At 36.3% G+C, this 115,343-nt stretch carries 93 protein-coding genes, 3 tRNA genes, 1 other RNA gene and 1 pseudogene (2 of these 98 running past the window's edge); 63 read left to right on the forward strand and 35 right to left on the reverse strand.

Annotated elements, in window-relative coordinates; all coding sequences use genetic code 11:
• Both Q4493_RS07550 and Q4493_RS07555 read left to right on the forward strand, forming a co-directional pair.
• Positions 1–532, forward strand: the 3' end of a protein-coding gene (locus Q4493_RS07550) for an alginate export family protein (RefSeq protein WP_303451063.1). It extends 674 nt beyond the left edge of the window; the window shows 532 of its 1,206 coding nt (coding positions 675–1,206); the start codon falls outside the window, past its left edge; the stop codon is at positions 530–532.
• A gap of 232 nt (positions 533–764) precedes the next feature.
• Positions 765–1,559: an alpha/beta fold hydrolase gene (locus Q4493_RS07555; RefSeq protein WP_303451065.1), complete on the forward strand. Its 795-nt coding sequence runs from the start codon at positions 765–767 to the stop codon at positions 1,557–1,559.
• Between the two features lie 92 nt (positions 1,560–1,651).
• Here Q4493_RS07555 and Q4493_RS07560 read toward each other — a convergent pair whose 3' ends face one another.
• The gene (locus Q4493_RS07560; protein ID WP_303451068.1) at positions 1,652–2,905 is read right to left on the reverse strand and encodes a cytochrome C; all 1,254 of its coding nucleotides are present in this window, start codon (positions 2,903–2,905) and stop codon (positions 1,652–1,654) included.
• Between the two features lie 369 nt (positions 2,906–3,274).
• Between Q4493_RS07560 and Q4493_RS07565 the strand changes: the two genes are divergently transcribed.
• A complete protein-coding gene (locus Q4493_RS07565; protein ID WP_303451071.1) occupies positions 3,275–5,479 on the forward strand; it encodes a M3 family metallopeptidase in 2,205 nt (734 codons plus the stop codon).
• Positions 5,480–5,753: 274 nt separating this feature from the next.
• Here Q4493_RS07565 and Q4493_RS07570 read toward each other — a convergent pair whose 3' ends face one another.
• The gene (locus tag Q4493_RS07570; protein WP_303451074.1) at positions 5,754–9,359 is read right to left on the reverse strand and encodes a transporter substrate-binding domain-containing protein; all 3,606 of its coding nucleotides are present in this window, start codon (positions 9,357–9,359) and stop codon (positions 5,754–5,756) included.
• Positions 9,360–9,639: 280 nt separating this feature from the next.
• Positions 9,640–10,047 (reverse strand): nuclear transport factor 2 family protein, encoded by a 408-nt coding sequence (locus Q4493_RS07575; RefSeq protein WP_303451077.1) that lies wholly within the window; start codon positions 10,045–10,047, stop codon positions 9,640–9,642.
• Between the two features lie 295 nt (positions 10,048–10,342).
• On the opposite strand from Q4493_RS07575, the gene miaE reads away from it, so the two are divergent.
• Both miaE and Q4493_RS07585 read left to right on the forward strand, forming a co-directional pair.
• Positions 10,343–11,101 (forward strand): tRNA isopentenyl-2-thiomethyl-A-37 hydroxylase MiaE, encoded by a 759-nt coding sequence (gene miaE, locus Q4493_RS07580; RefSeq protein WP_303451079.1) that lies wholly within the window; start codon positions 10,343–10,345, stop codon positions 11,099–11,101.
• 109 nt (positions 11,102–11,210) lie between these two features.
• Positions 11,211–13,079: a DUF885 family protein gene (locus Q4493_RS07585; RefSeq protein WP_303451082.1), complete on the forward strand. Its 1,869-nt coding sequence runs from the start codon at positions 11,211–11,213 to the stop codon at positions 13,077–13,079.
• A gap of 128 nt (positions 13,080–13,207) precedes the next feature.
• On the opposite strand, the gene Q4493_RS07590 is transcribed toward Q4493_RS07585, so the two are convergent.
• The 3 genes from Q4493_RS07590 to Q4493_RS07600 all read right to left on the reverse strand — a co-directional run bounded on the left by Q4493_RS07590 (position 13,208) and on the right by Q4493_RS07600 (position 15,792).
• Positions 13,208–14,209: a GGDEF domain-containing protein gene (locus Q4493_RS07590; protein WP_303451084.1), complete on the reverse strand. Its 1,002-nt coding sequence runs from the start codon at positions 14,207–14,209 to the stop codon at positions 13,208–13,210.
• A 333-nt stretch (positions 14,210–14,542) separates the two neighbouring features.
• Positions 14,543–15,295, reverse strand: a complete 753-nt coding sequence (locus Q4493_RS07595) for a UDP-2,3-diacylglucosamine diphosphatase (protein ID WP_303451087.1) — start codon at positions 15,293–15,295, stop codon at positions 14,543–14,545.
• Positions 15,296–15,300: 5 nt separating this feature from the next.
• Positions 15,301–15,792: a peptidylprolyl isomerase gene (locus Q4493_RS07600; protein ID WP_303451089.1), complete on the reverse strand. Its 492-nt coding sequence runs from the start codon at positions 15,790–15,792 to the stop codon at positions 15,301–15,303.
• 148 nt (positions 15,793–15,940) lie between these two features.
• On the opposite strand from Q4493_RS07600, the gene cysS reads away from it, so the two are divergent.
• Positions 15,941–17,335: a cysteine--tRNA ligase gene (gene cysS, locus Q4493_RS07605; protein WP_303451092.1), complete on the forward strand. Its 1,395-nt coding sequence runs from the start codon at positions 15,941–15,943 to the stop codon at positions 17,333–17,335.
• A gap of 84 nt (positions 17,336–17,419) precedes the next feature.
• Here cysS and folD read toward each other — a convergent pair whose 3' ends face one another.
• A complete protein-coding gene (gene folD / locus Q4493_RS07610) occupies positions 17,420–18,274 on the reverse strand; it encodes a bifunctional methylenetetrahydrofolate dehydrogenase/methenyltetrahydrofolate cyclohydrolase FolD (protein WP_303451095.1) in 855 nt (284 codons plus the stop codon).
• A 303-nt stretch (positions 18,275–18,577) separates the two neighbouring features.
• Between folD and Q4493_RS07615 the strand changes: the two genes are divergently transcribed.
• The 6 genes from Q4493_RS07615 (at position 18,578) to Q4493_RS07640 (ending at position 23,487) form a co-directional block, all read left to right on the forward strand.
• Positions 18,578–18,654: transfer RNA gene (locus Q4493_RS07615), tRNA-Pro, on the forward strand.
• A 1,166-nt stretch (positions 18,655–19,820) separates the two neighbouring features.
• The gene (locus tag Q4493_RS07620; RefSeq protein WP_303451098.1) at positions 19,821–20,261 is read left to right on the forward strand and encodes a hypothetical protein; all 441 of its coding nucleotides are present in this window, start codon (positions 19,821–19,823) and stop codon (positions 20,259–20,261) included.
• A 346-nt stretch (positions 20,262–20,607) separates the two neighbouring features.
• Complete coding sequence (locus Q4493_RS07625; RefSeq protein WP_303451101.1) at positions 20,608–20,967, forward strand: hypothetical protein; 360 nt, start codon at positions 20,608–20,610, stop codon at positions 20,965–20,967.
• A 223-nt stretch (positions 20,968–21,190) separates the two neighbouring features.
• On the forward strand, positions 21,191–22,231 hold the full coding sequence (locus tag Q4493_RS07630) for a hypothetical protein (RefSeq protein WP_303451103.1): 1,041 nt from the start codon (positions 21,191–21,193) through the stop codon (positions 22,229–22,231).
• Positions 22,228–22,569, forward strand: coding sequence for a hypothetical protein (locus Q4493_RS07635; protein ID WP_242285782.1), 342 nt, complete (start codon positions 22,228–22,230; stop codon positions 22,567–22,569). The genes Q4493_RS07630 and Q4493_RS07635 overlap by 4 nt, the downstream gene beginning before the upstream one ends.
• Before the next feature lie 417 nt (positions 22,570–22,986).
• A complete protein-coding gene (locus tag Q4493_RS07640) occupies positions 22,987–23,487 on the forward strand; it encodes a hypothetical protein (protein ID WP_303451111.1) in 501 nt (166 codons plus the stop codon).
• Positions 23,488–23,551: 64 nt separating this feature from the next.
• Here the strand turns inward: Q4493_RS07640 and cadR are convergent, their stop codons facing one another.
• Positions 23,552–23,941: a Cd(II)/Pb(II)-responsive transcriptional regulator gene (gene cadR, locus Q4493_RS07645; protein ID WP_036985255.1), complete on the reverse strand. Its 390-nt coding sequence runs from the start codon at positions 23,939–23,941 to the stop codon at positions 23,552–23,554.
• A 77-nt stretch (positions 23,942–24,018) separates the two neighbouring features.
• Here cadR and Q4493_RS07650 point away from each other — a divergent pair, with 77 nt between their 5' ends.
• Both Q4493_RS07650 and Q4493_RS07655 read left to right on the forward strand, forming a co-directional pair.
• The gene (locus tag Q4493_RS07650) at positions 24,019–24,750 is read left to right on the forward strand and encodes a transglutaminase family protein (protein WP_303451115.1); all 732 of its coding nucleotides are present in this window, start codon (positions 24,019–24,021) and stop codon (positions 24,748–24,750) included.
• Entirely contained in the window at positions 24,737–25,624 is an 888-nt protein-coding gene (locus Q4493_RS07655) for a cation diffusion facilitator family transporter (RefSeq protein ID WP_008114333.1), read from the forward strand. The genes Q4493_RS07650 and Q4493_RS07655 overlap by 14 nt, the downstream gene beginning before the upstream one ends.
• 72 nt (positions 25,625–25,696) lie before the next feature.
• Here the strand turns inward: Q4493_RS07655 and Q4493_RS07660 are convergent, their stop codons facing one another.
• The 7 genes from Q4493_RS07660 to Q4493_RS07690 all read right to left on the reverse strand — a co-directional run bounded on the left by Q4493_RS07660 (position 25,697) and on the right by Q4493_RS07690 (position 35,229).
• Positions 25,697–28,825 carry an efflux RND transporter permease subunit gene (locus Q4493_RS07660; protein WP_303451118.1) on the reverse strand — a complete coding sequence of 1,043 codons (3,129 nt, stop codon included), beginning with the start codon at positions 28,823–28,825 and terminating at the stop codon, positions 25,697–25,699.
• 10 nt (positions 28,826–28,835) lie between these two features.
• Positions 28,836–29,732 (reverse strand): efflux RND transporter periplasmic adaptor subunit, encoded by an 897-nt coding sequence (locus Q4493_RS07665; protein ID WP_303451120.1) that lies wholly within the window; start codon positions 29,730–29,732, stop codon positions 28,836–28,838.
• Positions 29,733–29,803: 71 nt separating this feature from the next.
• Entirely contained in the window at positions 29,804–31,096 is a 1,293-nt protein-coding gene (locus tag Q4493_RS07670) for a TolC family protein (RefSeq protein WP_085301213.1), read from the reverse strand.
• Between the two features lie 71 nt (positions 31,097–31,167).
• Positions 31,168–31,464: a hypothetical protein gene (locus tag Q4493_RS07675; protein WP_233131303.1), complete on the reverse strand. Its 297-nt coding sequence runs from the start codon at positions 31,462–31,464 to the stop codon at positions 31,168–31,170.
• 81 nt (positions 31,465–31,545) lie between these two features.
• Positions 31,546–32,190: a class I SAM-dependent methyltransferase gene (locus tag Q4493_RS07680; RefSeq protein ID WP_303451129.1), complete on the reverse strand. Its 645-nt coding sequence runs from the start codon at positions 32,188–32,190 to the stop codon at positions 31,546–31,548.
• A 100-nt stretch (positions 32,191–32,290) separates the two neighbouring features.
• Positions 32,291–33,190: a cation transporter gene (locus Q4493_RS07685; RefSeq protein WP_303451131.1), complete on the reverse strand. Its 900-nt coding sequence runs from the start codon at positions 33,188–33,190 to the stop codon at positions 32,291–32,293.
• A gap of 218 nt (positions 33,191–33,408) precedes the next feature.
• Positions 33,409–35,229, reverse strand: coding sequence for a cytochrome c/FTR1 family iron permease (locus Q4493_RS07690; protein WP_303451134.1), 1,821 nt, complete (start codon positions 35,227–35,229; stop codon positions 33,409–33,411).
• A 297-nt stretch (positions 35,230–35,526) separates the two neighbouring features.
• Between Q4493_RS07690 and Q4493_RS07695 the strand changes: the two genes are divergently transcribed.
• From Q4493_RS07695 to Q4493_RS07710, 4 genes are all read left to right on the forward strand, one after another.
• Entirely contained in the window at positions 35,527–35,877 is a 351-nt protein-coding gene (locus tag Q4493_RS07695) for a hypothetical protein (RefSeq protein ID WP_303451138.1), read from the forward strand.
• An 83-nt stretch (positions 35,878–35,960) separates the two neighbouring features.
• Positions 35,961–37,178 (forward strand): TolC family protein, encoded by a 1,218-nt coding sequence (locus Q4493_RS07700; protein WP_303451140.1) that lies wholly within the window; start codon positions 35,961–35,963, stop codon positions 37,176–37,178.
• Between the two features lie 63 nt (positions 37,179–37,241).
• A complete protein-coding gene (locus tag Q4493_RS07705; RefSeq protein ID WP_303451143.1) occupies positions 37,242–38,498 on the forward strand; it encodes an efflux RND transporter periplasmic adaptor subunit in 1,257 nt (418 codons plus the stop codon).
• An 11-nt stretch (positions 38,499–38,509) separates the two neighbouring features.
• On the forward strand, positions 38,510–41,710 hold the full coding sequence (locus tag Q4493_RS07710; RefSeq protein WP_303451145.1) for an efflux RND transporter permease subunit: 3,201 nt from the start codon (positions 38,510–38,512) through the stop codon (positions 41,708–41,710).
• Positions 41,711–41,833: 123 nt separating this feature from the next.
• Here the strand turns inward: Q4493_RS07710 and Q4493_RS07715 are convergent, their stop codons facing one another.
• From Q4493_RS07715 to merR, 5 genes are all read right to left on the reverse strand, one after another.
• Positions 41,834–42,145: a hypothetical protein gene (locus Q4493_RS07715; protein ID WP_077283668.1), complete on the reverse strand. Its 312-nt coding sequence runs from the start codon at positions 42,143–42,145 to the stop codon at positions 41,834–41,836.
• 181 nt (positions 42,146–42,326) lie between these two features.
• Positions 42,327–43,772: a mercury(II) reductase gene (gene merA / locus Q4493_RS07720; protein ID WP_077283666.1), complete on the reverse strand. Its 1,446-nt coding sequence runs from the start codon at positions 43,770–43,772 to the stop codon at positions 42,327–42,329.
• 85 nt (positions 43,773–43,857) lie between these two features.
• A complete protein-coding gene (locus Q4493_RS07725; protein WP_273210493.1) occupies positions 43,858–44,187 on the reverse strand; it encodes a heavy-metal-associated domain-containing protein in 330 nt (109 codons plus the stop codon).
• A gap of 89 nt (positions 44,188–44,276) precedes the next feature.
• Complete coding sequence (locus Q4493_RS07730; RefSeq protein WP_077283662.1) at positions 44,277–44,630, reverse strand: mercuric transporter MerT family protein; 354 nt, start codon at positions 44,628–44,630, stop codon at positions 44,277–44,279.
• Positions 44,631–44,728: 98 nt separating this feature from the next.
• Complete coding sequence (gene merR / locus Q4493_RS07735; RefSeq protein WP_077283660.1) at positions 44,729–45,145, reverse strand: Hg(II)-responsive transcriptional regulator; 417 nt, start codon at positions 45,143–45,145, stop codon at positions 44,729–44,731.
• A 230-nt stretch (positions 45,146–45,375) separates the two neighbouring features.
• On the opposite strand from merR, the gene Q4493_RS07740 reads away from it, so the two are divergent.
• The 12 genes and pseudogenes from Q4493_RS07740 (at position 45,376) to Q4493_RS07795 (ending at position 59,457) form a co-directional block, all read left to right on the forward strand.
• The gene (locus Q4493_RS07740; RefSeq protein WP_077283658.1) at positions 45,376–45,714 is read left to right on the forward strand and encodes a hypothetical protein; all 339 of its coding nucleotides are present in this window, start codon (positions 45,376–45,378) and stop codon (positions 45,712–45,714) included.
• A 218-nt stretch (positions 45,715–45,932) separates the two neighbouring features.
• On the forward strand, positions 45,933–46,976 hold the full coding sequence (locus tag Q4493_RS07745) for a hypothetical protein (RefSeq protein ID WP_303451160.1): 1,044 nt from the start codon (positions 45,933–45,935) through the stop codon (positions 46,974–46,976).
• A 457-nt stretch (positions 46,977–47,433) separates the two neighbouring features.
• Positions 47,434–47,793: a hypothetical protein gene (locus tag Q4493_RS07750; RefSeq protein WP_303451163.1), complete on the forward strand. Its 360-nt coding sequence runs from the start codon at positions 47,434–47,436 to the stop codon at positions 47,791–47,793.
• A 147-nt stretch (positions 47,794–47,940) separates the two neighbouring features.
• Positions 47,941–48,465: a DUF411 domain-containing protein gene (locus Q4493_RS07755; RefSeq protein WP_085301222.1), complete on the forward strand. Its 525-nt coding sequence runs from the start codon at positions 47,941–47,943 to the stop codon at positions 48,463–48,465.
• Positions 48,465–49,922: a TolC family protein gene (locus tag Q4493_RS07760; protein ID WP_303451166.1), complete on the forward strand. Its 1,458-nt coding sequence runs from the start codon at positions 48,465–48,467 to the stop codon at positions 49,920–49,922. Before Q4493_RS07755 ends, Q4493_RS07760 begins: the two co-directional genes overlap by 1 nt.
• Positions 49,922–51,727 (forward strand): efflux RND transporter periplasmic adaptor subunit, encoded by a 1,806-nt coding sequence (locus Q4493_RS07765; RefSeq protein ID WP_303451169.1) that lies wholly within the window; start codon positions 49,922–49,924, stop codon positions 51,725–51,727. Before Q4493_RS07760 ends, Q4493_RS07765 begins: the two co-directional genes overlap by 1 nt.
• A gap of 18 nt (positions 51,728–51,745) precedes the next feature.
• Positions 51,746–54,859: pseudogene (locus Q4493_RS07770) on the forward strand (efflux RND transporter permease subunit); the annotation flags it as partial.
• A gap of 776 nt (positions 54,860–55,635) precedes the next feature.
• Entirely contained in the window at positions 55,636–57,477 is a 1,842-nt protein-coding gene (locus Q4493_RS07775) for a 2Fe-2S iron-sulfur cluster-binding protein (RefSeq protein ID WP_303451172.1), read from the forward strand.
• A gap of 22 nt (positions 57,478–57,499) precedes the next feature.
• Positions 57,500–57,814, forward strand: coding sequence for a hypothetical protein (locus Q4493_RS07780; RefSeq protein ID WP_303451175.1), 315 nt, complete (start codon positions 57,500–57,502; stop codon positions 57,812–57,814).
• A gap of 60 nt (positions 57,815–57,874) precedes the next feature.
• Entirely contained in the window at positions 57,875–58,408 is a 534-nt protein-coding gene (locus tag Q4493_RS07785) for a cytochrome c (RefSeq protein WP_303451177.1), read from the forward strand.
• Positions 58,409–58,461: 53 nt separating this feature from the next.
• Complete coding sequence (locus Q4493_RS07790) at positions 58,462–58,926, forward strand: nuclear transport factor 2 family protein (protein ID WP_303451538.1); 465 nt, start codon at positions 58,462–58,464, stop codon at positions 58,924–58,926.
• 27 nt (positions 58,927–58,953) lie between these two features.
• Positions 58,954–59,457 (forward strand): nuclear transport factor 2 family protein, encoded by a 504-nt coding sequence (locus Q4493_RS07795; RefSeq protein ID WP_303451181.1) that lies wholly within the window; start codon positions 58,954–58,956, stop codon positions 59,455–59,457.
• 111 nt (positions 59,458–59,568) lie between these two features.
• Here Q4493_RS07795 and Q4493_RS07800 read toward each other — a convergent pair whose 3' ends face one another.
• Positions 59,569–60,273 (reverse strand): ABC transporter substrate-binding protein, encoded by a 705-nt coding sequence (locus tag Q4493_RS07800; RefSeq protein ID WP_303451183.1) that lies wholly within the window; start codon positions 60,271–60,273, stop codon positions 59,569–59,571.
• 118 nt (positions 60,274–60,391) lie between these two features.
• Entirely contained in the window at positions 60,392–61,621 is a 1,230-nt protein-coding gene (gene hutI, locus Q4493_RS07805) for an imidazolonepropionase (protein WP_303451184.1), read from the reverse strand.
• Positions 61,622–61,768: 147 nt separating this feature from the next.
• On the opposite strand from hutI, the gene hutU reads away from it, so the two are divergent.
• The 3 genes from hutU to Q4493_RS07820 are packed head-to-tail and all read left to right on the forward strand — an operon-like array spanning position 61,769 to position 66,109.
• A complete protein-coding gene (gene hutU, locus Q4493_RS07810) occupies positions 61,769–63,481 on the forward strand; it encodes a urocanate hydratase (RefSeq protein WP_303451187.1) in 1,713 nt (570 codons plus the stop codon).
• A 2-nt stretch (positions 63,482–63,483) separates the two neighbouring features.
• Positions 63,484–65,028: a histidine ammonia-lyase gene (hutH, locus tag Q4493_RS07815; RefSeq protein ID WP_303451190.1), complete on the forward strand. Its 1,545-nt coding sequence runs from the start codon at positions 63,484–63,486 to the stop codon at positions 65,026–65,028.
• 25 nt (positions 65,029–65,053) lie between these two features.
• Complete coding sequence (locus Q4493_RS07820; RefSeq protein ID WP_303451192.1) at positions 65,054–66,109, forward strand: arginase family protein; 1,056 nt, start codon at positions 65,054–65,056, stop codon at positions 66,107–66,109.
• 4 nt (positions 66,110–66,113) lie between these two features.
• Here the strand turns inward: Q4493_RS07820 and Q4493_RS07825 are convergent, their stop codons facing one another.
• Positions 66,114–66,815, reverse strand: a complete 702-nt coding sequence (locus Q4493_RS07825; RefSeq protein WP_303451195.1) for a UTRA domain-containing protein — start codon at positions 66,813–66,815, stop codon at positions 66,114–66,116.
• A gap of 326 nt (positions 66,816–67,141) precedes the next feature.
• On the opposite strand from Q4493_RS07825, the gene Q4493_RS07830 reads away from it, so the two are divergent.
• From Q4493_RS07830 to Q4493_RS07855, 6 genes are all read left to right on the forward strand, one after another.
• Positions 67,142–69,751, forward strand: coding sequence for a TonB-dependent receptor (locus Q4493_RS07830; protein WP_303451198.1), 2,610 nt, complete (start codon positions 67,142–67,144; stop codon positions 69,749–69,751).
• 77 nt (positions 69,752–69,828) lie between these two features.
• A complete protein-coding gene (locus Q4493_RS07835) occupies positions 69,829–70,584 on the forward strand; it encodes an ABC transporter substrate-binding protein (protein WP_303451201.1) in 756 nt (251 codons plus the stop codon).
• Between the two features lie 195 nt (positions 70,585–70,779).
• Positions 70,780–71,187, forward strand: coding sequence for a hypothetical protein (locus Q4493_RS07840; protein ID WP_303451204.1), 408 nt, complete (start codon positions 70,780–70,782; stop codon positions 71,185–71,187).
• A 241-nt stretch (positions 71,188–71,428) separates the two neighbouring features.
• On the forward strand, positions 71,429–71,851 hold the full coding sequence (locus tag Q4493_RS07845; protein ID WP_303451540.1) for a MerR family DNA-binding protein: 423 nt from the start codon (positions 71,429–71,431) through the stop codon (positions 71,849–71,851).
• Positions 71,844–74,102, forward strand: a complete 2,259-nt coding sequence (locus tag Q4493_RS07850; protein ID WP_303451207.1) for a heavy metal translocating P-type ATPase — start codon at positions 71,844–71,846, stop codon at positions 74,100–74,102. Before Q4493_RS07845 ends, Q4493_RS07850 begins: the two co-directional genes overlap by 8 nt.
• A 24-nt stretch (positions 74,103–74,126) precedes the next feature.
• Positions 74,127–74,483: a cupredoxin domain-containing protein gene (locus Q4493_RS07855; protein WP_303451209.1), complete on the forward strand. Its 357-nt coding sequence runs from the start codon at positions 74,127–74,129 to the stop codon at positions 74,481–74,483.
• A 322-nt stretch (positions 74,484–74,805) separates the two neighbouring features.
• On the opposite strand, the gene Q4493_RS07860 is transcribed toward Q4493_RS07855, so the two are convergent.
• The 3 genes from Q4493_RS07860 to Q4493_RS07870 form a co-directional block, all read right to left on the reverse strand.
• Positions 74,806–75,441, reverse strand: a complete 636-nt coding sequence (locus Q4493_RS07860) for a hypothetical protein (RefSeq protein WP_303451212.1) — start codon at positions 75,439–75,441, stop codon at positions 74,806–74,808.
• A gap of 89 nt (positions 75,442–75,530) precedes the next feature.
• On the reverse strand, positions 75,531–78,317 hold the full coding sequence (locus tag Q4493_RS07865) for a VPA1269 family protein (RefSeq protein ID WP_303451214.1): 2,787 nt from the start codon (positions 78,315–78,317) through the stop codon (positions 75,531–75,533).
• Positions 78,318–78,638: 321 nt separating this feature from the next.
• Positions 78,639–80,159: a hypothetical protein gene (locus Q4493_RS07870; RefSeq protein WP_303451217.1), complete on the reverse strand. Its 1,521-nt coding sequence runs from the start codon at positions 80,157–80,159 to the stop codon at positions 78,639–78,641.
• A 260-nt stretch (positions 80,160–80,419) separates the two neighbouring features.
• Here Q4493_RS07870 and Q4493_RS07875 point away from each other — a divergent pair.
• The 8 genes from Q4493_RS07875 (at position 80,420) to Q4493_RS07910 (ending at position 89,779) form a co-directional block, all read left to right on the forward strand.
• A tRNA-His gene (locus Q4493_RS07875) sits at positions 80,420–80,495 on the forward strand.
• Positions 80,496–80,529: 34 nt separating this feature from the next.
• Positions 80,530–80,606, forward strand: a tRNA-Pro gene (locus Q4493_RS07880).
• A 588-nt stretch (positions 80,607–81,194) separates the two neighbouring features.
• Positions 81,195–82,502 (forward strand): trigger factor, encoded by a 1,308-nt coding sequence (gene tig / locus Q4493_RS07885; RefSeq protein ID WP_303451262.1) that lies wholly within the window; start codon positions 81,195–81,197, stop codon positions 82,500–82,502.
• 127 nt (positions 82,503–82,629) lie between these two features.
• Complete coding sequence (clpP, locus tag Q4493_RS07890; RefSeq protein WP_303451542.1) at positions 82,630–83,229, forward strand: ATP-dependent Clp endopeptidase proteolytic subunit ClpP; 600 nt, start codon at positions 82,630–82,632, stop codon at positions 83,227–83,229.
• Between the two features lie 91 nt (positions 83,230–83,320).
• On the forward strand, positions 83,321–84,601 hold the full coding sequence (gene clpX, locus Q4493_RS07895; RefSeq protein ID WP_303451264.1) for an ATP-dependent protease ATP-binding subunit ClpX: 1,281 nt from the start codon (positions 83,321–83,323) through the stop codon (positions 84,599–84,601).
• 145 nt (positions 84,602–84,746) lie between these two features.
• The gene (gene lon, locus Q4493_RS07900; RefSeq protein ID WP_303451266.1) at positions 84,747–87,104 is read left to right on the forward strand and encodes an endopeptidase La; all 2,358 of its coding nucleotides are present in this window, start codon (positions 84,747–84,749) and stop codon (positions 87,102–87,104) included.
• Positions 87,105–87,393: 289 nt separating this feature from the next.
• Positions 87,394–87,666, forward strand: coding sequence for a nucleoid-associated protein HU-beta (gene hupB, locus Q4493_RS07905; RefSeq protein ID WP_184424172.1), 273 nt, complete (start codon positions 87,394–87,396; stop codon positions 87,664–87,666).
• A gap of 205 nt (positions 87,667–87,871) precedes the next feature.
• On the forward strand, positions 87,872–89,779 hold the full coding sequence (locus Q4493_RS07910) for a SurA N-terminal domain-containing protein (RefSeq protein WP_303451271.1): 1,908 nt from the start codon (positions 87,872–87,874) through the stop codon (positions 89,777–89,779).
• A 183-nt stretch (positions 89,780–89,962) separates the two neighbouring features.
• On the opposite strand, the gene Q4493_RS07915 is transcribed toward Q4493_RS07910, so the two are convergent.
• Genes Q4493_RS07915 through pspF form a run of 6 tightly spaced genes read right to left on the reverse strand, consistent with a single transcriptional unit; the run spans position 89,963 to position 96,379 of the window.
• Positions 89,963–90,745: an ATP-binding cassette domain-containing protein gene (locus Q4493_RS07915; protein WP_303451273.1), complete on the reverse strand. Its 783-nt coding sequence runs from the start codon at positions 90,743–90,745 to the stop codon at positions 89,963–89,965.
• Position 90,746: 1 nt separating this feature from the next.
• Complete coding sequence (locus Q4493_RS07920; RefSeq protein WP_303451277.1) at positions 90,747–91,736, reverse strand: oligopeptide/dipeptide ABC transporter ATP-binding protein; 990 nt, start codon at positions 91,734–91,736, stop codon at positions 90,747–90,749.
• Positions 91,736–92,629: an ABC transporter permease subunit gene (locus Q4493_RS07925; protein WP_303451279.1), complete on the reverse strand. Its 894-nt coding sequence runs from the start codon at positions 92,627–92,629 to the stop codon at positions 91,736–91,738. Before Q4493_RS07925 ends, Q4493_RS07920 begins: the two co-directional genes overlap by 1 nt.
• Positions 92,616–93,647 carry an ABC transporter permease subunit gene (locus Q4493_RS07930; protein WP_303451282.1) on the reverse strand — a complete coding sequence of 344 codons (1,032 nt, stop codon included), beginning with the start codon at positions 93,645–93,647 and terminating at the stop codon, positions 92,616–92,618. Before Q4493_RS07930 ends, Q4493_RS07925 begins: the two co-directional genes overlap by 14 nt.
• Before the next feature lies 1 nt (position 93,648).
• Entirely contained in the window at positions 93,649–95,274 is a 1,626-nt protein-coding gene (locus tag Q4493_RS07935) for an ABC transporter substrate-binding protein (RefSeq protein ID WP_303451284.1), read from the reverse strand.
• Between the two features lie 10 nt (positions 95,275–95,284).
• On the reverse strand, positions 95,285–96,379 hold the full coding sequence (pspF, locus tag Q4493_RS07940) for a phage shock protein operon transcriptional activator (protein ID WP_303451287.1): 1,095 nt from the start codon (positions 96,377–96,379) through the stop codon (positions 95,285–95,287).
• A gap of 189 nt (positions 96,380–96,568) precedes the next feature.
• Between pspF and pspA the strand changes: the two genes are divergently transcribed.
• The 13 genes from pspA to Q4493_RS08010 all read left to right on the forward strand — a co-directional run bounded on the left by pspA (position 96,569) and on the right by Q4493_RS08010 (position 107,622).
• Positions 96,569–97,240: a phage shock protein PspA gene (gene pspA / locus Q4493_RS07945; RefSeq protein WP_303451289.1), complete on the forward strand. Its 672-nt coding sequence runs from the start codon at positions 96,569–96,571 to the stop codon at positions 97,238–97,240.
• Positions 97,241–97,289: 49 nt separating this feature from the next.
• Positions 97,290–97,517: an envelope stress response membrane protein PspB gene (gene pspB / locus Q4493_RS07950; protein WP_303451290.1), complete on the forward strand. Its 228-nt coding sequence runs from the start codon at positions 97,290–97,292 to the stop codon at positions 97,515–97,517.
• A 2-nt stretch (positions 97,518–97,519) separates the two neighbouring features.
• A complete protein-coding gene (gene pspC, locus Q4493_RS07955) occupies positions 97,520–97,966 on the forward strand; it encodes an envelope stress response membrane protein PspC (RefSeq protein ID WP_303451544.1) in 447 nt (148 codons plus the stop codon).
• A gap of 435 nt (positions 97,967–98,401) precedes the next feature.
• Positions 98,402–99,832, forward strand: coding sequence for a YcjX family protein (locus Q4493_RS07965; protein ID WP_303451292.1), 1,431 nt, complete (start codon positions 98,402–98,404; stop codon positions 99,830–99,832).
• A complete protein-coding gene (locus Q4493_RS07970; protein ID WP_303451296.1) occupies positions 99,829–100,851 on the forward strand; it encodes a YcjF family protein in 1,023 nt (340 codons plus the stop codon). The genes Q4493_RS07965 and Q4493_RS07970 overlap by 4 nt, the downstream gene beginning before the upstream one ends.
• A gap of 267 nt (positions 100,852–101,118) precedes the next feature.
• Positions 101,119–101,940 carry a phenylalanine 4-monooxygenase gene (gene phhA, locus Q4493_RS07975; protein ID WP_303451299.1) on the forward strand — a complete coding sequence of 274 codons (822 nt, stop codon included), beginning with the start codon at positions 101,119–101,121 and terminating at the stop codon, positions 101,938–101,940.
• Positions 101,941–101,949: 9 nt separating this feature from the next.
• On the forward strand, positions 101,950–102,288 hold the full coding sequence (locus Q4493_RS07980) for a 4a-hydroxytetrahydrobiopterin dehydratase (RefSeq protein ID WP_303451301.1): 339 nt from the start codon (positions 101,950–101,952) through the stop codon (positions 102,286–102,288).
• Between the two features lie 114 nt (positions 102,289–102,402).
• Positions 102,403–103,953, forward strand: coding sequence for a transcriptional regulator TyrR (gene tyrR, locus Q4493_RS07985; RefSeq protein WP_303451303.1), 1,551 nt, complete (start codon positions 102,403–102,405; stop codon positions 103,951–103,953).
• A gap of 179 nt (positions 103,954–104,132) precedes the next feature.
• Entirely contained in the window at positions 104,133–104,771 is a 639-nt protein-coding gene (gene maiA / locus Q4493_RS07990) for a maleylacetoacetate isomerase (protein WP_303451305.1), read from the forward strand.
• A 237-nt stretch (positions 104,772–105,008) separates the two neighbouring features.
• Positions 105,009–105,860, forward strand: coding sequence for a DUF3014 domain-containing protein (locus Q4493_RS07995; protein ID WP_303451307.1), 852 nt, complete (start codon positions 105,009–105,011; stop codon positions 105,858–105,860).
• Between the two features lie 8 nt (positions 105,861–105,868).
• Complete coding sequence (locus Q4493_RS08000; RefSeq protein WP_303451311.1) at positions 105,869–106,450, forward strand: 1-acyl-sn-glycerol-3-phosphate acyltransferase; 582 nt, start codon at positions 105,869–105,871, stop codon at positions 106,448–106,450.
• A 78-nt stretch (positions 106,451–106,528) separates the two neighbouring features.
• An RNA gene (ffs, locus tag Q4493_RS08005) (signal recognition particle sRNA small type) lies at positions 106,529–106,625 on the forward strand.
• A 295-nt stretch (positions 106,626–106,920) separates the two neighbouring features.
• A complete protein-coding gene (locus tag Q4493_RS08010; protein ID WP_303451313.1) occupies positions 106,921–107,622 on the forward strand; it encodes a PilZ domain-containing protein in 702 nt (233 codons plus the stop codon).
• On the opposite strand, the gene Q4493_RS08015 is transcribed toward Q4493_RS08010, so the two are convergent.
• The 3 genes from Q4493_RS08015 to Q4493_RS08025 form a co-directional block, all read right to left on the reverse strand.
• The gene (locus Q4493_RS08015) at positions 107,619–107,882 is read right to left on the reverse strand and encodes a late competence development ComFB family protein (protein ID WP_303451316.1); all 264 of its coding nucleotides are present in this window, start codon (positions 107,880–107,882) and stop codon (positions 107,619–107,621) included. The two genes, Q4493_RS08010 and Q4493_RS08015, sit on opposite strands and share 4 nt — an antisense overlap.
• A 102-nt stretch (positions 107,883–107,984) precedes the next feature.
• Positions 107,985–108,590, reverse strand: coding sequence for a primosomal replication protein PriC (gene priC, locus Q4493_RS08020; RefSeq protein WP_303451319.1), 606 nt, complete (start codon positions 108,588–108,590; stop codon positions 107,985–107,987).
• Positions 108,591–108,600: 10 nt separating this feature from the next.
• Positions 108,601–109,377 carry a TSUP family transporter gene (locus Q4493_RS08025; RefSeq protein WP_303451546.1) on the reverse strand — a complete coding sequence of 259 codons (777 nt, stop codon included), beginning with the start codon at positions 109,375–109,377 and terminating at the stop codon, positions 108,601–108,603.
• Between the two features lie 572 nt (positions 109,378–109,949).
• Between Q4493_RS08025 and Q4493_RS08030 the strand changes: the two genes are divergently transcribed.
• From Q4493_RS08030 to Q4493_RS08040, 3 genes are all read left to right on the forward strand, one after another.
• Positions 109,950–112,811: a TonB-dependent receptor gene (locus Q4493_RS08030; RefSeq protein WP_303451322.1), complete on the forward strand. Its 2,862-nt coding sequence runs from the start codon at positions 109,950–109,952 to the stop codon at positions 112,809–112,811.
• Positions 112,812–112,907: 96 nt separating this feature from the next.
• Positions 112,908–114,548: a tetratricopeptide repeat-containing sulfotransferase family protein gene (locus Q4493_RS08035; RefSeq protein WP_303451325.1), complete on the forward strand. Its 1,641-nt coding sequence runs from the start codon at positions 112,908–112,910 to the stop codon at positions 114,546–114,548.
• Between the two features lie 48 nt (positions 114,549–114,596).
• Positions 114,597–115,343 carry the 5' portion of a tetratricopeptide repeat-containing sulfotransferase family protein gene (locus tag Q4493_RS08040; protein ID WP_303451328.1) on the forward strand. 951 nt of this gene lie beyond the right edge of the window, so only the first 747 of its 1,698 coding nucleotides appear in the window; it begins with the start codon at positions 114,597–114,599; its stop codon lies off the right edge, out of view.

Consider the following 115,343-nt stretch of genomic DNA (forward strand, 5'->3'; position numbering starts at 1 on the left):
ATACGGTATACGCTTTAATGGCGCGACTCAGTTTGATAAACAAAAAATCACCTTTGCTTTCGACTATGCAATACAAGATGCCGATGCTTCGAGTACAAGTTATTCAAGCAATTACTTATTAGCTGAAGTTGGCACTACGGTGTCAGGTTTAGGCTTCAAAGTAGGTTACGAATTATTAGGCTCTGATGACGGTATGTACGGTTTCTCTACGCCTTTAGCGACATTGCATAAATTTAATGGTTGGTCAGATCAATTCTTAGCAACACCAAAAGAAGGATTAAGTGATATATACGTCAGTATTGGTGGTAAAGCTGTTGGTGGAAAATGGGCGGTTATTTATCATAACTTTAATGCCGATGAAGCAAGTGATACGGTTGATGATTTCGGTTCAGAAATTAATGCCGTATACACTAAAAAGTTTTCAAAACATTATACTGCGGGCATTAAGTTTTCGGCATATTCAGCCGGTGATCCTGCTACGGGTAAAGTAGACACTGATAAGCTTTGGTTATGGGTTAACGCTAAATTTTAATTAATTAGCGTGTTAACCAGCTGTTTAGCTGGGAAAACAGTAAAAGTAAAAAGTGATAAGGCTATCTTTATCACTTTTTTTGTTTTAATTATTAAGGTGATAGTTCAACTTAACAGAGAGAGCAGATAAGTTTTTTTACTTTTTTAAAAAACTTATTCGGAGCTTGCTTGATATTTCGTTATACTTGTCGAACTAAAGTTGTCATTTTATCTCGAGTAGGTCACTTCCTTTAATGGACAAATCAGTTCTTTTTCATACCATCTATCCACATAAAACCAGTAAAGTTTGGGTGGTATTTATCCACGGGGCGGGTGGTAGTTCTGCTATTTGGTTTAGGCAAATAAGGGCCTATCAGAAAAAATATAATATTCTTCTGTTAGATCTTCGCGGGCATGGAAAATCAACTAACTTAGTTAAAAGCTTTGTCGATAATAATTATTCTTTTAACCGTGTTTCCGAAGATATTATTGATGTTTTAGACCATAACAATATTAAACATGCGCACTTTGTCGGTATATCGTTAGGCACCATTATTATCCGTAATATTGCTGAAATTGCACCCGAGTATGTTTCAAGTATGGTACTTGGCGGGGCAATTACTCGTTTTAATACACGTAGTAACTCATTGGTTTATTTAGGTAATGCGTTTAAATACTGCGTACCCTATATGTGGTTATATCGCTTATTTGCTTTTATTATGATGCCGAAAAAACGCCATAAAGAATCGCGATTATTATTTGTACGCGAAGCTAAGCGTTTATGTCAAAAAGAATTTCTACGGTGGTTTAAATTAGCCATGGAAGTGAATCCATTAATGCAATATTTTAAAGAAAAAGAAATTGATATCCCTATTTTATATATTATGGGTAAAGAAGATCATATGTTTCTTGGGCCGGTCAAAGACATGGTTAAGCATCATAAAAATAGTTTATTGCACACTATTCAACGATGCGGCCATGTGTGTAATGTTGAAAATCCAGATGCCTTTAATGAGCACTCTATTGCGTTTATTGACCAACAAAGCTAATGGGTAATATCGGATATCACTTAATATATGTCACTTAGATAATAGCCAAGTAACAATTCAATTGAGCAATTCAAGAGTATTCTATTGTTTGTTTATTCAATATTCACTCTGATAATTTTATTTGTACTACTTTGATGGATTAATAAATCGCCATCGCGAGTTGGACGCATATGCCTAATAATGCCAGCATATACTTTACCTGATGGAATAGCCCAACTTTGAAAGGTTTCCGTTATTGGGTCAAATTTAACCAAAGTATCTGGTCGCATACCTGATTCATTATACCAAACCATATTATCAATCACGGCAATAGCATAAGGGTGCGATTTGCTGCCACTAGGTGATGGCCATTCTTTTATTTCACCAGTGAATGGGTTATATCGACCTAGCTTACCTTGCGATGAATTCACATACCAAATCATGCCGTCGTTAGCGATATCTAAACGTCTGACGCGTGTTGCTTCATTGGGTAACATCACGTCGGTTAACTTCATGGTTATTGGATCAACTTTTACTAAACAATTTCTGCCATTACAGGCCACCCAAGGTGTGCCTTTGTCGTCTATTTTGATGCCATAAGGTTTTGAACGAGGAGCATTCATCGTTACCAGTTTTATTTCACCCGTTATTGGGTCTAACCGACCGATCATATTACTGTGTTGCAGGGTAAACCATAAGATGCCTTTTTCGTCAAAAATAGCGGTGTGAGGATCTTTCGCTTGTTCGTCAGGCATTTTATATTCAGTGATTTTTTTGGTTTGAATATCTAACTTGCCAACACTGCCATTTTTATTGCCTGTATACCAAATATTGCCAGCTTTATCTGTAGTTACAGAATGAGGCATCGCATTTTCTGGTAAAAAATATTCTTTCATTTCACCGGTGTTAGGATTAATTTGACCAATTAAATTTGCCCGTTGTCCTGCCCACCAAATAGTACCGTCCGCTGCCTCTATAGGATCACGAGAACGCTGCCCTAAAGTAGGCGTTTGCCATTGTGTGAAACTAATTTTTGTCTCACCACCGAGCAATGTTGGAGTGCGTAGGGTGTTTGGTGAGTAATTAGTGGCTAAATAATTAAAAAGTTGTTGTTCAACTTTTGGTTGGTTGGATAAGTTAATCATGGTGCTGGTTAACGATTTCCAATCATCTGCACTATAACCAGAGCTACGTGTGATCATATTGGTGCGATGACAACCAGTACAATATTGCTCGACTAAGGCTTTACCTTTGGCGTGTTCGCTATCATTAATAAGTTCCAATCCCGATGCTTGATTAACGACAGTTACTCCAATAAGAAAGGCGATACTAGTCAAAAGCGACTTTGTTAACGTATGAATTCGCATAGAGATTTTCCTCTAAAGATTGAACATATATTCAAGCTTATTCAATGGGAGTTGAACTTTCAAATAAACTTGAAAGATATCTTGGAGAGAAGGGGGAAAATAGAGGTATCTCTCCCCCCTAATATTGCTTTCACAAATAATGCGCGATACGTTGTTCTTACTTATATATTTTTCTATTTACTCAAGTTATAACAATAATGTTCAAAAATGTTTACTTCCATGTCAAACCTGACATGTTTAGAAACACCTTTCATAGATCGCAGTTATTGTATCGGTCAAAGGCTTAGTTTATTCTCAATAGTTACTGAATGCGCCTATGGCGTTTTTTAATGGCCACATTTTAAAGGCTAATTACTTAGAGAGGTATCAATGCGATTCACTATTTTAAGCCGGAAACTCTTATTAAGCGTTTCTAGTGCTGCGATGTTAGGCATAGCAGCCACACCAGCAATAGCTGACGATCATGGAAAGACACTGGCAAATGCCAAAAATAAAGTTACTGCAATGAAAGAAAAAGGCGCAGCCGTAAAAAACAATAGTATATTGCAAACATGGCAAGGACCTTATGATGGAGTTCCTGCTTGGGATAAAGTTAACGTTGCTGATTTTCCAAATGCCTTTCAAGCGGTTATGGAAAGAGTAAAAGCGGAAATTAATGTTATTCGCGATAATCCTGCACCAGCAACCTTTGAAAATTTCACCTTACCAATGGAACTTGCAGGCAGCTTCGCTGATGAAGTTTTCTCTATTTGGGGTGTTCATTCAAGTAATTTATCTAATGAAGAAGTTCGTAAAATTCAAGGCGAATGGATGCCAAAAGTATCAGCATTCTTTGATGAGTTGACGCTTGATCCTAAGTTACTTGAAAAAACTAAAACGGTTTATGACAACAGAAAAAAAGCAAACTTAAACGCACAACAACTACGTTTAGTTGAGCGTAATTATGAACAGTTAGTCAGAAATGGTGCTTTATTAAAAGGTGAAGTTAAAGAAAAACTTATCGCGCTTAATACTGAGTTATCAAAAGCATTTAACGAATTCTCAAATAAAGTATTAGCAGACGAAGAAACCTATATTTATTTAACTGATAAAGCTGATTTAGCAGGTTTACCTGAAAGCTTTATCGCCTCAATTAAAGGTGCTGCACAAGCGCAAGGTAAAAAAGGGTGGGCGTTGAAAAATACTCGTTCAGTGATGCAACCTTTCTTACAAAATTCAACAAGACGTGATTTACGTGAAAAAGTATATAACGCTTATATTAATCGTGGTGATAACGGCGATGCCAACGATACGAATGCTACTATCGCGAAAATTTTAAAATTACGCGCCGATCGCGCTAAAGTGTTAGGTTTTAAAACTCATGCTCATTACCGAATGGCTGATACGATGGCTAAAGAGCCAGAAGCGGCTATGGATTTAATGATGAAAGTTTGGCCAGCAGCTATTGGTCGTGTTAAAGAAGAAGTTGCTGACATGCAGAAAGTGGCTGATGCAGAAGGCGCAAATATTACCATCGCTCCTTGGGATTATCGTTTTTATGCAGAAAAAGTTCGTAAAGCAAAATATGACTTAGATGAAGCTGAAATTAAACCTTACTTTAAGCTTGATAATATGGTGAATGCTATGTTTGATGCGGCAGGTAAGCTTTATGGTATGTCATTCAAAGAAAATACCGGTAGTGTGCCTGTTTTTGATCCAGAAGTGCGTACTTTTGAAGTGAAACGTGGTGACAAAGTCATTGGTCTTTTCTACCTTGATAACTTTGCCAGAGCAGGAAAACGCTCAGGCGCTTGGATGACGACTTACCGTAGTCAGCATGATTTAGGTGGTAAAAACCGTTATGTGTTAGCGTCAAATAACAATAACTTTGTTAAAGGTGGTGAAGGTCAACCTACGCTTATTAGTCTTGATGATGCGTCAACGCTTTTTCATGAGTTTGGCCATGCCTTACATTACTTAAACTACGATATTACTTATCCAGGTTTAGGTGGTACACCAAGAGATTTCGTTGAGTACCCAAGTCAAGTAAATGAAAACTGGTTACTTACGCGTTACATCTTAGATAATTATGCTAAGCATGCACAAACGGGCGAACCTATGCCGCAAGCGTTAGTTGACAAAATCAACAAATCAAAAACCTTTAACGAAGGGTTTGCCACGGTTGAATATTTATCATCAGCTATTGTGGATATGATGTTACATAATCGCGAAGAGCCGGTGACTGATCCAGATGCGTTTGAACGTGAAACATTGAATAAAATCGATATGCCAAAAGAAATTGTCATGCGTCATCGTTTACCGCACTTTAATCATTTGTTCTCATCTGATTCATATTCAGCAGGTTACTACAGTTATTTATGGTCTGAAACCATGGATGCAGATACATGGGCAGCCTTTGAAGAAGCAGGCAATGTATGGGATAAAGAAACAGCAGAACGTTTCCGTTCGGTGATACTTGCTACAGGTAACGAAACTGATCGTAAAGAAGCGTATCGTAAATTCCGTGGTCGTGATCCTGAAGTTAAATACATTTTGAAAAAACGTGGTTTTCCTGTCCCGAATGAAAGTAAATAATCTTCTTTAAAGAGCAGTGAAAATCAAAGGGAGCGATAATTCGCTCCTTTTTTATCTCTAAAAGTAAAGTGATTACAGCTTGTTATTGACTCATAACGGATTAATGGGAGCTAGCAGTAATTAATCGTGTTAATGTTTAGTGCTAGTCTTGTATTCCAGAGAAAATGAAGTGTAGGGTGATTCATTTTCATTGTTTATGACTGTAATGGAACGAATTACATAGTTGTAATTATTGTCTAAAACATGATTAAAGATTAACCGTTAAATGATTACTTTATTTTAACCAACGCGTTAACACTTCTTCGAGTTTATTCGGGTTTACAGGTTTTGATATGAAGTCGTCCATTCCGACAGAGATACACTTAGCTTGATCTCCTTTCATAGAGTTTGCCGTCATGGCGATTATTGGTATTTTTCTATTCAATACTTCAGAGTGTTCTGCTCTAATATTTTTCGTTGCTTCATAACCATCCATAATGGGCATTTGGCAGTCCATTAGCACTAAATCAAACGGTAAATCTTTTAAAGAACTAAGTGCTTCTTTACCATTCGCTGCTACATCAACTTGTATGCCGAACTTTTGCAGTAATCCTTGTGCAACCCGTTGATTTATGGCGTTATCTTCTACCACTAACACTCTTGCTTTAAATTGAGGAATTTGATGAGCTGTTAAATGGTTAGTAAGCTTTTTGTCTGAAGCGTTCACGCCAGAAACTTTTTTCAGGGTTTTATATAAAATAGATTCATCGATTGGTTTGTTTAAATAACCATTAAAGCCAACGGCTTTAAGTAAATCGCTATCGCCTCTAAGACCTTGTGAAGTCAGCATTACTAGGCGTGTATCTGCTAGATTTTTTTTACTTTTTATTACTTTACCTAATTGTACGCCATCCATTTCAGGCATTTGCATATCTAAAATTGCAATTTGAAAAGGTGAGCCTTGATCAGCAGCCTCATTAAGTGTTATCAAAGCATTTTTACCTGAATCAACCGCAGTACTTTTTGCCTGCCATTTGTTTAATAATTGCGTTAATAAGGTTCTGTTCGTTAGGTTGTCATCTACGATGAGTATTTTTTGATCTTGTAGATTATCGAGCGATTCTTTAGATAAAGCGCAATGGGCGTTTTCAACATTTAATGTGAACCAAAATGTTGAGCCTTGACCTTCTGTACTTTTTACCCCTATTTCACCTCCCATCATTTCTACTAATTGTTTGCTAATCGTTAAACCTAAACCAGTGCCACCAAATTTCCGGGTTGTTGAATTGTCTGCTTGACTAAATCTTTCAAACAGGTTCTTTTGTTTCTCTTTACTGATCCCTATTCCCGTATCTTTAATTTCAAAGCATAATTTTGTTCGTTGTTTGGACTGTTCTACGACACGACAAAATACTGAAACTTCACCTTTGTCGGTAAATTTAATTGCATTACTGATTAAATTATTAAGTATTTGTCTAATCCGGCCAGGATCAGCGATATAAGATTGGTTGGACATGCTATTGCCAGGACAAATTAAGTCTAATCCTTTTTCGTGTGCCTGAAAAGCAATGCTACTCCCGATTTCATGTAAGAGTATACTCAAATCAAATTCAAGTGGTTCAAGATCTAACATTCCCGCTTCAATTTTAGAAAAATCTAGAATATCGTTAATAATAATTAACAAAGATTCAGCACTGTATTTTACGGTTGAAGCAAAGTTTATTTGCTCTTGTGTTAATTGGGTGTCAAGCAAAAGGTTGGTCATACCGATAACACCATTCATTGGTGTGCGGATCTCGTGACTCATGTTTGCTAAGAATTCATTTTTCGATTCATTGGCAACTTCCGCTTGTTTTTTTGCGTCAGCTAAACGTGCTATGGCTGATTTTTGACGGGTAATATCTGTTAGAACAGAAATGTAGCCACCAAGCTTATTTTCATTATTGTAAAAAGGCACTATGGTTGTATCTACCCAAAACCGTTCGCCACTTTTCGTGCGGTTACAAATTTCACCATTCCAATGGCCACCTTTTAAAACAATTAAATACATTTCGCGCCAAAAAGCCGATGGATGCTGATCAGATTTAAGTATGCTATGATTTCTGCCTATTAGTTCTTGATGACTATAACCACTAATCGCACAAAATTTGTCATTGGCATAAACGATATTGCCTTTAATATCAGAAACCGAAACAAGTGAATGTACGTCCATTGCTTTTTTTTGAGCGGCTAGATCACGCTGAGTCGCAATTAATTGCTGTTCATTTTCTTGGCGTATAGACACTTCTTTTTTAAGACGTAGATTCATTCGATAAAAGATAAAAATGATCAAGATTAAAAAGGCTAGTATCGGCAGAGACCAAAAAAGAATCGTAGTAATATTTGCGCCTGATTGAACATGAATGGATAACCAATTATTTGCGATGGCGGCACGTTGTTTTTCTGTCATCGATAGAAATGTTTTATTTAAAATAGGGACTAATGGTTCCAGCCCTTTACGAACCGCCATGGTTAATTCTAGTTTATATGGCGTAAAAGCGGTGATAATAATATCATTGAGTTTATGCTTATTGATTTCGTAGTTTATAGTCGCAATAGAGTCCATAAAAGCATCGATTTTTCCTGATTGTAAGAGCTTCAAACCTTCTTCTACGGTATTAACACTGATTAACTCAATATTGGGGTGTTTTTGCTGAATAAGTTCGTCATAGACATAATCAGTAATTAAACCGAGCTTTTTGTTGTCTAGCGAGCTTAAACTTTCGGCATAATAAGCATTTTCCTTACTTACTAGCACTAAGGATATTTCAAAGTAAGGTTCGGTAAAATTGATGTTTTTTGCTCGCTCTTCGGTAAAGAAAATAGCTGACATTACATCTACATTTCCTTGCTTAAACCCTGCAAAGGCTTGTGCCCAAGATAGTTCTTTTTGAGGCATGAAAGTTACGTTAAGCTTTGATTCGGCGTGCTTGATGTAATCTGCTGATATGCCACTAAACTCTTTATTTTCATCGTAAAATTCAAACGGTGCCCATTGAGGATCTACGCCGAGAGAAAAAGCATTATTTTTTAGTAACCAATTATTTTCTTCTTCAGTTAATAATGGCATATGAGGGAATGTATCAAAAAATGGTTTTAAGGCAGGTAGCCAATGTCTTTCTAATGCAACGACTTCTTCAACAGGAATATTTTCGATACCTTCATTAATCTTTGCTAATAATTCTGGTTGTTCTTTAGCAATTAAGCCGAAGACATTATTTGATAATATTACTTCGTCTGAAATAACGAATACGCCACTAATGCCTCTCTTCGCCAATTCAGCCATTGCATGGGGTAATTCTGCGATAACACCTTGAATTTCATTGTTGCTATCTTCTAATAAACGAGTGATTGCTTGATTAAAGTCTTCGTGATTAACCACGTTAACATTTGGAAAATTATTTTTAACATAAGTTTCTTGGTAGCTAAGGCGCTTGGTTGAAATTTTTATACCGTCAAGTTCACTGAGTTTTGTGGATTTATCGAAATTTCGCTTATAAATAACTCTGGATTGGACATTATGTATCGGTAAGGTAAAGTCTGCCCACTGTTCGCGCTCAGTATTTTTAAACAACCCAGCGTGCATGGTATTTTTTAGTTTAATTAACTGCAGGCCATCTTCGAGAGAGCGTAGCGAAATTTTAATTGGTGTATTGTTTGTTTTTGCCCATAGTTGCCAAAATTCTATATAAAGCCCACTTGGTGAGCCATTTGGTAACATAAAACTAAAAGGGTAATTTTTTTCTAGGGCTACAATATGTATAGGAGTCTTTTCTTTTGACGTATTTTCTTCAGCCAATGAACACGGACTACATAATAGCGTGGCAATAAAAAAGCAATGGAAGAGGATTCTTAATTTCATAATACTCATAGTAGTATAACTAAAGACATTTGTTTATTTTTAGTTTGTTTTTTAATGTATTAGCTATATTTTTAACATAAGTTTAAAGTGAAAAATATGGTTTAGACATTCTAGTGTGAGTCATTAAAAAGGTTTGGCTGATAAAAGAGAATAATAAACTCAAAGATTGTACATGCATCATAAGTTATGAGCAGACAAGTAAAACTCAAATCATGCTTACGTGAAGAGTGTAGTGTTAACCGATAATGGCAGTACTTTTGTGTAAAAGCTAAAACGAGTATTATGTAGTCAGTCCTGTCGCTTTAGCAACGTCTAAAGTGTCAATATGTTGTTGAAAACGTACGGCTTTACCTTCTTTCATTGTCCAAATATGTACCGCCTGAGGATTCATCGACACGCCTGTTTTTTTGAATGTGCCAACATATTTTCCGGTGGCTATTATGTGATCTCCAGCGTCATATAATGTATTCATATGTACGGCAAATTTATCCCACTCGCCACCACAACGTGCAAATACACCTTCTAAAACGGCTTGCGGGCCTTGGTAGGGATTGTTATCAGCATAAGGGAAATTTTCTGCTTCATTCCAGATAATATCTTCGTGTAATACAGCTAAAACATTTGGCATATCACCGTTTGTAAAAGCTGTATAAAGTTCTTTAATGGCGTCATAGTTTTGTGAAGACATGTTTTTTCCTTGTAAAAAAGTGTTGTTATAAAGAATGTTAAATTTTATTGTTATTTTAACGTGTTAAGGATGCAAATATTATCCGGTTCAAATTCAGTACTATAAATATAGGGCTTAAGAAAGCTTTACGCCAATTGTTTATCTTGAGGAAAATAAACGGTGATGCCTTTGTTTTTTAGTTATAAATAATGTTTAAATTTTCAGTTTTAATTTAATGTAAAAAAAGCACGTGAAGCTATTCGTCGTATGATAAAATTTGTGCATACCTTTAAGTTAAAACGAAAAATGATTAGACATGTCGATTCAGGAATTATTAACGCCAATTTTATCCTTCCTTAAATGTGAAACACCACAAGCGTGGCTTGATGAAGCCGTTAAAAAAGAGAATTTAGATATAATTCTCATTGATCACTTAATTTGCGAATTAAAAGCCGCGCAAAGTGCGATGTTTTTAATTCGAAAATATGCCGTAGATAAAGAAAGTGCCAATGCACTTTTAGCTTGGCTTGAACCTTTTGAGACCTTTATTTATAAACGTGAAGGTGATTGGCGTGAATTACCAGCAAAGAATAAGTTATCTAAAACGGTGATCCCAAAGTCAAATGCTAAATACGGACAAGATCTCATCGATAAAATGGTGGTGTTAATCAAAGAAGAACTTCATCATTTTTATCAAGTATTAGAAATAATGGATGAGTATGGTGTTGAATATAAAAGTATCACGCCATGTCGTTACGCAAAAGGTATGCTGCGTAATGTTAAAACGTTCGAACCTGATGCTATGGTTGATAAGTTAATTGTTGGGGCCTATATCGAGGCTAGATCTTGTGAGCGATTTGCCAAATTAGCGCCACATGTTGATAAACGCTTAGGGGATTTTTACATCTCATTATTACGCTCTGAAGCAAGGCATTATCAAGATTACCTCACTTTAGCCCAAGAAATATCAGGTCAGGATATTGCGGAACGAGTACAGTTTTTTGGTGAGGTAGAAGCCAAGCTAATTTTATCTGACGACCAAGACTTTAAATTCCACAGTGGCGTTCCTGCGTAAAGTCACTGACATATTCGCAATTTTTCTCAGTTCTGTTTATTATCTTTAGTTATTCGATAGAACTTCTTGTCTTTCAACGCTCATATAATAATAAAATAGGGAATTACACATGAAAATAGCACTTACCTTAGTGGCAGTAGGTATTTTAACTGCATGCCAACCTAGTTCAGTTTCTCAAGACTCTAACAACACCTCAGCGACTAAGCCATCATCTAGCATAGAGAATACAGCGCTTTCTGAAAGTGAACGTTTAAATGAATGGTTTGCAGTGAAATATGAAGAAGACTTGCAAATGAGCCCTATGATGTTGACGTTTTTAGGGCGAAAAGAAAAGTATGACCAAATAGATGATATGAGTGAGGCGGCAGAAAAAAAACGACTTGATTGGCAAGCAAAGACAGTTTCAGATTTAAAGGCTCAGTTTGATTATGATAAATTGGATGATGAAGCTAAGACCTCTTACGGTATTTGGATACATCAATATGAACAAGCGTTAGCCGGTCAAAAGTATAACCATAATCAATATATTTTTACTCAATTCAATGGTATTCAAGCATTTGCTGCACAATTTCTGATCAACTTTCATAAAGTAGAAAATGAAAATGACATGATCGCGTATAACAAGCGTATATCTGGCGTGGCAACCGCAATTGAACAACTGTTGGTTCGAGCAAAAGAAAATGCCAGTAAAGGTGTGAGACCCCCTCGCTTTGCTTACCAAGGGGTGATTGAGCAAGCGAAGAATTTGATTGCTGGCGCACCTTTTATAGAAAGTAAAAATGATGTGCCTTTATGGGCTGATGCGAAAAGAAAAGTTGCCAGTTTAGTTGCAAGTAACGAAATCGATGATACGCGTGCTGCTGAACTTGAAGCGCAGGCGAAATCAGCATTAAATGATGCTTTTTTGCCGAGCTATCAAGCTTTAATTTCATGGTTTGAGGAAGATATTGCCAATACCGATGCTATCGCGAAAGGGGTGTCTAGCCAACCTAATGGAGAGGACTTTTATAATTTCAGATTAAAAGCGTCAACCACGACTGAACTAACGTCGGATGAGATCCATAGTTTAGGCGTTTCTGAAGTTGCTCGTATTACCACAGAAATGAATACCATTAAAGATAAGGTTGCATTTGAAGGTGATTTACAAGAGTTTTTCACCTTCATTAAAACAGATGAACAATTTTTCTTTTCTAATACTGATGATGGCAGGTTAGGCTATATCAGTGAGACAGAAAAACACTTAGCGGCTATTAATCAAGAATTGCCAAAATTCTTTGGTATTTTGCCTAAAGCTGAATTAGTGGTTAAACGCGTTGAATCTTTTAGAGAGCAAGATGGTGCTGCACAGCATTATTTTCCCGGCACTCCTGATGGTTCAAGACCAGGTGTTTACTATGCACACCTTTCAGATATGAGTGCAATGCCCAAAAATGAAATGGAAGGCGTGGCTTATCACGAAGGTAACCCAGGTCATCATATGCAAATTTCAATTGCACAAGAATTAACCTCTATTCCTCAATTTAGAACTCAAGCTAACTTTACAGCCTACAGTGAAGGTTGGGGATTGTATGCTGAGTTGTTAGCTAAAGAAATGGGGCGTTATCAAGACCCATACTCTGATTTTGGCCGATTAGTAAATGAAATGTGGCGTGCAGTTAGGTTGGTTGTTGACACAGGATTACATGCAAAAGGTTGGACAGAGCAGCAAGCTATTGAGTATTTTAAAGAAAAAACACCTATTGCAGAAGAAGCGATTGTTTCTGAAGTTAGACGTTATCTTGTGCTACCAGGTCAAGCGACATCATATAAAATTGGCATGTTAAAAATTATGGAACTAAGGGCGCTTGCTGAAAAAATGTTAGGTGACAAATTCGATATTAGAGGATTTCACGATACAGTACTAAGTGGTGGGGCTATGCCTTTATCTGCATTAGAACTGCGTGTTACTAACTGGATTGATAGAATGAAATCGAGCTAATTTTAACTTGATAAATGGATGGATTTCGTAACTGTGATTCTATATCTGTAAGTTTATAATCCACAATAAAAAGTCAGCGTAATTGCTGACTTTTTTAATTCGAAAAAATACTTTATTAAAATACTAACTTATAAAACAACACAACAGTTTCTACCGGCATGCTTCGCTTGATAAAGGGCAGAATCAGCTACTTCAAACACTGATTTCCAGTTTTGATATTCTTGATACTCAGCAACCCCTGCTGAGATTGAAATTGAAGGTAAATAGGTATTCGATTTTTTTTGTTTTAATTTTAAATTTGTAATGGCAATACGAATTTTTTCGGCGATGTTTTTAGCTTCTTCTTTCGTTTTATTCGCTAATACCACCATAAACTCTTCTCCACCAAAGCGCACTGCAAAGTCAGTAGAGCTAATATGATCTTGTATGGTTGAAGCAACTCTTTGAATGACTTTATCACCAATTGCATGACCAAATTCGTCATTAAATTTTTTAAAATGATCAATATCAATAGAAACCGACGCATGAGTACTTTCCAGAGCTAGGTCTTTGAGTTTCTCTTCACATCCTCTACGGTTATATAAACCAGTCAATGAATCACGCATGGCTTCTTCACGCGATGCTTTTAATTGTGACTTCAATTGATTAACTTTGTTGTATGTTTTTTCAAGCTCACTGGTTAGATCATTATGCTGTTGCTGTGAATCTATTAAGGTTGAATTGATAAATCTTACCAGCGGCTTTAATGAACTCGCTTGATCTGAATTGGCTAATACTCGGTCAGCTTTTTTGAAATTTTTGGCGATCTGTTCGCCATTAATTGCTTGGCGTTCTAATTGTTCCATTGTTGATGTTAAGGTGTTTTCAAAAGGGGTGATAAACATCTTTTCAACATCTTCAGAGTTTGAGAAAAACTCGAGAAATAACGATTCAATAAACACAGCATCTAACGAACCATTCCAACTAATATACTCATCAAGCAAGAGATTCATTTTTTCATCTTTCTTAGATAAGTAATAATAAATGACAGAAAAATTAATTGGTGTAGGAGATACTTCATAATTACAGAGGAATTTGATTGTCTCTTCACTAAGTTTTACGGCGGATGAATAAGTATCGTGAGTATTCATTAATATTCCCTTAAAATAACTCTAACTGATTGGTAAACTATGTGATGACTTGCTATCAATCATAGTAAATATTTAAATATCTACAACTACATTTTTTGGTACTTTAAAATTCCGAGTAATAATTAAATCAAAAGAAGAGCTCTATATAATGATTGTTATGTGTAGATTACTTTCTTTTATATTTTGCTATAAACATTTGATTAATAATGTGATGGTATTTATTAATAAGTTGTTAATAAACACTTTTAGCTTAAATGAATTTCTCTTTTAGGTAAATTATACTTTTGTATAAAGTGATCATAAAAGTTATCAAAACTTTGTTAAAAGTAATATTTAGTTCGATGAAAGAGGGTTAAATAATAGCTCTTTATTCTTAGGGGTAACTTTAAGCCAAGCGCCTTGTTCGTACCAATCACCTAAAACAATTCTTTGCGCAGGAAGGTTATTTGCGGTTATTTGATGCGTGAAAGGTCTATGTGTATGGCCATGGATTAATACTTGAGATTGATATTGCTCTAGGCAGGTAACCACTTCGGATTCAGTCACATCCATAATATCTTGTGATTTTATTGCTGTCGCGGCGGCACTTTGTGAACGGTAGTTCTCTGCTATTTTTCTTCGCACAAAAAGCGGTAAACTTTTAATGATGGCTTGCCACCACCAAGAACGAGATTTTTTGCGAAATGCTTGGTAGTCAACATCGCGCGTGCATAACGTGTCACCATGCATAATCACCACAGGCTCCCCATATAAATTTATTAATGTAACTTCGGGTAACAGCGTCATCCCCGACATTATTGCATAGCGTTTTCCTAATAAGAAATCGCGATTGCCATGAATGTAAAAAATAGGGATATTTTTATCGGCAAGTGCTTTCAGAGCGGCAGCAATTTCATGAATAAATTCGTTGGTATCATCATCGCCAATCCAGTATTCAAATAAATCGCCGAGAATATATAAGGCTTCGGCATTTACTGCTTCGTTTTTTAAAAACGATAAAAAACAGGCCGTTATATCAGGCCTGTTTTGTGCTAAATGTAAATCAGCGATGAAATATGTTACCGCTGATTTATCCGGTGTTGCCATCGTGTTTATTCTACAATTGTGCTTTCAATGATAATTTCTTCTTTCGGTACATCATCATGATGACCTAAACGACCTGTATCCACTAAAGTCATTTTATCAACAATGTCCATGCCTTCGACCACTTCACCAAATACACAGTAACCCCAACCTTGTACCGATTCATTTTTAAAATCTAAAAAGTTATTATCGACTAAGTTAATAAAAAATTGAGCAGAGGCAGAATGTGGATCTTGCGTACGAGCCATTGCTAACGTACCACGCTTATTGCTTAAACCATTACTTGCTTCATTTTCAATAGTTTCACGTGTTTCTTTTTCACCCATGCCTGATGAAAAACCACCGCCTTGTGCCATAAACCCTTTGATCACACGATGAAAGATTGTGCCATTGTAAAAGCCATCTTCAGCATATTGTTGGAAATTTTTAGCGGTAATTGGCGCTTTATCAAAATCTAATGCAATTTTGATATCACCTAAAGTTGTTTTAAATGTGATCATTTTAATGTACTCATAAGAAATAGTGTGAGAATTGTAACCTAAAGCAAGAATCTGTAAAGGGAAGTGATGACCATAGTTAATAGTTCGGGTACAATTATCGAAAATTTTATCTCAATCTATTCTTTTAAATTTGGAGTCAAGCAACCTCATGTTACAGATATACAATACTTTAACCCGTAAAAAGGAAATTTTTACACCAATTCAACCCGGTAAAGTAGGTTTGTATGTTTGTGGTTGTACTGTTTATGACTTATGCCATATCGGTCACGCAAGAACTTATATTAGTTTTGACAATATTGCGCGTTATTTACGTTTTTCTGGTTACGATGTGAATTACATACGTAACATCACGGATGTTGAAGATAAAATCATCAATCGCGCCATTGAAAACAATGAAACGACGGAGCAATTAACTGAACGTACTATTGCCGCAATGCATGAAGACTTTGACGCATTAAACATGGCGCGTCCTAATCTTGAGCCGCGTGTGACCACTCATATGCCAGAAATTATTGCCATGATCGAAACGTTAATTGCCAAAAAGCATGCGTATATTGCTGGCGATAATGAACAAGGCGATGTGTTGTTTGACGTTTCAAGTTATCAAGATTATGGCAAACTTAGTGGCCAAAATTTAGAACAATTACAATCAGGCTCGCGTGTTGAAGTGGATGAAACAAAACGTAATCCAATGGATTTTGTCTTGTGGAAATCAGCGAAACCTGAAGAGCCTAGTTGGGATTCTCCATGGGGAGCTGGTCGTCCAGGTTGGCACATTGAATGTTCGGCAATGAATGCGAAAGTGCTAGGTAAGCATTTTGATATTCATGGCGGCGGCTCAGATCTACAATTTCCTCATCATGAAAATGAAGTAGCGCAAAGTTGTTGTGCGCTTGATACTCCTTATGTGAATTATTGGATCCATACGGGTATGGTGCAGGTTGACCAAGAAAAAATGTCTAAATCGTTAAATAACTTTTTTACGATAAGAGAAGTGCTGTCAAAGTATGATCCTGAAACCACACGTTTTTTCTTAACCACAGGGCAGTATCGCAGCCAGCTGAATTATTCAACTGAAAATTTAGAGCAAGCACGTGCGTCAGTTGAAAGAATTTATACGGCTTTACGTGATGTTCCTGTTATTGAAGGTTTTGAATTAGATAAAGATAATACGTTTGTGAAGAATTTTTGCGCGGCAATGGATGACGACTTTAATACCCCAGAAGCATTAGCTGTGCTTTTTGAATTATCGAAAGAGCTGAACGTTGCTAAACAAAACAATGGTGAAAATACCGTTGAATTGGCATCGTTGTTAAAAGGCTTAGGTGGTCTATTAGGTTTATTACAGTTAGATCCAGCAAGCTTTCTTCAAGGGACAGGAGATACTGACGAAGTGGCTGAAATAGAAGCGCTAATTAAGCAACGAAATGACGCTAGAGCTAATAAAGATTGGGCGAGTGCCGATGACGCACGTGATAAATTAAAAGCACTGAACGTTATTTTAGAAGATAGTGCTGGCAAAACGACTTGGCGTAAAGCGTAATTTATAACAAGATGGTTTGAGTACAACTATAAAACAAAGAGGCCAGCATTTTGCTGGCCTCTTTGATCAATCGCTTTTTGAAAATTAGCTGTGAAATTTCTCGCAAGCAATTAACGTGTTTTCAATTAAACTGGCAACTGTCATTGGACCAACGCCGCCCGGAACAGGGGTTATAAATGATGCTTTCTCTTTCGCAACATCAAAATCTACATCGCCGACTAACTTGCCATCATCTAAACGATTGATACCTACATCGATAACAATCGCACCTTCTTTGATCCATTCACCTGGAATAAATTTAGGTTTACCTACCGCAACCACGATTAAATCAGCATTACGCACTTTTTCTTCTAAATTCTTGGTGAATCTGTGAGTTGTAGTAATAGTGCAACCGGCTAGTAATAACTCTAAAGTCATTGGACGGCCGACAATATTTGAAGCACCAATGACTAAAGCATCTAAACCATGAGGTTTAACACCGGTTGATTGGATCAGCGTCATAATGCCTTTCGGTGTACAAGGTCTTAATCCTGGTAAACGTAAAGCAAGCTTACCGACATTAGAAGGGTGGAAACCATCAACGTCTTTATTGGGAGCAATGTGCTCTATCACTAAATTTGCATCTAAACCGACAGGTAAGGGAAGTTGTACCAGAATACCGTCGATCTCATCATCATTGTTTAACGTTGATACTAGGTCTAATAATTCTGCTTCTGTTGTTGATGCTGGCAAATCATAAGAGCGAGATACAAAGCCAACTTCTTCACAAGCGCGACGTTTACTGCCGACATAAACTTCTGAAGCGGGATCACTACCGACTAAAATAACGGCTAATCCCGGCGCTCTTAAACCTTGCGCTACGCGAGCACTGACCTTTTCTTTAACCGAAGTTCTTAATTGTTGAGCGATGGCTTTGCCATCAATAAGTGATGCAGTCATAATTCCTAGGGTGTCGATATGAAAAAAACAACGCATTTTCTCATAAATTCCATCGCAGGTGTAGGTGAATTTTTTGATATGTTATAGATATTGGTTATCATTTCTATGGTAAAAGTTAATTCATCGAATTTTTGGTTGTTAGTATTAATATTAACCAAATAGTTTCTCTATGAGGAAAGGTTGCTGTAAAAGTGAGCGAACGAATATTTATTTGTAAAAAACGTTTGACGAAGAACAGCCAACTAGGTAATATCCGCACCCGTTGAAAGCAAGCATGTTTTTAGTGTTTGATTAGACGAATGTCGGTGATTAGCGCAGCTTGGTAGCGCACTTGGTTTGGGTCCAAGGGGTCGCAAGTTCGAATCTTGCATCACCGACCACTTTCTTTTTTATAAATAATTTGAAAGTAACCTGTTATAAGGTACTGTGCGCCCTTAGCTCAGCTGGATAGAGCAAGTATTACCCCCTAGGGTATTACCTAACTTATCAGAATGTAAGGTTTTCGTGGTGTGTAGGGTAGGTAACTTTACCCATCTTCTGATAAAAGTTACCATGGTAGGTAACATGTTTATTTGTCTAATAATTCAAATAATCATATTATTTACAAATAAATATTAGTTTTTTATTATAGACTACTATTTGTAATAAAGGTCCGTTAGCTCAGCTGGATAGAGCATCCGCCTTCTAAAAGTAAAATTTGGGCCTTATTGGTGAAAACCTCTAAGTGTAAGATGTCAAATTCAGGGAAACCTTCCATGTAATGATGATGGCAATCCTGAGCCAAGCCTTACGAAAGTAAGGAAGGTGCAGAGACTAGACGGCATCCACCTAAAGCGAAAGCAATGGTGAAGGGATAGTCCAGCGCACGAAGCCAGTAATGGTGGCAGTGAAAACTGTAGTGTGATGAAGCGGAGGGTCACAGGTTCAAATCCTGTACGGACTGCCATTTTCTTTTATTTAGCTTTTAGTTAAATATCTCATTAATAATATTAATATATTATTTTTCTTAAATATATCTTCTGATATAAAAAATACTCCATTAAAGCTTCTATAAGTCTATTTAGAGCACTTAATTTAATTTTAAGTACAATAAGTTGCTTAGCATAAATTATCACTTAAATCGTATCCTGGCTTTTTAGATGAGTATTGATTAGTTAAAGTATTTTAAATTTATTCTCCTTTAATTCCCTTGAGCCAAGCTAAAAATATCTATTCTTGTGCATTGCACTATCGTTTACGCGATGTGAACTAAGCAAAAAGAGAACGCTAGCTTATTAGGTAGGTCATCAATCTCACACGCGATAAATAATCTTCTTTTGAATATCATTCATATCACTCGTACCTGTATTTTGTAAACCCAAAGCATACTTGATTTAGATACATTCCGGTTTATTTGTCTTAGATGAGTTTTATTTATAAAACAGTGCTAAATGACATTTTGAATATTTATTTTTTAGTATAGATTTCAGTGTATTAACTGTGAAACAATGACCGTTAGGAGTTAATTAATAGGAGATAACATAAAAAATATTATTGAGGTAATAAAATGAGCGTAAATTGTTTTTATAAAAGTGAATTAAAAGAAGAGTTGAAAAAAGAGCTACTTCACAACAAAGATTTTAGTAAGAAAGAATTGGAGTTTCTGTACTTTAAGCTATTTGAAATAATCAAAGAGTACGAGTTTTCAAAAATTTTAATTAAGCAAAATGTAAGTGTTGCTGGTGACGAAGGCATCGAATATTTATATTTTATTGACGGTCAGTACTTACCATTTCAACAAAGAAAAGATTTCGCAAGGTATGTTTTCAACAAATCTAAATTTGCGACAGATTTAAAAATGTCTTATCACAATCACTATGGCGAAGTTCTTATTAAATTTCTAGAAGCTGCGACAGCAGCATTAGTTGATTATGCTATTTCAGGTGTATTTAAAGATATAGTAAGTAATGGAGGGCTACTTGTTACGGCTCCAATGGAAAAGGCTTAATGTGCTTCAATCCTCCTAATTATGGATGCTGCTCGTATTAAAGTTCGTCTAATCGAGAAAAATTTTCTAGCCATGATATGTATTACCTTGATGAATAATATCAATGCAGTAAAAACTGTTTATCATATTACTAAAAGTGAAATTTAGTGTAATAATAGGCATGACTTTGTATGTGTTATCATATGAAGTAAGGCCGTATCAAAGAGGCCAGTTCCCACATTAGCGGACGAAATGGATTTACTTTGAGTAGTTAGTTAATTCGCATAGCGGATCATTTTCCAATAAAAATTTATTCAACAAGAAGTGCAGTGGGCTTTTTGTTGTTTATTTTTGTATTGGTGAATAAATGTCGCTAAAAAATGACGACTTGCTTAATAATGTAAAAAGACAGGCAAAAAGGCTTTCAAAAAAAATATCTATTCCGCTTGGGCAAGCCCAAGAAATGTTGTCCTATGTTGTTTATGGCTGTGATAGTTATGGACAGTTAATTTCATTGCTGAAGTCTGACTCCTTTGAAAATAAAAATTTGATATTAGCGGCTTTACACCCTAAAGCAGAAGACTTCCTTCTGAAATTTCTCAATACTGATATGAATAATATTTTGTCTCGTTTTAATGAAAGGGTTGAAAAAATAAAAATAAACGAAAATAGCGTTGTTGAAATTTTCGGTATTGAACCAACTGATTTTAAAAGTAAAATAAAATAAAATCCTTTTAAATTATACAGATACGTATAATTCTGTTCTGTTTACAATCGTTTTACTCTCATATATATTAGCAAAAAAGGCTGAACGGACAGCCTATGCCTACACATATTTAGCTGATATTTAAATATGAACGATGAAGCAGAGCATCCGTAAAAATTTGGTTTTCATAATTAACAAACTGGCGTTAGTAGGCTGTTGTTTGTTTTAATTTATGGATAACTAAATGATCACATCAGACACATTAACCTTAAAGTTAAAACTCCAAGCTAAACTTCTTGCAAAATCCCTAAATTTACCTGAATCATTTGGTTATGATTTATTAGCAAAAACTATCTACCAACATATAGACTTTGAAGATTTATGCGACTCAATAGCTGAATTTAATTATGCATCAAGTTTTGGGGCTTTATCTGAATATCAAAAGTTAAAGTACGTATTGATCTGTGAAGTGGAAGATAAAGAATTAATTGAAGAACTTCATTTAGAAATAGAACAAATGGCGATTCGACTAGAATCGAAGGCAGTAATAAATATTTCTGATATTGATTTGATTTCAAATTTATATAAATTATTTGGTCTTGAGAATGAGTCAAAATACATTGTAGATGCCGAGCACATCGAATTGGATTGGCAACTATGTTTTGATTCATTACAAGATCATTACGCTGTTTTAAGCACTGATCTGTTAATCAATGAAATACCATTCCGTTTTCTAGCAACAAAAGTTTCATTTGATGAGTTCTCTGTTGATAACGTAAAGCATTCACTTCATACGAATCTTACACAATCAGATGACTCATCTGCTAAAACAAACGAAGAAAGAATAAAAATAGATGAACATATAAAATGGGTAGCTGATAGCTGTGACTGCTTATCAAATTTTGAATCAGATACTCCTGACCGCAATCCTTCTTATTTTAAAATAAATAACCAAAACTATCTGGTATTTGGTTTCCCATTATCACCGCATTTGTCAATCACTGACATTGGACACGCCCCCAATATTAATATTCGGATAAAAGATACTGAAGAAAAGCAGGTGTTTATTTTAAATTTAGGAAGTGAAAGATTAACTCTTGAGTGCATTTTTCTGAACAAAATCGAGGACGGTGAAAAGTGCTATTCACCGAAAAACCAATGGATTAATGATTCACTTTTATCTCGTAAAGATGCATGTCAATTTCGAATTGTTTTCAATAACTCATATTACCTAATGATCTTGAGACCTTTTGCTCACGTAGATTGGCTGGTGAATGCGTTATGATAAAAACATTCTTAAAAAGCGCAACAGTATTGAGTGTTTTTGATTTCCATAATGATGAGAAAATTTTTCTTGGGGAAATGTTATTCGGTATTGTTCATTCAGATCAAACGTATCTATTTGAGAAAGGGCAAAGGGTAATAACATCAATTATCAAATCTCAAAATAACTTTGAATTCATTACAAAAAGCGATAATTGTTATGTCACTGAAGATAAACCCGAAAGTTTTGAGTTGAGATTATCTGAATTTGTAGTTATGAGACATTTGTTGCTTTCACCTGCTGAAGTAATTGAAGCAAGAGAGAAATTAGAGCGTGAAGATGCAAAACGATTACATTGAACGGTGGTCAAATGATACATAGTCAAAGAGCAATAATGACCTCAGTCGATCATCTCAATGAAAATTTTGAAGTCAAAGTAAATAGGTGCCCAACTGAATTTTAAGATGATTCAGATAGCAGTGTATTATTTTCACTGCCAAAAGATAAATTCAGTGACTATTTTGAAGTTGGTGATTTGATTGAATTCAAAAGCCTGGGTAGTTCCAGCCTAGAAATTGCCAACTTAAGCTGCAAGGTGCTTAGGCCAGCTAAGTTTAAACGCGAGCTAAACTCAATATTGAGGCGGTTAGATGATCATCATCATCCGTTGAAACGATGCATTTTATTAACCGAAGATAGCCTTGTTTTATTGTCTATAGACAAGAACACTGAAGAGTTAATGCTATTAAAGAATCAGCAAAAAATTTAGAGTAATCATGAAAAATTTTGAAGATAAAGTTGTTAAAGTGATCTCTAAACTCACTTGTAATGGTTGTGGCGAACATGCAACTCAAGATGACTACGAATTTCATGAGTTTATAAGTATTGATCATAAATGTGGCTATGGAAGTATTCACGGTGATGGCAATCAAATCAGTATTGATCTCTGCCAGAAGTGCTTTGCTGATATGTGCGGTGATAGTTTAACCGTTATTGAGCCTAATGATGAAAAGCATGATAGTTGTTCACGAATTGATGTAAAAGATATTTTGTCAGCAAATAAAATAAGTAATCAGGAAGAGTTAACGTCTGCGTTAAAGCGGCTTGATCAACTGTGGGATGCTCAACACCTTTCAGAATCTGGAGGTGAGTTTCATCAACTAGTTGACTTGATTACTGCTTTTGAAGGGAAAAGCTGGGATTCATATTTTGGAACAGTTTATGCCGCATCAGATGATTTTATGTCGGAGCGTGCAATTACTGTTGGTAAATCTTAACAAAGTGGTATTAACAGTAGTAGGTGTTAACGATTTATATTCTGCCTGCATAACCCTAAAAGGATTAACTATCTAAAGATTTTATGATCCCACATGCTTCAATAGTATTGTTTGAACCACAAGCACTTGCCATCTGTTGTAACTCTGCTTTAAGCGCTCTTAATTCTTTCATGCGCTTATTCACTAATGCGAGTTGCTGATCAATTAATGCATTAACGCTAGAGCAGCTTTCTTCTGGCTTATTTTTTAATTCGATAAGACGTTTAATATCATTGAGTGATATATCTAGGCTGCGACAATGTTTTACGAATTCCAATTGTTTTAGTGCTTTACTATCATACAGCCTAAAATTACCTTCTGAACGGTTTGGATTTAACAGCAATCCTTCTCTTTCATAATATCTAATTGTCTGTATTGAACAACCTGATTTTTTTGAGAACTCGCCTATTTTCATAAAATTCCCTAACAAACTTGACTCTATAGTTACTATAGGATTTATAGTAATAATATACAAGTTAACCGGAGTATAAAATGGCTGAGAAATATTTAAATAATACGAATGTTGTTAATTTTGAACACAAGAATATCCAATCTCTTATTAATAAACGAGGGTGGAAAAATTTGGATGATTTCAACAAAATTGGTGCCGCTTATCAGTTTGTAAAAGATGAGATTCTCTTCGGCTATAATGAAAGCGATGATATTGCAGCAAGCGATGTGCTAGCAGATGGTTATGGGCAATGTAATACTAAGGGTAATCTATTAATGGCACTCTTGCGTGGATTAGGTATCCAGTGTCGTTTCCATGGTTTTACCATTGATCAGCAATTACAAAAAGGTGCCATTCCCAGCTATATATTTTGGCTAGCACCTAAATATATTATCCATAGTTGGGTAGAAGTTTATTTTGATGGGCACTGGATTAATTTAGAGGGCTTTATATTAGATAGGCAATACTTAACCTCACTACAGCAGAAGTTTAACCAAGAAAAAGATGATTTTTGTGGTTATGGTGTTGCGACAAAGTGCTTTTCATCACCAGATACAGATTGGCGTGGAGAGGATACCTATATTCAAAAAGAAGGTATCCATGACAACTTTGGACTTTATAATTCCCCTGATGAATTTTACCTAGAAAAAGGCACAAATTTATCAGGAGTAAAACGTTGGTTGTATCAACGCGTGATCCGTCATTTGATTAATATGAATGTATCAAAAATTAGAAATACAAAAGCACTGGAGGTACAAAATGCACAACCATAGTCACAGTCACCATCATGAAAAAAACGACCGCATTGGTTGGGCGTTTTTTCTTAATGTGATATTTACTATTATTGAATTTATTGGCGGTTGGCTAACCAACAGTACCGCGATAATGGCTGATGCAGTTCACGATCTTGGTGATAGTCTTTCAATAGGTTTTGCGTGGATTTTAAGTCGTTTTTCAGATAAAGAAGCATCAGACAAATTCAGTTATGGTTATCGCCGACTTACACTTTTTGGTGCATTGGTAAATAGTATCGTTTTGATTATTGGTTCTATTTGGGTTTTATTTGAAGCAATACCGAGGTTGTCCAATCCTGAAATGCCTGTAGTTGAGGGGATGCTGGGACTTGCCATACTCGGTGTTGTCGTTAACGGATATGCGGTATTTAAATTAAAAGCGGGTGAAACACTAAATGAAAAAGTGCTGACATGGCATCTACTTGAAGATGTACTTGGCTGGGTTGCTGTTCTTATTGTTTCTGTCGTACTTTTTTTTGTTGAACTGCCAATTTTAGACCCTTTATTATCAATTGGCTTCACGCTATTTATCTTATTTAACGTTTTTAGAAACTTGAAATCAACGTTGGTACTTTTTCTTCAAGCGGCACCAGAAAAAGAGACCCAAGAACGTATTAAACAATCATTAATGGAATTTCCAGAAGTTAATGGTATCCATCACATGCACTTTTGGTCACTAGATGGTGAAAGTCACGTTTTAACAGCTCATCTTGAGCTGAGTGACAACTTTGAAGTTGAAAACTTAATTAGACTTAAACAAGAAGTTGCAACTAAATTAGCTTCCTATCATTTATCGCATACGACGATAGAGTTTGAGTTTTTAAATGAAAGTTGCCGAGACGATGCGAATTAAACTTTAAAAGTTGAAATAAAAAAGATTAAATATAAAAGCAGCTTAAACATAAATTAAGCTGCTTTTGGGGCATTAAATTTCGTCAGATTGCTGTTTACTAATCTCTGAGCCATGCGCCCACTGATATAAAACAGGTAATACAAACAAAGTTAAAATGGTAGAAGATACAATACCGCCGATAACAACTGTTGCTAGTGGTCGTTGTACTTCTGCTCCAATTCCAGTGTTTAGCGCCATTGGAATAAAACCTAAACTTGCAACTAGTGCCGTCATTAAAATAGGTCTTAAACGAATGATGGCACCTTCAATGATCGCTAAGTAAAGATCGCCTTTTTCATGCCAAAGGTCTCGAATAAAAGCCAACATAACCAAGCCATTTAATACGGCAACACCTGACAATGCAATGAAGCCGACACCTGCCGAAATAGATAAAGGCATGTCTCTTAAATAAAGAGAGAATACGCCCCCAGTTAATGCTAAAGGCACGCCACTGAAAATGATCAATGCATCTTTTAATGAACCAAATGCAATAACCAAAATACCTAAGATAACAACTAATGTGATCGGCACAACTAAGCTTAATCTTTTACTCGCTGACTCTAGTTGTTCAAACGTTCCGCCATAATCAAGCCAGTATCCTGCTGGGATTTCTCCTTCCTGATTAATTTTAGCTTTCACTTCTTTGACAAAACCGCCTAAATCTCTACCACGTACATTGACGGTAACCACAACTCTTCTTTTTCCGTTCTCACGGCTAATTTGAGCAGGTAAATACTCTGATTTAAGCTCTGCAACTTCTTCAAGTGGCACATAGTTACCATTCTCAAGTGGAAGCGGCAGATACTTCAAGCCATCGATATCCGTTCTTATTTGCTCTGGTAAACGAACAACTAACTCAAACCGTCTGTCACCTTCATAAATGATCCCCGCAGATTCACCGCCTATTGCTGTGGCAACCCAGTCTTGCAGTTCAGTAACACTCAAACCATACCTACCAAGCGCTTCGCGTTTAGGGATTACCGATAAAGATGGAACACCTGTGACTTGTTCCATTCGGGCATCTGCTGCACCATCGACGGTTTTCACAATATTTAGAATATCTTTTGCGGTCAGTAATAACCGATCCAAATCATCGCCAAATACTTTGATACCTACGTCTGCTCTAACACCTGAAATCAATTCATTGAAACGCATTTGAATAGGTTGAGTGAATTCATAGTTGTTGCCAGGAATGTTTTTCAATACCTCTTCCATTTCTTCAACTAATTCACTCTTCGGTTTTGAAGGTTCATTCCAATCTTTGCGTGGTTTTAATATAACAAAGATATCAGCAATACTCGGTGGCATTGGGTCAGTCGCAACTTCTGGAGTACCGATGCGCGAAAATACTTTATCAACCTCAGGAAATGCTTTAATACGTTTTTCAAGTACTTCTTGCATTTCTACTGATTGCTCTAGGCCAGTCGAAGGAATTCTTAACGCCTGTAGTGCAATATCACCTTCATTTAATTGTGGAACAAATTCTGTCCCAAGCGTAGTTGCTAACCAAAGGCTATACCCCATTAACAGCGTTGCAAATGAAACAATAATCCAACGAAATTTCATTGCCATAATTAGCAATGGTTTATAGATAGACTTGGTTGAACGAATAACAACACTTTCTTTTTCGCTGATTTTACCTTTCATAAATATCGCAACAGCAGCAGGAACCAGTGTAACTGAAAGGATCATGGCTGATATTAACGCCATTACGACAGTTGCCGCCATAGGATGAAACATTTTCCCTTCAACACCAGTTAGGGTGAAAATGGGTATGTATACCACTGTGATAATGGCTACACCAAACAGGCTTGGACGTATGACTTCTGAAGTGGCTTCAAAAACAGTATTTAGTCGTTCCCTTAGGTCTTGCCTATGACCGTTGTGTTGCGCCTCAGCTAACCGACGAACAGAGTTTTCAACGATGATGACAGCCCCGTCCACTATCAAACCAAAGTCCAATGCACCGAGGCTCATTAAATTGGCAGATACTCCTGCTTGTACCATACCTGTAATTGTCATTAACATTGATAGTGGTATTACGGCGGCTGTTATTAATGCGGCGCGTAAATTTCCAAGCAACAAGAAAAGTACAACGATAACAAATAGCGCACCTTCAACGAGATTTTTGGTAACGGTTGCAATCGCTTTATCTACTAAAGTTGTTCTATCGTAAACAGGCTCGGCGGTAATACCCTTTGGCAGAGATTTTTGTATTTCGCTGAGCTTCTGTTCCACTTCTAAAGCAACGGTGCGAGAATTCTCACCAATCAGCATCATGGTTGTACCAAGCACTGTCTCAATGCCATTACGAGTAGCAGCCCCTGTTCTAAGTTCTTTTCCTATAGCAACATTGGCAACATCACTTATTTTTACAGGAATACCATCGTTCTTTTTGATGATGACATTGAGGATTTCATCTATTGACGCAAGTTGCCCAATGGAGCGCACCAACACTTGTTGTCCGTTTTGCTCTATATAACCCGCGCCACGGTTATCATTGTTTTTACGCAATGCATCAGATATTTCTTCAAAGCTTACACGATGAAAAAGTAATTTTTCAGGTTTCGGCGTGATGTGATATTGCTTGTTGTAGCCGCCGATGCTGTTGACCTCAATGACGCCTTTAACTTGAGCCAATTGCGGTTTAATGATCCAGTCTTGAATTTCCCTCAGGGCAATAGCGGTATAAGGTTCTCCATTAGACATTTTAGCGTCAGGAGAAGCTTGCAGTGTATACATAAATATTTCGCCAAGCCCTGTAGAAATAGGACCCATTTCTGGCTCTAAGCCAGAGGGAATAACGCCTTTTATCGCAGCTAGTCTGGCATTGATTAAGTTGCGTGCGAAATAAATATCTGTTCCCTCTTCAAAAATAACGGTTACTTGGGATAAACCATATCTTGACAGGGAACGGGTGTGAGACAGTTTTGGTAGTCCAGCTAACGCGGTTTCTACAGGAAAGGTTACCCTTTGCTCTGCTTCTAAAGGTGAATAACCGGGAGCAGAAGTATTTATTTGTACCTGTACGTTTGTTATATCTGGAACTGCATCAATGGGAAGTTTTTGATAACTCCACATACCAACGCCGATGATTACCATCAGCAAGCTTAATACTAAGTAGCGCCTATTTATTGCAAGACGCAAAATTGATTCAATCATATTGCGTCTCCTAATCGTCGTCTTCTACTTCAGATTTCAATATATCTGCTTTAATCAGATAACTGTTTTTGTTTACATATTCAGCGTCTTTACTGAGGCCATCAATGACCTCGATATAGTTTTTGTCTGAACGACCGAGGACAAGTGGTGCAAACTCATACTCTTCATCTTCTTTTACAAAGACACCAAATTGTCCTCCCAGTTCTTGGATAGCAACTTTCTCAACGGCTAAATCCACCTTGAATTGATTTATTTTGACGTTGCCTTTTAATAATTGACCTGACGTTAGCTTTAACTCAGTGTTGTTTAAACGTACACGTGCTAAAACATAAGACTGATCTTTAGCTGGAATTATATTGGTGATGGTTGAGTTGAATGCCTGTTCACCATGCTCAATATCAACAGGTTGACCGACTTTAATTTGATTATATTGGCTGGTAAACACCTTAAATTCAGCCCACAAGGTGTCAAAATTGACGATTTCAAACAAGCTAGTGTTTTGCGTGATACCGCCAATATTTCCATTTCGCTGTAAAACAGTCCCAGAAACAGGCGATGTTATTTTATAAGTATTTAAGCTCTCATTAGATTCAATAACGGCTAATAGATCGCCTTTTTTTACCGTATCACCAACAGTGGAGTTTATTGTCTTTATAACGCCGTTATATCTAGCGCCAACTTGAAATAATTGTTCAGCGCCTATCGTCGTAGAGCCGTATACAGGGATAGTTTGGTTCAACGTTTTTGAAGCTAAATAGGCTGTTTCAACACCAACCTTTTTTGCCATGTTATTGTCGATTTTGCTTATGCCTTCTTCGCCTTCATGTTCATCTTCACTAGCGAAAACACTTTGAATGGGTGACAAATACCCAATAAAAATCAATAGTGCGAGTAAATAGTTTTTCATTTTTAATTCCTAAACGATTCAGTTAATAACTGAATCAATAAATTGTTATTAAGCTTAAAGTGATGCTTTTTTTAGAGTGACAGCGCTTCGTTTGTTAGTTTTTCTATCTCTGCGCCATAAATTAGGGCAGCAGATGCCGCATCAATGAGGGTTCGCCGAGCATTTAACAGCTCTTGTCTAGCCGATACATAATCAAGATATCCATATCGACCTTTTTGATAGGCGTCTTGAGTATCTTCCAGTGCATCTTCAAGCATTGGGATAACCGACTGCTTTAATGAATTAGCTGTTAATATGGCTTGTTTTCTATTGGAGTATGCTCGTAGTAAGTGATTTCTAAACCTCAACTTAGTCGCCTCTTTCTCTATGGCAACTTGATCACGCTCTGCTAAGGCACTAGCGATTGCGCCAGAATTTCGCTTTTCAGCAAACAAAGGTAAGCTAAAACCAGCGACCAGTGCCGTATCATTAGCTTCTTGAGAGCGCCTAACACCGACAGACCATTTGATATTGGCAGTTGACTCTGTTTTAGCTAACTGTATTTCAGCCTCTTTTAGTCGTTGTTCGCTTGCATAGATTTGAATCGCTGGATTTTTTTCTAACTTCGCAAAAAGGCTGTTAAAGTCACTGTTATTGCCAAACTGAAAAAGATCACCTTGTACTTCAGAGAAGGTTACAGAGTTTTCTCCCCAGAAAGCTGCTAAAGAAAGTTTTAAATATTCCAAGCGCTTTTGTTCCGATTGAACAGTTAGATTTGCCTGAGCAATAACTGCTTTTGAGCGTTTCACTTCAGCCTCAGGAGTTGCACCTGCGCGGTTACGTTGAGATACAATCTCTAACGTTTCTTGTGCTAACTTCAGTGCATTATCTGCCAATATAACTCTTTGTTGGGCTGCAAGTACTTCCACGTACTTTTCAGTGACTTGAGCCATCAAGTTTAGTGCTGCTACCTCTTTTTCAGCAGTGAGCAATGCTCTTGAGTTTGAAACAAGCCCAATTCGCGCTGAGCGTTTATCTCCCATTTCAATAACCGAAGATAGAGCGACAGTTAATTCTGCGCTTTCGAATGCAGAGAATTCACCTGAGCCTGCAAAGTTCTCGGCTTCAAGTTCTAGTTCATAAGCGGGATTTAAACTTGCTGTTTGTTCTCGTCCTATTAATGCGGTTTGTTTGAAATCAAATATTTTGAGTTCAGGATTTTGTTTAAGCGTTCGCTGTATTGCCTCTTGAAGATTTAACTGCTTTTCAAATGCATAAACATTAAATGTAAAAAGTGACAAAGCGAGAAACGCGATATATTTGAGCCGAGGTGTTACACACCTCAAAATTTCTATCTTGCGATGCACACAGGTATAAAGTGCCATATATACTTTCCTATAAATTTATATTGTTATTTAGGTCAATAATGTTGACCTTTTTAAATTTGATATAAAAATTAGGCGTATTTAGGGGGACGAAATGGCACCGACATATAGCCTTTTAGCTCAGGAGAAACTAAGGCGTAGGTAGGAAAATGATCTATTGCTTGTAAAATATTACAAGAAGAATCTGCATTTAAAAACAAGTGACAACAGCAACAAAAATTACAATTTTCAATTGAACTGTTGCTATTATTTACTTCAAATATATTGGAGGTTTCTGAAGCTTTTAGTGGGGTAGTTGACTCAGTTAGTGATGTGTTAAAAGAACTTTCTATCAAGTTTATTTCAAGCTCTTCTAGCGAAAAAAACACAGACTGCACCGCGATTAAAATCATTATAACGTATGATATATATGGTTTGAAATATGATGGGTGCATTAGGTTCATTGTTATCTAGTTCGCTTCAATCAGTCTGATAGTTCCCAAAGGCGTTGGGACTATGTTTAAATCTGAAACATGAGTAAACCCTGATTCAACCACCAAAGAGGGAATAACTCCATCTACATTATCTTTTGTAGTTTCGAAACCATCTAATACCTGAACGACAAAGAACAATATCCGTTGAAATATTGAAGTAGGCTTTCCCCAGTCTGCAATTATTAAAGTACCGTCCGGTTTCAGTACCCGACGAATTTCAGTTAATGTCGCGAGCTTAGCTGAACTGTTTAAGTGGTGAAAAAACAAACTTGAAACTACGATGTCAAAAGAGTTTTCATCAAAAGGCATTTTTTGTCCAAAGCCCTGTCTAAAAGAAATATTTAGATCTTTGCCTATAACTTTTTTCTGTGAAATATCTAGAGCGGTTTGGTCTGCATCTAAGCCTATTACGGTATGTTTAGGTGATTTTTCAGCTATTAATTTTGTGAGCGTTCCTGTTCCACAACCAACATCAAGTAGATTGTTTCCTTTGACGTTGGCAACTTTATCAACAATCAGCTTTTTAAAAAATGCTTCTCTCGTGGTGATAGCAACGAGGCTGTCATAAAAACTCGTTAACCAATGAAATCGTAGTGGTGGAATGTAGGTATTGTTTTTCATAAGTTCATTTACCTTTAGCCGTTTGAGCCAGACTTAAACTAGCTATACAGGTGTCAATAATGGTTTTAAAATTTAAATAAATGGTCATGATTGATTTCAGCTAATACTTTAGCTGTAAGATGCGGCGAGCACCGTTTAAAACGACAAGGGCAATTATCAAACCAATCACTAAATCTGGATAACGGCTGCTTGTTACTGTAACTAATAAGCCAGCTAAGATTACGCCAATGTTTGCGATAACGTCATTTGCGGAAAAAATCCAACTCGCTTTCATATGAGCGCCGTCTTCTTTATTGCCAAATATTAAAAACAGACAAGCAATGTTAGCGATTAGTGCTATTCCACCAAATATCATCATTAAAGATGACATAGGCTCACTACCATAAATAAAGCGTCTTACGACTTCACTCAAAGCACCTAGCGCTAAAATAATCTGAAGCACACCAGAGATATGTGCCGCTCTAAGTTTCATGCTGATACTTTTACCTACCGCATAAATAGCCAAACCATATACGGCAGCGTCAGCAAACATATCTAATGAGTCTGCAATAAGGCCAGCAGACTGTGCAATAATCCCAGCAATTATTTCTACAAAAAACATGATCCCGTTAATAGCCAGCAACCATTTTAGCGTTGACGCTTCTTTCATCTCATTTTTTTGGGCTAGATTTTTTGCTTTTGCAGCTTCTGTGCTGCAACTTTTTTTTGTTGATTCTAATTGAGAACCTAAATTTAGTGATTGAAGTTTATTTGTGATCTCTTCTAAATTGTCATCATGGAAAACTTTAACCAATCGATTAGGGATATCAAATTGCAACCCAACGGAAGGCTTAATAGAGTCAAGCGCTAACCTAATCAATCTCTCTTCTGAAGGACAGTCCATTTGAGGCACTTTATATGTACTGACAAACGCGCCACCATAGTTATCTAATTGTGTATCAATTTTTACGTCTTCGTTGGTAGGAGATGATTGACACTGACCACTACATTTTTCTGACATATTTAACATTCCGTAACAATATTTCGTTGAGTATAAAATCTATAGCAACTATAGAGTCAATAGGTTTTATAATCTTTATTGGTGAGTTTCCGACATTAAGTATTAAGACGATTTAACTCTTCTAATAACATCCCAGTTTTAAGATTAGCTAGTAAAATAACTGCTCTTAATTAAGTTAGTGGTGATGCTCAATGAATGATTACTAACTACTGTGTAAATTATGAGGCATTGCGATTCCTTGAACGATACATATACAGTGAAAATAATATCAGAATGGTCACCTGAGCTGTTATACCTTGCCAAGTAGAACCTATACCGAACCATGTAACTTCCACATTAATAGGTAACGGAGTGATTCCTATAATCGCAGCCTCTTGAAGAGCTGAGATGGCTTTACCCATTAATATGAATGATAGAACTAAAAGCAAGTAAGTTGTTGTAGAAAAGAAACGAGCAATTGGCAATTTAACAGAATATCTAAACATTCCCCATGCAAGAATCGATAACACAGCTACCCCGAATAAAAATCCACTGATAACAAATGAGTATTGAGTTGTTGAGGCTTGTGTTACAAGTGATTGATAGAATAAGACTGTTTCAAAAACCTCTCGATAAACAGCAATAAATGAGAGCACTGCTAGTCCCCACAGTGTACCCGCTTCTAATTGTGAATTAATGTGCTTTTGAATATATGCCTGCCAATGTTCAGCATTCGTTTTGCTATGCATCCAGATCCCAACATAAAACAACATTACTGCTGCAACCATTGCAGCAATACCTTCCATGACTTCCCGACTCGCACCACTGATATTGATAATTGACTGTGCTACCGCCCAAGTAGCAAAACCTGCTAATAGCGCACTGAACCAACCAAAATGGACATATTTTAAGGCATCATGACGTTTAGTTCGAATTAATACTGTTATTAAAGCCAGTACAACTAGCAACGCTTCTAAACCTTCTCTTAGTAAGATAACTAAGCTTGCAGTGAAAAGAGCTTCATTTGACAAAGTGGTTTCTGTCAACAATTCTTCCGCATCATGGAGTTGCCCCACAGTAATCTCCATAAGGCTTTCAAATTGATTAACCTGTTGCGCGTTACTTAAAACTTGACGAAGCTTAATCAAGTTTCCTTCGATGCTTTTTCGTAAATCTTTGTCTCGTGCATCCAAACTATTTTCAATTAATTCAAAACCATCTAGATAAGCACTCACAGCAAGTGTCTTAGCCTTCTCGTACTCCTCATTTTTATACGCATTGCTTGCGGCAGCTAATTGAGTTTTGGTTATAGCGATAGGACTACTTTGATTGGTAAACAATAATGTAGGATTAGCCCTTAATCCTTCAATTTCATTTTTAGTTAATCCGTCAGTTTCTGTCGATAACTTTAATGGACTATAATTTATCCAATTTTGTAATGAAATTGATTGTGATGGTTTTGTTAATTCACTTGATGATTTAAATGCCAAACCACCTACATAAAATGCAAGGGACCATTTCTGCTGTTCTTTTAATTGTGTAAATGCAGGCATGGCAGTGTCATCAAGCCCATTAGATATGGCATCAAATAAGCCTAAAAGTGAACGGTTTTCTGCACGTGTTTTATCGGTAAAATCGGTAGGAGCAGGCTCTAATCCCGATGCCAAAACACCATTTCCTTGACCTGAAATACCATGACAACTCGCACAGTTATTTTCAAATAAAGAAAACGTCGCTTCTTTAGAAAGTAACCTTTTAGGGAGAGGTAGCTCTGGCATCATAGCCAATAATGAAATTCGTAACTCAGATGTAATTTTCCTGACAATATTTGCATTTTGCTTAGTTGAAATAGCTGTTTGTAAAGCTAATGCTTTCTCATTGAGTGAACGCATATAATTATTATTAATTGACGTTTTTTCAACTATCAACTTGGAGAATTCAAGCATTTCTTGATATTCATCATCGTTAATAACTTGGCCGTCCTTAATAGCCGACTCATAATCAACACCTACATATTCTGCTAATTGTATAATTTGTCGATGCTGCGAAAACTCTTCCAAATTGGAAGCTATACAAAATTTTGAAAAAAATGCTGTGACTAGCAAGATCAAATAAGCTAGCGGCTTTAAATAGTTATAGTATTGGCTTTCCTGTTTTACTTTTGGGGAAAAGGGCATAAAATGAGTTCCACAGTTCAAATCTAAATGATATTTATTATCACATTGTAAAATCTATAGTGGCTATAGAGTCAAATAAAAAGTTATTTAATGTAAAAGCGTGGAAACTGACTGGGAAAGCTAGTTTAAGTAAATAGTTTCTGCTAGTATTTTAATTACTATATTTACTAGGTAATAACTTTGAACCTTAATGTTGTACTAAAAATGCTATTGGTTGTTTCGATTGTTTTACAATCGTTAACTGCTGTCGCATCTTCAACATCTGAGAATCACCAGATTGATATAGAACATCTTCAAACTCAACATGATCATGCCGATGACCGAAATGCCTTAAACGATAATACAGATGATGAGCAGCATAATGAAAAAGATTGTCATCACTGCGGTCATTGCAGTGGCAGTCACTTATCTTGGATTTTAGTCAGTAATTCAAATACCACGGGCAAACTAAACATTATCAATAAAACGCCATATCAAATTGATCAAACAAATACCTACCTTGAGGCGATACTTCGTCCACCCATTTCTTAATTAGATTGATTTTTAATGACCTATTTATCCTTTAATAAAGGATAAATAGTTCGTGTTTATTAATTTTAAAATTAAGAATTTTTATGTATATATATTTAAAAAATACAGGGTTAGTCCTGTCTTTATGCATGGCTGTGAGTTTTTCAGTTGTCAGTTATGGCAAACAGAAAAATATTTCATGGCTAGATAGTCAAATAAATAAAGATCCCGAAGTTGTTGCGGCTAAAGAGTTACTTAATGCAAGTAATCATAGAGCAAAAAGCTTAACTCAAGCCGTATATAACCCAGAGCTTGAAGCAAGCTATGAAAAAGAGGGGGATTTTGATAATTACTCTATTGGTATCAGTCAAACGATTGATTTTTGGGATAAGCAATCAGCAAATAAAAGCATTGGTGAAATTGATGTTTATGCAAACCAGCAACAGTTGTTATCTCTACTCGATTCTAAAAAGGCTAACGCTTTAACTGCAATAGTTAATTGGCAAGCAGCAAAAAAGGCGGCTCAGTTACTTTCAGAAAGAGAAAATCAATTACAAACGCTCGTTGGAATTGTTGAAGATAAGCGAAAAGCAGGACTTCTAGAGCCACTTGACGCTGAACTGGTCTATTTAAACTTGTCCCAAATTTTCAGTGAAATATCTGAGTCGCAAATTGCTTTGAAAAATGCAGAGGTAAAGGTTCAGGAGTTATTGCCTGATTGGACGTCTAATACTGCCAATTTGTTTTCATTTACTTTTGGAGCAACAAGCTATTCATTTAACTCTCAGTGGGTTGAAGATCATCCAAAAGTTAAACTCGCTAAAGCGCAATGGAAGGGACAACAAACTAAAGCTCAGCTAACCACTATGGAATCTAAAGCTAATCCAACCATTGGAATTAGCGCAGGGAGAAGTGGAGATGAAGACTTGGTTGGTTTGACTTTCTCAGTTCCTTTAAACATCAGAAATAACTATTCAGATACTGTTAAAGCCGCTTATTCAGAAGCAATTGCAGCAGAGGCTAACTTTCGGTCGGTTTATCGAAAGCAGTCTTTTGAAGCAAAAGCTAATTATGAATCGTTTAATGTAAGTAAAAAATACTATGAGCAATGGCGAAAACTCACACAAGGCAGATTAGATAGCAGCGCAAATTTATTAAATAAGCGCTGGGAAGCTGGTGACATCAATACTTCTGACTACCTACTTGCATTGAATCAACGTGCTGAAGGTCTTCACGCAGGAATACGTTTGGAAAATCAATTCAAGCTTGCAGAAATATCTTTCGTTTTAAGTATGGGTCAGTTATCAAAATTTGAGATTTGAACGTTTACTTTTTCAGTAGCGAAAAACGAAATCTTAAATTTATCAAAAATATAGGTTACAAAAATGAATACAATATTTAGTAAAAAATTATTAGCCGTAGTAATTAGCAGCCTGTTAGTTGGGCTTACTACAAATCATCATGCTTTTGCACAGTCGTCAGATGGTACTGGTTCTGTCGCAAAGGTTTCGAAGCAAGATGTAAAAGAACATAAAGATGATCATGACGATCACGAAAAGGGACATGAAGAAGAAAAAGATGGTCATGATGAGCACGGCCATGAAGGTGATAATAAAGAGGAAGAAGAGCATGAAGAAGGTATCACTATTGATCCAAAGAAGATGTCGCTTGCTAACATCAAAGTGGAAAGTGTTAAGCCTGAATATCAATTTAGCACCGTGTATGCACCTGGCGAAATAAAAGCTAATGGCTATAAAAGTTATGTGGTATCCCCACGTACAGAGTCAGTTATTATCAGTCGCCATGCAGCGCTTGGCGAACATGTAGATAAGGGACAAAAACTGGTCACTCTATTTAGTGAGTCCATGTCACAAGCGCAAGCGGACTATCTAATCGCTTCAACGGAATGGCAACGTATTAAAAAACTAGGTAATAAAACAGTAAGTGAAAGCCGCTTATTACAAGCTGAAACGACTTACAACGCTTCATACGGAAAACTCATTGCTTTAGGGTTAACTGAAAAAGCAATTAAAAGTATTTCTAATAAGGATATTAAGGCATTCGGGCAATATACGTTAACGGCACAGCGTGAAGGAGTAGTGCTTCAAGACGACTTTATCCAAGGGCAACGTGTTGATGCTGGGGATACCGTTATGTTGCTAGCTGATGAAAAACAATTATGGGTTGAAGCAAAAGTTTCTCCAAATAAAAAGCTTAATTTATCAATTGACTCTCCTGCGGTACTTAAATTAGAAGGCCAGAGTTACAATGCCAAAGTTATCCAAGAAGCCCATACAATTGACCCTATTACTCGTACTCGAATTATTAGATTAGGAGTAGAAAATTCGGATGATAACCTCCATTCAGGCATGTTTGTAAAAGTTTACTTTCAGTTCGCCACAAAGCAAAAAGTGATGGCTGTGCCAGAAGAAGCATTGATCCGCAGCGCAGATGGTGATTGGACCGTATTTGTCGAAGACCACCCTGGAGAATTTAAAGCTGTAGAAGTAGAACTAGGCCGAGCCTTAGGTGGTTTTAGAGAAATCATTGGCCTTAATAGTGGAACGCGAATTGTAACCAAAGGCGCATTTTTTGTTGCGTCTGAAATCGCTAAAGGCGGATTCGATCCGCATAACCACTAAGGGGCAAAACTATGTTTAATAAAATAATAGATTGGTCTGTTAATAATAGACTCCTGATTTTGATTGCGCTGTTTGCCACCATGGTTGGCGCAATTATGGTTATTCCAAAACTAAATTTAGATGCCTTTCCTGATGTTACTAATGTTCAAGTTGCTGTAAATACTGAAGCGCCAGGACTGGCTGCTGAAGAAGTTGAACAACTCATTACGTACCCTATTGAAGCGGTAATGTATGCCTTACCTGATGTAGAACAAGTGCGCTCAATTTCTAAAACGGGCTTATCTGGCGTAACGGTTGTTTTCAAAGAAGGCACCGACATTTACTTTGCAAGACAACTCGTATTTGAGCGTCTTCAAGCCGCAAAAGAACTGATACCTGAAGGTGTTGGGACACCCGAAATGGGGCCAAACACCTCAGGGCTGGGCCAAGTATTTCAGTACCTTCTTATTTCTGATAAAGATGCAGGCTATGATGCTATGGCGCTTCGAAGTCTTAACGATTGGATTGTGAAGTTACTCGTTATGCCTGTCGATGGTGTTACTGATGTACTCTCCTTTGGAGGTATTGTTAGGCAGTACCAAGTAAATGTAGATCCATCTAAGCTTCTTTCTTATAAATTAACCCAAGAAGACGTTGTTGGTGCCCTAGATAACAACAATGCCAATGTTGGCGGATGGTATATGAATCGTGGGCAAGAGCAGCTTGTTATTAGAGGTACAGGTTGGTTTGAAAGTGGTGACGCTGGAATAAGTAATATTAAACAAGTTCCCGTCAAAACAGTTGATGGGACGGTTGTGACGGTTTCGGATATTGCTAAAGTTGAAATGGGCAGTGAAATTCGTCAAGGTGCTGTCACTATGACGCGAAAATCACCCAATGGTAAAGTAGAGAACTTAGGTGAAGTTGTCTCTGGTATTGTCTTAAAACGCATGGGGTCAAATACTAAAGCTACCATTGATGGTATCAATGCAAGAATCCCATTGATTAATCAAGCATTACCTAAAGGTGTTCGCTTTGAGCCATTTTATGATCAGGCTGATTTGATTGAAAAAGCCGTTGATACGGTAGTTGTTGCACTTTCACTAGCATTTATTTTCATATGTATTGTATTGGCTCTATTCTTAATGAATTTACGTGCAACCTTCTTGGTATTAATTTCAATTCCAATTTCTATTGGTATTGCGTTAATGATCATGGCTTGGTGGGGGATATCTGCTAACTTAATGTCGCTAGGCGGAATAGCTGTCGCTATTGGTATGCTAGTTGATGGCTCTGTCGTGATGGTTGAAAACATGTTTAAGCATTTAAATAGACCAGACTCTACCCACTTAAAAACTGTAAAAGAAAGAGTGCCTAGTGCTGATACTGATCCACATGATGTAGAACAAGATGAGCATGGTATTAAATTACGTCTTCAAAATGCAGGTAAAGAAGTGGCTCGTCCCGTCTTTTTTGCAGCCTCTATTATTTTAGTCGTATTTACGCCTTTATTTAGCTTTGAAGGTGTTGAGGCAAAGTTATTCCAACCTATGGCGATAAGTATCATTTTAGCTGTTATATCCGCTATTGTGGTTGCGTTGTTTATTGTACCCGCTTTAGCAACTTATTTATTTAAGTCAGGTGTTAAAGAAAGAGAAAGCTTTGTTCTTAAACCATTAGATAAACTCTATAGAAAAGGTCTAACATTCGCTTTAAAACATACCAAGTTAATTATCTCAACATCTTTTTTATTGGTTGTGTCGGCTTTTGCGTTGGTTCCCTACATTGGTACTGAGTTCGTTCCAGAATTAGAAGAAGGGACGATTAACTTAAGGGTAACCCTTGCACCTTCTTCTAGTTTAGATACTGCGCTCACTGTGGCACCAATTCTAGAAGAAAAACTAATGGCTTTTCCTGAAGTAACCTATGCATTAAGCCGAATTGGACGAGCAGAAATAGGTGGAGATCCAGAGCCAGTTAATAACATAGAAATTTACATAGGATTGAAGCCTGTTTCTGAGTGGTCAAGTGCATCTAATCGATATGAACTTCAAGAAAAAATGGAGAGATCTTTGGAAGAATTCCCTGGGTTGCTACTCAACTTTTCTCAACCTATTGCGACTCGTGTTGATGAGCTACTATCTGGCGTTAAAGCTCAGTTGGCGATAAAGCTATTTGGTCCTGAGTTAGACGTTTTAGCGGCTAAGGGTCAAGAGATTGAAGCAGTTATTAAGAGTGTTGACGGTGCAAGAGATGTTGCTCTTGAGCAAATTGCAGGTGAAGCGCAACTTGTCGTAAAACCTAATAGGCAAGAGCTATCGCGTTTTGGACTTTCAGTTGTTGATATAATGGAAGTTGTGCGAGATGGTATTGGTGGGGTCGAAGCTGGACAAATCATCAATGGCAATGAACGTTATGATATTTATGTGCGTATTGAAGAAGAATATCGACGAAATAAGGAAGCTATTTCAGATATTCGAATTCAGTCACCAACAGGTGCTTGGGTACGCTTAGGTGATGTTGCAACAGTTTCATTTGAATCAGGTCCTCCTCAGGTTAGACGCGACGATGTTCAAAGGCGTGTCGTTATTCAAGCAAACGTTCAGAATAGAGATATGGGCAGTGTAGTAGCCGACATCAGAAAAGTTATTGCTGAGAAAGTTGACCTACCTTCAGGCTACTCGGTAGCAATAGGTGGCCAATTCGAAAGCCAGCAGCGTGCTCAAAACAGACTAGCTATCGTTGTACCTCTATCTTTAGCGCTAATTGCATTGTTACTTTATTTTGCTTTTGGCTCTGTTGGTCAAGCTATGCTGATTTTAGTGAATGTGCCACTTGCAGTTATTGGTGGTGTATTTTCTTTGTATCTAACAGATCAGTATTTGTCAGTGCCTAGCTCCGTTGGTTTTATTACCTTATTCGGTGTAGCGGTATTAAATGGGGTTGTAATGGTAGAAAGCATCAACCAACGAATAAAAGATGGCTTAGAGGCTTCCAAGGCAGTTTTTGAAGGAGCAACGTCAAGATTAAGACCTGTACTTATGACAGCAATTACATCTGCATTAGGATTAATCCCAATGCTAATGTCAAATGGTGTAGGTGCTGAAATCCAGCGCCCACTTGCCAGTGTTATTGTAGGTGGTTTGGTAACGGCCACGCTGTTAACACTGTTTGTATTACCTGTTTTATATCGCTGGTTTTCAAGGAAAAAAATTGAGGAGTTGTCTCGTTAACTAAGATAGCCTAACTTAGATTATTCCGTATTAGGTACGTAGCTGATGCGGAATAATTTTATATTTTACGTGGTAAGAGATGGGTCATTGTCTTTCTGGAAAAAGAGGTGGTTTGATCTACTGCTATAGTAAAGAAGATATTTTAATATACAGCTCTTTTGCTTGTGCGTGATTTAAATTATTTGCTGACTTATTTTGACCAATAGTTGAAGTGACACTTACAGCCTCGTTAGAGGTTTGTTCGATATCTTTTGTGGTTTTTGCTCCATTATCTTTATGCAAGCGTTCTATACCAATACTAGAGATATTGACCGAATCACTAGTAAGCACGTTAAGATTTAATTTCGTTACGGTATTTAAAAACGGCAGACCAGCACTAGCGGAATTTACATCCGCTATATTTGTATTGACACTTAATAGGTTAATACTCAACATTACTTATACTCCCCTAGTATCCAATTATAGTATCTTGTTGGGGAAATCGCCATTTTTCTATTAGATAACAAAGCTAACAATATTTGTGATCGGATACTTTTAATGGGCACTTCAGCTTTAAGCTCATTATTTGTGTATATTAGGTAACAGTAGAGGGCGAACTTCTTCCATATTGTTTTGATTAACCTGCACAGCATGAAAGCTCAGATACATCTTTATTAAAAGTTTGAGCACACAGCTTTAAACCTTCGACCATAGTTAGGTATGGAAATAATTGGTTTGCCAAATCAGTAACGGTCATTTGGTTACTGATAGCTAATGCCGCACTCTGTATTAACTCTCCACCTTCATGTGCTAAGATCTGTGCCCCAATAATGCGCTCACTTTCACGCTCAGCAACTAACTTAATAAAGCCATCAGTTTCAAAGTTAGCTAACGCCCTCGGCACATTTTCCATGTCCAAAACTCGACTAATAACATCAAGTCCTTTAGATATAGCTTGCTCTTCAGTTAAACCTACCGTTGCAACTTGTGGGTCAGTGAAAATCACAGCAGGCATGGTAGATAAATCAAGTCTAGAATCACCGCCTGTCATATTAATACCAGCTCTACTTCCTGCTGCCGCAGCCACATAAACAAATTGAGGCATGTTAGAGCAATCACCTGCGGCATAGATATTCGCTATTGATGTTTCCATGCGATCATTGACTTTGATCGCACCATTTTTTTCTGATTCAACACCAATACTGTCCAAGCCAAGTTTAGTTGTATTTGCATTACGACCTGTAGAGATGAGTAGTTTGTCAGCCTTTAAAGTCCCATCATTAGTACCTAATGAGAATTGGCTTCCATCATGACTTACAATGCTTGCCTGCGTATTATCTAGTATTTTGATACCTTCATTTTCAAAGCACTGTTTAAGCTTTTCACCCAAAAGAGGGTCTTCTGAATACAATAAAGTATGTCGTGCTAACACAGTTACACGAGTCCCTAAACGAGCGTAGGCTTGAGCGATTTCTAGCGCAACAACTGAAGAGCCGATTACTATTAAGCTTTCAGGTAACTCTTGTTCAAATAGTGCTTCTGTTGATGCCCAGTAAGGGGTATTTTCTAATCCTTTAATTGGCGGAATTGACGGAGTTGAACCAGTGGCTATCAATATTCGATCTGCATGCAGTTCTTCATTAGTGCCATCTGGTTTTTGGATAATCAATGTACTTTCGTTTTTAAAACTCGCATAGCCTTTAATCAAAGATAATGCCGAGTTTTTCTTTAGAATACTTTCATATTTAGCTTCGCGTAGCTCTTCAACACGAGACTTTTGTTGATGAGCTAGCAGAGCACGGCTTATTTGAGGGTTATTATTCTCAAGCCCATCAAATGGGTTTCTTCGTTGTTGGTGCGCTAATTGCGCAGCACGAATTAAAATTTTCGATGGAACACAACCAACATTGACGCAACAACCGCCAATAACATCAGCACCTTCTATAATGGTCACTCGTGCGCCATTTTCAGCGGCTTTTATAGCGCAAGCAAAAGCACCAGAGCCGCTACCGATAATAGCAACATGTAGCTGCTCGCTTTCACTCTTAGAGCAACAGCTTGTTGAGCATTGATCCGAAGACATAATAATTCCTTAAAGTTTTGTTGCTATTAATCTTTGGTGCATTTGTTATGGCTAAACTAATCAACAAGCAGACTTATGCAAAATCTTACTTGGTAGTTTTTACTTTTGCTGGGTAGCCAATATTTGTAGACGCTAACGCAATAGCTTCAATGCTGGCCTTGTTAGGATCAAATAAAACAGTCGCTGTTTTTTCATCATAATCAACAGTAGCTTTTACAACACCATCTACTTTTTCCATCGCCTTACGTATAGTTATATTGCACATCTTGCAGGTCATTTTCTCAATCGAGAAAACTTTAGTAGCTACTTCTTGAGTAGCAACATTACTGGTTGCTTCAGAGTGTGGCATTGCTAGTGTGTTGCCAAACATAAGCATTGAGCTTAACAGTATTGAAACGGTAATTAATTTTTTCATTGTTTTGCCTCTTTTTAATATATGTTCAAAATTAACTTGATTGGTTAAATCGTATTGTTATCAGTCAACTTTTGTTAATCACTTTTCTATTAAGCAATAATGTACTCTGCGTAATAGGGAAAACTCATCATCACGATTAAAATTATGCTTACAATCCAAAACATAATACGCTGATTCTTTAATACTTTAGGGTTAGCGCAAATTGAACCGTCCTCACACTTTTGAGGGGCTATATACAATTTATAAAAAACTACGCCTAATATAATGAGGGTTATCACAGTAAAATATCCGCTATAAGGTTCCATAGCAGTGAGGTTACCTACCCACGCACCTCCTATGCCAAGTGATAGCAATAACAATGGGCCAATACAGCACGCTGACGCACCTAAACCAGCAACAATTGCTAATAGCAAAGAACGATTAGGTGTGGGGGAACTCGTCATAATTAAATCTCATATAGGCTAATATAAGATAGTTTACACTCTGGGGTATAGCACAGAGTCAAGAGGGTGTTAGGTATTTTTTAAGAGAATTAGAAAGGTTATTTTTCTAAAAAGCCTTTTTGAGATAATCCATCGATGAAGCCACAGTGAGTAGTATCATCAGTATGACAAGTTGATATTAAGTCATCCAATGCAGCTTGAATCGTGAGCAAGCCAGCGATTTTCTGTTGGATTTCGTTCCGTTTTTCTTTTGCTAAGCTTTGAACATCACCACAATGTTGATCACCTAAAGTTAACAACTGCTTTATTTCCTCTAACGAAAACCCAAGCTGTTGAGCACGCTTTACGAATCGAATTCGATCTACACTTGTATCAGGGTAGTGACGAAAACCGCCTAACGGCTTTTCAGGTTCGACAATTAAGCCTTTGCGTTGATAATGCCTTATTGTCTCAATATTTACATTAGCGGCTTTTGCGAGTCGGCCAATGGTTAATGGTGGATTGTTTTTAGTCATTTATACTGCCTTTAAATTAGTTTGTATTTATAGTGCAGAATTGAAAAAGGTATTTAGTAGTAAACGTACTATAAACTGTTTTTCATATTACCAAAAGTGGGATTTAGTTTAATAATAGGCAAGTCTTTGTGTGCTTGGTCATGTGGAGTCAGGCCACATCAAAGAGTTCAGCAATCACGATTATGAACGAAATGGATTTACTTTGAATAGATAGTAAATTCGCGTAGCGAATGTGTACCAATAATACTTACTCGTCAAAAAGGCTTTCGAAAAAATTATCTATTCCGCTTGGCCAAAGCCAAGAAATGTTGTCCTATGTTGTTTATGGCTGTGATAGTTATGAACAGTTAATTTCATTGCTGAAGTCTGACTCCTTTGAAAATCAAAATCTGATATTGGCGGCTTTACACTCAAATGCGGAACTCTTCCTGTTAAAAATCCTCAATACTGATATGAATAATATTTTATCTCGTTTTAATGAAAGAGTTGAAAATACAAAAATAAATGAAAATATCGTAGTTGAAGTTTTTGCTATTGAAACAACTGATTTTAAATGGAAAATAAATTAAAGTCTTTTTAAATTATGCATATACGTATAATTCCTTCCTGTTTACAACGACATTGTACTCATTTATATTTGCATTTAAGGCTGAACGGACAGCCTATGCCTACACATATTTATAATTAAGTATGAACGATGAAGCGGAGCATCCGTAAAAATTTGGTTTTCATAATTAACAAACTGGCGTTAGTAGGCTGTTGTTTGTTTTAATTTATGGATAACTAGATGATTTCAGCTCTAACCTTAAATCACAAATTGAGACTTCAATCGAAATTTCTCGCTAACTCACTCAATATACCTCAGGCTCATGGTAAGGATTTATTAGCCAGGGCAATCTATTGCACACCAAATTATGATTCTTTAACTGAAATACTCTTTCAAGAGATGTGCGGTACGAAAATATTTGGGACAATTCAACATCATTGGTTAAAGTACCTTCTGATCTGTGAATGTGAGGATCAATTGCTTATTGATGAACTACATAAAAGCATTGAGTTTATGGCAAAACGCCTTGAAGGAATGGTAGTAATTAATGTAAGCAAGGTTCGATTAATTTCTATTATTTATGAGCTATTCGGTTTAGGAGATGAATCGAAATACATTATTGCTGCGCCAAGTGAGTTTAGTCTTGACTGGAAACCTTATTTTAAAACGTTGAACAATAACGAAGCCGTTCTTTATTGTGATTTCAGAATTAATCAAATTGCATATCGACTCATTGCCACTACATTTTATCCGAAAAATTTTAGAGAAAATAATTTTGATAAATCATTAGTTAAAAATCTAAAACAGGATAACGAAGATTCAGAAATTGCCATAGCTGAAAGTCCATTTATAGACGAGCATAAAAGCTGGTTTTTAAATACGGTTAACTTTTTTACCAATTTCGATTCATTTTGTGATGATGAAGTTCCTTATGTGTATAGCATTGAGGGAAAAAGGTACGCGGTATATGGTTTTCCTTTATCCCCAAGTTTAACAGAAGGAATCAACAGTAATTTACCAACACTTAAAATATCAATTAGAGATATTTTAGAGAAGCAGGTTTTTATATTTTATTTTGAGCAGCAAAGGCTGATATTCGAATGTATTCATGTTGAATCACCCGCTATGTCTATGATCAATTATTGTGAATTTAGTAATGGCGTTAAAGAAATACTGCTAAACCATAAAGACGCACGAAAATTCCCAATCATTCTTCATCAATCATATTTCTCCACAAGTATTCGACCATTTTGTGATATGGATTACTTGGAGAATTCTATATGAATGAATCATTAAGAGAGTAACCAATAGAGTCGTCTGTTGATAATGTCAAAATGAGGGTTTACTTTTGTTGATTCATCTGTAGTGGTAAAGCAATCTCGCTACCTGTTTTGTAAAAATACTTATCAAAGCATTTAGTAATAATGCGTTAGGGGATTTAGATATGGGAGCTATTGTGAGAGGCGTTTATGAAAAAGCACAAGGAAAATCAATATCAATCAGTGTTGTTGATTAAGAAAAGTATTTCAGCTAGAGCTATCGCTTTCAAATATCTATGATAATCGTGGCTTTCTGTCAATATATTAAAGTTTCTTACCATTAATGTGTTCTGGTAAGTACTTATAAACTTATACATTGTTTTAAAATTAATTTGTTGAAAAATAGCACTTGTTATGTGAGTATGTAATTAATTGAAATATTTTGTTGGTTAGCTGTGAATTCTAATTTCTCCAAAACATTAATGGTACTGCTAGTCTGTTTGACCTTTGTTTGTCAAGCGGTCGCGTCTACTGTTATGTCTTATCATATGATGAGTATGAAGGGAGATGGTGGGCAAGAACAAATGCAAACTATGTCAATGATGGATCATAGTGACCACTCTATGATGAGTCATTCGTCTGATGACTCAGATGAAGAAAAAGATGACTGTTGTGTTAATAGTTGTAGTTGCTTTACTGGAGGGTGCTCAAGTATCGCTGCGCTAATGAAAGATACAAATGATAGTCTGTTTATTGATTCATCATCAAAAATATTCTCATATTTATACTTGGCTCAAAGTCAATCCTCATCCTCTCTATATAGACCTCCCATATTAAGCTAAATACAGAATAATTGCGCCTAAAATTTGGCTCACTTATATGAAAATTATCTGTATTAGGCTTTTTGATCTCTGCGTTTAAGTATTTTAAGCAAAATCAAGAATAACCTAATCAATTCAAATATTAATTGATATCCCTTTGGGGGGGTTATGTTTTCCAAAAAATTTACGTTAAAGGCTGTTGCTGCCTTTACTTTAGTCATTGCTATTGCAAGTTGTTCAAAAGAAGAAGTTTCAGTGACTTCATCTAAAACACAAAATGCTAAACCTCATCCTATTCTTTTAGAGGTTTATAAGAGTCCTACATGTGGTTGCTGCAAAAAATGGGTTAGCCATATAAATGAGCAAGGGTTCGAATCAAAAGTTCATAATTATCAAAACTTTACAGCGGTTAAAGAAGAGAAAGGAATAGAGCCTCGATACCGTTCTTGTCATACCGCTATATCAAAAGATGGTTATGCATTTGAAGGGCATGTTCCTGCCAAATTTATTCATAAATTTTTAAAAGAAAAACACTCTGACGATGTTATTGGATTATCTGTTCCTGCAATGCCAGCGGGAACTCCCGGTATGGAAGTAGGTGATAAATTTCAACCTTATAAAGTGTTATTACTTAAGAAAGGGGGCGCTTATGAGGTCTATGCTAGCGTTCAATCTTATGAGGAGCAGTTTTAATGAATAAATTTAAAAATATCAGAAGTTTAAGCGTGAAATACTGTGCGGGTATGTTAGCTCTTACAGTGCTAACTGCAAATTCTGCTGATATTCCTACTATTACTTCTAGTTCAGCCTTAACTTTTGAGAAAGCTATCAAGTCTGCGCAGAAGAATGATCCATGGTTAACGGGAAATGTTCATAAGCAAAATGCTATTGAAGCGATGAGTACAGCCGTAGGCACGTTACCAGATCCGAAAGTATCTATAGGGTTAGCCAATTTACCTACAGATGGCTTTGATTTTGGACAAGAGGGAATGACACAAGCGAAAGTTGGCATATCTCAAATGTTTCCTCGTGGGGATACATTGTTGATTAAACGAGAACAACTCAAGATTGAAAGTGAATCATTCCCGTATCAACGAAAAGATCGAGAGTCCAAAGTAGCTGTTACTGTTGGTAGCCTTTGGTTGGATGCATACAGAGTTCAAGAAAGTATTGCTTTAATTGAAAAAAACAGAACACTTTTTGAACAGTTAGCGGATGTTGCTGAAGCAAGTTATTCGTCTACTTTAGGTAAAACAAGGCAGCAAGATATTGTAAGAGCGCAATTGGAGCTTACAAGATTAGAAGATCGTTTAGATGTCTTAAGACAACAACAAAACCGCTTTGAAGGTATGTTGTCTCAATGGTTAACAGAGTTTTCTATAGAGAAAAGTTCTCAAAGTGAAACTTATGTAGACGATGATTTTAACCTTCATAATATCGTTTTGACTAAGCAATTACCTCAAATTGACCTAGTAAATAGCAATATAGTTCTTACAGATAGCTGGTTACGCCCTAGTGAACTGGCAAAGTATATTGCTAATCACCCTTCACTTGTCGCAGTTGAAAAGAAAATTAAATCAACAAAAACTGGAATTAAATTGGCAAAGCAAAAATACAAACCTGAGTGGGGAGTTAATGCTAGTTATGGTTACCGTGATGATGATCCAATGGGAAATAGTCGAGCGGACTTGTTCTCTGTAGGGGTTACTTTTGACTTGCCGCTTTTTACAGATAATAGACAGGACAAAGAAGTTAAGTCAGCTATTTCAAAAACAGAAGCTATAAAAACTGAAAAATTATTATTGATGAGGAAATTGCTCGCATCATACTCCAGTGCAAAAGGGCGCTTACTTCGATTGAAAGATAGACAGAACTTATACAAAGACAAGCTACTGCCTCAAATCCATGATCAAGCTGAAGCTTCGCTAACAGCCTACACCAATGATGATGGTGACTTTGCCGAAGTAGTTCGCTCACGAATCGCTGTATTAAATGCGGAAATAGATGAGTTAACGCTTAATGTCGAAGAGCAGAAGTTATTACTAGAACTTAATTACCTTTTTATAGGCAGCAGAGAACCTGTCGTTAGTAACAAAAATATGAATTTATCAAATAATAGTGGTTTCACTGTTATTTCGGGAGAAGAATAATGAACAACAATATTAAGCCAATAGTAATTGGCATGGTTATCGGTGGCTTTTTAACATTTGGGGTTTATAGCTTTATGACCCCTACAAAGAGTGGAGAAGCAAGCTCTGTTGTAACGGCTGAAAATAAGCCGCTTTATTGGGTAGCTCCAATGGACGCGAACTACAAAAGAGATAAGCCAGGAAAATCACCAATGGGTATGGATTTGGTACCTGTATACGACGATGGTGGTAAAGGACCTGATGAAGGTCCCGGAACCATTCGTATCTCTCCTGATGTTGTAAATAACCTCGGTGTAAGAACGGCAATAGTTAGTTATAAATCATTACACACTGAAATAAATACCGTTGGATATGTTGCTTATGACGAAGATAAGTTAGTTCATATCCATCCACGTGTACAAGGATGGATTGAAAAACTATATGTTAAGGCTGTTGGAGATCCTGTTAAGAAAGGACAACCTCTTTATGAAATTTATTCCCCTGAATTAGTTAATGCTCAAGAAGAATTATTATTAGCGTTAGATCGTAAAAATAGTCGATTAATTAGTGCTGCTGAAAATCGATTGTCAGCACTACAACTTCCACAATCATCAATTGTAAAACTGAAGAAAACAAAGAAAGTACAGCAAACAATTACTTTTTATTCTCCACAAAATGGCGTGGTGGAAAATTTAAAAATACGTGAAGGATTCTTTGTTAAGCCAGGCTCTACCTTGATGTCAATTGGTGATTTATCGGAAGTATGGGTTGAAGCTGAGGTGTTTGAGCGTCAAGCGGGTCAAGTCAAAACAGGCACCCCAGTAACCATGACGCTTGATTACTTACCAGGAAAAACTTGGCAAGGAAAAGTTGATTATATTTACCCGACACTAGATGCAAAAACTCGCACCGTAAAAGTACGTCTTCGTTTTAAAAATGAAGAGGGTGAGTTCAAACCTAACATGTTTGCTCAAATTGCAATTCACACAACGGGTGATGAGCAAGTTTTGTTGATCCCTAAAGAAGCACTTATTAGAACAGGAAACCAAGATAGAGTTGTTCTCGCCCTTGGTGAGGGGAGTTTTAAATCAGTAGCTGTTTCTGTAGGGCGATACGATAGTGAAAGTGTTGAAATACTTGAAGGATTAAGTGACGGGGAAAAAGTGGTTAGTTCAGCACAGTTCTTATTAGATTCAGAGTCAAGTAAGTCTTCAGACTTCAAGCGTATGAATAGCGTTATTGCTGATGCAGATGATTCAGTACCTTCTTCAGTGTGGGTCTCGGCACAAATACAAAGTTTGATGGCTAATCACAAAATGTTGACATTAACTCACGATGCAATACCTGAGTGGGATTGGCCAGAAATGACAATGGATTTCATTGCCAATGATTCAGTTGATTTCTCACAGCTTAACGAAGGTCTTAACTTACATGTAGAAGTGACTAAATCATCAAGCGGAGACTATCTGGTGACTAATATTCATGTCCCTGATGAAAGCTCTAACAATGATACAGCAATAGAGACAGATAGCGATGTAAGCTCTGCCACAGTAACAGGCACAATTAACTCATTAATGATTGATCATGGGATGATCAATATTAGTCGTTCTGCTATTGAGAAATGGAGTAGACCTGCTGCAACGGTAGATTTTATTACCGCAGAAGGAGTAAGTTTATCACCGTTTGAACAAGGAATGGAGGTTAAGTTTACCTTTGAGATCCGTAACGGTAACTTTGTCATTGTTGAAATTTTTCAACTAATTGAGAGTGAAAAAGCTAATAGTTCTTCAAATGAAGAAACTGTTGTTGATCACTCAAACCACTAGTGTAGGAGTATACTACTAATGATTGCTTCTATAATTCGTTGGTCAGTTGGTAATCGGTTTTTCGTATTACTGGCGACATTCTTATTGGTTGGCGTAGGTTTGTACTCAATCAACAAAACCCCTATTGATGCACTACCAGATTTATCTGATGTGCAAGTGATAATTAAGACAAGTTACCCTGGTCAAGCACCACAAGTGGTTGAAGACCAAGTGACGTACCCTATGACTACAGCAATGCTTTCTGTACCAGGCGCTGTTACCGTAAGAGGGTATTCTTTCTTTGGTGACTCTTATGTCTATGTCATCTTTGATGAAGATACTGATTTATATTGGGCACGTTCCAGAGTGCTTGAATATTTGAGTCAAGTAGCACCAAGCTTACCGAGTGAGGCAAGACCACAATTAGGCCCCGATGCTACGGGAGTTGGCTGGGTATATTTATATGCTTTAGTGGATAAAACAGGCCAACATGACTTAAGCCAATTACGTAGTATTCAAGACTGGTTTTTAAAATTTGAACTACAAACTGTGCCTGGTGTTTCTGAAGTTGCAGCACTTGGTGGAATGGTTAAGCAATATCAAGTAAGAGTCAATCCAGATAAATTAAGAGCATTTGGTATTCCTTTATCGTTAATTCAAACAGCGATAAAGCAGGGCAACCAGGAAATAGGTGCCTCAGTTGTAGAGATGGCTGAAGCAGAATACATGGTTCGAGCAACAGGTTATTTAAAAAATGTTGATGATTTAGAAAATATCCCCTTGGGGGTTAACCAAAATGGTACACCACTACTGTTGAAAGATGTTGCCGAAATTGGTACTGGACCACAAATGCGCCGTGGTATCGCCGAACTTAACGGAGAAGGTGAAACCGTAGGCGGTATCGTAGTCATGCGCTTTGGTGAAAATGCTCAACAAGTGATAAATGGTGTTAAAGATAAGCTTGAACAACTTAAAAAAGGTTTACCTGACGGTGTTGAAATTGTTCCTGTTTATGATAGATCTGCGTTAATTGAAAGGGCAGTAGATAATCTATCTTATAAATTACTAGAAGAATTCGGTGTTGTTGCTCTTGTATGCATAATTTTCTTATTTCACGTGCGTTCATCTTTAGTGGCAATTTTTAGTATTCCTGTTGGAATATTAACAGCTTTTGCTGTGATGCATTGGCAAGGGCTGAATGCCAATATTATGTCATTAGGTGGTATTGCCATTGCTATTGGCGCAATGGTTGATGGTGCAATTGTCATGATTGAAAACATGCATAAACATATGGAGAAAACACCATTAACTAAAGAAAACCGATGGCAAATTGTAATTGAATCAGCAAGTGAAGTAGGTCCAGCATTATTTTTTACATTACTGATCATTACCGTTAGTTTTGTTCCTGTGTTTACCTTAGAAGCTCAGGAAGGCCGAATGTTTGCTCCTCTTGCTTTTACTAAAACTTATGCAATGGCTGCATCAGCGGCACTTGCTATTACCTTAGTGCCAGTTTTAATGGGGTACTTTATCCGAGGTAAAGTACTTCCTGAGCATAAGAACCCGGTAAATAAGGGGTTAACTTATATTTATATGCCAGCCTTGAAGGCTGTTTTACGTTTTCCAAAATCAACCATTTTAGCCGCTTTAGCTGTTCTTGCTGTTGGTATTTATCCACTTGATAAGATTGGTAGTGAATTTATTCCACCGCTTGATGAGGGTGACTTAATGTATATGCCTACCACGTACCCTGGTATTTCTATAGGTCAAGCAAGGCAGTTATTGCAACAAACAGACAAGCTAATTAAAACGATTCCTGAAGTAGAGACTGTGTTTGGTAAAGTTGGCCGTGCTGAAACTGCAACAGATCCTGCGCCATTGACAATGATTGAAAGCTTTATTCAATTAAAACCCAAGGAAGAGTGGCGTGAAGGCGTTACTACGGAAAGCTTAAAAAAAGAACTGGATACTTTAGTTAAATTGCCTGGTGTAACCAATGCGTGGGTAATGCCTATAAAAACACGTATTGATATGTTAGCAACAGGGATTAAGACCCCTGTTGGAATTAAAGTAGCGGGACCTGACTTATCAGTAATTCAAGATATTGGTAAACAATTAGAAGAAGTCTTGAAAGATGTTCAGGGTACTGCATCTGTTTACTCTGAACGGGTTGCGGGTGGTCGTTACGTTAAAGTTGATATTCATCGTGCAAAAGCGGCTCGTTATGGTTTAAATATTGCTGAAATTCAACAAGTGGTTGCTACGGCTATTGGAGGGATGAATGTTACTAAAACTGTTGAAGGGTTGGAACGCTACCCTGTGAACTTACGTTACCCGCAGGATTATCGTAACTCTCCAGAGCAACTTTCTTTATTACCGATTGTTACGCCTAATGGTCAAAGGATTTCATTAGGCGATGTTGCTCATGTCTTTATTGAAGATGGGCCTCCGGGTATTAAGTCAGAAAATGCACGATTAAATGGTTGGGCATTTGTTGATATTGAAGGGGTAGATGTAGGAACTTACGTTGTTGAGGCAAAAAAGGTTGTCGCAGACAAGTTACAGCTACCATCTGGCTACTCAATAAATTGGGCGGGCCAATATGAATATATGGAACGCGCAAAAGCCAAATTAACTTACGTTGTACCATTAACGCTTTTCATTATCATTATTCTATTGTATCTAAACTTTAGAAACTTCATTGAAGTTGCAATGATTATGGGAACTTTACCACTTGCTATGGTTGGTAGTATCTGGTTGATGTATCTCGAAGGGTATAACTTTTCAGTTGCTGTTGGTGTCGGTTTTATTGCGTTAGCGGGAGTTGCTGTAGAGATAGGCGTCATAATGTTGGTTTATTTAAATCAAGCCTATAAAGAAATGATTACGGATCATCAAGAAAGAGCTATTTCAACCTCTAAAGCTGATGTACTTCAAGCAGTGTTACATGGTGCTGGCTTACGAGTTCGTCCAGTAATGATGACCGCTGGTACAGTCATTGTTGGTTTATTGCCTATTTTATATGGTACAGGTACTGGCTCAGAAGTGATGAGTCGTATAGCTGCGCCTATGGTGGGAGGTATGTTTAGTGCCGTTATTTTGACCTTATTGGTTTTACCAGCACTATTTTATTTATGGCGTGCTAACTCATTAGAAGACAATGATAAAACTAAAAAGAAGCCATTTAGCTTATTAAAAAGTAGCCGTAAATATCATAAATGGTTAATGCTGTTTTTAGGTTCGCAATTTGTTATTTGGTCTGTTACAGGGGCTTATATGGTGTTTTTTGATATTGATTATATTCATGGTGATACCTTGGTAAAGAACCATCAAACTAAAATTAATACAAATAACATTAATTTGTCGTTAAAAGACATCAAGAAAATCTATCCGGACGCTGAAAAAGTTAGCCTTGGTAAGTTTATTGATAAAGAAGTTTACCGCTTTACGGTTAAAAATGGAGATAAAGAAGAGTTTTATTTGCTTGATGCAAGTAATGGCGAGTTATTAACACCATTAAATAAATCTTTGGCTATTAAAGCAGCAAAACATTCATTTACAGGTAGTGATGAAGTGGCAAGTGTAGAGTTGATCACAGACAATCCTCCTTTTGAATTAAGTAGGAGGGTGCATAATGCACTGCCTGCATGGAGAGTCAATTTTACTGACTTAGGAAGTCCATCCATATATATATCAGCAACGAACGGCAATTTACTAGCAAAGAGACATGAGTTCTGGCGTATTTTTGATTGGATGTTTAGGTTTCATGCGATGGATTATGAGAAAGGCGAAATTGATAATTCCTTACTTTTTTGGGTGACTTTATTCAGTATATTAGCCGCCCTAGCAGGTTTGGTATTAACGTATTTTAGAGTATTTAAGCCATCTAAACTTGATGATGAATTATTGCTTAATGGGGAGGCTAAATAATGATTTTAATTAGAAAGATACATAAATGGGCTTCTGTGATAGTTGGCATTCAGTTTTTATTATGGTTGTTGAGTGGCATTTATTTTAACTTAATGGATCATACCAAAGCTGCGGGTCATACGTATAGAAGTCATGCGCACCATCAGACTGAAGTTAATAATAACAACTTTATTGATTTAAAGGAGGTATTGAATAATTTTAAACCTGCAATCTCAATAGAGCCTACCTATATATTAGGGCAAGCATACTATTTATTAACTCATCAAAAAGGGCTATATAAAAACTTTAAAAATCGTTATAGCTTAGTTAATGCATTAACTGGTGATAAAGTGGTTATAGATAGCACTTTAGCATTAGAAATTGCAAAACAATCGTATAATGGGCCAAGTGATACTAGCTCAATTAAACTCCTTCACCCGCCTATAGAAGACTTTCCAAAACAGAAGAATGCCGCCTGGCAAATAAACTTTGTTAACGATATTAATACAAGCGTATACATTGAGGCTGAATCAGGGCGATTAGTTGGTCATAGTGATGATCATAAACGCTTTGCTGGGATCTTTTTTATGCTGCATTTCATGGATTATGCTAATGAAGGAAGCTTTAATAATATTCAAATAATATTGTTCGCTTTTATTACGCTTTGGTTATCGTTCAGTGGACTTATTTGGACAGTAGATCTTGGCTTGCGTGGACAATATAGAATTAAATATTTTTCTAAATCACAAGGGGTTAAGCTATTTGACAAAAACCAAAAAAGTATGGGCACTGTAATACTATCTAACCATACTAACCTACTAGATGGGCTTATTGAGCATGATATTGCATTACCTTCAACTTGTGGTGGGGGAGGAACTTGTGGTCGTTGTAGAGTAATGATAAACCCTATGCTTAAATCAACATCAGCAGATCACGTACATTTTAGTGATAAAGAGTTACAGCAAGGTTATCGTTTAGCTTGTCAGCATTTTAGTACGGATGTAGAACATATGACTTTAATGGATGTGACGGAAGCTAAAAAACATACCTTAGTATTATCTGAAAGTCGTTTTTTAACTCCTTTTATGAAAGAGTTACGTTTTAAAGTACTAGGTGAAGTTCCTATATCTTATAAAGCTGGTGCATTTATGCGATTTTTTATTCCAGCAGGAAAAGGTGTCTCAATTCCACTAAATCTGCCTGAACATTTAAAAGCTAATTGGCACCATATAGAACAATTAGAGTATGAACATCTTGCATGTACACGTAGCTATTCATTAGCAGAGTCACCATTGGTCACGGATGAGTTAGTTTTTACAATTAAAATACAAACGGCCCCACAACATAAAACTTTACCGGGTGTTGGTTCTAGTTATTTATGTAACATGGCTGAAGGCACATCAATAGAGGCTATCGGACCTTTTGAAGAGTTTTTTGCTAAGAAAAATAGCCAAAAAACTATGGTTCTATTAGGTGCTGGCTCAGGAATGGCACCTCTAAAATCATTAATCGAAGAGCAAGTGGCTATAAAAAACATAGAAAATATTAATTTAAGAAATATTCATTTCTTCTATGGAGCACGCTCAGAAGATGATTTGCTTTATGCTGATGAGTTTTACCGATTCGCAGAAAATAATGAGAGTTTTCATTATTATCCAACTCTTTCGAAGCCTAGTGATGATTGGTTGGGAGCAACTGGCTATGCACAAGAAATTTTATCACTAAATTTTGAAACATTAGGACACATTGACGACTTAGAGTTTTATTTATGTGGGCCTAAAAATATGATGACAGAAACAATTAACTTCTTAAAAGCGAAGGGCGTTAAAGACAGCGCAATAGCTTTTGATGATTTTACCTAAACACTTTTAACTGGAGAAAAAAATGAAAAATTTTAGAAAAGTTGCTTTTATAGTAATACCTGCAATTACTTTATCAATTAGCGCAACTGCACATGATCCAAAACTACATGTAAAAAAAGCAGAAAAAGCTGATTGTAGCAAAATGGACCACAGCAAAATGGATATGAAAGATCCAGTTGCTATTGCCATGATGAAAAAATGTATGAAGCAAGCTGAGAAATCAAAAGGAAAGATGGACCATAGCAAAATGGATCACAGTAAAATGGATCACAGCAAAATGAAAAAAGATGAGCATAAAACAAAAAAGAAAGATGATCAAAACGAGCATAATCATTAATTAACTTTATTAGTCACTTAATACTTGTGTTAAGTGACTTCTGTCTCAAAAGGAAAGCGTATGAAAATATTTAAATTTCTATTACTGCTTGCTGCCTTAGGTGTAGGTGGTGGGGCTACTGTCATGTACTCAGGTATTGTTAATGTTGCAGCAGATGAGCCTCATAGTGATTTGGTCTTTTGGTTATTAGAACAAACCAGAGAAAACTCTATTAAAAAAGCTGCGCAATCTATTGAAGTGCCTGATTTAAGTGACCCTGAATTGTTACTAACAGGTGGTGCTGATTACGAATACATGTGTTCTAGTTGTCATTTAAAACCAGATCAAATAGAAAGTGATATGAGCTTAGGGTTATATCCTGTACCACCTAATTTGGCAGTTTCAGGTGAAAGCCATAAAGGAAATGAACAAGGTGATGAAATAGAGTCTGCTCGTAAGCATTTTTGGGTAATAAAACATGGTATCAAAGCATCCGGAATGCCAGCATGGGGTAAAACGCATGATGATCATCGTATCTGGGCAATGGTCGCTTTTATAAAGCGTTTACCGACTTTGACTCCTGAGCAATACCAAGTGCTTACAGCGATAGAATAACATCCAACTAAACTAAAAAAGGGAAAATAATGATAAAAAATAAATTTCCAATGATGATTGTCTGTTTAGCGGGGGTATTTTGGGGAAGTGTAAGTATTGCTCAAGATAATGCACACCATTCGGAACAAAAGAATGAAATGTTTATCGGTGTTGATTCATCTGCCGGAAGAGTGGTTACTCAATTCCATCAGGCGTTGAAAACAGGAGATAAAACTTCAGCGAGAAAACTATTGGCTGACGATGTGTTAATTTTTGAAGGAGGGAGAGTGGAGCGTTCTGCTGATGAATACGCTCACCATCATATGTTGTCAGATATGAAATATCTTTCTGCCACTCATAGTGAATCATTAGAGCATAATGTAAAAGTCATGGGTAACAGTGCTGTTTCGATGTCTCGCAGCAAGACCACAGGAACATACAAAGGAAAAGAACGTAATTACGAAGGAATGGAAACTATGGTATTAGAAAAACAGCATGGTGAATGGAAAATAGTCCGTATCCATTGGTCAAACTTATAATTTAAGTAAATAATAAAGGATAAAAGAATGATCAAATATATTACAGCAACTATTTTAGTCGTCATAAGTTTTGTTAGTTTTGCTCATGGCGATGAGAAATATCAAGACAAAGATAAACAGGCAATAATCGATATCATTTCGAGTATTAAATATGGTTGGGAAAATGGAGACGGTGCGCCATTTAGAAAAAACTTTCTTGATTTTAAAGGTGCTCGATATATAGAAGGTGGTGGACAAAATGCAGGGTTAGATTCATTAGTTGAACATCATGTTGAGCCTGAAAAAGATGCACTGGAATATTTGAAGCTGAATTTCAGTGATATTGAGGTTCATTTTGAAGGTAAAAACAAGAGCTTTGCTTGGGTTATTGCTGATACACGCGTGAAAGGAAAAGTAAATAAAAGTGGCCGTGAGTTTGATAAAAGTGGTTACCAAACATTTCTTTTTAGAAAAGTTGGTGATGTATGGAAATTAGTACACAGTCACTCTTCTAGCCGTGATTATAAACCTAAGAAAGAACATAAGCATTAATTTGTATTAGTTTATATATACTTCCTCAAAGAAATTTATCCGGTTAACTGTAGTAGCTCAGACCTGAGCTAACAGTTAACCGTTTTCTAGCGGTGTTTTGTCAGCTTAGATTTAATTAATACCATATCGTTTAAGTATCGTTTTATATCGATCTGTATTTTTGAGGTTTGACAGGGCTTGCTGATACTTTTCAACCAATTCAAAGTCAGTTGATTCACTAAAGAAAATTCCTATATCACCTGAAAGATCGTCAATTGTCATTAAACTTTCGACAAGTGTAAGGTCAATATTTTCTTTTTTGGCAAAGTATTTTAATACCATTGGGTTTTCAATAAGTAAATCAGTTCTCCCGATAAAAAAACGCAAGATATTTTGTTTATCTGAAGAAACTATGTGATGTTTATAACTATCAACAAAATTTAATGATTTAAAATAATTGTGACGCGATCCTTTTCGAACGACACCAAATGAATAGTTTCTAAGATTATTTATGTTAGTTAGTTTTATATCGTTTTTAGATTTGAATTTGTAAATGTTTATAGGGAAATGAGATATTGAGCCTATATAGTATTCATTCTTGAATTCAGTTTGATTTTTTATCAAACTGATAAATAACTTATTCTTACCTTGCAAGTGTGCTTGTTTAATTCTTGCGACTGGTTCTATGACGATTTCAAATTTATCGTCTGTTTCTTTAAATAAAAGGTTAAGGATGTCAATTGCTATGCCAGAGTACACTTTACTTTCATTATTGTATGATGACAGGAAAGGCTCATCATTTAAATGAACATTAATTGTGTCTGCATTAACCAGCATACTTATAAAAATACTACAGAGAGTTGCTATGTGTTTTTTAATTTTAATTTTTCCACATTAGTTCAATTTACTATACAAGTTAGGGAGTCGTATTTTTCAATGTCAGAAAATACGATAGTTACGTAATTAACTCTCCTTCCTTATAAAGCGATAATAAATAATTAACACCAAATTGATAAGATAGCTCTGAAGGGTGTTCGATATCCCAATTGGCTATGTCTGCATTCAGACCTTCTTCCAATTTACCTGTTGTGTTTTCAATACCTAATGCTTTTGCTGCATTGCATGTGATTCCAGCTAACGCTTCTGTTGGAGTCAACTTAAACAGTGTACACGCCATATTTAACATTAACAATATTGAATTAATAGGTGATGTGCCTGGATTTGAATCTGTCGCTATCGCGATTGAAACGTTATTATTTCTTAACAATTCAATAGGAGGAGTTTTTGTCTCTCGGAGAAAATAATAAGCTCCAGGGAGTAATACTGCAACCATACCTTTTTCTGTCATTGCATTTATTCCCTCTTCATCAATGAATTCTATATGATCACTTGACAGTGCATTATATTGTGCAGCTATTTTTGTTCCGCCTATATTTGATAACTGCTCAGCGTGAATTCTTACTTTCAAATCATTTTTTACGGCAGCTTTAAATACTTTTTCAGTTTGTTGAATGTTAAACCCAATGTTTTCACAAAATACGTCCACAGTTTCAGCGAGTTTTAATTTCGCTATTTTGGGGATCATTTCTTCTGATACAATTCTTATATAATCATCGGGGTTATTTTTGTATTCTGGGGGAACAGTATGGGCACCTAAAAATGTCTTGTGAATAGATAAAGGTGAATTCTTATCTAACATTTTAGCAACGTTCAAAATCTTTATTTCATTTTCTAAATCGAGTCCATATCCAGACTTGATTTCAATGGTAGTTACGCCTTCATTTTTTAATGTATTGAGTCTTTTAAGTGCACCTTCATAAAGTTCATCTTGGCTAGCTTTCCGTGTTGCTTCGACGGTAGAAATAATACCACCACCAGCCCCTGCAATTTCTTGGTAGCTTTTACCTTTTAAACGCATTTCAAATTCTTTCGCTCGATTAGAACCGTATATTATGTGTGTATGACAATCAATTAATCCAGGTGTAATCCATTGTCCATTGCCGTGAACGACCTTTACTTTATCAGGGTTATAATTGGGCAAATTGCCTTTTTTACCAATCCATAAAATTTTTCCACTACCAATAGCAATTGCACCGCCAAGGATTTCACCATAATTTGAACTGCTGTTAGTCATTGTTGCTAGATTAAAATCAATGAATAAAATTTCCCAATTATCAGAAGTCATATGATTTAACATTTTTTAGGAACCAATGGGTTAATCTTACATATTATTGTTGTATATACAACAATAATATGTAATTGTATATACAACTTGGTGGTGGCTTAAAAAACTACGAGCTGCATTGTGTTTTCTATAATTAAGGATCTTTCCATGAACTCAACTAACTCTTTACAAGATACTCGAATAGATAATAGCCGTGTAGTTAGAGCTGACAGAGGCAGTAAAATTACTGCAAAAAATTGGTTAACGGAAGCTGCTAAGCGAATGTTAATGAACAATTTGGATCCTGAGGTTGCAGAACATCCACAGTCATTAGTTGTGTATGGTGGAATTGGTCGTGCAGCGCGTAATTGGGAATGTTATGACAAAATCATTGAGGTTTTAAACCGTTTAGAAAATGACGAAACTTTAATGGTGCAATCTGGAAAACCTGTAGGCGTTTTCAAAACTCATGCCGATGCACCACGCGTATTGATTGCTAATTCTAACCTTGTACCAAATTGGGGAGACTGGGAGCACTTCAACGAGTTAGATAAAAAAGGCTTAATGATGTATGGTCAAATGACCGCTGGTTCATGGATATACATCGGTTCACAAGGCATTGTCCAAGGTACTTATGAAACATTTGTTGCAATGGCAAAACAACATTTTGGTGGCAATGCCAAAGGTCGGTGGGTACTTACAGGTGGTCTAGGTGGTATGGGGGGTGCTCAACCACTAGCAGCGACGATGGCAGGGTTTTCAGCACTTGTTGTTGAATGTGATGAAACTCGTATCGATTTTCGTATTAATACACGCTATGTTGATAAAAAAGCAACATCACTAGATGAAGCATTGGCGATGATTAATGATGCTATATCTAAAGGAGAAGCTATATCAGTAGGTTTGTTAGGTAATGCCGCTGATGTTTTTCCAGAATTAGTTAAACGTGGTATCACTCCAGATGTAACAACTGATCAAACATCTGCTCATGATCCATTAAATGGTTATTTGCCGCAAGGGTGGACCATGGAGTATGCCGCAGAAATGCGTAAAAAAGATGAAGCAACTGTAGTAAAAGCTGCTAAAAAATCAATGGCAGTACAAGTACAAGCAATGCTTGATCTACAAACGGCTGGCTCAGCTACAACAGACTATGGTAATAACATTCGCCAAATGGCAATGGAAGAAGGTGTTAAAAATGCCTTTGACTTTCCTGGATTTGTGCCTGCTTATGTGCGCCCATTATTTTGTGAAGGCATCGGACCTTTCCGCTGGGTGGCTCTTTCTGGCGACCCAGAAGATATTTACAAAACCGATGCCAAAGTAAAAGAATTAATTCCTGATAACCCTCACTTACACAACTGGTTGGATATGGCTCGTGAGCGCATTGAATTCCAAGGCTTGCCTGCACGTATTTGTTGGGTCGGTTTAAAAGACCGCGCTCGTTTAGCCTTAGCTTTTAATGAAATGGTAAGAAATGGTGAGCTTTCAGCGCCAGTAGTTATTGGTCGTGATCACTTAGATTCAGGCTCAGTTGCTTCGCCTAATCGTGAAACTGAAAGTATGTTAGACGGCTCAGATGCAGTTTCAGATTGGCCATTACTGAACGCCTTACTTTCTACTTCGGGTGGTGCTACCTGGGTAAGTATTCATCATGGTGGTGGTGTTGGCATGGGCTTTAGTCAACACTCTGGCGTTGTTATTGTAGCTGACGGTACTGATGCAGCCGCTAATCGCTTAGGTCGCGTACTTTGGAATGACCCTGCAACTGGTGTTATGCGCCATGCTGATGCCGGATACGATATCGCAAAAAAATGCGCGATTGAGCAAGAACTAGACCTGCCAATGATTGATGGTGCCAACGGCAAAAAAGGAATTTAATCATGACAATCATTAATAAATTAAACATTACTCCTGGAGAATTGACACTAACCCAATTACGAGCTGTAACTAAATACGATGGAATTAAGTATTCACTTGATGAGAGCGCTTTCGGTTCAATAAATAAAAGCGCCAAGGCTGTACAGAATGTTATTGAAAAAAATCAAGTAGTTTATGGTATTAACACGGGTTTTGGTTTACTTGCCAGTACGCGTATAAAAAATGACGAATTAGAATTGTTACAACGTTCTATTGTGCTTTCTCACTCTGCTGGTTTTGGCGAATATATGGAAGACTCTACTGTACGCTTAATGATGGTGTTAAAAATAAATTCATTATCTCGTGGCTTTTCAGGTATTCGTTTAGTGATTATTCAAGCATTAATTACCTTACTTAATGCGGAAGTTTATCCATGTGTACCTAAAAAAGGTTCTGTAGGGGCATCTGGCGATTTAGCGCCCCTTTCTCATATGGTTTTACCATTGCTGGGCGAAGGAGAAATGTCACACAAGGACGAGGTTATTCCAGCCCTAGAAGGTTTGAAAATTGCTGGATTAGAGCCATTAACTCTAGCGGCTAAAGAAGGATTAGCTTTACTTAATGGTACACAAGCATCAACTGCATTTGCTTTGGAAGGATTATTTCATGCTGAAGATTTGTATGCGGCAGCTACAGTTATTGGTTCAATGTCTGTTGAAGCGGCACTAGGCTCTCGTGCACCATTTGATGATAGAGTTCATCAAGTTCGTGGTCAGAAAGGCCAAATAGACTCCGCTATGGCTTATCGTCATCTACTGTCAGCAAATTCTGAAATAGGGGATTCACATATTGAATGTGAAAAAGTTCAAGATCCTTATTCATTGCGCTGTCAACCCCAAGTGATGGGCGCTTGTTTAACACAAATTCGTCAAGCATCGGAAGTACTTCATATAGAAGCAAATGGTGTTACAGATAATCCATTAGTGTTCGCTAATGAAGGTGATTTTATTTCCGCAGGTAACTTCCATGCAGAGCCTGTTGCTATGGCTGCTGATAACTTAGCTATAGCTATAGCTGAAATAGGTTCTTTATCTGAACGTCGTATGGCGCTACTAATTGATGCAAATTTGAGTAAATTGCCTGCATTTTTAGTTGAGAATGGCGGGGTAAACTCCGGTTTTATGATTGCCCAAGTGACTTCTGCCGCATTAGCGTCTGAAAACAAAACGCTTGCGCATCCTGCTTCGGTAGATAGTTTACCAACTTCGGCTAACCAGGAAGATCATGTTTCTATGGCTGCATTTGCAGGTCGTCGTTTAGCTGACATGGCAGAAAACACAAACGGTGTTCTTGCTGTCGAATACTTAGCCGCCGCACAAGGTCTCGATTTTAGAGCACCATTAAAAGGCTCTGATAAAATAGAGTTGGCAAAAGCAATATTACGACGCTCTGTTAGCTTTTATGATAAAGATAGGTATTTCGCTCCTGATATCGCCGAAGCATCTGAAATTATCAGTGATGGTGAATTAAGCATGTTAATGCCTGAAGAATTATTACCTAGTCTTTAATAACTATTATTAAGAGTAAACACATATGCCTTTAGTCTCATCAGATAATCACTATTTAAAATCCTACATAAGAAAACGTCAAGGGGAAACTTGCTTAGGAGAGGTTATTCATTCTTTTGATTTATCAGGTGAAAAGGATTATGTTGCCAACTTAAAAGAATTAAAAGGTAAAGGTGTGCGTTTTATTCTTCTTGGGATCCCTGAAGATATCGGTCCTAGAGCTAATATGGGTAAACCAGGTGCTCATAAGGGCTGGCACGCCTTTCTAAGTAAATTTTGCTCGTTGCAACAGAATGAATTTATTAAAGGTGAACAAATTGCCGTTATGGGGCATATAGACTGCCATGATTTACAAGACTTAAGTGTAAATTTGGATCCTAACACCGGTGAACATTTAAATCAGTTACGATCACTTGTGAGCATGCTTGACGAAAGAGTGTTTAAAATTTGCCAATTAATTTTTAACGAAAGTCTAACACCAATTATTATCGGAGGTGGGCACAATAATGCTTACTCTATATTAAAAGCTGCAAGTATAAGTTATGGCTCGCCTCTGAGTGCTATTAATTTAGATCCGCATACTGACTTTAGAATGCAAGAGGGACGGCATAGTGGAAACCCTTTTAGCTATGCTGCTCAAGAAGGTTACTTAAAAAATTATTTTAATATAGGAATGCATGAGTTAAAAAACTCATACGCTAATTTAGAAGCGCTAAAGTCTAACGGATTCAAATGGCTTAGTTACCAAGATATTTGGGTGAGACGGGAGCATGATTTTGATTCTGCAATAGAAAAAGGAAAAAACTACTTAAAAAAGAAAAAGTTACCTTTTGGAATTGAATTAGATGTCGATTCAATTTCATTAATGCCTGTAAGTGCATATACAAATTGTGGAATTCAAGTAAAGGACGCTGAATATTATACCTATTCTTTAGGTAAGGAAAGGTCTTCTTGCTACTTACATCTAGCTGAAGGTGCACCAGAACAACACCCTAGTAATTATGATGCAGGTATTAGTGAGGTAGGGCAAGTGTATTCTTCATTGGTGATTAGCTTTATTCAAGCAAAACAGGGACTTTAATACTTTACTTAAGATGTATACTACTTGTTAGCTTAAATCTATCAGCAGGATGATATAAAACAGCGTAACTTATAGGATGTCCGTTTGATAATGTAATTCTAGTCACTTTTAAACAAGGAACGCCGTCTTCCAATTTCAAATTATGTTTTAAAATTTTTGTTGGTGTGATGGCTTCTATTGTAATTTCAGCATCAGTTAACGGAGCAACGGAACATAAATATTCATTTACAGTTGTTTTACTGAAGTCTTGTTCTAAAAATAATGGAACTTCTTCAGCGCTCACATACCTTTCTTCTAATTGAAGTGGAATGTTATTTTCCAAATGAACAATTATAACTTTGAACACTTTTTTATTATTTGCCTCTAATGTATAAGCTAACTCACCATTTGGAACCAAAGTTAATTTACTCAGCACGGTCATACTGTGAGTATGGCCTCTTGATTTTATTTCCTCAGATATATTTCTAATTTCCAATAATGAGCTTTGAGCTTGTGAAGGTTCAACAAACGTACCTACGCTAGGAACTCTTTTTAATAAACCTTGTGACACAAGCTCTTCAATAGACTTTCTAGCGGTCATTCGGCTTGCTGAAAACTGCGTAGCTAACTCCGTTTCAGAAGGGATTTTAAAACCCTCAGGCCATTCTAAGGATGACAGTTTTTTATTTATATAGTCAGCAATGACTTTATATTTCGGTAAGTTCATAAATTTTAAATTTTCGTCAATATGATTCTAGGCAGTGTGCCCAATAAACTTGATTTACGTTATTTTAACAGTATGTAAACTCCCTGTATATACTAGCGGGTAAATCCTTTATTTAGAGAGTGATTCTTTTATAATTTTTAATAAAACACAAGAAGAAAATACCAAAACATTAATTTAAAAAATACTGTTGTATATACAGCGATATTATTGTATAAAGTTCATACAATAATAAAAAACTACTAACTAAAATCAGAGAGAGTAATAGTATGAAGCACTTTAAAAATAACTTAAGCCCGATTACAAAGGCTTTGTTGCTAGGTGGTATTATGTCTTTTCCTGCATTAGTCAATGCAGAAGAAGCCAATGAAGAAGTTGAACGAATTGAAATAACAGGTTCAAAAATTAAGCGAGCTGATATGGAATCAGCTAGTCCAGTTTCTGTTATTACCGCTGCTGAAATAAGCATGTCTGGTATTTCAAATGTTGAAAACTTATTACAAGAAATGTCTTTTTCAGCAGGTGTTGCTGGTAATGCGACCAACGCTTATTGGACAAGTGGTGGTTATGGTACAGCACAAGTAAACCTTCGAGGAATGGGAATTAAGCGCACGCTTGTTTTATTTAATGGAAGAAGAGTTGTTGGAGGGGGAACTGGAGCAAACAGTTCTGTCGATTTAAATATGGTTCCAACTTCAATGGTTGAGCGTATTGAAGTATTAAAAGATGGTGCTTCGGCAATTTATGGCGCTGATGCTGTTGCTGGTGTAGTAAATATCATCACTAAAAAGGATTTTGAAGGTGCAGAGCTTAATATTAAAGCTGGTATTACTGACGAAGGGGATGGTGAAAACCAAGATATTAATCTTACCTTAGGTGGAGATTTTGAACGAGGTAATGCAGTTTTAAGTTTAAATTACACTAATACTGAAGCCGTTCGTCAATCAGATCGTATCGATTGTGCTAAATTTGGTACAGAAGAAGGAAAATTTCAATGTTTTGGTAGTGGCACAACTGAAGGGGGTAGAGCATTACTTGCAGATGGTAGTCAGGTGCAATTTAGCCAAGATGAGAACAATGGTGATGCATATGGTCCATACAATAGTGAAGAGCATGGGTTTGAATGGATCCCTTATTTGAATGCTGTTAGTCCTATGGAACGCATCAATATTTCAAGTTTTGTTAACTATGAAGTGAATGATTCAATACGTTTATTTACAGAAACTATGTATACAAAACGTAAAGGTAAGCAAATTGTTACGCCTCGCAATGGGTTTGCAGGTATAAAAGTATCTCAAGATTTTACTTATAACCCAACTGGTCAAGATTTAGAGTTTCAAAGTCGCCGCAATACAGAGTTAGGTGCCCCCTTCTTTTTCCAAGAAACTGATACTATTCGTATAGTATTAGGCCTTGAAGGTGACTTTGATAATGGTTGGGGATGGGATTTTGCTTTTAATTATGGCAGAAATACAGGAACAGACGGATGGACTTTTGATATCGACCCAGCTAAAGCTGCACAGACTTTAGATGATAGTATTTGTACTTATGATAATAGTAATGGTATTCCTTGTGGGGATTGGTTTGGTGTAAACCAGCTAGATCAGGGTGTTATAGATTATGTAAAGTATCGCCGAGAAGGAACAGGTGGTAATGAGATGCGTAGTTGGACTGCTAATATTTATGGTGATTTATTTGAATTGCCAGCAGGTGTATTAGGGTTTGCTGCTGGTGTAGAACACCGAGCTGAAGATGGGTGGCGTGACCCTGATTCAACTGTGTTAGCTAATGGTAATGAAGATCCTATTAGTGGTAGTTATGATGTAAGTGAAGCATTCATCGAGTTATCAGTTCCGTTATTAGCCGATATGCCCTTGGTAGAAAACTTAACGGCAGAAATGGCAATGCGTTATTCTGATTACAGTACGGTTGGTGCTGAATCTACGTATAAACTTGGTATTACTTGGAAAGTTAATGATGCATTAATGATCCGTGGTGTGCAGTCTACAGCATTTCGTGCTCCCGTTATCACTGAGTTATTTGGTGGTACTAATGGAGAAAACTTAAGAACTATAGATCCTTGTGAGAATGCTACAGGGGTAATTGCTGCTAGTTGTTTAGCAGACGGAGTTCCTGCTGACTTTGTTCAAGACGGTACAACTGTTTTAACAAGTGTTGGTGGAAATCCGGAACTTGGTGCAGAATCAGCAGATACCACTACTATAGGTATTGTGTGGGAGCCTGAATTTGTTAAAGGTTTATCTACTACGTTAGATTACTTTAATATAGAAATTGAAGATTCTATTACTTCAGTAAATGGCTCTGATATGTTGAAGTTATGTTATGAAGATCCTGTAGGAAACTCACAATTTTGTGATACTTTTACTCGTCATCAAGTGACTAAGCAAGTTAATCAACTTCAGCAACGCCCTGTAAATGCAGCCGTAGAAAAAGTTAGTGGTATTGATTTTAATATTGCATATAAATTTGAATTATTTGGTTATGATGCCAAAACAAATTTGGATGTGACGCGTTTATTAGATCATGAAAGTACACCTTTTGCTGGGCAGCCGACTATTGATAAGGTTGGGTATATCACTGAAGATCAAGGTAGTTATACAGAGTGGCGCAGTAACTTTAGCTTGTCATTAATAAGCGATGATTGGATGGCTAGTTATTCTCTGCGTTATATTGGTGGTGCTGATGATGTTAATGGAAATGACTTTGATCCTCTTGGTAAGTCTGTCGATTCAATAACTTATTCTGATATTTCAGCGTCGTATATGTTTAATGACGAACTGACTATTTCGGCAGGTATTGACAACTTATTAGATGAAGAAGCGCCTTATTTAACCTCTTGGAATGATGCTAATACCGATGTAATGACTTACGATTTACTCGGTCGTAGAGGTTTTGTAAAAATGTCTTATCGTTTTTAAAGCCCTTTGATAGCTTAAGCTTGTCACACCTCCCTGGGTGACAAGCTTTTTTTATATATGAAATAAAAGGTTATTTTTTGATATTAATTTTAATTGTATTTACTTTTTTATATTCACCATTTACGTTTTCTAAGAATTTAGAACTGGTCTTTCAAGCAAAGGAAGTAAACAAATCTGTTTATATGTATTCAGAAGATAATGGACTAACTTTTGAAGGCATAATGCCAAGTATCTTGAATAGGGTAGCAAAAAAATCAAATATCAAAATATCCTTCTATCATGTCCCTTCTTCTAGGGTAGAAGAGTACCTTTTTACTAATAAGTTGGATGGTTCTTTGATGAATAAAGAGTGGCTAGATAACCCTGAAAATTTTTTATTCACAAAACCTTTTTTAAAGTATGGTTACTTTTTATTTAGTACGAAAGCTATAAACGAAAAGCAAGGTTACGAGAATTATCTAACAGGAAAGAGAATTTGCACTCATAGGTCATATTTGTATCCTGAATACCCTGTCTTATCAAAGCTATTTGATGAGAACAAATCAATTCGTATAGATAGCGAAAATGATTTATCCATGCTTAAAATGTTGTTAAAAAATCGGTGTGAAGTTACCATTATTGACGAACATACTGGGGATTGGTTGATAAATAACCTGTTTAAGAACGAATCTTTATATCGTTCAAATAAGCCAATATTTAATGTTGAATTGACTATGGCATTTACAACTCAATGGCAGCCATTTGTAAAGGAAATTAATAACTATATTGATAAAATTAACAAAACCAATGAAATGGAGAATATAATAAAAGAAGCGAAGGCTATAAAATATTAACTTATCAACATAATCAATTGAATACAAATGTTAGTAATAAATTTTAGAACATTAAACCGCTTTAAAGGTTTTGTTTCTAATAACAATAATGTATTAAATTGGCTTGCAACAAAGCATAGATTTAACACTTTCCTTTGATCTAGAACATGATAATTTATTGATAATCAACTAGTATAGATTTGTGTGGAATTATTTATGGTTAGTCCAGTGTCTAATTTTAAAGGTTTTATTGTGCTTGTAATGATTTTGTTGTTAACACAACAAAGTTTTGCTGCCTTTATGCCTATGAACTGTGAAGACATGAAAGGTGCTTCTGTAGCTGCCCAAGAAAAGAATTCACACAAAACCTCCCAAATGCACGAACACAACTCTGTATCAAAAGACAAAATGGCTTTTCATGAAGAGTGTGATATTTGTGACTCCAATGATTGTCGCTGTGGTGAAATGGGAGGATGCTTTACCTCATACTTCTTAACCACAACTCAAAAATCAAATAATGGATTTATGTTATTTGTAGATCATGGCAAAAGATTTTTATCTCCAGATGAACACCCCTACTCAGGTGTCTATTTACACCCTTTTAGACCTCCTATCTTTATTTAAAAACAGGATCAGTTCGTTTTAAAACGTATTCTGATCGTTCTAAACCTTTTTAGGTCTTTGCTGTGAACTGTGCGCTGGTGGTTTATATCTCTCATCTGTCGTGTATTGGTGTTTTTGTGTAATGCTTTTTAGTAAATAAACCTAATTTGATAACTTGACATGTGTCTTAGACACAGGTGTAAGCTAAACATAAGTAATTAGAAACGTACTTTGTTTTGAAATGATATAGGGGGGCTACTTGATGAGAGTAACGGAATTAGCAAATGCTATGAATACAACACCAGATACGGTGCGCTATTACACCCGGATAGGTCTAATTTCTCCGGTCAAAAGCACTGAGAATGGCTACAAATCTTATGGCAAAAAGATACAGCAGAGATTGAAATTTATCTTAAGTGCTCGGAAGTTAGATTTCTCAGTAGAAGAGATAAAAGAGATTTTGACTGAAGCAGATAAAGGTCACACTGCCTGTCCACTGGTAAGAGAAATTGTAGAGCATCGCCTTGCTGAAACAGAGAAACAATTTCAAGCGGCATTACTATTAAGAGAAAAATTAAGAAACGCAATAAGTGATTGGCAGACTAAACCGGATAAAGATCCTACTGGAAGTATGATCTGCCACCTTATTGAGGGAGATCTAGATGACGGAGGTAATGATGAATAAATTAACAAGCAACCTCGTTAGCAATAATACTCAAGAATTGATTATTGATGGAGCTAGTTGTGCTAGTTGTGTTGGTAAAATAGAAGTAGCGCTGAAAGGTGTTCCTGGTGTCGATAAGGCAGAAATGAATTTTGCTTTACGGACTGTTTCAGTAACAGGGAAAGTAGGTGTTGATATTCTAATTAAGGCCATCGAAGGCATAGGTTATAACGCCAAATCAGCAAACGAAACTAGTGATGATGAATTGTTGGATGAAAAAGAAGTAGCAGATCAAAAATACTATGCCAGCTTAATGAAGCAGATGTGGATTGCGCTTGGTTTAGGTGTTCCGTTGATGATTTACAGTATTGCTGGTGGACCTATGACGGTTGAAACAACCCTAGAACGAGGTGTCTGGCTATTTATTGGGCTTTTATGTGCCGCCATCATGTACTTTGCTGGTAAGCATTTCTATATCGGTGCATGGAAATCATTTGTAAATCACAGTGCCAATATGGATACCCTAATTGCTTTAGGCACAGGCACTGCGTGGATTTATTCGATGGTAGTTGTTTTCTTTCCAATGGCGTTACCTGAGATGGCTAGGCATGTCTATTTTGAAGCAACTGCAATGATCATTGGTTTGATTGATCTAGGGCTAGCTTTAGAAGTAAAAGCGCGTGGGCGAACCAGTGAAGCGATAAAACGATTAATTGGCCTTCAGGCAAAAACGGCTCGCGTAGTTCGTGATGGCAAAGAAATTGATATTGCGATTGAGCAGGTGTTACTTAACGATGTTGTTCGGGTTCGACCCGGAGAGAAAATTTCGGTAGATGGTGTTGTCATTCAAGGACATACCTCTATTGATGAGTCGATGCTAACAGGTGAGCCAATGCCTGTTGAGAAGGTTGAAGAAGATGAAGTGGTAGCTGGCACATTAAACAAATCAGGCTCAATTTTGTTTAAAGCGACTCGTGTTGGTAAAGATACTTCATTAGCTCAAATTATTAATATGGTTAAACGAGCGCAAAACTCTAAACCGCCTATTGGTCGCTTAGCGGATGCTATTTCAGCTTATTTCGTACCAGTGATTATGATTATTGCCATTGTCAGTGCGCTTGTTTGGCTTAACTTCGGTCCTGATCCAACATTAGCTTTCGCTGTTGTTTCGGCAACAACGGTTTTGATTATTGCTTGTCCTTGTGCGCTTGGTCTAGCAACTCCGATGTCAGTGATGGTTGGAGTAGGTAAAGCTGCTGAAGCAGGTGTGCTTATTCGCAATGGTGAAGCATTACAAACCGCATCAAAAATTACCACTATGATCCTAGATAAAACAGGAACGATTACCGAAGGCGCTCCTAAGGTTACCGATGTTCTTATTGCTGATAGTAAATTCACCAAACAGTACATCTTAACGATTGCATCAAGTATTGAAAGTGGTTCAGAGCACCCTTTAGCCCAAGCCATCATTGACTCTAAAATTGAGCAAGATATTGAACCACAAGCAGTTACTGGCTTTCAAGCTATAGCAGGTTATGGTGTTAAAGCGCAATTTAATGATCATCAAATACTTTTTGGCAATCTAAAATTGATGTTGAAAAATGATGTTGAATTAAATGACTTTGTTGCAAAGGCACAAAATCTTGCTGATGAAGCAAAAACACCTATGTATCTAGCTATTGATAAGAAGCTGGCGGCAATTATCGCAGTTGCTGATCCAATTAAAAAAGATTCAATTGAAGCCATTAAAAGACTAAAAGCTAATGGCATACGTGTAGTAATGCTCACTGGAGACAATAGAGCAACTGCCAATGCTGTCGCTAAGAAAGTTGGCATCACTGAAGTATTTTCTGAAGTTCTTCCTGAAGATAAATCCAATAAAGTGGCGGAATTACAAGCTCAAAATGAAATCGTCGGTATGACAGGAGATGGTATTAATGATGCCCCAGCATTGGCATTGGCCAATGTTGGATTCGCCATTGGTACTGGGACCGATGTGGCAATTGAGAGTGCTGATATCACCTTGATGAGAGGATCACTCCATGGCTTAGCTGATGCAATAGCTATCAGTAAAGCGACCCTTAGGAATATCAAACAAAACCTGTTTGGTGCATTTATTTATAACGTTGCAGGAGTTCCATTTGCAGCAGGTCTACTTTATCCATTTTTTGGATTGTTATTAAACCCAGTAATTGCAGGTGCAGCAATGGCTTTCTCTTCATTAACGGTTGTAAGTAATGCAAATCGATTGAGATTGTTTAAGCCTCAATAACATTAAATAAAAGGAAGAAATGACATGATGATCATTAATTTAATTGGGTTGGTACTAATAGCGTTAATTATCTGGTGGTTTTGGTTATATAAACCAGCAAAAGCAATTGATTCTACTATGGAAAGTGTAACCGTTATCGTAAACAACGGTGTTTATAACCCCTCTAGAATAATAGTAGCAAAAGGTAAAGAAACGACTATCAATTTTCTTCGAAAAGACGGGAGTCCTTGTGCAGCAACAGTCATTTTTCCTGATTTTGAAGTCAGTGAAGAGTTACCTGTTGATGAAAGTAAAGCGATTGAATTACCTTCTATGGCACCGGGTCAGTATCCGTTTCATTGTCCAATGAAGATGTATAGCGGCACTTTGATCGTTGAGTAGGAATATTTTGAGGACGAAAATGAGCAACAAACAAAAATCTTTTTGGTCAACTGTATAGTCCCTAACTCAAAAGTCACTAGCTCTCAGCTTATTTTCAAAGCTGATCGAGCACTTTATAAGGCAAAAGGGGAAGGAAGGAATAAAACAATTTGCCTTATAGACAGTGAAAACTACTAATAAATAAGTAAGATAAAAATTTTCAGCTACAACAATAAACAAAAGCTCAATTCTTTATATCTTTAAATATCTCTTAAAAGTTTTAGATTAAACTTTTAGTTTGTCCAAAGACAATTAGAATTTTTAGCGCAATTTTCAATTCAGGCTAGGCTTCTGGTGGAGTATGCAAATTAATAATTATTTCAAGAATATCCTTTAAACCCGTATCACTTAACACCTCATCACGCTTTATCGCATTTAGTGCTATTAGCTCTCCAGACTCACCAAAACCAACATGGCTAGAGTGCGATACTTTTAAAAAGTCTCGCAACACTCCAATATCATCCTCATCTAAAGTTAACTGTTGTGACTCTTCATAACTTAATTCAGCTAAAGGTTTAGATAGGGTTAATTTCGGATTAGAACGTACTTCTTTTAACGTGTTTACTTGATTGCGTAATCCTTTAACTTCACCAAGTAATAATGCCATTTTATGTCTTAATGTTAAGTCTTCTATCTTAACAAGATCGGAGTCTTCTACGAATGACTCAGGAATAGTATTTTGTAGATCTTTGCTTGATAAATTAACAGCATTTGCGGTAGTTGAGTGCTCAATCCATGCGTCAATTAACAACCTGTAAGCATTTGTCGTTTTTCCATTCACCTCTTTCTTATTATAGTAGATGGTTCTCGGTTTAGTGATGATACCCTTTGAACTCAAAATTGTTATTATCGCTGTAGGTGAAACAATGCCACCTGAGCTTGTTATTTTTTGACTCGTCTCATGGATGTTCGTAAGCATTTGTTCTGTCGTTGGGGTCTTTGCTTCATTCTTTAATTTGTTATATGTCGCAATAACTGTATCTAAAGAGATTTTTTTCATATTCATTATTATTTTTTCTCGTTATTTAATGATGGAACCGAATTGGCTTTTAAAAGGTTGTTTATGTCTGTAGCTTGCTTTTCTATACCAAGCTCTGCCAAAGTAATTGAGCCATTATGTAAATTTTCAGACTCTTTTGCCCCAACTTTTGAAAGTAGTAATTTTGCCATAGCATCAGAAGCTGCTTCTTTTTCTTCTTCAGACAATGGTGAAAATGATATTGGATTAGCGCCATTGTTTAATAATATCTGATCAATAAAGTTGTTCCGTTCTAATTCAACTCTAGTATCTGATATTTCTGGATAAATTCTACTTGCTTGAACAAGCAGATCTTTTAAATGAAAAGCTGATGTTTCAATAAAATTTGTTTCTTCACCATATTCGACTTCGATAGGGATTAATTCATTACCCTTGGTAAAACTCTCAATATCGCCTTTACTGGCAATTTCTCTGACTTCTTCGAGTAAATTATATGTCGCATGAGCATCCATGATTATTCGATCTAATTCTTCAGATTTGGTTTCAATAATAGTATTGAACGACTTGATTTCGTCAATTGTTTCAGGAGGACACAGATGAATTTCTTTTCGTTTTTTATAGTTATATTGTTCTTTTTTTAATACAGCCTGCTTCTTCTTAATAGCTTCTATATCTGTACTTATCTTACTGATGTTTTCCAATAGTTTATTACCGTGTAACCACAGTTCAATCATCCACGGTACACCAGTGACTAAATGGCGACAACGAACACAATTTCCACGGCCACCGATAACAGCACCGTATTTAGCTTTTGATGATTTGGTTGCTTTTTTAATGACCTCACCACCATCATCACAACGTGTACCACCAAAAGGACAAATGCCCATGCCACTGCCGCCCCATGTTGCCATATGACTTCTTGATAGCATCAGGTTTTGTACACCTTCTTTTTGGTTTGCAACCAAGTAACGCATGGCATCTTCTAATGTTGCGTCTTTTAACCAACGTTTTAAATTTTCTTTAGACTTGTTTTCTAGGTCTCTTTTGGCTTTAGATAATATGTCTGTAATATGACCATTGGAATATTTGATGTAGTATATCGTCATTAATATCGTGGAGTGACCTGCGATTATTTTACTGATCACCTCTATAGGAACACCTGCTTCAGCCAAACTTGTAAGGCCAGCTACTCGTAAACCATGCGGTGTGAATATTGAACGCTCAGGCTGATTTGTTTGTGAATTTCGTTTAGTGATTATAGTTACATCATGACCTTCGGCCTGCACTCGCTTCTCAAGCTCTTCCATCAACAGCCACCAAAATCGCATTAGTTGATTATTTGTAGCAGGGTAGCCAGCTTTTGAGTCTAATGGACTGCGAAATAGATAAAATCTATCAGGCGTTTGTGCTATTACAGATTGAGAAGGTTTTGAGTCACTATTTATGCCCTTAGGCATATCTTTATATGAGGCAGGGTTTGCAACAGGAAAGTATTTTTCTTGCCATTCTCGTAGAGTATGAAGGTGGTTGACTAATATTTCATTATGCCATGGGATTGTATAACCAGATTCCGGACCAAAACCAACAGCAGCATCTTTGGTTTTATTTGTACTAATATAAAACCCAACAGACTCTTTTAGACCTGTGATATTTTTTGTCAGTACACCTCTATTAGGCTTTTGTTCTGAACGACTTGACCAATAGTTTGCATGTGGAGAATCATTGTTAACCCAAGCTTTCATGATCGGGTTGTATTTTTCTATATCACCTTCACCAGAATCCAACATTTGAACTTGGATCTTTCTGAGCGGGATCTCAATCATTGTCAAAAACGTATATGTTTGAGCTGGACACCAAACTTTCTCAAGAGTATTCGTTTTTTCATTAAACCAATCAAAATACTGAGACTCAATAGACTTAGGCCACTTAAAGTCATCTTCAGTTAGAATTTCGTTCAAAGTAAGTAGAAAACTTGTGGGTATGACTATTTTGTCTGACTCAGCCAAACCTTGAGAAAAAATGCCTGTTAGCTTTTCATATTGGTAGTTAGAAATGAGTGGATAACCGATTGATAGTACGTCACCATCTTCACTATCTTGCATATAGTTTTCTATAATATAGATAGAGAATTTATAAAGATAGCTGAGATGTTTATTGTACGAGTTAGGATGTTTTTCTTTGAACGAGCGGTGAATAGATTCGTGCCTTTTTTCACTCAAATATTTAAAAGGTTCTTGAATATCTTCTGGTAATGTATCTAAATAAATTAAAAAATGTTTAACTGCCGATAAATGGTTTTTTGAAGATTTTATATGTTCATCATCAATCCACTCATTGGCGAGTGTAAACCATTGTTTTTGATTAGGTGTTAGTTCGCTCTCTAAAATAGAAAGGTTAGTTGAGCGTTTAATTTTTGCATATTGTGCAAAAAAGTCATCTTTTGATAGATGAGTTAGCATTAAGCCTATTTTTCTAAAGGCTATTTGGTATCTTTCTTTAATGCCCTCATTATATTTGAGGGTCGGTACTTTAATTTGATCTAGTATTTCTTTCCAAAGCTCAGGAGTGACTTCTTTTAAGTTTTCAACTTTCCCATGCTTAATTATTAACAATGCTAAGGTGAAGATATCTTTTTCTACAGCCGCCTTAGTTTGTTCTTTTATTTTTTTTCCATGAACATTAACTTTTTCAAAAAGCTCAAGACACTCTTTGTGTATTGAAGAAGACCTAGCTTGTTCATCTAAATTAGCAATGCTCTTGAGTAATGTTGAATAATCATCAACATGTAAAGGTTTAATCAACTCGGCAAATGACATTTATTCTCACCCTATGTTTTTATTTATCTATGGGAGATTCAAAAAACTCTAAATTATTATGAATATATCCTTTGCTTCAATTAGGCTTTCTAAACAACTTTATTTAAAGAGAGTATACTTGAATTTTATTCTATTTGAAAGTTTATTTTCATTATTATCTTTTTATATCAGTAGGTTAGGTACTCGTTGTGTGCTGTTGTTCTAAAGTTTTAATTACTAACACCAGCCAGATAAACGCTAAAATAGTAATATAATGACCGAAAGAGCGTGACAGTAATAAGGGAAAACACCATCTGTTATCTGCTGAATTACTAATTAACGTTAAATGTTCAATGGCTTGTTTAAAAAATCAAAGCTTGGCTTAATGTACAAGGCATCTCTTGCTTCATTTAGTTTCTGTTGAATACCTTCGTTGGTAGGTTTGTTGTATGCTTCTTGAGATAAAATACTTCGATGCTTAGCACATTTTTGGATGACTTTATTAGGAATACCAACATCTGTAAGGGTTCCTAGATAAAAATGCCTACTACCATATGGAGTGGTTCCATATTCCTTCCCTCTAGGGATTGTTATCCCTAATACTACTTCTACTTTATCTAATGCTCTTTCAAATGCACCAATATAAGCACTAACACTGTAAGGTAGCCCTTGATAACTTTTTCCTGTGTTATGATCAATTCCAGCAGAAACAAATAGAAATGGGTGGGTCGGATTACCCTTTTTTGTTGCTAACAATTCTAATTTGGGGCGGTACTGATTGATGTAATAGATGTACATTGTATTAAAAAGTATTGCTGCTCCTTTGTGCATAAAAAACACAGGAGCGCTTAAAGAAGAATCGAGTTCTAAGTCTTTCCAATTAGCTCTCATACTTTTAATGGGATGCCTATAGCGCGGTAACATTCCTCTTTGAGCTAAATACTCTTTTCGAGTAACATTTTCTCCAGCTATAAAAGTAGAAGCTTCGATAGGATGTCTTAAAAACACTTGGGAATCATAATTGCTATTCATATCTAAAGGATTTACATCATTAATCCATAGATGAAAGGGTTCGCTTTCCCTGATCCCACCGAAAAATAATAACAGTGTAATCATCTTTGCTGTTATGTCTTCTTGATCACCCAGCAACTGAGCATTTGGATCTTTTATAAAACCATATTCAAATAAAGGGGCAATCAACTCTTCTGGAAATCTTTTTGCTTCAGAACTTGTTCTTGAGCGACTACCCGAAACACCAAGATTACTAATATTGTTCGTGTTTCTGTTTTTAAGTTTGATTGCTTGTTTGTTGGCTTTATTTAAGTGACCTAAGAAACTTCTTTTTTTGATTTTAATTGCTGTATGTAAAAATTTTAAAGATGCCACTTCATCAACAGGCTTGATGATTTTATTATTTTTCAATAATGGTGTATTAATAATATCTTCATTATCACAATAGTCTTCAAAATCTAAAATAGCGGAGCATAATCTTTTTGATACATCTAATGAAGATGGAGGCCAGTACAGTTTTAATTTATCCGAAGCTGTTTCGTTATCAATTGTTCCATTTAATAGTGCCCAAGAGAAAAGCTTAAATGTAGTTCGGTGAATCTGAGGATTATGGTAATTAACAAAGCCTTCTAATGCTCTACAGTAATCAAAGAATAAACCTACAGCTCTAGCTCTAGTTTGCATCCATTGATAACTTGCAGAAGGATTTGATATGAAATACTGAATAAGGGACTCCATCCTAGTAATGCCACTTGGAGTATTTAAATATAGAACAGGTATAGCTAGACCTTTCATGTGTTCTACATTTTGTTTTATAACTGTATGATATTGAGGAGTTGGACTATGCTTCATTATTACTCTAGCTTTGCTTACTATTTAATCTCTGATTTTAAAGTAACATTTACTAGGGGGTAAAACAAATTTAATATATTTTAAAAAGAGGTTGCTTTTTAGTATTTAAACTCTATAATGCACCTATTCCTTGCTTAGGCAGGTAATAGCAGGTAACTCTGTTTAGGATGAGATACGAGCAACGCCCTTCTAAGGCGTGGGTCAAAGGTTCGAATCCTTTAGGGCGTGCCATATAACACAGGCGTGCCAAAGAAATTATGGTGGCTATAGCTCAGTTGGTAGAGCCCCGGATTGTGATTCCGGTTGTCGTGGGTTCAAGTCCCATTAGCCACCCCATTTTTCTTCTACCTTGATGAAAAATAGAATATATCGGTGATTAGCGCAGCTTGGTAGCGCACTTGGTTTGGGTCCAAGGGGTCGCAAGTTCGAATCTTGCATCACCGACCACTTCTTTAATATATACCTCAACAAAGTAATATTCTCTAAAAAACTAAATATTCAAGTGATGATGAGAGCTTGCGAAGCAAGTCAACAAAATTGTCTGGAACAATTTTGCTCGCGAAGCGACCCGTAGGGCGAAGTACAGGACGTACGGAGTCATCTTGCATCACCGACAATTTTTTATTATTTATCTCAGCCTCACAAGATTTAGCAAGTTAAAAAATGTCTTTATACGAAAATCTGATACTCTTTTGTTAAATGCCATGCATTTCACTACCAATGTGAATACTTTATAAAGAGCCAGTTAAAAGAAAAACACCTTATTTTTTCAATCTTTTTATTGATATATCGATATTTTTACCTGGTTTCTGAAAATTAATTGCATTCCCCCCTCGACTCTTGTTAAAACCATCGCTATAATTTTGCGTCATTATTTTTTAATCTGAACATCTTTTATTCGCATCTTTAATTAGAAAGCGGGTTCTAAAGCTTTTTAGCTAAAGGATTGCGGGCAATTAATGTATCGTTAATTGTTCACTATAGATAGATGCGTTATTGAAAGCGTAACAAAGCGCTAAGTATTGAGGTAAGTAAATGCAAGTTTCAGTTGAGACTACACAAGGTTTGGAACGTAAATTAACTATTTCTGTTCCAGCAGATAAAATTGATGTTGAAGTGAAAAACCGTCTTCGTCAAATCGCTAAAACGCAACGTATCAATGGTTTCCGCCCTGGTAAAGTTCCACCGTCAGTTATTCAAAAGCGTTACGGCGCATCTGTTCGTCAGGAAATTGCTGGTGAAGTCATGCAACGTAATTTTGTTGAAGCTATCATTGCAGAAAAAATTAATCCTGCCGGTCGTCCTCAATTTGTTGCTAAAAGCAATGAAGATGGTAAAGATTTAGAATTTGAAGCAACCTTTGAAATCTACCCTGAAGTAGAAGTAAAAGATGTTGAAAAAATTAAAGTTGAACGTCCAGCGGTTGAAGTAACTGACAAAGATTTAGATGAAATGTTTGTAACTTTACAAAAGCAGCACCAAACGTGGAAAGAAAACAAACGTAAAACTAAGAAAGGCGATAAATTAACTATCGATTTCTTAGGTCGTGTTGACGGTGAAGAATTTGAAGGCGGTAAAGCTGAAGGTTTCGAATTAGAACTTGGTTCAAATCGTATGATCCCAGGTTTTGAAAAAGACATCATTGGCATGAAAGTTGGCGAAGAAAAAACTATCACAGTGACTTTCCCTGAAGATTACCATGCTGAGAATCTTAAAGGAAAAGAAGCTGAATTTGATATTAAAGTAAATAAAACTGAAGGTCCTGTATTACCTAAAGTTGATGAAGATTTCGCTAAGTTATTTGGTGTTGAAGAAGGTGGTGTTGAAGCACTTCGTGAAGAAGTGAAGAAAAACATGACACGTGAATTAAATCAAGCCGTTAAAGCTAAAGTAAAAGAGCAAGTGATTGAAGGTTTACTTGAAGCGAATGACCTTGAATTACCTAGTGCATTAGTTGCTCAAGAAGTAGATGTGTTACGTCAACAAGCAATGCAACGTTTTGTGGGTCAAATGGATCCTAAGAACATGCCTGAACTTCCTGCTGATATGTTTGAAGAGCAAGCTAAGCGTCGTGTAAAAGTTGGTTTATTACTTGGTGAAGTTATCAAAACCAATGACTTAAAAGTTGATGAAGCTAAAGTAAATGAGTTGATTGAATCAGCAGCATCTGCTTATGAAGATCCTCAAGAAGTTATTGAGTATTACAAAACTAATAAAGAAATGAATCAACAAATGCAAAACGTTGCTTTAGAAGAGCAAGCTGTTGAGGTATTAATTGCTTCTGCAAAAGTGAAAGATAAAAAGTCTAGCTTTCAAGATGTAATGAATCCTGAAGGTAAATAAGCTATTTTCATTGACAATAGCTTAAGCAATCGCTTAAATGGCTTATATGGAAACATATGAGCCATTTTTTTATATTAAGGAAAAATAGTTGTTTACTTCTCAAAATAATTCTCAAGATCTAACAAGTATCACTGAAAGCGCATTAGTCCCTATGGTTGTTGAACAAACAGCGAAAGGTGAACGTTCTTATGATATATATTCTCGCCTTTTAAAAGAACGTGTAATTTTCTTATGTGGTCAGGTAGAAGACCATATGGCCAACTTAATTGTTGCTCAGTTACTGTTTTTAGAATCAGAAAGCCCAGAAAAAGATATTTATTTATATATTAATTCGCCGGGTGGTTCAGTAACGGCGGGTATGGCTATTTATGATACGATGAAATTTATCCGTCCGAATGTTAGTACGGTCTGTATCGGCCAAGCGGCAAGTATGGGCGCGTTCTTATTATCAGGTGGTGAAAAAGGGAAACGTTATTGTTTACCAAATGCACGAGTGATGATTCATCAACCTTTAGGCGGCTTTCAAGGGCAAGCATCTGACTTTGAAATTCATGCTAAAGAAATTCTTTATATCAAAGAAAAAATGAATAAATTAATGGCTGAACACACCGGGCAGTCACTTAAAAAAGTTTCAGAAGATACTGATCGTGATAACTTCTTAAGTGCAGAAAGTGCCGTTGAATATGGATTAGTTGACTCCATATTAGAACAGAGACTTGATAAGTAATTAAGAAAATAATTACTTCACATTGTTATCTGTGAAATTTATGAAATACTTAACAGTATTAGTGTTTAGAATTTAAGATTAGAGGTACCGTATGACCGATATTAAAAAAGGTGACGGTGATAACGGAAAGTTATTGTATTGCTCTTTTTGTGGCAAAAGCCAACATGAAGTACGCAAACTTATTGCAGGTCCGTCTGTATTTGTTTGTGACGAGTGTGTTGAACTTTGTAACGATATTATCAGAGAAGAGATCAAAGAGATTTCACCAAAGGAAGAAAAAGAAAGTCTTCCAACGCCTGTGGAAATCAGAACCAGTTTAGATGATTACGTGATTGGCCAAGATCACGCGAAGAAAGTGTTAGCGGTTGCAGTGTATAACCATTATAAGCGTCTGCGTAATGGTGACTCTCACAATGGTATCGAATTAAGTAAAAGTAATATCTTACTAATAGGACCAACAGGTAGCGGTAAAACCTTATTAGCGGAAACCTTAGCAAGATTGCTTGATGTGCCATTTACTATGGCTGATGCTACCACGTTAACCGAAGCCGGTTACGTTGGTGAAGATGTTGAAAACATTATTCAAAAACTTTTACAAAAATGTGATTACGATGTTGAGAAAGCGCAACGTGGTATCGTATATATAGATGAAATTGATAAAATTTCTCGTAAATCGGACAACCCGTCTATTACACGTGATGTATCAGGTGAAGGTGTTCAACAAGCATTATTAAAACTTATTGAAGGAACGATTGCTTCTGTGCCTCCTCAAGGTGGTCGTAAGCATCCACAACAAGAGTTTTTGCAAGTTGATACATCAAAGATTTTATTTATTTGTGGCGGTGCATTCGCAGGCCTAGATAAAGTAGTACAACAACGTTGCGATGTAGGTACAGGTATTGGTTTTGGCGCTGAAGTTAAATCGTCTGATCAAGGTAAAACATTAACTGAGCGTTTCCAAGATGTTGAACCTGAAGATTTAGTGAAATATGGTTTAATTCCTGAGTTCATTGGTCGTTTACCGGTAGTAGCAACATTAACGGAGTTAGATGAAGACGCTCTGATCCAAATTTTACAAGAACCTAAAAATGCGCTGACTAAACAGTTTACTGCGTTATTTGATATGGAAGATGTTGAATTAGAATTTAGAAAAGATGCGTTACATGCTATTGCCAATAAAGCCATGGTAAGAAAAACTGGGGCACGTGGTTTACGTTCAATTGTTGAAGGTGTTCTACTTGATACTATGTATGAGCTACCTTCGATGGATAATGCCGCTAAAGTTGTGATCGATGAAACGGTAATAAAAGGTGAATCAAAACCAATTATTATCTACGAAACACCGCAAGATAAAGCAGCCTCAGATAGCTAAACACTTGTCTTAAATTACGAGTTAAACAATAAAAAGAGCCAGATTGGCTCTTTTTTTTATTCATTTGTTGAAAGATAATCTATTATCCCCATATAGATTTTAACATCATTATAATTATCTCCTATCGATTTCCAAGAGAGTACCTATGTCTGAAGAATTAGCTGAAGTAACCCAAGTTGCTGAAATTCCTGTTTTAGCTTTGCGTGATGTGGTTGTTTATCCACAAATGGTGATCCCATTGTTTGTTGGACGAGAGAAATCTATTCGCTGTTTAGATATAGCGATGGAAAGTGATAAACAAGTCTTTTTAGTGGCGCAAAAAGATGCTGCTATTGATGATCCTACCGACGACGATGTATATCGAACTGGTACTGTCGCCACTATTTTGCAAATGTTAAAACTTCCTGACGGTACCGTGAAAGTATTGGTAGAAGGGGTACGTCGTGCTGAAATCACTGCTTTTATTGAAACCGAAGAATATTTTACTGCCGCGATCGATTATTTAGCACTTGAAACTGCTGATGTTGAGCATATAGAAATCTTAGTTCGCTCAGCCATTTCACAGTTTGAAGGTTACGTTAAACTCAATAAAAAAATTCCACCAGAAGTATTAACCTCGTTATCTGGTATTGAAGATCCTGAACAGCTTGCAGATACCATGGCTGCTCATATGCCATTAAAATTGGCTGAGAAGCAAAAAGTTTTAGAAATAAAAAATGTTGCTGAACGTTTAGAACATTTAATGGCATTAATGGAAGGTGAAATCGACTTATTACAAGTTGAGAAAAAAATTCGTACTCGCGTTAAAAAGCAAATGGAAAAAAGCCAACGTGAGTATTATTTGAATGAGCAAATGAAGGCCATTCAAAAAGAGCTAGGCGACGATGAGGAAGGCGCTAATGAAGCTGAGCAAATTGAGAAGCAAATTGATGAAGCTCAAATGCCAAAAGAGGCGAAAGAAAAAACCTTAGCCGAATTAAAAAAATTAAAAATGATGTCACCCATGTCAGCCGAAGCAACGGTCGTCCGCTCGTATATTGACTGGATGATAAGTGTTCCTTGGAAGAAGCGTAGTAAATTAAAGCGTAATTTAAAACTTGCTGAAGAAGTGTTAGAAACAGATCATTACGGTTTAGAAAAAGTCAAAGAACGTATTCTAGAATATTTGGCCGTACAACAACGCGTTTCACAATTAAAAGGACCAATACTTTGTTTAGTGGGGCCTCCAGGTGTGGGTAAAACCTCTTTAGGGCAATCAATTGCTAAATCTACTGGCCGTAAATATGTACGTATGGCATTGGGTGGTGTTAGAGATGAAGCTGAAATCAGAGGGCATCGCCGTACATATATTGGCTCACTACCAGGCAAGTTAATTCAAAAAATCGCGAAAGCTGGCGTGAAAAACCCATTATTTTTATTGGATGAAATTGATAAAATGGCCTCTGATATGCGTGGTGATCCGGCTTCAGCTTTGCTTGAGGTGTTAGATCCTGAGCAAAACAGCAGTTTTAACGACCATTACTTGGAAGTGGATTATGACTTATCAGATGTGATGTTTGTCGCCACTTCAAATAGCATGGATATACCTGGTCCATTATTAGATCGAATGGAAGTGATTCGCTTATCGGGTTATACCGAGGACGAAAAACTTAATATTGCTAAGCGTCATTTACTGACTAAGCAAATTGAACGTAATGGCTTAAAAGCCAAAGAAATTGAGATTGAAGACAGTGCCATTATTGGCATTATTCGATACTACACACGAGAAGCTGGTGTTCGTAGCTTAGAGCGTGAGGTTTCAAAATTATGCCGTAAAGCGGTTAAGGCAATATTACTTGATAAGTCATTGAAAAAAATTACTATTAATCAAGATAATTTATCTGAATATCTTGGTGTGCAACGTTTTGATTACGGTAAAGCGGATGATGAAAATAGAGTAGGTTTAGTGACCGGTTTAGCATGGACCTCAGTAGGTGGCGAGCTTTTAACGATAGAAACTGCTTCAGTGCCGGGTAAAGGTAAGCTTTCTTACACAGGTTCACTAGGTGATGTTATGCAAGAGTCTATTCAAGCGGCTATGACGGTTGTGAGAAGTCGAACAGAGGCATTACGCATTAATGATGATTTCTATGAAAAACGTGATATTCATGTTCACGTTCCTGAAGGTGCAACACCAAAAGACGGTCCAAGTGCAGGTATTGGCATGTGTACCGCGCTCGTTTCAAGCTTAACAGGTAATCCAGTTAAAGCGGATGTAGCAATGACAGGAGAAATAACATTACGTGGTGAGGTATTACCGATAGGCGGATTAAAAGAAAAATTACTGGCGGCACATCGTGGTGGTATCAAAACAGTTGTTATTCCAAAAGATAATGAACGTGATTTAAAAGAAATTCCTGATAATGTGAAAGCTGATTTAGCAATTTATCCGGTAAAATGGATTGAAGAGGTCTTGGAAATCGCTCTTGAAAATCCAGTGGAAAAATTTAAATTGGCCGATTAACTACTGAAATTCGCTGTTTTTTTGTTTAAAAACACAAAAAAAATGAAAAAAATGATAAAAAAATGCAATTAGGGCTTTTCAAACGCTGAAACTATGGTAAGTTAATGAAGCTTAAAGCCCTAGACCCCAATGTAGATAAGGGGTCTAGTTAAGATAAAAAAAATTGTCTGTTTTTAAATTTCTTTAACTCAGTGCTTGATGTTCAAAAAGAAGCTTGATATAAAAGTTTCTGCAGGACGCTAAAAACAGAAGATAGCGCTGAATAATAACAATTGAAGGGGAATACACTGTGAATAAATCTCAATTAATCGAGAAAATTGCTGCGGGTGCTGACATTTCTAAAGCTGCGGCTGGTCGTGCATTAGATTCATTTATTGAAGCGGTTACAGAAGAGTTAAAAAGTGGCGAGCAAGTTGCTTTAGTTGGTTTTGGTACTTTTTCAGTACGTGACCGTGCAGCACGCACTGGTCGTAATCCACAAACTGGTGCAACTATCCAGATTGCTGCTGCTAAAATACCATCATTCAAAGCTGGTAAAGCTTTAAAAGATGCATGTAACTAATCACAGTTGCTTTTAAGTATTTTTAAGACCACCTTCGGGTGGTCTTTTTATTTGAAAATTAAAATTTTACTTGTTGTCGATAATTAAAATAACGAGTTTTTTACGATTATTGTAATCTGTTACTTCAAGGTCGGCAGCACATCTGATAAGATCGCGCGCAATAAAAAATACTTTCGTTAAACACACCTAGTGTAAAGAGAAAAAGATGTTAGAAAAGATAAGAGAAAACTCTCAGGGGTTAGCGGCAAAAATTATACTTGGTTTAGTGATTTTAACATTCGCACTTGCTGGTATAGGTAGTTATACAAATAGCGTAGATACATCAGTTGCTGAAGTGAATGGTGAAAAAATCACGCAAGCTGATTTTGAAAAAGCTTACCAAAATCAACGCAACAGAATGGCACAACAGTATGGCGATATGTTTGAAACTTTATCAAGCGATGCAAACTATATGGCCAACTTTCGTAAAAGTGTGGTTGATAGCCTGATTAACCAAACCTTAGTTGATCAAGCTTCAGCAAACATGTCAATTCGCGTTTCTGATGATCGAATTAAAAAAACAATTCTCGAAATGCCTGAATTTCAAGTAGAAGGGGTTTTTGATAATAACCGTTACTTAGCATTAATCAATCAAGCTGGGTTTTATCAATCTTCAGATTTTCGTGATTATTTACGTGTTGAAATGACGCGTCGCCAACTAACACAAGGCTTAGTTGCTAGTGAATTTAGTTTACCTTATCAAGAAGCTCAATTAACGGCGTTGCAAAGCCAAAAGCGTGATATTCGCTTTGCGAGCATTTCTGCTAAACAGTTTGAGCAAGGTATCGAAATTTCTGATAAAGACATTAATGATTATTATCTTGCTAATCAAACACGTTTTGAGAATCAAGAAAAAGTAAAAGTAGATTACATTGCGATTGATGTGAATGATATTGCTCAAACTATCAATGTTTCTGACGAAGATATCAGCACTTATTATCAAGAAAATATGGCTAACTACCGTAAAGAAGTGCAACGTAGAATTTCGCATATTTTAATAGAAATCTCAGATGATGAATCTGCAGCTGAAGCACAAATCAAATCAATTCAAGACAAGCTTGCGAATGGCGATGACTTTGCTCAAATAGCTCAAGAATTATCTGCCGATACTTTTAGTGGTGAAAATGGCGGTGATTTAGACTGGTTTGAAGCGGGAATTTTTGGTGATGAGTTTGATACAGCCGTTGTAGCTTTGAATCAAGTCGGTGAAGTTAGCAATGTTGTTAAATCTGATGCTGGTTTACATTTAATTAAATTAACTGATTATCAAGCGGAAGAAATACAAGCATTAGCGGATATTAAAGATGAAGTTACTGAAGCAGTAAGTAAGCAAAAAGCTCAAGATAGATTTTTTGAATTACAACAAACGGCTGCACAATTAAGTTTTGAAATTCCAGATAGCTTAGAAGACGCAGCAAGTGCAACCGGCGTTGAAGTTTCTACTTCAGCATGGTTATCTCGTTTTGGTAATGCAGCGCCATTTGATAATGCTAAACTAATTGATGCCGCATTTTCAGACATGATCATTCAAGAGCAATTAAATTCTGATATTATTGAAGTAACTGACAGTTTAGCCGTTGTGTTGAGATTAAATGAATATCAAGCAGCACAAGTTAAGCCATTAGCTGAAGTTTCAGAAGAAATAAAAACCATATTAATTGCTCAAAAAGCGAGTGAAAAAGCGCAAACAATTGCAGATGAGTTATTAACGTCATTTAAAGCGGGTAGCGATATTTCAGAACAGTTAACGGCTCATGGTGCTAGTTTTATTGTTAAAGCTGATGTTGCGCGATTCGGTAGCGATGTGGATGCAAGTATTACTCGAGAAGTGTTTAAATTACCACACCCAGCTGAGGGGGCTATTTCAGCAACAACAGTCAATTTATCAAACGGCGACTTGGCAATTGTTGAAGTTCAAGCGGTTAAAGCTGGTGAAAGTAGCTCACAAGCAAATTTTGCTGAACAATATACTCAGCAATTAGCGCAATCAGGCTATCAAAGTTATGTTGAAGCTTTACGAGACGAAGCAAAAATAACGCAGCGTAGTGTTGTTGATACAACAAGTCAGTACTAATTGGCGTTACTTGATTGATTATTAAAGGCACCTTTTGGTGCCTTTTTTGTTTGTTGTTTTTCTTAATTTTTAAATGATTTCATAGAGTTAGACGATTAGGGCGGGTTGATCTTGCGAGGTTAAATTAAGCTGATAACCCAAAAGGGCAGTTTTCTATTAAGTTTTACAATAGAAGCTGGAGGATTAGTTGTTAGGAAGCTTGAAATGCTGATTCATAATAAGCTTTTTAGTGTATTTATGTTGAGGATTCTTTAATAATTGTTGGGTATCACCCACTTCCAATACGCGCCCCTTACACAGCACCATCATTTTATCACTGAAATGTCTAACAATACCTAAATTATGAGAAATCAAAATATAGGCTAAGCCCATTTGTTGTTGAAGATCGAGTAATAGGTTAATCATTTGCGATCGTAAAGAGGGATCTAAAGCTGCAAGTGCTTCATCTAAAATAATAACTTGAGGCTTTAAGATAATCGCTCGGGCAAGAGAAATTCGTTGTTTTTGCCCGCCTGAAAACATATGAGGATAGAAACTCATATGCTCACCTAGAAGACCCACTTTTTGTAATGTTTCTTGAATTAACTTATTACGTTCAAGTTCAGTTAAATCGGTATTTAACCGTAAAGGTTCATCAAGTAATTGTTGAATGGTTAAACTAGGGTTTAACGTAGTGCCAGAGTCTTGGAATATCATTCTAATATGCTGACAACGTTGTTTAAAATTACCATGCTGTAGCATCTGCCCATTCAGCTTGATGTTGCCCGTCGTCGGTTTTTCAGCCCCTACGAGTAATTTAGCTAAGGTCGACTTGCCTGAAGCCGTTTCACCGACAATCGCTAATGTTTTATAGGCTTGTATATCAAAAGATAAAGGTTCAAGTGCAGGTATTGATTTTCGGTTGAACCAAAAGCCATTGAGTTTATATGATTTACTTAAATTACTGACTTGTAATAATGAAGTCATGTTAATAACTTCCCTTTAACGAGTAATGGCAACTGACTTGGTGACCATGATAATTCTTAACTTTAGGTGCTTGAACACAGGCTTTTTGTGCCTTTGGACACCTTGGTCCTAATCGGCAACCAATAGGTAAATGTTGTAAAATAGGTATACTTCCAGGCAAGGTCATTAATCTTGATTTCATCGGAATTTGCATATTCGCTTTTGGACTACTGTCGACTAAAGCACGAGTGTAAGGGTGATAGGGTTTATTGAAAATATGTTGTGTTGTACCTGCTTCGACGAATTGTCCTGAGTACATAACCGTAATAGTATTTGTCCAATGGGTTACGTTTTCTAAATCATGACTGATCAACAAAATTGACATGTTTTTAAGTTGATTTAAACTCGCGAGAAGTCGAAATATTTGGTTTTGATTCGTGCTCTCCATCGCTGCTGTTGGTTCATCAGCAATCAATAGTATTGGTCTTTTCGCTAAGGCCATGGCAATCATGACGCGTTGACATAATGCTTCTGTTAATTGATGGGGGTAACTTTTGGTGCATACTTCGTGATGTTTAATACCAACTTTATGTAATAGATTAGCAGCTGCTAGTTTACGTTGTTGTTTTCTCTGCCAGAAATAACCCGTTAGTTGTTCATCATCAACCGCTTCTTCAAGCTGAGCACCAATTGTGGTGGTAGGATCTAAACAGGCCATGGGCTCTTGAAATATCATGGCAACATCTTTTGAAATAACCTTTTTTCTTTCATCGACCGATAAGCGCATTAAATCAATACCACGCCAATGAAATCGGTCGGCATCTACTTGCCATTTATCGTCTAAAACACCAACAATCGCTTGGGCTAATAACGATTTACCTGAGCCAGATTCGCCGACTAACCCTCGAACTTCGCCTTCTTTCATCGCTAAACTCACGCGATCAACAGCTAATATGGGAGTAGTTGAAGTCAACAGTTTTATAGATAAGTTACGAATGTCGAGTATATTCATTAACTTTCCTTACGGGCTTTGAGTGCGTGTCTCATACCTTCGCCAACTAAATTAGCAGCAACCACTGAAAATAAAATAGCTAAACCAGGTAGGTAAACGGTCCAAGGTGCGATATAAAATAAATCAATCCCATTTGCTAACATCGCCCCCCATTCAGGCATAGGAATAGGTGCGCCTAATCCTAAAAAGCCTAACGTGGCAATGTCTAATATTGCCGCTGATTGAGCTAAAGTAGCCTGACTAATTAGTTTTTCAATAATGTTTGGGAAAATTGAGTAATGTAAAATTCTGATTGAATTTGCACCATCGAGGCGCGAGGCTAAGACGTAATCTTTATTAAACTCTTCTGCTACGGCATTTCGGGTGATATGAATAAACTGTGGAATTAAAACCATTACTATTGCCCACAGGGTGTTATTTAATCCAGGTCCTAAAATTGCGACGATAACAATAGCTAATAATAAGGACGGAATCGATAAAATCACGTCTAAAAAGTGATTCAAAAAACTAGATTTAACCCCTTTAGTCAACGCCGATAAAGAACCTATAACGACGCCTATCACTAATGAAATTAGCACTACAATAAAGCTTAAACCGAAAGTTAATGATGTACCGTGTATAAGGCGAGATAACATATCGCGCCCTAGATTATCAGTGCCGAGTAAGTAACTGACGTCGCCATTGTCATCCCATGCTGGAGGTAGAAGCAAGCTATCTAGGTGATTTTCAACAGGAGAATAGGGGGAAATAAGCGATGAAAAAATCGCCAAAAAGCATAAAAATAGAAAACAACCAAAACCTATTTTCACTACAGGCGATTGACGAAAATGAAACCATAGTTGCATTAATGGAGAAGGGAACTCTTCTTCTTGATAAATATTATTGCGGGCCACGATGTGTCTCCCGGGCAAGAGGGTTTAACGTTGCATAAATAAAATCAGTCAATATATGAACGAGAAATATAAAACAAGACAACGCTAACAGCCCACCTTGGATTGCAGTGTAATCGCGCTGATAAATACTTTCAATTAACCAACGGCCAATACCAGGCCAACTAAAGATCACTTCTGTCACCATGGCTAATGTTACTAAATTAGCAAATTGTAAACCAACGTCTCTAATAACATTCACTAAAGCATTTCTAATCGCATGGCGATAAATAATTTGTTGAAATGTTAAGCCTTTTGCCATAGCTGCTTTTATGTAATGGGTATCTAATACATTGAGCATAGAGGTTCTGGCTAACCGTATAAATATGGTGGCAGGTGCTAAAGCGACAACACAAGAAGGTAAAATAATATGACTACTGGCATTTTGAAATGCCTGCCATTTATAAGGACTATCACTTAATAATATGTCTATAAACTGAATGCCTGTTACTTGTTTAATTTCGTACAGCAAACTTATTTGACCAGCAGAAGGTAACCAGCCTAATTGGATTGAAAAAATAAGAATGGTAAGTAATCCAAGCCAAAAAATAGGGATTGAATATCCAATCATGGCAAAAGATAAAATAAAATCATCCGCCTTTTTTCTATGGTTTATCGCGGCGATAAATCCGATAGGTATCCCGGTAACCATTGCAATGAACAGGGCCGTCATGGTTAATTCAATCGTGGCGGGTAAATGATTTAAAATTTCCCCATATATTGGTAATTGACTGGTCATTGAAACACCCCAATTACCTTCAAATAATTGATTTAAATAGATCCAATATTGCGTAATAAGAGATTCATGTTTGCCATATTCTAAAGCAACTAATTCAATTCCTTCAGGCGTGGCATTTATTTGCCCTGAAATATTTATGATTTGTTCGCCAGGAAATAAAAAGCTTAAACTGAAAGATAAAATGCTTAATATCAGCATAGTAAATAAAAATAAATTAAGTCGTCGAAGCGTAAAAATCAACATATTAGTTTTTACTCACTCCATTAAAGTCGATACCACCAAAAGCATTTAATAATGGTCCTTTAATTTTTGTGGATCTTGCTTGGAATCGTTTTGAATGAGCAATAGGCAGTAATGGGAGCTCTTCTGCGACAATGTTTAATGCTTGGAAATAAAGCTGTTTACGTTCTTTTATATCGGTTGTCAGTAAGGCGCGGTGGATAATATCGTCATATTTTTCATTACACCAAAGCGTTCTGTTATTGCCTGTTTCCGCTGACGCGCAACTTAATAATGGTTTGAAAAAATTATCGGGATCTGGATGATCAGCTGACCAACCAAGTAGAACCGCATGATGTTCCCCTAATGCGACTCGTCTTAAAAATTCTTGCCAGTTAAAACTGATGATATTAACTTGTATACCTATTTTTTGTAGATCTGCTTGAATGAGTTTTGCCATAGTAACGGCGTCTGGATTATAGGCACGTTGCACGGGCATAGCCCATAAATCTATTGAAAAACCATCGGGTAAACCTGCTTCTAGTAATAATTCTTTTGCTTTAACAATAGAATAATCTATCACTGGAATATTGCTATCGTAAGCCCAAGAAGATGGAGGTAATAGAGAAGTCGCCGCTTCAGCTTTCGCATCGCCAAAATATACCGTTTCTAAAATCGCTTGTCTGTCAATTGCATGTCCTACAGCTTGCCTGACAAGTTTATTATCAAAAGGGTATTTCGCGGTATTAAAACCTAAATAGCCAATGTTAAATGCGGTGACATCATTTAGAGCCAATTTCGGGTTTTGAGTGATTTTTTCATGAGCAATCGGATAGGCCACAATGTCACACTCGCCGGCGAGTAATTTAGTGAGTCGGCCAGTATTGCTAGGAGTTATATCAAATACGAGTTGTTTTAACGTAGTGTTACTGCCCCAATACTGTTCATGAGGGTTGTAGCGAATAAAGGAACCACCTCTATACTCTTTCAATTTAAAAGGGCCTGTCCCTATGGGTTGAAAATCTATGTTTTCCATTTGATCTTGTTTAATCAACTGCTCTGCATATTCTTTCGATAAAATTATTGCGAAATCAGTCGCTAAATTTGCTAAAAAAGAGCTATCAGCTCTATTTAGGGTAAATCTGATCGTGTAATCATTGATGCGTTCTACAGACTGAATAAGGTCAGAAAAGCCAACACTTTGAAAAAAAGGATATCTCCCCCCTGATACTTGATGATAAATATGTTCTTCATCGAGTATTCTATTAAAACTAAATAAGACATCATCAGCGTTTAGCGGTCTAGTTGGCATGAAGTAATCGGTTTGATGAAAGTTGACATTTTTTCTTAAATAAAAGGTGATTTTTTTGTTGTCACGTGTAACATGCCAAGATTTTGCTAGAGAAGGGGAGATACTATTGTTTTTGGCATTAAAAGTAATGAGTTGATTGTATAACTGTTTAGAGGTTGCATCGATAGTAACGCCAGAAGTAACCAGCTGTGGATTAAAAGTTTCAGGCGCGCCTTCACTACAATAGATAATACTATTGGCACTTAATGAAGCTTTGTTTTCAGAGTTACAGGCAAATAAGCACCAAGACATGGTAAAAAATAGCAGGCTTTGCAATTGCTTTGAAAAGTAACTCGCCACAGTAATATCCTTACCCTTCTTCGTTTGCACTACTTTCAAGTAAATTATATTTTTTCAAATACCCTCTTAATTGATGATAGGTTAATTCTAAAGCATCGGCTGTTTTCTTTTGATTATATTGACAACTTTCTAAGGCTGATTTTATCAATTCAACTTCATAATCTTGAGAGAGTGACTTAAGAGATAACGGAAATTCAAAACTTTGTTTTAAGGTTGTCGTCATTTTTTCTACAGGTTCACTAACTGTTTCAGGTGTAGTTGCAGCTGCAACTGTAGGTTGACTAACAACTCTATCTTGCGTTTTTATCCGTTTTGATGGGCGATAAGGAGATTCAAAGGGATCAATGACTAAATCGTGAACAGGTAGATGAGGATTGTTACAGCGATAAACACTACGTTCGACGACATTTTTTAATTCACGAATATTACCAGGCCAATCATAATCAAGCATGGCTCTTTTGGCTTTTTCGGTGAAACCACTAAATAACTCAAATTCAAGTTCACGTGCCATGTTAATCGCAAAGCTTTCTGCGAGCACCATAATATCTTCAATCCGTTCTCTTAGTGGTGGTAAAGTGATTACGTCAAATGCAAGTCTATCGAGTAGATCTGCTCTAAATTCACCCGCATCAGCCATAGAAGGTAAATCTTCATTGGTTGCCGCTATTAAACGAGCATTTGTTTTAATAGTACGTGAACCACCAACACGTTCAAATTCGCCATATTCAACAACCCGTAATAATTTTTCTTGGATCAGGCCGGAAGTATTCGCTATTTCATCGAGAAATAACGTACCTTTATCTGCTCGCTCAAAACGGCCTTCATGACGTTTATTCGCACCCGTAAATGCACCACTCTCATAACCAAAGAGCTCACTTTCTAGTAAGTTTTCATTTAAAGCGGCACAATTGAGTTTTAAATAGTTTTGATCCCAACGTTTAGATAAGTAGTGTAAGCGTGCTGCTACTAGCTCTTTACCTGTACCGCGTTCACCAATAATTAATACCGGTTTACTCAGTGGAGCAATTTGAGATATTTGCTCAAGTACTTCTAAAAAATTGTTTGACTGACCAATGAGGTTATCTTGTTGACTAAAGCGAGACATTGTTGACCTAATTATTGGTTTATTTGGCTAACAAATAGTGTATTTTATTAATTGCAAGGATGAAAGCCTTTTTTAAAAATATAATAAAATTAGTTAAAACAAGGCATTAGCTATTAAATTAAAAGTGGCTTAAATCCTGAATAGTATTTCAGCAGAGTTAAAAAATTTTATTTGAATGAGGAAGTAGTTATGGGTGTTTTTTCAAGATTTACAGATATTATCAATTCTAATATCAATAGTTTATTAGATAAAGCAGAAGATCCTGCAAAAATGGTGCGCTTAATCATTCAGGAAATGGAAGATACCTTAGTTGAAGTGCGTTCATCATCGGCAAAAACCTTAGCGGATAAAAAAGAACTTTCAAGACAAGCGCAACGTTTTGAAAAAGACGCTGAGCAATGGCAAGAAAAAGCTGAGTTAGCTTTAAGTAAAGGACGAGATGATCTTGCCCGAGCAGCGTTACTAGAAAAGAAAAAGTGTACAGAAAGTGCCGCATCTTTAGTGGATGAACTTGCTCATGTTGATGAGCACATTACAAAGTTACAAGGCGAAATCTCGCAACTTCAAGAAAAACTTGCTGATGCGAAAGCTCGTCAAAAAGCGATAATAATGCGTGAAAAAACCGCGAGCTCTCGCTTAAAAGTGAAAAAGAATATCGATAGTGAACGAGTGAATGATGCGTTAAGTCGTTTCGACAGTTACGAACGTAAAATTGACGATATCGAAGCACAAGTTGAAGCGTATGACATGGGCAGTAAATCACTTGCTGATGAAATTGCAGAACTGGAAAATGATGAAAATATTGATGATGAATTAGCACAATTAAAAGCTAAAATGAATAAAGATAAAAAATCTAAATAAGTCATTAACTAAATTCATCGAAGAGCTGTAATAAGTAAGGAGAAGTATCGTGGAAGAGATTATCGTAGCCCCAGTCATTATTTTTATGTTAGTTGTCGCACCTATATGGCTGGTGCTTCATTATCGAAGTAAGCGACAAATTAGCCAAGGGTTCAGTGAAGAAGAGTATATTCAATTATCTGAGCTTTCAGAATTAGCCGATAAAATGACTGATAGAATCAAAACATTGGAAGCTATCCTTGATGCTGAAACGCCAGATTGGAGGAACAAAGTATGACCATTAAAGGCCGAGGTGAGTTATATAGAAACCCAAGCCAAGGTAAAATAGCTGGTGTATGTGCCGGTTTAGCCGAATACTTTGGCTGGGAAACGTGGTTAGTTCGTATTTTAGTGGTATCAGGCGTGTTACTTGGTATGGGCTGGTTTGTTGTTATTTACATTGCTGCATGGTTTATCTTAGATAAAAAGAATAGCAAAGTAACAGCATCACCAGTAAAAGATAAAATTAAACAAGCTGTTACTAATGCGACATCTGCGTCGGAAAAGGATTTTGCATCAGAATCTATTAAAGTGAAATCACGTATTTGGCAAGCAGGTGAGCCACCAAAACAAGCGTTTCATGATATTAGAAGGAAATTTAACACGTTGGAACGAGAGCTTCGACAAATAGAACGTTATGTGACTTCTCCCGAATTCACCGTTTCTAGAGAAATAAATAACTTGTAAACACACCGTGTAATTACACATCAATTAAGCGGCTTTAGCCGCTTTTTTATTGTATATAGATCAAAGATTTATTTCTTAATTATTTCGCTTCGAAACACTGTGAAATCAATCAATAAGTCGTTATTATATTTGTAATAGCTTAGGGGCTGTTGATCTTTCGCGGTTAAATTTTAGCCGAATCCTTCGGACAGCGTTTGTTGGTCTTTTTTACGGCGTTGCCCCACAAGGATGTGGGGTAAGGTGACTTTGCAGGAGCATAAAGTCTTTATCGCCTTTTTATGTGGAAAAACCCTATTACAAAGGCTCTGCCTTGTATAAATACTCAACAAAATGCTGTAAAAACAATCTCGAAAGATCAACAACCCCTAATCTCAACGAAATCAATAATAACGCTGATTTAATAATAATTCTAAACATAGGTGAGCATGATCTTTTATGGCATTTATTAATAATGAAACACTCAATGTTTTTAAACAAAAAGCCAATCAACTGGTCAATCGTACTTTTGATAAACATATTAATCTTGCGGTTACGGGATTAAGTCGAAGTGGTAAAACGGCCTTTATTACGTCATTTGTTAATCAATTAGTGAATGAAAATAGCCAATCAAAGTTAGATTTTTTTAATGTTATCCATCAAGGGCGTTTTATCGCCGCGAAAAGAGTGCCGCAAAAATCGTTACATGTTACACGATTTGCCTATGAAAAATCATTGTCTGCTTTTACTCAAGCGCCTCCTACTTGGCCTGAACCAACTCATGGCATCAGCGAATTAAGACTTGCAATTCGTTATCAACCAGAAGATTCACTATTAAAATACGCCACAGACTCTGTGACGTTATATGTTGATATTACCGATTACCCTGGAGAGTGGTTATTAGATTTACCTTTGTTAAACCAGACGTTTGAAGAATGGAGTGATGCTACTCATTTATTATTAACGGAAACCGTTAGACGTGATAAAGCACAACCTTTTATAGATAAAATACAACAATTAGATCCTTTTGAAGCTGTCGATGAAGATAAGCTTGCTGAATTATCTGCAGAATACACAGAGTTATTACTTCATTTTCGTCATCAACTTGGTTTATCTGTCATTCAACCTGGACGCTTTATTTTACCGGGCGATCTTGAAAATGCGCCGATATTGCAGTTTTTCCCTTATACGAACTTTAAAAATATCGATATAAATCAATACCAAAATGCAGATGACAGCTCTTTAATTGGTATGCTTAGAGCTCGATATCTTGAATATAAAGAAAGAGTCGTAAAAACATTCTATAAAGAACATTTTGTTAATTTTGATCGACAAATTATTTTAGCGGATTGCCTAACATCATTAAATTCAGGGCCAGAAAGCTTTAAAGATTTGCAACATGCGTTGAACTTAATTATGGAAAGTTTTAACTATGGGAAATCTGGCATATTTACCCGATTATTTTCGCCAAAAATAGATAAACTGTTATTTGCTGCAACCAAAGCAGATCATGTTACTCCTGAGCAGCACGAGCACTTAACGGCCTTACTTAACCAATTAGTGCATCAATCACAACATCAACTGAGTTTTGATGAAATACCAATGGCAACGTTAGCAATTGCCTCTGTAAAATCGACAAAGTCAGGATTCGGAGAACATCAAGGTGAAAAAATACCTGTGATTCAAGGACGAAAAGTTGGGGATGACAAGCTAATGACGCTTTTTCCTGGAACCGTACCTAATAAAATTCCACCTCAAGAATTTTGGCAAAATAAACCCTTTAATTATATATCGTTTGCTCCATTAGAAGTGGTGGCTGAAAATCAAGCATTACCGCATTTACGTATGGATCAAGTGTTGGAATTTTTGCTCGGAGATAAAATAAAATGAATGAAGAAAAAGAAAAATATCAACAGCAAATATTATTTGATGAAACAAAAACAGAGGAAGATAAAAAGAATTTACCTTATCCAAGTCAACAAGTTATCTTGGAATCTGATGAAATAGAAATTGTTGAGTCGCATGAAGCTTTAGCAGACGAAGTTATTGAAAAATCTAAACCTAGGTGGCTATGGCGAATAGCATTTTTCATCTTAATGATTTTAGTGGTTTTTGAAGCCGTTGAATTTTTTATGCTAGGTTTTTCACAAGAACCATTTATTGCAAGCTTATACGCGGCGCTTTTAACGATTATCTCATTAATTACTGGTGGGACAGTCATTAAAGAATATCGAGGTTTACGTCAATTTAAACGTCGAGAAAAATTGCAAAAATCAGTTAAAGAAAGTTTATTAAGTGATGAGCATCAAAATGGTCAACAATTGTGTCAAAAAATATCAGAAAATTTACCTTGTGACCTCCTTGTGCAGCAAGAACAACAGTGGCAAGAAAATATTGATGCTGATTTGACTGATGCAGAACAGTTACGTTTATATTCAAGACAAGTGTTAAGTTCTGTTGATAAAAAAGCATTAGATAAAACTTGTAAGTATTCAACCGAGTCAGTGGTTTTAGTGGCATTAAGTCCTATTGCTATTGTCGATATGTTACTGATGCTTTGGCGAAATTTAAAAATGATTGATGAAATTGCTAATTTATATGGTTTAAAACTTTCGTATTGGTCACGTATTAAGTTACTCAAACAGGTTTTTATTAATATGGTGTATGCTGGGGCAACCGAGCTTATTGCCGATGTTGGTACGGATCTCATTGGTGCTGATTTATTAGGCAAACTTTCTGCAAGACTTGCACAAGGTTTAGGTGCGGGTATGTTAACAGCAAGACTTGGACTGAAAACAATGCATTTATGTCGTCCTATTCCTTTTGAAGAGGATGCTCCAAAACTCAAAGATGTTCGAAAGCAATTAATCAGTCAAATTAAATCGTTGACCAAAAAAGATAATAAGTAAGGATTTTACCTGTGTAATTACTTGCAAAGTAAGTGAGTGATAAATTGTTAACAGCATGAAAAATAAGCTGAAATAATTTAAATGTAAAAACGAATGTAACAGAAACAATACAAAAAATCATATCGTATAAAAAACAGCCGAATTATGTTTGGTGATTTTTCTTATGACTCTAGCTTATGATGATCTTAAGCAAAATAGCTCAACAGCTAAATAATAAGATGACTTAAAAACTGTTGAGTTAATTTAAATTTATTTAAGGTTTGAATCATGGCAAAGGCGACACAATACGTCTCTAGAGTACCAGACGAACAAGGTATCATTCATTGGTCTGAAGAAGAAAATAACGTTTGGCAAGAATTAATACAAAGACAACTTTCCTGTATTAAGGGTACTGCGTGTGATGAGTATCTTGAGGGGTTAGAAAAATTAAAATTACCTACTGATCGCATTCCGCAATTGGAAGAAGTAAGTCGTGTTTTAAAAGAGTCGACTGGTTGGGTATGTGAGCCTGTTCCAGCATTGATAGGTTTTGGTCAGTTTTTTAAATTATTATCAGAAAAAAAATTCCCAGTAGCAACGTTCATTCGTTCTCGTGAAGAATTCGATTACTTACAAGAACCTGATATTTTTCATGAAATATTTGGCCATTGTCCATTGTTAACGAACCCATCGTTTGCCAATTATACAGAAGCTTACGGTAAAATGGGCTTAAATGCCTCAAAAGAACAACGGGTTTTCTTGGCAAGATTATACTGGTTTACCGTTGAATTTGGTTTGTTAGATACTCCTGATGGCTTAAGAGTCTATGGTGGCGGAATTATCTCTTCGCCAAGTGAAACTAAATATGCGCTTCATGATGAAAACGTTGAAAGAAAGACATTATGTGCTGATAATATTCTTGATGTGTTAAGAACGCCTTATCGAATAGATATTATGCAGCCCGTTTATTATATGCTGAATAAAGTAAGTGATTTAGACGACATTAGAAAATACGAAGTGGAAGATATCATGGCGTTAATTGAACAGGCTAAGTCGTTAGGTTTGTTTGAAGCCAAGTTTTCACCTAAAGCATCAAAAATAGCAAGTTAAGGAATAATAATGAGTTCTCAATTATCTGCACAACAGTGTGAAGCATGTCATGTTGACGCTCCTAAAGTAAGTGATGAAGAATTAAGTGAATTAATGTCGCAATTGCCTGATTGGGTTCCTGAAGTTCGCGATGGTATTATGATGCTTGAACGCGTTTATAAGTTTAAAAACTATAAACAAGCATGGGCATTTGCCAATAAAGTTGCAGAACTAGCTGAGGAAGAGTTTCATCATCCCGCGACATTGTTAGAGTGGGGGAAAGTTACTGTTACGTGGTGGACCCATGCTATAAAAGGGCTACATAAGAATGATTTTATCTGCGCTGCCAAAACAGATAAATTATTGTAATATTTAGTTACAACTAATCAGAAAAATAAAAAGCCTCTGTAAATCAGGGGCTTTTTTTTATTGTAAAAATTAGTTTACAATAAACCGTTAATCAAAATTTTTGAGGATAATTAAATGCGTTTGGAAATTGGCTGTCAAGACCGTGTCGGTATTGCCCAAGATGTGTTAACTATATTTGTTGAGCGCCAGATAGATTTACGTGGCATCGAATTAAAGCAGCCAGGTAAAATTTATATTAATATTCCTGATTTAGAATTCTCAGAATTACAAACTTTTATGCCGCAGTTGAGGTTAATAGAAGGAGTGCTTGATGTTAAAACTACTCCATATATGCCTTCTGAGCGAGAAAAAAACGAGCTTTCAACACTAATCAAAACTTTCCCTGATCCTTTCATCTCTATTGATGCGAAAGGACATGTGCGCATAGTAAATAATATTACTGCGTCACTCGTTAATTGTAGTGAAAGTGACATAGTTGGTGAAAATATTAATCAATGGGTTAAAGGGTTTAATTTTAACCGCTGGTTAGACAGTGACGAAGTATTTGCGCAAACACGTCGGTTAAAGTTTATCGACGATGATTATGTTGCCGATATCATTCCAATACATGTCACCGATAATATTGGTGAACCTGTGCTTGCAGGCGCGGTTTTGATACTTAAATCTGAAGCCCGTTTAGGCCAACAAATAAATGCCTTTAAACAAGCAAATGAAAATAGTTTTGCTGGTATTCAAGCAACCAGTGGCAGTATGCGTAAAGTGATTCGCGAAGCAAAACGTATGTCGTTACTTGATTCTTCTATGCTGATTGTTGGTGAAACAGGTACGGGAAAAGAATTATTAGCCCATGCTTGTCATGCTGCTAGTGATAGAACTGAAAAACCATTTATGACATTAAATTGCGCCTCGTTACCAGATGAAGTGGCTGAAACGGAATTATTCGGTATAGGTTCACCTAATTCTAAAAATAGTAAAAAAGGTTTGTTTGAATTAGCCGATGGCGGCACTATTTTCTTAGACGAAGTAGGGGAGATGTCACCAAAGCTACAGATAAAGCTTTTACGGGTGATACAAAATGGTATTTTTCGACGTGTTGACGATGAAAATGAAATTACGGTTAATGTGCGAATTATCAGCTCAACTAACCATGATTTATTAACAATGGTGTCACAAGGTGAATTTAGAGAAGATTTATATTATCGTTTAAATGTTTTGGGGCTTAATATTCCATCATTACGAGAACGTCGCTCTGATATTATTCCTCTTGCTGAGTTTTTTATCGCTAAATTTTCTCAACGGATAGGTAAATCGAATATTACTATATCGGATGATTGTCGAGATTTTATTGAACATTACCCATGGCCGGGCAATGTTAGGCAATTAGAAAATGTGTTAATTCGTGCAGTGTCACTAATGGAAGGCAATGTTATTATGACCAATCATTTGCAGTTACCTGCGTATACGCGTGAACATGGTTATTTAGAGCAAGAGTTTGAAGGTACTCTTGATGCCGCTGTTAAAGGCTTTGAAGCTGATCTATTAAGAAAACTATACCCTGCGTACCCAAGTACACGTCAGTTAGCCAAAAAACTGGGGTTAAGTCATACTGCTATAGCCAATAAGCTTCGTGAATATGATATTAATAAAAAAACGGTAAAAATATAACTACGGCCGTGTCGTCATAGGGTTAAATTGCATTTTTTATTCCGTCGCAAGTTGTTTAATTACACTTGAATGTAAAGAATGCCTAACAATTTCAACTAAGATAATTAGTCATGGGAGATTGGTCTGCTTTTTTTCATGACTTACCATAGTGCAATACATTATTTTTACAGAGTACGGTTATGAAACTATATGGTTATTGGCGATCTTCTGCTGCTTATCGGGTTCGCATTGCGTTAAATTTAAAAAATATTGAAGTAGAATCTATCCCCGTTCATTTAGTAAAAAATGGTGGAGAACAACATTCTCTAGAATATGAGAATTTGAATCCTACACATCTTGTGCCGACACTTGTTGATGGTGACCTCGTGTTAAATCAATCCTTAGCTATTATTGAATATTTAGATAATAAGTTTCCGGTCACACCGTTATATCCAAATAACTACGCAGAGAAGGCTATCGTTCAAGGACTCACATTAGATATCGCTTGCGAGATCCATCCGGTGAATAACTTAAGAGTCCAGCAATATCTAGTCAATGAATTGAATTGTGATGAACCAGCAAAATTGCAATGGAGCCATTATTGGATGGGAAAAGGTTTTACCGCATTAGAGAAAAAGCTAGCAAAAACAGCAGGGTTATATTGTTTTGGAGATATAGTTACTATGGCTGATCTGTGTTTAGTTCCTCAAGTGTATAACGCTAATCGTTTTAAACTTGATATGACTTCATTTCCTCTTATTAATAGCATAGTTGAACGTTGTAACCAGCTTCCCGCTTTTATAAAATCATTACCCGAAAATCAGGCTGATGCTTTATAAGTTTGTATGATGTTAGTATTGATGCAAGTGGTTTAATTTTTATCACTGATAAATTAGCCAAACAGTAGATTTAATATTGTTACATTTAAGTCAGGTTTTATTGGCTTTATTTGATAAATGTACTTGCATCGTTTCATAAAAAGCGTTGCAATAGTCTCTTCACCTCAACAAAGTTTTATTATTGGTAAATCCATAGGGTGATGCTTTCGTTTTAAAGTAACTTACATTAAGGTCATTATGGAAAACTCTCAATCTACATCATCTTCGGTTCCATGGGGTATTATTGTTGGAATTACGATTGTTATCCTCATCACACTTTGGTTCGTATTATCTGAAGATGAAGTTACGCCTGTAATTCAAGTGCCAGTGGTAGAAGAAGTCGTTGAAGTACCACCTCCTGCACCTGAAAAGGTTGAACCTGAAGTTATTGAAGAGCCTATTGTTGAAGAAGTGATAGAACAACCGGTAGTAGAGCCAGAATCTCTATTGCCGACACTTGATGAAAGTGATGCGTGGTTAGAAGAAAAGCTTCCCACGATAACTTGGCGAAAAGAATTACTCAAATTAGTAATAGATGACGATATGATCCGTCGATTTGTTGTTTTCACGGATAATTTTTCGCAAGGAATATTAGCGTATGAACATAGTCCTTTAATTAAACCAACTACTTCATTTTCTGGTCGTGAAATAAATGAAAATGGTGAAATAATTATTAATTGGGATGAAACATCTTCTAGGCGTTTTAGTTTATATGTTGATTTATTACGTTCCGTTGATAGTGAAACTTTAGTCAGTTGGTATTTCGAATTAAAACCATTAGTCGATGAAGCTTATCAAGAATTAGGTTATCCCGAAGAAAACTTTACTGATATTTTACAAGACGCTATTACTAAAGTACTTGATATGGAAATACCTAAAGATCGCATTGAGTTAATTCGTCCTAGTGTGATGTATCAATTTAAAAATGAAGAAATTGAAAGACTCGATGATGCTGAAAAATTAATGCTGCGTCTCGGGAAAGAAAATTTATTGGTGATCAAGTCTGTTCTACTTGAAATTAGCGAAAAAATCGCTAGAGAAAATAAATAGAGGTTATTTTGCTTCCTCAAGTACCTGTTGAAGTTCCACAAACGAACTACCGTTTTGTGAGCATGTTTTCATATAAGTTATTGACTTTATTTGGCTGGAAAATCGTAGGAGAGCTTCCTCATGAACGTAAGTTTATCCTTGCGGTTGCTCCACATACTTCTAATTGGGACTTTATCGTTTCAGTTTTAGTGATGCTTGCACTGAATTTAAAGGTCACTTTTATGGGAAAAAAGAGCATTTTTGTTTGGCCATTACGATGGTTTTTATTAAAAATAGGGGGCGTTCCTATTGATAGGCAACACCCACAAGGAATTGTTGGCCAAATGGTTGAGCTTTTTAATCAAAGCCAAGCAATGATTTTAGGCTTATCTCCTGAAGGTACTCGAAGTAAAACGAAACAATGGAAAACAGGTTTCCTAATCATTGCTCAACAAGCAAACATTCCTATCGTACCAATAAGCCTCGACTTTAAGAAAAAAGAAGTAAAAATTCATCACCCTTATTTTGTCAAAGATAATATCGACAGCGCTTTAACGGAAATTAAAGCAGAATTTATTGATGTTTGTGCAAAAAATCCCCACTTAGTATGATTTTTACGGGTAGTGCTTGCATCACCTAACAGTATTAGCGATAATCCTTGCCGCTAAATAGCAGTTCTATGGTGACTTTTTCGGTCCCTTCGCAATGATACTCTGTGAACTCGGCCAGGTCCGGAAGGAAGCAACCGCAGCAGACGACTCATGTGCCGGAGTGTGGCTGGAGAAGTCGCCACCCAATTCAATTAAATCAACGACTTACACATCTTATTAGCTTTTTGCTACATGAGGTGCTACATGAAAGCGACTAATATCCCTTATCTTCATTGTCGAAATGGTATTTATTCGTATCTTATTAATCTAATATTAAAGAACGTATTATAAATAATGGTTAACCATGACGCCTTATTTTGCTAGATTATTGTTTTCGATATAAATAATTTGTTATTTAAAGTTCAATTACTAGTTGTCAGTTTTAATTGGTTTGTTTATATTATTGTACGTTTATCTAATAAGGAAGTTAAATGACCCTCGAATTGGTTGAGCCTACAGAGCAAGAAAAAACGAATAAAATTGATATATTTGAACTCCTTCCGGGAAAAATATTGGACATTCAAATAAACCATCCTGTTCAAGTTCGCCTTAAAGTACCTTTAATTGGTTATGAACTCGGTAATTATATTATTTTAAAATACCCTAATGTACCGAGTGTAACAACGTATAGTGATGTACTTGTTGAAGGCAATGTTGTGGTGGTCAGGTACTTGTTAGAAGGTGATAAAGGATGCTGTTTTGCTTTTAGAGCAACCATAAGAACAATCACACAAAAGCCGGAAAAGTTTCTAATTTTATCTTATCCAAAAAAAATTGAAAATAGACAACTACGTCTTCACCAACGCATAACAATGCATCTCCCTGCTGCAATCTCACTGAATGAGCCTAATCAAAGTAACGTAAGAATTAATGGTATTATTGGTGATTTATCATTGCAAGGTTGTGGTTTTACCTTTAAAGCGGATAGCGATTCAATAAAAGTTAACGAACGAGATATTTTTGTCTGTGTAGCTCACCATAGTAAAGGAGAAATTTTGATCCCTGCGAGAGTTTGTAACAGTAGAAATGAACATGGGAGAGTGAATGTGGGGATTCAATTTAAAGAAGGTGATAAACAAGTATTATCCTTGCTTGATCACCTATTTATCGATCAAAGTAGTTTACAAAGTTAATTGTTATGCAATTTCATAAACTCTAAAGATTTATTTATTGCTACTTTTACGTTACTTTCCATTTCAAAGCGCTCAGACGCAGGTAAATAAAAGGCCATATCAACTTCATGTCTAATATATCTGTTAGGTAATTGATTTAAAACTACACAAGTTAAATCTGCAATAAAGTCCGCATCATACTTTTCTTCAAGCTTTAACGCAGCAAAATGTAGAACAACTAATTTTTCATAATAATTATGAATATCATCTGAAATTTTCATGATTAACCTCTTGAGTTACTTTGTATTAAGCCTAATGCTAGATGAAATAAAAAGCTAATGATTTTATTGAGTAAAACCAACTTTTTTAAAGTTTAAGAAAACTTAACGTTTTTCGCTGACTTCAATTTGTCTTTCAAGTTTGGATATCGCCTGGCGGCACCTGCCTAATCGTTGATGTATAATCAATAATTCATCAGATATTTTATCTTTTGCCTTTTGATTTGCTTGAGAAAATTGAATTTGCTTTTGTTCAAGCATGTCTAACAAACGTCGTTCAAATTCATGGGTTTCTGAGAGCTTTTGATATAAAGTTTGGCTGGGTAGTATTAATGACTGAGCAGCTTGGCGATATTTTTTATCTTTCAGCATTTTTAAATGTTGTTTAGAGGCGTTATTTTGAGCATCGTTAGCATCAATTGCATTTTTTATTGCCGATATTTGTTGTTCTATTAATGCTAATCGTGCATAAGAAAATTGTACTTTGTTCGCCTTGATTAATGCGAATAATTCTTTTGATTTATTAATGACTTCATCAACGTAATGGGAAAGCTTATCGCTATTTGTACTAAAGAGAGTTTCAGAGAAAATAGGACTATCTTTACGTAGTGAGAATGACTTACTTTTACTGTTAGCCATATCTATATTCACAGCTTGTGCATGTAAGTTAGCTAATATCTCTTGTATTTTTGTTAATGAAGAGGTTTTCATAGATATAGGCCTATTGAAGCCAGGCTTGGTAACCTAAATTACATGACATACCAACCACGACTGTTATAAAAACAGGACGTATAAATTTATTACCAAACTTAATGGCCCAATGCGAACCAACCCATGCACCAAGCATGATAAAAATACCCATAGTTACACCAAGTAATAAATTGACATATCCTAGATATATAAACGTTAATAAACTAAAAAAGTTACTGACAAAATTTGTCGAACGCGCTAATCCACAACTAAGTAGGATATTTATTTTATAAAGCGCACTGGAAGATGAAGTCCAGAAAGCGCCTGTTCCGGGGCCTGCGACACCATCATAAAATCCTAAAATTAATCCTTGAGATGCTTGTTTTGCCTTCAATCCTTTGGTTTCTTCGGGTAAGCCTTTGTCGTTATAAACGGTCCCTTTTGCGAGTAATGTGTATATAGCAGTAGAGATTATTAGAATAGGTAATGCTTTATCTAAAAACTCAATTGATAGGTATTTTACCATTATGGTGCCTGCAATTGCGCCAATAGCAGTAAATAGGATGGATGTACGCCAAAATTTTATATCAAAAAGTTTTTTTCTATAGAATGTTATTGAAGCGGTAAATGAGCCAAACGTGGCAGCAAGTTTATTTGTACCTAATGCTACATGAGGAGGAAGTCCTGCTGTTAGCAATGTGGGTATCGTCAACATACCGCCACCGCCTGCTATAGCATCAATTAGCCCGGCGAGAAACCCTACGCTACAAAGTGTTATCCATAACTCAAAATTCAATACAACATCCATTAAAGGCAATATTTCCAGTCTATGATTATCTAAAAGAATGGAGTTTAGCATAATGTTAACTGAACAGAACCTGCTATTTAGGTGTTGTTTTGCTCTTATTACAATTTAATCAATAGGATTTTTATACAATAATGTCTCTTTATCTTTACGTAAAGGTTATGTTCTCTAATATGTTATTGAAACTTAATGATTTAATAATTATCTGTTGGTGACTATTCGAAACGCTTGTTTTTGATCTTCACTTGTGGAGGGTTGTCTTTAACTTATTGATATTAATATTTAATTTTGTTTTTGATATTTATTTTTACAGTAGTTGAAATTTTATAACCTATAAATTGTAAAGTTTAGGTTTATTTTTAAGTTGTTGAAATATATATATATTGAAAAATTAATTTGTATGTGAATTTGTAACTAATGTTACTGAATAGTTACAATTGGTATTGACCATAAATAGAAATTAAGTTTACTATCCATATTGACAGATCAGGTCAATGACCAAAATTATAAACAAACAAAGCAATATAGCTTTGATTTTAAACACTAGAATCACGAAAGTGATCCAGGGAGAAAATATGTATAGCAATAGTAAAATAGCTAAAGCTGTTCGTCTTGCCATGATTTTTGGTGCAGGCGCAGCAACAGCAGTTACAACATCATCAGTTTCAGCTGAAGAAGAATCAGCTGAGAAAGTTGAGCGTATAGAAGTTACAGGTTCACGTATTAAACGTGCCGATATGGAAACTTCTAGCCCAATTCAAGTAACAAGTGCTGAAGATATTGAAATTTCAGGTTTGACTCGTGTAGAAGATATGCTTAACACATTGCCTCAAATTGAAGCATCTTCAACAATTTTCTCGTCAAATGGTGCTAGCGGTCGTGGTGGCATCGATATGCGTGGTTTAGGCGCTCATCGTACATTAGTACTTATTAATGGTCGTCGTATGCAACCAGGTGGTGGTTCAAGTGGTTCTGCCGATGCTAACGCTATTCCTGGTGCATTAGTTAAGCGTGTTGAAGTAATGACCGGTGGTGGTTCTTCTGTATACGGTGCTGATGCGGTTGCAGGTGTTGTTAACTTCGTAATGGATGATGACTTCGAAGGTTTAGAAATTGACTTCATTGGTGGTGGTTACCAACATAATAACGATAACTCATACATCCAAGGTTTAATGGATGAAAAAGGTTTCGAATATCCTTCAGGTGGTTCAGATATCGAAGGTAAAAACTTCGGTATAGAAATTACTATGGGTAGTGACTTTGCTGACGGTAAAGGTCATGCAGTTACATATGCAACATGGAAGCGTAACAATGAAATGAAGTTTGGTACTCGTGACTACACTTCTTGTGCACTAGACGCAACAGCGACTTCATGTGGTGGTTCTGGTAATGCTGTTATCCCTAACTTTTACTTAAGTCCAATTGGTGCCGATGGCCATTTTGATTGGGGTAATTACGAATATTTAACATTAACTTCTGATAGTAATTTCCAACCTTCATCTGGTAATGTATATAACTATAACCCAGTTAACTTCTTCATGCGTCCAGATGAAAGATTCTCATTTGGTTCTTTCGTAAATTACGAAATTAATGATAATTTCATGCCGTACATGGAAATTATGTACATGCGTGATCAAACTAAAGGTCAAATCGCTGAATCAGGTACTTTCTTCAACGAAGAATACCGCATTGATTACGATAGCCCATTACTTAGTGATGCACAACGTGGTTACTTAACAGATGCATTTGGTTTATCTTCAGGCGATCAATTTGCAACTTATATCGGAAAACGTAACGTTGAAGGTGGTGCTCGTGCATCAATTATTCAACATGATTCATTCCGTGTTGTATTAGGTACTGAAGGTGAACTTAATGATTCTTGGTCTTACGATGCAAGTATTCAAGTAGGTTCAACTACTGTTGATAACGTTTACATTAACGATTTCTTCGCTCCACGTATTACTACAGCGTTAAGTGCTAATGGCGAAAGCTGTGCTGATACTGCTGACTGTATTCCTTACGAAGTATTTGCTTACCAAGGTGTTACAGAAGAATCAGCTGGCCTATTAACGGGTGTTGCTTCAATGGTCGAACTTTCTGACCAATTTATCTTTAGTGCTTTCGTTTCTGGTGAGTTAGATTTTACAATGCCTGGTGCTGATACACCTGTTGCTGTTGTATTTGGTACAGAATACAGAAAAGAAGAATATGAACGTGTTGTAGATGAAGTATACGACAAAGGTTTATTATTAGGTCAAGGTGGTCCAACTCATGCATTAGTGGGTGGCTACTCAGTTCGTGAACTTTACACAGAAGCAAGTATTCCTTTACTTGAAGGTAAAGAATTTGCAGAGTCTTTAGTGCTTGAATTAGGTTACCGTTATTCAGATTACGATGTAACAGGTTCAGAGCCAACTTATAAAGTAGCTTTAGACTGGACACCAGTTGATGATTGGAAAGTACGTGCAAGTTATAACCGTGCAGTACGTTCTCCAAACATTGGTGAAATGTTTGCTAGCCAAGGTTTAGGTTTATGGTCTGGTGAAGATCCGTGTGCTACTGATACTCCATCATTCACAGCTGCACAATGTGCTAATACCGGTGTAACTGCTGCTCAATATGGTAATATTGCGGCAAGTCCTGCAGGTCAATATAACGGTGTTTACGGTGGTAACCCTGAATTAACACCTGAAATTGCTGATACTTTCTCTCTAGGTTTAGTTGGTCAACTTAGTGATGAAATTGATTTCTCAGTAGATTACTGGAAAATTGAAATTGATGAAGTAATCGGTACAGTTAGTGAAGACGTAACATTAACGCAATGTGCTACAACAGGTAACGCTGCTTTCTGTGATAACATTAACCGTAACAATGGTGGTAGTCTTTGGGCTGGTACACAAGGTTTTATCACAGCAACAAACATTAACCTTGCAAGCCGTAAATGGGAAGGTGTAGATATTACTGCAGCTTACAACACTGAATTATCAGGTAACCCATTCAGCGTTACTTTAATTAGTACTTACATGATGACTAAACAGTACGAACCACTTCCAGGTAACCCTGAAGCGATTTACGACTGTTCTGGTACTATCAGTGCTAAATGTTTCCCTCAACCAGAGTGGAGAAGTGTAATCAATGCTAATTACGACATGGGCGATATTGGCTTAAATGCTAAATTACGTATCAATGGCGAAGTTTCAAACGGCGATTACGATGGCGATGATAACGATGATTACTTAGTAGGTACAGGTATTGGTTCTCAAACTTACCTTGACTTGAGTGTTCGTTACACAGTATCTGAAAATATTACTACTCGTTTAGGTATTAATAACATTTTAGATGAAGAGCCACCAATGACTGGTAACACAATGGACCCAGGTGCATTTTATGACCAATTAGGTCGTTACATTCACGGTTCAGTTTCTTTAACTTTCTAATAAAAAGTTAAAAAACAAGATAAAGCGGCAAACTGCAAAGTTAGCCGCTTTTTTTTATGGTAAAGTTTTATTAACGCTATAATTAAATGTAAATCAATGAAACAAGAATTATCTATTAATCATGCTATAACTCTGTTTAATTCAAATAAACAGCAAGCAGGTATCAAGGTTATCGAAGAAATACTTAACCTTGAACCAAACAATGTTACAGCTCACCAAGTGATGGTGAAAGCTGGTTTTCAACAAAAAAATCATGTCTTGGCTGAAAAGCACTTGTTAGCATTGATAAAAATACAACCATCAACAGATAGTTACTTTCAGCCATTAATTGAATTATATGGCTTTCAAAAACGTTGGTGTGATTTAGCAAATATATATAAAGAACTAGCTGCGAAACATCCAACTAATGCTAATCATCAATTTAATTGCGGTTATTATTTAAAACTTTGTGGAAAGTTCTCACAGGCAATAAAATACTATAAGCAAGCCTTATCATTGAATATAAATGATGCCTATGAAGTTTATTTAAATATCGCCATTATTTACAGTGAGCATTTATCAGCCCCTCAAAAGGCGATAGATCTATTATTAATCGCTATTGAAAAATATCCTAATCAAGACTCATTAAAATACAATTTAGCTAATGTGTATGAACAATTAGGCGATAAAAAGTCAGCTTTTTCTATGTTTCAAAGTGCGTTTAGTCAAAATCCGAAGAATTTTGATGCATTAGCAAGACAAGCTGATATTTATAAAATTAATTCGAAAGAAGATGAAATCGTTAAAACCATGAAAGATATCTTTTCTGACAATAATATTGAAAAAAAAGATAAAGTTAATATTGCTTATGCATTAGGAAAAGCACATGACGATTGTAAAGACTATGAGTTAGCCGCATCATTTTATCAAAAGGCCAATGAATTAGATCAAGTGTATTTACCTCGTTATGAGCCAGAAAAGTTCGAACAATATATTGACAATATTATTAATACTTTTAATCAAGATTGGTTTAAAGCAACTTCTCAGCTCTCTAATCAAACACCTAAAGAGTCGCCGATCTTTATATGTGGTATGTTTCGTTCAGGCTCAACATTATGCGAACAAATAATTGCTAGTCATTCGAAAGTAAATTCCGGGGGGGAACAAGAATTTTTTCACCGTTCAATCCTCAGTGATTTTCCTGATTTTCCGTTAGATGTACCGGAAAAATTTGCATCAAATAGAGACAAGCTTTTAACAGATTATTTGAATGAAGTTAAAGAGTTTAAATCGGGGGGGGATTTATTAACGGACAAACGGCCAGATAATTTTTTGTACTTAGGATTAATAAAAACCTTAATGCCCAACGCAAAAATTATTTGGACAAAACGTTTTATTTTTGACAATTGTTTATCAGTTTTCTTTTTAAGGTTAGGCTCATCAATGTCCTACGCAACAAAAATAGAAAACACATTACATTTTTATAAACAACAAGAAAAGTTAATGAATCATTGGTTGTCATTATTTGGCGATGATATTTTAGCTTTTAATTATGATGAGCTAATTAGTGAACCTGAAGTAAACATACGAGAACTAATTTCTTTTTTCGATTTATCATGGGAAGAGTCATGTTTAAATTTTCATCAAGCAAATAACCAAGTAAAAACTGCTAGTGTGTGGCAGGTGAGACAACCTTTATATAAAGGGTCTTCTGGTCGTTGGAAAAATTACCAGCAATATTTTTCTTTTGACTATTAGCGCCAATATTAAATATTTAACGAAAACTTATTGTTTACGGATAACATCATGAATTTTAACAAGCAGCAGACTATTACTCCTCAACAACGTGATTGTTTGCAAAGAGCGGAAAAAGCTGTTTCTGCAGGAAATATACCTTTAGCTGAATCTGAATATAGAAAGCTAATAGCTAGTCACATTCAAATCCCACAAGTCTATTCACAGCTTGCAGTTATTTGTGCTCAATCAAACAGGATTGATGAAGCTAAAAAGTTATGGATGTTTGCTCTACAGTTATCCCCTAATTTTCCTGATGCTCTTATTGCTTTAGGGGATGTATGTAAATTTGAACGCAATTTTAAACAAGCCATTGTTTATTATCTACAAGCACTTAGTGCCAAGCCTAAACTTGCCATTGGTCATTTAAATTTAAGTTTTTGTTATTTACAGATAGGAAAACTCGAGGAAAGTGAACAATCTTGTTTAAATGCACTAGCTATTATCCCTAACTTTTCGCAAGCAGAAGATCACTTAGGGCAAATTTATATCGTTAAAAATGAGCTAGGAAAAGCACAGGCTTTATTTGAAAAACAATTAAAAGTAAATGGTAAAAATGTGAAAGCACTTTACACACTAGGGAATATTGTAAAGTCTCAAGGCAAACTTGAAAAAGCAAAAGCATATTATCAACAAGCAATCACCATTTATCCTGAGTATTCACAAGCCCATTTTACCTTTGCTACTATTAATAAGTATATTGATAAAAATGATCCACATATTGCATTAATGCAAGAGGAATACAACAAAGCTAATCTA

Source organism: Colwellia sp. 1_MG-2023 (assembly GCF_030546755.1).
GTDB lineage: Bacteria > Pseudomonadota > Gammaproteobacteria > Enterobacterales > Alteromonadaceae > Thalassotalea_H.

What these genes read in the sequence shown, in the direction of transcription:
- Q4493_RS07825 (WP_303451195.1), bottom strand. Translation starts at nt 66,815, where the DNA reads ATGAACTTACCGAAATATAAAGTCATTGCTGACTATATAAATAAAAAA.
- Q4493_RS07775 (WP_303451172.1), top strand. Translation starts at nt 55,636, where the DNA reads ATGATTTTAATTAGAAAGATACATAAATGGGCTTCTGTGATAGTTGGC.
- Q4493_RS07585 (WP_303451082.1), top strand. Translation starts at nt 11,211, where the DNA reads ATGAAAATAGCACTTACCTTAGTGGCAGTAGGTATTTTAACTGCATGC.
- Q4493_RS07575 (WP_303451077.1), bottom strand. Translation starts at nt 10,047, where the DNA reads ATGTCTTCACAAAACTATGACGCCATTAAAGAACTTTATACAGCTTTT.
- Q4493_RS07650 (WP_303451115.1), top strand. Translation starts at nt 24,019, where the DNA reads ATGGCTGAGAAATATTTAAATAATACGAATGTTGTTAATTTTGAACAC.
- Q4493_RS07785 (WP_303451177.1), top strand. Translation starts at nt 57,875, where the DNA reads ATGAAAATATTTAAATTTCTATTACTGCTTGCTGCCTTAGGTGTAGGT.
- maiA (WP_303451305.1), top strand. Translation starts at nt 104,133, where the DNA reads ATGAAACTATATGGTTATTGGCGATCTTCTGCTGCTTATCGGGTTCGC.
- Q4493_RS07565 (WP_303451071.1), top strand. Translation starts at nt 3,275, where the DNA reads ATGCGATTCACTATTTTAAGCCGGAAACTCTTATTAAGCGTTTCTAGT.
- Q4493_RS07970 (WP_303451296.1), top strand. Translation starts at nt 99,829, where the DNA reads ATGAATGAAGAAAAAGAAAAATATCAACAGCAAATATTATTTGATGAA.
- Q4493_RS07930 (WP_303451282.1), bottom strand. Translation starts at nt 93,647, where the DNA reads ATGTTGATTTTTACGCTTCGACGACTTAATTTATTTTTATTTACTATG.
- miaE (WP_303451079.1), top strand. Translation starts at nt 10,343, where the DNA reads ATGTCGATTCAGGAATTATTAACGCCAATTTTATCCTTCCTTAAATGT.
- merA (WP_077283666.1), bottom strand. Translation starts at nt 43,772, where the DNA reads ATGTCTTCGGATCAATGCTCAACAAGCTGTTGCTCTAAGAGTGAAAGC.
- Q4493_RS07765 (WP_303451169.1), top strand. Translation starts at nt 49,922, where the DNA reads ATGAACAACAATATTAAGCCAATAGTAATTGGCATGGTTATCGGTGGC.
- Q4493_RS07855 (WP_303451209.1), top strand. Translation starts at nt 74,127, where the DNA reads ATGATGATCATTAATTTAATTGGGTTGGTACTAATAGCGTTAATTATC.
- Q4493_RS07865 (WP_303451214.1), bottom strand. Translation starts at nt 78,317, where the DNA reads ATGTCATTTGCCGAGTTGATTAAACCTTTACATGTTGATGATTATTCA.
- cysS (WP_303451092.1), top strand. Translation starts at nt 15,941, where the DNA reads ATGTTACAGATATACAATACTTTAACCCGTAAAAAGGAAATTTTTACA.
- Q4493_RS07920 (WP_303451277.1), bottom strand. Translation starts at nt 91,736, where the DNA reads ATGAATATACTCGACATTCGTAACTTATCTATAAAACTGTTGACTTCA.
- Q4493_RS07995 (WP_303451307.1), top strand. Translation starts at nt 105,009, where the DNA reads ATGGAAAACTCTCAATCTACATCATCTTCGGTTCCATGGGGTATTATT.
- priC (WP_303451319.1), bottom strand. Translation starts at nt 108,590, where the DNA reads ATGAAAACCTCTTCATTAACAAAAATACAAGAGATATTAGCTAACTTA.
- Q4493_RS07555 (WP_303451065.1), top strand. Translation starts at nt 765, where the DNA reads ATGGACAAATCAGTTCTTTTTCATACCATCTATCCACATAAAACCAGT.
- Q4493_RS07795 (WP_303451181.1), top strand. Translation starts at nt 58,954, where the DNA reads ATGATCAAATATATTACAGCAACTATTTTAGTCGTCATAAGTTTTGTT.
- Q4493_RS08030 (WP_303451322.1), top strand. Translation starts at nt 109,950, where the DNA reads ATGTATAGCAATAGTAAAATAGCTAAAGCTGTTCGTCTTGCCATGATT.
- Q4493_RS07910 (WP_303451271.1), top strand. Translation starts at nt 87,872, where the DNA reads ATGTTAGAAAAGATAAGAGAAAACTCTCAGGGGTTAGCGGCAAAAATT.
- Q4493_RS07840 (WP_303451204.1), top strand. Translation starts at nt 70,780, where the DNA reads ATGGTTAGTCCAGTGTCTAATTTTAAAGGTTTTATTGTGCTTGTAATG.
- Q4493_RS08010 (WP_303451313.1), top strand. Translation starts at nt 106,921, where the DNA reads ATGACCCTCGAATTGGTTGAGCCTACAGAGCAAGAAAAAACGAATAAA.
- Q4493_RS07660 (WP_303451118.1), bottom strand. Translation starts at nt 28,825, where the DNA reads ATGATTGAATCAATTTTGCGTCTTGCAATAAATAGGCGCTACTTAGTA.
- Q4493_RS08015 (WP_303451316.1), bottom strand. Translation starts at nt 107,882, where the DNA reads ATGAAAATTTCAGATGATATTCATAATTATTATGAAAAATTAGTTGTT.
- Q4493_RS07685 (WP_303451131.1), bottom strand. Translation starts at nt 33,190, where the DNA reads ATGTCAGAAAAATGTAGTGGTCAGTGTCAATCATCTCCTACCAACGAA.
- lon (WP_303451266.1), top strand. Translation starts at nt 84,747, where the DNA reads ATGTCTGAAGAATTAGCTGAAGTAACCCAAGTTGCTGAAATTCCTGTT.
- Q4493_RS07715 (WP_077283668.1), bottom strand. Translation starts at nt 42,145, where the DNA reads ATGTTGAGTATTAACCTATTAAGTGTCAATACAAATATAGCGGATGTA.
- pspA (WP_303451289.1), top strand. Translation starts at nt 96,569, where the DNA reads ATGGGTGTTTTTTCAAGATTTACAGATATTATCAATTCTAATATCAAT.
- Q4493_RS07620 (WP_303451098.1), top strand. Translation starts at nt 19,821, where the DNA reads ATGAGCGTAAATTGTTTTTATAAAAGTGAATTAAAAGAAGAGTTGAAA.
- merR (WP_077283660.1), bottom strand. Translation starts at nt 45,145, where the DNA reads ATGACTAAAAACAATCCACCATTAACCATTGGCCGACTCGCAAAAGCC.
- Q4493_RS07980 (WP_303451301.1), top strand. Translation starts at nt 101,950, where the DNA reads ATGAGTTCTCAATTATCTGCACAACAGTGTGAAGCATGTCATGTTGAC.
- Q4493_RS07780 (WP_303451175.1), top strand. Translation starts at nt 57,500, where the DNA reads ATGAAAAATTTTAGAAAAGTTGCTTTTATAGTAATACCTGCAATTACT.
- hutI (WP_303451184.1), bottom strand. Translation starts at nt 61,621, where the DNA reads ATGACTTCTGATAATTGGGAAATTTTATTCATTGATTTTAATCTAGCA.
- Q4493_RS07820 (WP_303451192.1), top strand. Translation starts at nt 65,054, where the DNA reads ATGCCTTTAGTCTCATCAGATAATCACTATTTAAAATCCTACATAAGA.
- Q4493_RS07755 (WP_085301222.1), top strand. Translation starts at nt 47,941, where the DNA reads ATGTTTTCCAAAAAATTTACGTTAAAGGCTGTTGCTGCCTTTACTTTA.
- Q4493_RS07670 (WP_085301213.1), bottom strand. Translation starts at nt 31,096, where the DNA reads ATGGCACTTTATACCTGTGTGCATCGCAAGATAGAAATTTTGAGGTGT.
- Q4493_RS07705 (WP_303451143.1), top strand. Translation starts at nt 37,242, where the DNA reads ATGAATACAATATTTAGTAAAAAATTATTAGCCGTAGTAATTAGCAGC.
- Q4493_RS07655 (WP_008114333.1), top strand. Translation starts at nt 24,737, where the DNA reads ATGCACAACCATAGTCACAGTCACCATCATGAAAAAAACGACCGCATT.
- Q4493_RS07625 (WP_303451101.1), top strand. Translation starts at nt 20,608, where the DNA reads ATGTCGCTAAAAAATGACGACTTGCTTAATAATGTAAAAAGACAGGCA.
- hutH (WP_303451190.1), top strand. Translation starts at nt 63,484, where the DNA reads ATGACAATCATTAATAAATTAAACATTACTCCTGGAGAATTGACACTA.
- Q4493_RS07680 (WP_303451129.1), bottom strand. Translation starts at nt 32,190, where the DNA reads ATGAAAAACAATACCTACATTCCACCACTACGATTTCATTGGTTAACG.
- Q4493_RS07665 (WP_303451120.1), bottom strand. Translation starts at nt 29,732, where the DNA reads ATGAAAAACTATTTACTCGCACTATTGATTTTTATTGGGTATTTGTCA.
- folD (WP_303451095.1), bottom strand. Translation starts at nt 18,274, where the DNA reads ATGACTGCATCACTTATTGATGGCAAAGCCATCGCTCAACAATTAAGA.
- tig (WP_303451262.1), top strand. Translation starts at nt 81,195, where the DNA reads ATGCAAGTTTCAGTTGAGACTACACAAGGTTTGGAACGTAAATTAACT.
- Q4493_RS07640 (WP_303451111.1), top strand. Translation starts at nt 22,987, where the DNA reads ATGAAAAATTTTGAAGATAAAGTTGTTAAAGTGATCTCTAAACTCACT.
- Q4493_RS07845 (WP_303451540.1), top strand. Translation starts at nt 71,429, where the DNA reads ATGAGAGTAACGGAATTAGCAAATGCTATGAATACAACACCAGATACG.
- tyrR (WP_303451303.1), top strand. Translation starts at nt 102,403, where the DNA reads ATGCGTTTGGAAATTGGCTGTCAAGACCGTGTCGGTATTGCCCAAGAT.
- Q4493_RS07870 (WP_303451217.1), bottom strand. Translation starts at nt 80,159, where the DNA reads ATGAAGCATAGTCCAACTCCTCAATATCATACAGTTATAAAACAAAAT.
- Q4493_RS07740 (WP_077283658.1), top strand. Translation starts at nt 45,376, where the DNA reads ATGTGTACCAATAATACTTACTCGTCAAAAAGGCTTTCGAAAAAATTA.
- pspF (WP_303451287.1), bottom strand. Translation starts at nt 96,379, where the DNA reads ATGTCTCGCTTTAGTCAACAAGATAACCTCATTGGTCAGTCAAACAAT.
- Q4493_RS07790 (WP_303451538.1), top strand. Translation starts at nt 58,462, where the DNA reads ATGATTGTCTGTTTAGCGGGGGTATTTTGGGGAAGTGTAAGTATTGCT.
- Q4493_RS07750 (WP_303451163.1), top strand. Translation starts at nt 47,434, where the DNA reads ATGGTACTGCTAGTCTGTTTGACCTTTGTTTGTCAAGCGGTCGCGTCT.
- Q4493_RS07800 (WP_303451183.1), bottom strand. Translation starts at nt 60,273, where the DNA reads ATGCTGGTTAATGCAGACACAATTAATGTTCATTTAAATGATGAGCCT.
- Q4493_RS07630 (WP_303451103.1), top strand. Translation starts at nt 21,191, where the DNA reads ATGATCACATCAGACACATTAACCTTAAAGTTAAAACTCCAAGCTAAA.
- Q4493_RS07915 (WP_303451273.1), bottom strand. Translation starts at nt 90,745, where the DNA reads ATGACTTCATTATTACAAGTCAGTAATTTAAGTAAATCATATAAACTC.
- Q4493_RS07710 (WP_303451145.1), top strand. Translation starts at nt 38,510, where the DNA reads ATGTTTAATAAAATAATAGATTGGTCTGTTAATAATAGACTCCTGATT.
- Q4493_RS07590 (WP_303451084.1), bottom strand. Translation starts at nt 14,209, where the DNA reads ATGAATACTCACGATACTTATTCATCCGCCGTAAAACTTAGTGAAGAG.
- Q4493_RS07560 (WP_303451068.1), bottom strand. Translation starts at nt 2,905, where the DNA reads ATGCGAATTCATACGTTAACAAAGTCGCTTTTGACTAGTATCGCCTTT.
- Q4493_RS07600 (WP_303451089.1), bottom strand. Translation starts at nt 15,792, where the DNA reads ATGATCACATTTAAAACAACTTTAGGTGATATCAAAATTGCATTAGAT.
- phhA (WP_303451299.1), top strand. Translation starts at nt 101,119, where the DNA reads ATGGCAAAGGCGACACAATACGTCTCTAGAGTACCAGACGAACAAGGT.
- Q4493_RS07850 (WP_303451207.1), top strand. Translation starts at nt 71,844, where the DNA reads ATGAATAAATTAACAAGCAACCTCGTTAGCAATAATACTCAAGAATTG.
- Q4493_RS08035 (WP_303451325.1), top strand. Translation starts at nt 112,908, where the DNA reads ATGAAACAAGAATTATCTATTAATCATGCTATAACTCTGTTTAATTCA.
- Q4493_RS07760 (WP_303451166.1), top strand. Translation starts at nt 48,465, where the DNA reads ATGAATAAATTTAAAAATATCAGAAGTTTAAGCGTGAAATACTGTGCG.
- hutU (WP_303451187.1), top strand. Translation starts at nt 61,769, where the DNA reads ATGAACTCAACTAACTCTTTACAAGATACTCGAATAGATAATAGCCGT.
- Q4493_RS07570 (WP_303451074.1), bottom strand. Translation starts at nt 9,359, where the DNA reads ATGAAATTAAGAATCCTCTTCCATTGCTTTTTTATTGCCACGCTATTA.
- Q4493_RS07830 (WP_303451198.1), top strand. Translation starts at nt 67,142, where the DNA reads ATGTCTTTTCCTGCATTAGTCAATGCAGAAGAAGCCAATGAAGAAGTT.
- clpX (WP_303451264.1), top strand. Translation starts at nt 83,321, where the DNA reads ATGACCGATATTAAAAAAGGTGACGGTGATAACGGAAAGTTATTGTAT.
- Q4493_RS07635 (WP_242285782.1), top strand. Translation starts at nt 22,228, where the DNA reads ATGATAAAAACATTCTTAAAAAGCGCAACAGTATTGAGTGTTTTTGAT.
- Q4493_RS07700 (WP_303451140.1), top strand. Translation starts at nt 35,961, where the DNA reads ATGTATATATATTTAAAAAATACAGGGTTAGTCCTGTCTTTATGCATG.
- Q4493_RS07595 (WP_303451087.1), bottom strand. Translation starts at nt 15,295, where the DNA reads ATGGCAACACCGGATAAATCAGCGGTAACATATTTCATCGCTGATTTA.
- Q4493_RS07730 (WP_077283662.1), bottom strand. Translation starts at nt 44,630, where the DNA reads ATGACGAGTTCCCCCACACCTAATCGTTCTTTGCTATTAGCAATTGTT.
- Q4493_RS07725 (WP_273210493.1), bottom strand. Translation starts at nt 44,187, where the DNA reads ATGAAAAAATTAATTACCGTTTCAATACTGTTAAGCTCAATGCTTATG.
- Q4493_RS07965 (WP_303451292.1), top strand. Translation starts at nt 98,402, where the DNA reads ATGGCATTTATTAATAATGAAACACTCAATGTTTTTAAACAAAAAGCC.
- Q4493_RS07745 (WP_303451160.1), top strand. Translation starts at nt 45,933, where the DNA reads ATGATTTCAGCTCTAACCTTAAATCACAAATTGAGACTTCAATCGAAA.
- Q4493_RS07860 (WP_303451212.1), bottom strand. Translation starts at nt 75,441, where the DNA reads ATGCTTACGAACATCCATGAGACGAGTCAAAAAATAACAAGCTCAGGT.
- cadR (WP_036985255.1), bottom strand. Translation starts at nt 23,941, where the DNA reads ATGAAAATAGGCGAGTTCTCAAAAAAATCAGGTTGTTCAATACAGACA.
- Q4493_RS08025 (WP_303451546.1), bottom strand. Translation starts at nt 109,377, where the DNA reads ATGGATGTTGTATTGAATTTTGAGTTATGGATAACACTTTGTAGCGTA.